This is a genomic window from Spirabiliibacterium pneumoniae, from assembly GCF_014884995.1.
Taxonomy (GTDB): domain Bacteria; phylum Pseudomonadota; class Gammaproteobacteria; order Enterobacterales; family Pasteurellaceae; genus Spirabiliibacterium; species Spirabiliibacterium pneumoniae.
In genome coordinates, this window is record NZ_JABMII010000008.1 from 57,672 (window position 1) to 171,657 (window position 113,986).

Annotated in this window: 117 protein-coding genes, 2 tRNA genes, 1 other RNA gene and 1 pseudogene (2 of these 121 only partly in view); 72 read left to right on the forward strand and 49 right to left on the reverse strand. The window is 45.2% G+C overall.

Annotated features, from left to right (window positions below):
* From argG to grxD, 3 genes are all read left to right on the forward strand, one after another.
* Positions 1 to 1,221, forward strand: the 3' portion of a protein-coding gene (gene argG, locus HPC38_RS06425) for an argininosuccinate synthase (RefSeq protein WP_208120465.1). It extends 117 nt beyond the left edge of the window; 1,221 of the gene's 1,338 nt are visible here — the last part of the coding sequence; its start codon lies off the left edge, out of view; its stop codon occupies positions 1,219 to 1,221.
* 112 nt (positions 1,222 to 1,333) lie between these two features.
* Entirely contained in the window at positions 1,334 to 2,632 is a 1,299-nt protein-coding gene (gene brnQ / locus HPC38_RS06430; RefSeq protein WP_208120466.1) for a branched-chain amino acid transport system II carrier protein, read from the forward strand.
* Positions 2,633 to 2,710: 78 nt separating this feature from the next.
* Entirely contained in the window at positions 2,711 to 3,049 is a 339-nt protein-coding gene (grxD, locus tag HPC38_RS06435; protein ID WP_208120467.1) for a Grx4 family monothiol glutaredoxin, read from the forward strand.
* 50 nt (positions 3,050 to 3,099) lie between these two features.
* Here the strand turns inward: grxD and HPC38_RS06440 are convergent, their stop codons facing one another.
* The gene (locus tag HPC38_RS06440; RefSeq protein ID WP_208120468.1) at positions 3,100 to 3,999 is read right to left on the reverse strand and encodes a LysR family transcriptional regulator; all 900 of its coding nucleotides are present in this window, start codon (positions 3,997 to 3,999) and stop codon (positions 3,100 to 3,102) included.
* A 126-nt stretch (positions 4,000 to 4,125) separates the two neighbouring features.
* Between HPC38_RS06440 and HPC38_RS06445 the strand changes: the two genes are divergently transcribed.
* From HPC38_RS06445 to HPC38_RS06465, 5 genes are read left to right on the forward strand one after another with little or no spacing between them, the layout of a single operon-like run.
* Positions 4,126 to 4,353 carry a tautomerase family protein gene (locus HPC38_RS06445; protein WP_208120469.1) on the forward strand — a complete coding sequence of 76 codons (228 nt, stop codon included), beginning with the start codon at positions 4,126 to 4,128 and terminating at the stop codon, positions 4,351 to 4,353.
* 19 nt (positions 4,354 to 4,372) lie between these two features.
* Positions 4,373 to 5,326, forward strand: coding sequence for an alcohol dehydrogenase catalytic domain-containing protein (locus HPC38_RS06450; protein ID WP_208120470.1), 954 nt, complete (start codon positions 4,373 to 4,375; stop codon positions 5,324 to 5,326).
* A 4-nt stretch (positions 5,327 to 5,330) separates the two neighbouring features.
* Positions 5,331 to 5,966 carry an ABC transporter permease gene (locus HPC38_RS06455; protein WP_328805248.1) on the forward strand — a complete coding sequence of 212 codons (636 nt, stop codon included), beginning with the start codon at positions 5,331 to 5,333 and terminating at the stop codon, positions 5,964 to 5,966.
* Positions 5,966 to 6,463, forward strand: coding sequence for a glycine betaine ABC transporter substrate-binding protein (locus HPC38_RS06460; protein WP_208120471.1), 498 nt, complete (start codon positions 5,966 to 5,968; stop codon positions 6,461 to 6,463). The genes HPC38_RS06455 and HPC38_RS06460 overlap by 1 nt, the downstream gene beginning before the upstream one ends.
* Positions 6,450 to 6,860: a glycine betaine ABC transporter substrate-binding protein gene (locus tag HPC38_RS06465; RefSeq protein WP_208120472.1), complete on the forward strand. Its 411-nt coding sequence runs from the start codon at positions 6,450 to 6,452 to the stop codon at positions 6,858 to 6,860. The genes HPC38_RS06460 and HPC38_RS06465 overlap by 14 nt, the downstream gene beginning before the upstream one ends.
* A gap of 95 nt (positions 6,861 to 6,955) precedes the next feature.
* On the opposite strand, the gene cdd is transcribed toward HPC38_RS06465, so the two are convergent.
* From cdd to potA, 4 genes are all read right to left on the reverse strand, one after another.
* Entirely contained in the window at positions 6,956 to 7,873 is a 918-nt protein-coding gene (gene cdd / locus HPC38_RS06470) for a cytidine deaminase (protein WP_208120473.1), read from the reverse strand.
* A 110-nt stretch (positions 7,874 to 7,983) separates the two neighbouring features.
* Positions 7,984 to 8,748, reverse strand: a complete 765-nt coding sequence (potC, locus tag HPC38_RS06475; RefSeq protein WP_208120474.1) for a spermidine/putrescine ABC transporter permease PotC — start codon at positions 8,746 to 8,748, stop codon at positions 7,984 to 7,986.
* The gene (potB, locus tag HPC38_RS06480; protein WP_208120475.1) at positions 8,748 to 9,608 is read right to left on the reverse strand and encodes a spermidine/putrescine ABC transporter permease PotB; all 861 of its coding nucleotides are present in this window, start codon (positions 9,606 to 9,608) and stop codon (positions 8,748 to 8,750) included. Before potB ends, potC begins: the two co-directional genes overlap by 1 nt.
* Positions 9,589 to 10,707 (reverse strand): spermidine/putrescine ABC transporter ATP-binding protein PotA, encoded by a 1,119-nt coding sequence (gene potA / locus HPC38_RS06485; RefSeq protein ID WP_208120476.1) that lies wholly within the window; start codon positions 10,705 to 10,707, stop codon positions 9,589 to 9,591. The genes potB and potA overlap by 20 nt, the downstream gene beginning before the upstream one ends.
* A 297-nt stretch (positions 10,708 to 11,004) precedes the next feature.
* Here potA and ribH point away from each other — a divergent pair, with 297 nt between their 5' ends.
* Genes ribH through HPC38_RS06510 form a run of 5 tightly spaced genes read left to right on the forward strand, consistent with a single transcriptional unit; the run spans position 11,005 to position 14,060 of the window.
* A complete protein-coding gene (gene ribH, locus HPC38_RS06490) occupies positions 11,005 to 11,490 on the forward strand; it encodes a 6,7-dimethyl-8-ribityllumazine synthase (RefSeq protein ID WP_208120477.1) in 486 nt (161 codons plus the stop codon).
* Complete coding sequence (nusB, locus tag HPC38_RS06495) at positions 11,483 to 11,893, forward strand: transcription antitermination factor NusB (protein ID WP_208120478.1); 411 nt, start codon at positions 11,483 to 11,485, stop codon at positions 11,891 to 11,893. Before ribH ends, nusB begins: the two co-directional genes overlap by 8 nt.
* 30 nt (positions 11,894 to 11,923) lie before the next feature.
* Positions 11,924 to 12,928, forward strand: a complete 1,005-nt coding sequence (gene thiL / locus HPC38_RS06500) for a thiamine-phosphate kinase (RefSeq protein ID WP_208120479.1) — start codon at positions 11,924 to 11,926, stop codon at positions 12,926 to 12,928.
* Positions 12,921 to 13,409: a phosphatidylglycerophosphatase A family protein gene (locus tag HPC38_RS06505; RefSeq protein ID WP_208120480.1), complete on the forward strand. Its 489-nt coding sequence runs from the start codon at positions 12,921 to 12,923 to the stop codon at positions 13,407 to 13,409. The genes thiL and HPC38_RS06505 overlap by 8 nt, the downstream gene beginning before the upstream one ends.
* A 12-nt stretch (positions 13,410 to 13,421) precedes the next feature.
* Positions 13,422 to 14,060 (forward strand): LysE family transporter, encoded by a 639-nt coding sequence (locus HPC38_RS06510; protein WP_208120481.1) that lies wholly within the window; start codon positions 13,422 to 13,424, stop codon positions 14,058 to 14,060.
* Positions 14,061 to 14,202: 142 nt separating this feature from the next.
* Here the strand turns inward: HPC38_RS06510 and dxs are convergent, their stop codons facing one another.
* From dxs to xseB, 3 genes are all read right to left on the reverse strand, one after another.
* Positions 14,203 to 16,068, reverse strand: a complete 1,866-nt coding sequence (dxs, locus tag HPC38_RS06515) for a 1-deoxy-D-xylulose-5-phosphate synthase (RefSeq protein ID WP_208120482.1) — start codon at positions 16,066 to 16,068, stop codon at positions 14,203 to 14,205.
* A 71-nt stretch (positions 16,069 to 16,139) separates the two neighbouring features.
* Positions 16,140 to 17,039, reverse strand: a complete 900-nt coding sequence (gene ispA, locus HPC38_RS06520; protein WP_208120483.1) for a (2E,6E)-farnesyl diphosphate synthase — start codon at positions 17,037 to 17,039, stop codon at positions 16,140 to 16,142.
* Positions 17,040 to 17,048: 9 nt separating this feature from the next.
* Positions 17,049 to 17,357: an exodeoxyribonuclease VII small subunit gene (gene xseB / locus HPC38_RS06525; RefSeq protein ID WP_208120484.1), complete on the reverse strand. Its 309-nt coding sequence runs from the start codon at positions 17,355 to 17,357 to the stop codon at positions 17,049 to 17,051.
* A gap of 132 nt (positions 17,358 to 17,489) precedes the next feature.
* On the opposite strand from xseB, the gene thiI reads away from it, so the two are divergent.
* From thiI to HPC38_RS06545, 4 genes are all read left to right on the forward strand, one after another.
* Entirely contained in the window at positions 17,490 to 18,941 is a 1,452-nt protein-coding gene (gene thiI / locus HPC38_RS06530; protein ID WP_208120485.1) for a tRNA uracil 4-sulfurtransferase ThiI, read from the forward strand.
* A gap of 84 nt (positions 18,942 to 19,025) precedes the next feature.
* Complete coding sequence (locus tag HPC38_RS06535) at positions 19,026 to 19,511, forward strand: CvpA family protein (RefSeq protein ID WP_208120486.1); 486 nt, start codon at positions 19,026 to 19,028, stop codon at positions 19,509 to 19,511.
* A 10-nt stretch (positions 19,512 to 19,521) separates the two neighbouring features.
* Positions 19,522 to 21,036, forward strand: a complete 1,515-nt coding sequence (gene purF / locus HPC38_RS06540; protein WP_208120487.1) for an amidophosphoribosyltransferase — start codon at positions 19,522 to 19,524, stop codon at positions 21,034 to 21,036.
* Positions 21,036 to 21,608, forward strand: coding sequence for a UbiX family flavin prenyltransferase (locus tag HPC38_RS06545; RefSeq protein WP_208120488.1), 573 nt, complete (start codon positions 21,036 to 21,038; stop codon positions 21,606 to 21,608). Before purF ends, HPC38_RS06545 begins: the two co-directional genes overlap by 1 nt.
* A gap of 32 nt (positions 21,609 to 21,640) precedes the next feature.
* Here HPC38_RS06545 and HPC38_RS06550 read toward each other — a convergent pair whose 3' ends face one another.
* The gene (locus tag HPC38_RS06550; protein WP_208120489.1) at positions 21,641 to 22,363 is read right to left on the reverse strand and encodes a molybdopterin-synthase adenylyltransferase MoeB; all 723 of its coding nucleotides are present in this window, start codon (positions 22,361 to 22,363) and stop codon (positions 21,641 to 21,643) included.
* Positions 22,363 to 23,589, reverse strand: coding sequence for a molybdopterin molybdotransferase MoeA (gene moeA / locus HPC38_RS06555; RefSeq protein ID WP_208120490.1), 1,227 nt, complete (start codon positions 23,587 to 23,589; stop codon positions 22,363 to 22,365). The genes HPC38_RS06550 and moeA overlap by 1 nt, the downstream gene beginning before the upstream one ends.
* A 137-nt stretch (positions 23,590 to 23,726) precedes the next feature.
* Between moeA and folE the strand changes: the two genes are divergently transcribed.
* The gene (gene folE, locus HPC38_RS06560) at positions 23,727 to 24,383 is read left to right on the forward strand and encodes a GTP cyclohydrolase I FolE (RefSeq protein WP_208120491.1); all 657 of its coding nucleotides are present in this window, start codon (positions 23,727 to 23,729) and stop codon (positions 24,381 to 24,383) included.
* Between the two features lie 69 nt (positions 24,384 to 24,452).
* On the opposite strand, the gene argS is transcribed toward folE, so the two are convergent.
* Entirely contained in the window at positions 24,453 to 26,180 is a 1,728-nt protein-coding gene (gene argS, locus HPC38_RS06565; RefSeq protein ID WP_208120492.1) for an arginine--tRNA ligase, read from the reverse strand.
* A gap of 83 nt (positions 26,181 to 26,263) precedes the next feature.
* Between argS and HPC38_RS06570 the strand changes: the two genes are divergently transcribed.
* Both HPC38_RS06570 and HPC38_RS06575 read left to right on the forward strand, forming a co-directional pair.
* Positions 26,264 to 26,854, forward strand: coding sequence for a VOC family protein (locus tag HPC38_RS06570; RefSeq protein ID WP_208120493.1), 591 nt, complete (start codon positions 26,264 to 26,266; stop codon positions 26,852 to 26,854).
* A gap of 13 nt (positions 26,855 to 26,867) precedes the next feature.
* On the forward strand, positions 26,868 to 27,329 hold the full coding sequence (locus HPC38_RS06575; protein WP_208120494.1) for an outer membrane lipoprotein: 462 nt from the start codon (positions 26,868 to 26,870) through the stop codon (positions 27,327 to 27,329).
* A 49-nt stretch (positions 27,330 to 27,378) separates the two neighbouring features.
* Here the strand turns inward: HPC38_RS06575 and HPC38_RS06580 are convergent, their stop codons facing one another.
* Positions 27,379 to 27,990 (reverse strand): DedA family protein, encoded by a 612-nt coding sequence (locus HPC38_RS06580; RefSeq protein ID WP_208120495.1) that lies wholly within the window; start codon positions 27,988 to 27,990, stop codon positions 27,379 to 27,381.
* Between the two features lie 248 nt (positions 27,991 to 28,238).
* Between HPC38_RS06580 and rplY the strand changes: the two genes are divergently transcribed.
* The 11 genes and pseudogenes from rplY (at position 28,239) to ftnA (HPC38_RS06635) (ending at position 37,470) form a co-directional block, all read left to right on the forward strand.
* A complete protein-coding gene (gene rplY, locus HPC38_RS06585) occupies positions 28,239 to 28,526 on the forward strand; it encodes a 50S ribosomal protein L25 (RefSeq protein WP_208120621.1) in 288 nt (95 codons plus the stop codon).
* Positions 28,527 to 28,600: 74 nt separating this feature from the next.
* Positions 28,601 to 29,386 carry a tRNA pseudouridine(38-40) synthase TruA gene (gene truA / locus HPC38_RS06590; protein WP_208120496.1) on the forward strand — a complete coding sequence of 262 codons (786 nt, stop codon included), beginning with the start codon at positions 28,601 to 28,603 and terminating at the stop codon, positions 29,384 to 29,386.
* Positions 29,387 to 29,474: 88 nt separating this feature from the next.
* Positions 29,475 to 30,404 carry an acetyl-CoA carboxylase, carboxyltransferase subunit beta gene (gene accD / locus HPC38_RS06595; protein WP_208120497.1) on the forward strand — a complete coding sequence of 310 codons (930 nt, stop codon included), beginning with the start codon at positions 29,475 to 29,477 and terminating at the stop codon, positions 30,402 to 30,404.
* Positions 30,404 to 31,720, forward strand: coding sequence for a bifunctional tetrahydrofolate synthase/dihydrofolate synthase (gene folC / locus HPC38_RS06600; protein ID WP_208120498.1), 1,317 nt, complete (start codon positions 30,404 to 30,406; stop codon positions 31,718 to 31,720). Before accD ends, folC begins: the two co-directional genes overlap by 1 nt.
* Positions 31,721 to 31,786: 66 nt before the next feature.
* Positions 31,787 to 32,338 carry a cell division protein ZapC domain-containing protein gene (locus HPC38_RS06605; protein ID WP_208120499.1) on the forward strand — a complete coding sequence of 184 codons (552 nt, stop codon included), beginning with the start codon at positions 31,787 to 31,789 and terminating at the stop codon, positions 32,336 to 32,338.
* A gap of 1 nt (position 32,339) precedes the next feature.
* The gene (gene rnm / locus HPC38_RS06610; protein ID WP_208120500.1) at positions 32,340 to 33,173 is read left to right on the forward strand and encodes an RNase RNM; all 834 of its coding nucleotides are present in this window, start codon (positions 32,340 to 32,342) and stop codon (positions 33,171 to 33,173) included.
* A 71-nt stretch (positions 33,174 to 33,244) separates the two neighbouring features.
* Positions 33,245 to 33,862 carry an L-threonylcarbamoyladenylate synthase gene (locus tag HPC38_RS06615; RefSeq protein ID WP_208120501.1) on the forward strand — a complete coding sequence of 206 codons (618 nt, stop codon included), beginning with the start codon at positions 33,245 to 33,247 and terminating at the stop codon, positions 33,860 to 33,862.
* A gap of 35 nt (positions 33,863 to 33,897) precedes the next feature.
* A pseudogene (gene rluB / locus HPC38_RS06620) lies at positions 33,898 to 34,764 on the forward strand (23S rRNA pseudouridine(2605) synthase RluB); the annotation flags it as partial.
* A gap of 8 nt (positions 34,765 to 34,772) precedes the next feature.
* Entirely contained in the window at positions 34,773 to 35,741 is a 969-nt protein-coding gene (gene cysB / locus HPC38_RS06625) for an HTH-type transcriptional regulator CysB (protein WP_208120503.1), read from the forward strand.
* A gap of 720 nt (positions 35,742 to 36,461) precedes the next feature.
* On the forward strand, positions 36,462 to 36,947 hold the full coding sequence (ftnA, locus tag HPC38_RS06630) for a non-heme ferritin (protein WP_208120504.1): 486 nt from the start codon (positions 36,462 to 36,464) through the stop codon (positions 36,945 to 36,947).
* A 10-nt stretch (positions 36,948 to 36,957) separates the two neighbouring features.
* Positions 36,958 to 37,470 carry a non-heme ferritin gene (ftnA, locus tag HPC38_RS06635; protein WP_208120505.1) on the forward strand — a complete coding sequence of 171 codons (513 nt, stop codon included), beginning with the start codon at positions 36,958 to 36,960 and terminating at the stop codon, positions 37,468 to 37,470.
* Between the two features lie 43 nt (positions 37,471 to 37,513).
* Here ftnA (HPC38_RS06635) and HPC38_RS06640 read toward each other — a convergent pair whose 3' ends face one another.
* Complete coding sequence (locus HPC38_RS06640; RefSeq protein WP_208120506.1) at positions 37,514 to 37,651, reverse strand: hypothetical protein; 138 nt, start codon at positions 37,649 to 37,651, stop codon at positions 37,514 to 37,516.
* A gap of 77 nt (positions 37,652 to 37,728) precedes the next feature.
* Between HPC38_RS06640 and HPC38_RS06645 the strand changes: the two genes are divergently transcribed.
* Together HPC38_RS06645 and uspE are read left to right on the forward strand one after the other, a co-directional pair.
* Positions 37,729 to 38,481: an FNR family transcription factor gene (locus HPC38_RS06645; protein WP_208120507.1), complete on the forward strand. Its 753-nt coding sequence runs from the start codon at positions 37,729 to 37,731 to the stop codon at positions 38,479 to 38,481.
* Positions 38,482 to 38,564: 83 nt separating this feature from the next.
* Positions 38,565 to 39,506 carry a universal stress protein UspE gene (gene uspE, locus HPC38_RS06650; protein WP_208120508.1) on the forward strand — a complete coding sequence of 314 codons (942 nt, stop codon included), beginning with the start codon at positions 38,565 to 38,567 and terminating at the stop codon, positions 39,504 to 39,506.
* Positions 39,507 to 39,570: 64 nt separating this feature from the next.
* Here uspE and HPC38_RS06655 read toward each other — a convergent pair whose 3' ends face one another.
* The 5 genes from HPC38_RS06655 to HPC38_RS06675 all read right to left on the reverse strand — a co-directional run bounded on the left by HPC38_RS06655 (position 39,571) and on the right by HPC38_RS06675 (position 44,959).
* On the reverse strand, positions 39,571 to 40,008 hold the full coding sequence (locus HPC38_RS06655; RefSeq protein ID WP_208120509.1) for a universal stress protein: 438 nt from the start codon (positions 40,006 to 40,008) through the stop codon (positions 39,571 to 39,573).
* Entirely contained in the window at positions 40,001 to 42,667 is a 2,667-nt protein-coding gene (locus HPC38_RS06660) for a TRAP transporter permease (protein ID WP_208120510.1), read from the reverse strand. The genes HPC38_RS06655 and HPC38_RS06660 overlap by 8 nt, the downstream gene beginning before the upstream one ends.
* Before the next feature lie 76 nt (positions 42,668 to 42,743).
* Positions 42,744 to 43,703 (reverse strand): TAXI family TRAP transporter solute-binding subunit, encoded by a 960-nt coding sequence (locus HPC38_RS06665; RefSeq protein WP_208120511.1) that lies wholly within the window; start codon positions 43,701 to 43,703, stop codon positions 42,744 to 42,746.
* Between the two features lie 187 nt (positions 43,704 to 43,890).
* Positions 43,891 to 44,655, reverse strand: a complete 765-nt coding sequence (gene truC / locus HPC38_RS06670; protein WP_208120512.1) for a tRNA pseudouridine(65) synthase TruC — start codon at positions 44,653 to 44,655, stop codon at positions 43,891 to 43,893.
* The gene (locus HPC38_RS06675) at positions 44,639 to 44,959 is read right to left on the reverse strand and encodes a YqcC family protein (RefSeq protein ID WP_208120513.1); all 321 of its coding nucleotides are present in this window, start codon (positions 44,957 to 44,959) and stop codon (positions 44,639 to 44,641) included. The genes truC and HPC38_RS06675 overlap by 17 nt, the downstream gene beginning before the upstream one ends.
* Before the next feature lie 107 nt (positions 44,960 to 45,066).
* Here HPC38_RS06675 and queF point away from each other — a divergent pair, with 107 nt between their 5' ends.
* Positions 45,067 to 45,903 (forward strand): NADPH-dependent 7-cyano-7-deazaguanine reductase QueF, encoded by an 837-nt coding sequence (queF, locus tag HPC38_RS06680; RefSeq protein ID WP_208120514.1) that lies wholly within the window; start codon positions 45,067 to 45,069, stop codon positions 45,901 to 45,903.
* 21 nt (positions 45,904 to 45,924) lie between these two features.
* A complete protein-coding gene (gene ppnN, locus HPC38_RS06685) occupies positions 45,925 to 47,289 on the forward strand; it encodes a nucleotide 5'-monophosphate nucleosidase PpnN (protein WP_208120515.1) in 1,365 nt (454 codons plus the stop codon).
* A 58-nt stretch (positions 47,290 to 47,347) separates the two neighbouring features.
* Here ppnN and kdpC read toward each other — a convergent pair whose 3' ends face one another.
* The 11 genes from kdpC to HPC38_RS06740 all read right to left on the reverse strand — a co-directional run bounded on the left by kdpC (position 47,348) and on the right by HPC38_RS06740 (position 60,019).
* Positions 47,348 to 47,989: a potassium-transporting ATPase subunit KdpC gene (gene kdpC, locus HPC38_RS06690; RefSeq protein ID WP_208120516.1), complete on the reverse strand. Its 642-nt coding sequence runs from the start codon at positions 47,987 to 47,989 to the stop codon at positions 47,348 to 47,350.
* Positions 47,990 to 47,999: 10 nt separating this feature from the next.
* Positions 48,000 to 50,057, reverse strand: coding sequence for a potassium-transporting ATPase subunit KdpB (gene kdpB / locus HPC38_RS06695; RefSeq protein ID WP_235977677.1), 2,058 nt, complete (start codon positions 50,055 to 50,057; stop codon positions 48,000 to 48,002).
* A 13-nt stretch (positions 50,058 to 50,070) separates the two neighbouring features.
* Complete coding sequence (gene kdpA, locus HPC38_RS06700) at positions 50,071 to 51,798, reverse strand: potassium-transporting ATPase subunit KdpA (RefSeq protein ID WP_208120517.1); 1,728 nt, start codon at positions 51,796 to 51,798, stop codon at positions 50,071 to 50,073.
* 19 nt (positions 51,799 to 51,817) lie between these two features.
* Positions 51,818 to 51,895 carry a K(+)-transporting ATPase subunit F gene (gene kdpF / locus HPC38_RS10605; protein WP_208120623.1) on the reverse strand — a complete coding sequence of 26 codons (78 nt, stop codon included), beginning with the start codon at positions 51,893 to 51,895 and terminating at the stop codon, positions 51,818 to 51,820.
* Positions 51,896 to 52,399: 504 nt separating this feature from the next.
* Positions 52,400 to 54,490, reverse strand: coding sequence for a DUF4118 domain-containing protein (locus HPC38_RS06710; protein WP_208120518.1), 2,091 nt, complete (start codon positions 54,488 to 54,490; stop codon positions 52,400 to 52,402).
* Between the two features lie 55 nt (positions 54,491 to 54,545).
* Positions 54,546 to 55,313: an ABC transporter permease gene (locus HPC38_RS06715; protein WP_208120519.1), complete on the reverse strand. Its 768-nt coding sequence runs from the start codon at positions 55,311 to 55,313 to the stop codon at positions 54,546 to 54,548.
* A gap of 1 nt (position 55,314) precedes the next feature.
* Positions 55,315 to 56,241, reverse strand: a complete 927-nt coding sequence (locus HPC38_RS06720; protein WP_208120624.1) for an ABC transporter ATP-binding protein — start codon at positions 56,239 to 56,241, stop codon at positions 55,315 to 55,317.
* Positions 56,242 to 56,398: 157 nt separating this feature from the next.
* Positions 56,399 to 57,700 carry an aminopeptidase PepB gene (pepB, locus tag HPC38_RS06725; RefSeq protein WP_208120625.1) on the reverse strand — a complete coding sequence of 434 codons (1,302 nt, stop codon included), beginning with the start codon at positions 57,698 to 57,700 and terminating at the stop codon, positions 56,399 to 56,401.
* 68 nt (positions 57,701 to 57,768) lie between these two features.
* Positions 57,769 to 58,830 carry a DNA polymerase IV gene (gene dinB / locus HPC38_RS06730; RefSeq protein ID WP_328805249.1) on the reverse strand — a complete coding sequence of 354 codons (1,062 nt, stop codon included), beginning with the start codon at positions 58,828 to 58,830 and terminating at the stop codon, positions 57,769 to 57,771.
* A 68-nt stretch (positions 58,831 to 58,898) separates the two neighbouring features.
* Positions 58,899 to 59,609: a CidB/LrgB family autolysis modulator gene (locus tag HPC38_RS06735; protein WP_208120520.1), complete on the reverse strand. Its 711-nt coding sequence runs from the start codon at positions 59,607 to 59,609 to the stop codon at positions 58,899 to 58,901.
* Positions 59,609 to 60,019, reverse strand: coding sequence for a CidA/LrgA family protein (locus tag HPC38_RS06740; protein ID WP_208120521.1), 411 nt, complete (start codon positions 60,017 to 60,019; stop codon positions 59,609 to 59,611). Before HPC38_RS06740 ends, HPC38_RS06735 begins: the two co-directional genes overlap by 1 nt.
* A gap of 126 nt (positions 60,020 to 60,145) precedes the next feature.
* Between HPC38_RS06740 and HPC38_RS06745 the strand changes: the two genes are divergently transcribed.
* The 4 genes from HPC38_RS06745 to HPC38_RS06760 are packed head-to-tail and all read left to right on the forward strand — an operon-like array spanning position 60,146 to position 62,779.
* Positions 60,146 to 60,637, forward strand: a complete 492-nt coding sequence (locus HPC38_RS06745) for a thermonuclease family protein (RefSeq protein ID WP_208120522.1) — start codon at positions 60,146 to 60,148, stop codon at positions 60,635 to 60,637.
* Positions 60,634 to 61,839, forward strand: a complete 1,206-nt coding sequence (locus HPC38_RS06750; RefSeq protein ID WP_208120523.1) for an aminotransferase class V-fold PLP-dependent enzyme — start codon at positions 60,634 to 60,636, stop codon at positions 61,837 to 61,839. The genes HPC38_RS06745 and HPC38_RS06750 overlap by 4 nt, the downstream gene beginning before the upstream one ends.
* Positions 61,836 to 62,234, forward strand: coding sequence for a SufE family protein (locus HPC38_RS06755; protein WP_208120524.1), 399 nt, complete (start codon positions 61,836 to 61,838; stop codon positions 62,232 to 62,234). Before HPC38_RS06750 ends, HPC38_RS06755 begins: the two co-directional genes overlap by 4 nt.
* A 59-nt stretch (positions 62,235 to 62,293) precedes the next feature.
* Positions 62,294 to 62,779 (forward strand): flavin reductase, encoded by a 486-nt coding sequence (locus HPC38_RS06760; protein ID WP_328805250.1) that lies wholly within the window; start codon positions 62,294 to 62,296, stop codon positions 62,777 to 62,779.
* A 35-nt stretch (positions 62,780 to 62,814) separates the two neighbouring features.
* Here HPC38_RS06760 and yfbV read toward each other — a convergent pair whose 3' ends face one another.
* Positions 62,815 to 63,255, reverse strand: coding sequence for a terminus macrodomain insulation protein YfbV (gene yfbV, locus HPC38_RS06765; protein ID WP_208120525.1), 441 nt, complete (start codon positions 63,253 to 63,255; stop codon positions 62,815 to 62,817).
* A 154-nt stretch (positions 63,256 to 63,409) separates the two neighbouring features.
* On the opposite strand from yfbV, the gene HPC38_RS06770 reads away from it, so the two are divergent.
* From HPC38_RS06770 to HPC38_RS06825, 12 genes are all read left to right on the forward strand, one after another.
* On the forward strand, positions 63,410 to 64,615 hold the full coding sequence (locus HPC38_RS06770; RefSeq protein ID WP_208120526.1) for an acetate kinase: 1,206 nt from the start codon (positions 63,410 to 63,412) through the stop codon (positions 64,613 to 64,615).
* Positions 64,616 to 64,670: 55 nt separating this feature from the next.
* Positions 64,671 to 66,809 carry a phosphate acetyltransferase gene (gene pta, locus HPC38_RS06775; RefSeq protein ID WP_208120527.1) on the forward strand — a complete coding sequence of 713 codons (2,139 nt, stop codon included), beginning with the start codon at positions 64,671 to 64,673 and terminating at the stop codon, positions 66,807 to 66,809.
* Between the two features lie 146 nt (positions 66,810 to 66,955).
* Positions 66,956 to 67,032: transfer RNA gene (locus tag HPC38_RS06780), tRNA-Val, on the forward strand.
* Between the two features lie 174 nt (positions 67,033 to 67,206).
* The gene (locus HPC38_RS06785) at positions 67,207 to 68,427 is read left to right on the forward strand and encodes a tyrosine-type recombinase/integrase (RefSeq protein ID WP_208120528.1); all 1,221 of its coding nucleotides are present in this window, start codon (positions 67,207 to 67,209) and stop codon (positions 68,425 to 68,427) included.
* Between the two features lie 614 nt (positions 68,428 to 69,041).
* Complete coding sequence (locus tag HPC38_RS06790; protein ID WP_208120529.1) at positions 69,042 to 69,227, forward strand: helix-turn-helix domain-containing protein; 186 nt, start codon at positions 69,042 to 69,044, stop codon at positions 69,225 to 69,227.
* Positions 69,228 to 69,303: 76 nt separating this feature from the next.
* On the forward strand, positions 69,304 to 69,843 hold the full coding sequence (locus tag HPC38_RS10535; RefSeq protein WP_208120628.1) for a host cell division inhibitor Icd-like protein: 540 nt from the start codon (positions 69,304 to 69,306) through the stop codon (positions 69,841 to 69,843).
* Positions 69,840 to 70,064: a hypothetical protein gene (locus HPC38_RS06800; protein ID WP_208120530.1), complete on the forward strand. Its 225-nt coding sequence runs from the start codon at positions 69,840 to 69,842 to the stop codon at positions 70,062 to 70,064. The genes HPC38_RS10535 and HPC38_RS06800 overlap by 4 nt, the downstream gene beginning before the upstream one ends.
* The gene (locus HPC38_RS06805) at positions 70,051 to 72,192 is read left to right on the forward strand and encodes a DUF927 domain-containing protein (protein WP_208120531.1); all 2,142 of its coding nucleotides are present in this window, start codon (positions 70,051 to 70,053) and stop codon (positions 72,190 to 72,192) included. The genes HPC38_RS06800 and HPC38_RS06805 overlap by 14 nt, the downstream gene beginning before the upstream one ends.
* Before the next feature lie 357 nt (positions 72,193 to 72,549).
* Positions 72,550 to 72,843 (forward strand): Mor transcription activator family protein, encoded by a 294-nt coding sequence (locus tag HPC38_RS06810; RefSeq protein WP_208117434.1) that lies wholly within the window; start codon positions 72,550 to 72,552, stop codon positions 72,841 to 72,843.
* Entirely contained in the window at positions 72,843 to 73,409 is a 567-nt protein-coding gene (locus tag HPC38_RS06815) for a hypothetical protein (RefSeq protein WP_208120532.1), read from the forward strand. Before HPC38_RS06810 ends, HPC38_RS06815 begins: the two co-directional genes overlap by 1 nt.
* Positions 73,410 to 73,420: 11 nt before the next feature.
* Entirely contained in the window at positions 73,421 to 73,870 is a 450-nt protein-coding gene (locus tag HPC38_RS06820; RefSeq protein ID WP_208120533.1) for a hypothetical protein, read from the forward strand.
* A gap of 2 nt (positions 73,871 to 73,872) precedes the next feature.
* On the forward strand, positions 73,873 to 74,793 hold the full coding sequence (locus tag HPC38_RS06825; protein WP_208120534.1) for an inorganic pyrophosphatase: 921 nt from the start codon (positions 73,873 to 73,875) through the stop codon (positions 74,791 to 74,793).
* A 656-nt stretch (positions 74,794 to 75,449) separates the two neighbouring features.
* Here the strand turns inward: HPC38_RS06825 and ssrA are convergent.
* Positions 75,450 to 75,814, reverse strand: a transfer-messenger RNA (tmRNA) gene (gene ssrA / locus HPC38_RS06830).
* Positions 75,815 to 75,841: 27 nt separating this feature from the next.
* Complete coding sequence (locus HPC38_RS06835; RefSeq protein WP_208120535.1) at positions 75,842 to 77,368, reverse strand: leucyl aminopeptidase; 1,527 nt, start codon at positions 77,366 to 77,368, stop codon at positions 75,842 to 75,844.
* 156 nt (positions 77,369 to 77,524) lie between these two features.
* On the opposite strand from HPC38_RS06835, the gene lptF reads away from it, so the two are divergent.
* The 4 genes from lptF (at position 77,525) to HPC38_RS06855 (ending at position 80,383) form a co-directional block, all read left to right on the forward strand.
* Entirely contained in the window at positions 77,525 to 78,631 is a 1,107-nt protein-coding gene (lptF, locus tag HPC38_RS06840; RefSeq protein WP_208120536.1) for an LPS export ABC transporter permease LptF, read from the forward strand.
* 2 nt (positions 78,632 to 78,633) lie between these two features.
* Entirely contained in the window at positions 78,634 to 79,710 is a 1,077-nt protein-coding gene (gene lptG, locus HPC38_RS06845) for an LPS export ABC transporter permease LptG (protein WP_208120537.1), read from the forward strand.
* Positions 79,711 to 79,835: 125 nt separating this feature from the next.
* Positions 79,836 to 79,920 (forward strand) — tRNA-Leu (locus tag HPC38_RS06850).
* A 151-nt stretch (positions 79,921 to 80,071) separates the two neighbouring features.
* Entirely contained in the window at positions 80,072 to 80,383 is a 312-nt protein-coding gene (locus tag HPC38_RS06855; RefSeq protein WP_208120538.1) for a helix-turn-helix domain-containing protein, read from the forward strand.
* A 379-nt stretch (positions 80,384 to 80,762) separates the two neighbouring features.
* Here the strand turns inward: HPC38_RS06855 and HPC38_RS06860 are convergent, their stop codons facing one another.
* The 9 genes from HPC38_RS06860 to HPC38_RS06900 all read right to left on the reverse strand — a co-directional run bounded on the left by HPC38_RS06860 (position 80,763) and on the right by HPC38_RS06900 (position 90,455).
* On the reverse strand, positions 80,763 to 82,475 hold the full coding sequence (locus tag HPC38_RS06860; protein WP_208120539.1) for a VENN motif pre-toxin domain-containing protein: 1,713 nt from the start codon (positions 82,473 to 82,475) through the stop codon (positions 80,763 to 80,765).
* 30 nt (positions 82,476 to 82,505) lie between these two features.
* Positions 82,506 to 83,219 carry a carbonate dehydratase gene (can, locus tag HPC38_RS06865; RefSeq protein ID WP_208120540.1) on the reverse strand — a complete coding sequence of 238 codons (714 nt, stop codon included), beginning with the start codon at positions 83,217 to 83,219 and terminating at the stop codon, positions 82,506 to 82,508.
* 233 nt (positions 83,220 to 83,452) lie between these two features.
* Positions 83,453 to 83,926, reverse strand: a complete 474-nt coding sequence (locus tag HPC38_RS06870; RefSeq protein WP_208120541.1) for a C40 family peptidase — start codon at positions 83,924 to 83,926, stop codon at positions 83,453 to 83,455.
* 23 nt (positions 83,927 to 83,949) lie between these two features.
* Positions 83,950 to 84,249: an integration host factor subunit alpha gene (locus HPC38_RS06875; protein ID WP_208120542.1), complete on the reverse strand. Its 300-nt coding sequence runs from the start codon at positions 84,247 to 84,249 to the stop codon at positions 83,950 to 83,952.
* Positions 84,250 to 84,252: 3 nt separating this feature from the next.
* Positions 84,253 to 86,640, reverse strand: a complete 2,388-nt coding sequence (gene pheT, locus HPC38_RS06880; protein ID WP_208120543.1) for a phenylalanine--tRNA ligase subunit beta — start codon at positions 86,638 to 86,640, stop codon at positions 84,253 to 84,255.
* 10 nt (positions 86,641 to 86,650) lie between these two features.
* Complete coding sequence (gene pheS / locus HPC38_RS06885) at positions 86,651 to 87,640, reverse strand: phenylalanine--tRNA ligase subunit alpha (RefSeq protein ID WP_208120544.1); 990 nt, start codon at positions 87,638 to 87,640, stop codon at positions 86,651 to 86,653.
* Between the two features lie 184 nt (positions 87,641 to 87,824).
* Complete coding sequence (locus tag HPC38_RS06890; RefSeq protein ID WP_208120545.1) at positions 87,825 to 88,118, reverse strand: hypothetical protein; 294 nt, start codon at positions 88,116 to 88,118, stop codon at positions 87,825 to 87,827.
* Positions 88,119 to 88,207: 89 nt separating this feature from the next.
* The gene (fabA, locus tag HPC38_RS06895) at positions 88,208 to 88,735 is read right to left on the reverse strand and encodes a bifunctional 3-hydroxydecanoyl-ACP dehydratase/trans-2-decenoyl-ACP isomerase (RefSeq protein WP_208120546.1); all 528 of its coding nucleotides are present in this window, start codon (positions 88,733 to 88,735) and stop codon (positions 88,208 to 88,210) included.
* Between the two features lie 88 nt (positions 88,736 to 88,823).
* Positions 88,824 to 90,455: an AAA family ATPase gene (locus HPC38_RS06900; protein ID WP_208120547.1), complete on the reverse strand. Its 1,632-nt coding sequence runs from the start codon at positions 90,453 to 90,455 to the stop codon at positions 88,824 to 88,826.
* A 124-nt stretch (positions 90,456 to 90,579) separates the two neighbouring features.
* Between HPC38_RS06900 and matP the strand changes: the two genes are divergently transcribed.
* From matP to yfaE, 7 genes are all read left to right on the forward strand, one after another.
* A complete protein-coding gene (gene matP / locus HPC38_RS06905; protein WP_208120548.1) occupies positions 90,580 to 91,026 on the forward strand; it encodes a macrodomain Ter protein MatP in 447 nt (148 codons plus the stop codon).
* A gap of 112 nt (positions 91,027 to 91,138) precedes the next feature.
* Entirely contained in the window at positions 91,139 to 92,539 is a 1,401-nt protein-coding gene (locus tag HPC38_RS06910; protein WP_208120549.1) for a Do family serine endopeptidase, read from the forward strand.
* 98 nt (positions 92,540 to 92,637) lie between these two features.
* Positions 92,638 to 93,150, forward strand: coding sequence for a DUF2301 domain-containing membrane protein (locus HPC38_RS06915; protein WP_208120550.1), 513 nt, complete (start codon positions 92,638 to 92,640; stop codon positions 93,148 to 93,150).
* Positions 93,140 to 93,940: an MOSC domain-containing protein gene (locus HPC38_RS06920; RefSeq protein ID WP_208120551.1), complete on the forward strand. Its 801-nt coding sequence runs from the start codon at positions 93,140 to 93,142 to the stop codon at positions 93,938 to 93,940. The genes HPC38_RS06915 and HPC38_RS06920 overlap by 11 nt, the downstream gene beginning before the upstream one ends.
* 257 nt (positions 93,941 to 94,197) lie before the next feature.
* Entirely contained in the window at positions 94,198 to 96,468 is a 2,271-nt protein-coding gene (nrdA, locus tag HPC38_RS06925) for a class 1a ribonucleoside-diphosphate reductase subunit alpha (RefSeq protein WP_208120552.1), read from the forward strand.
* 16 nt (positions 96,469 to 96,484) lie between these two features.
* Positions 96,485 to 97,615 carry a class Ia ribonucleoside-diphosphate reductase subunit beta gene (nrdB, locus tag HPC38_RS06930; protein WP_208120553.1) on the forward strand — a complete coding sequence of 377 codons (1,131 nt, stop codon included), beginning with the start codon at positions 96,485 to 96,487 and terminating at the stop codon, positions 97,613 to 97,615.
* Positions 97,616 to 97,652: 37 nt separating this feature from the next.
* Positions 97,653 to 97,913 carry a class I ribonucleotide reductase maintenance protein YfaE gene (gene yfaE, locus HPC38_RS06935; protein ID WP_208120554.1) on the forward strand — a complete coding sequence of 87 codons (261 nt, stop codon included), beginning with the start codon at positions 97,653 to 97,655 and terminating at the stop codon, positions 97,911 to 97,913.
* Here yfaE and HPC38_RS06940 read toward each other — a convergent pair.
* Genes HPC38_RS06940 through HPC38_RS06950 form a run of 3 tightly spaced genes read right to left on the reverse strand, consistent with a single transcriptional unit; the run spans position 97,910 to position 99,919 of the window.
* Positions 97,910 to 98,566, reverse strand: coding sequence for a fumarylacetoacetate hydrolase family protein (locus HPC38_RS06940; protein WP_208120555.1), 657 nt, complete (start codon positions 98,564 to 98,566; stop codon positions 97,910 to 97,912). The two genes, yfaE and HPC38_RS06940, sit on opposite strands and share 4 nt — an antisense overlap.
* Positions 98,567 to 98,585: 19 nt before the next feature.
* Positions 98,586 to 99,665: a lytic murein transglycosylase gene (locus HPC38_RS06945; RefSeq protein ID WP_208120556.1), complete on the reverse strand. Its 1,080-nt coding sequence runs from the start codon at positions 99,663 to 99,665 to the stop codon at positions 98,586 to 98,588.
* A gap of 5 nt (positions 99,666 to 99,670) precedes the next feature.
* Positions 99,671 to 99,919: a YcgL domain-containing protein gene (locus HPC38_RS06950; protein ID WP_208120557.1), complete on the reverse strand. Its 249-nt coding sequence runs from the start codon at positions 99,917 to 99,919 to the stop codon at positions 99,671 to 99,673.
* A gap of 74 nt (positions 99,920 to 99,993) precedes the next feature.
* On the opposite strand from HPC38_RS06950, the gene minC reads away from it, so the two are divergent.
* Together minC and HPC38_RS06960 are read left to right on the forward strand one after the other, a co-directional pair.
* Entirely contained in the window at positions 99,994 to 100,662 is a 669-nt protein-coding gene (gene minC, locus HPC38_RS06955) for a septum site-determining protein MinC (protein WP_208120558.1), read from the forward strand.
* A gap of 111 nt (positions 100,663 to 100,773) precedes the next feature.
* Positions 100,774 to 100,917: an entericidin A/B family lipoprotein gene (locus HPC38_RS06960; RefSeq protein WP_208118149.1), complete on the forward strand. Its 144-nt coding sequence runs from the start codon at positions 100,774 to 100,776 to the stop codon at positions 100,915 to 100,917.
* A gap of 287 nt (positions 100,918 to 101,204) precedes the next feature.
* Here the strand turns inward: HPC38_RS06960 and ndk are convergent, their stop codons facing one another.
* On the reverse strand, positions 101,205 to 101,627 hold the full coding sequence (ndk, locus tag HPC38_RS06970) for a nucleoside-diphosphate kinase (protein ID WP_208120629.1): 423 nt from the start codon (positions 101,625 to 101,627) through the stop codon (positions 101,205 to 101,207).
* 83 nt (positions 101,628 to 101,710) lie between these two features.
* Positions 101,711 to 102,754, reverse strand: a complete 1,044-nt coding sequence (gene sohB, locus HPC38_RS06975; protein ID WP_208120560.1) for a protease SohB — start codon at positions 102,752 to 102,754, stop codon at positions 101,711 to 101,713.
* Positions 102,755 to 102,930: 176 nt separating this feature from the next.
* On the opposite strand from sohB, the gene trpE reads away from it, so the two are divergent.
* The 7 genes from trpE to trpA are packed head-to-tail and all read left to right on the forward strand — an operon-like array spanning position 102,931 to position 109,889.
* A complete protein-coding gene (trpE, locus tag HPC38_RS06980) occupies positions 102,931 to 104,481 on the forward strand; it encodes an anthranilate synthase component I (protein ID WP_208120561.1) in 1,551 nt (516 codons plus the stop codon).
* Positions 104,482 to 104,483: 2 nt separating this feature from the next.
* A complete protein-coding gene (locus tag HPC38_RS06985; protein ID WP_208120562.1) occupies positions 104,484 to 105,068 on the forward strand; it encodes an aminodeoxychorismate/anthranilate synthase component II in 585 nt (194 codons plus the stop codon).
* Entirely contained in the window at positions 105,065 to 105,451 is a 387-nt protein-coding gene (locus tag HPC38_RS06990) for a tautomerase family protein (RefSeq protein WP_208120563.1), read from the forward strand. Before HPC38_RS06985 ends, HPC38_RS06990 begins: the two co-directional genes overlap by 4 nt.
* Positions 105,452 to 105,460: 9 nt before the next feature.
* Entirely contained in the window at positions 105,461 to 106,468 is a 1,008-nt protein-coding gene (gene trpD, locus HPC38_RS06995; RefSeq protein WP_208120564.1) for an anthranilate phosphoribosyltransferase, read from the forward strand.
* Positions 106,468 to 107,877 (forward strand): bifunctional indole-3-glycerol-phosphate synthase TrpC/phosphoribosylanthranilate isomerase TrpF, encoded by a 1,410-nt coding sequence (gene trpCF, locus HPC38_RS07000; RefSeq protein ID WP_208120565.1) that lies wholly within the window; start codon positions 106,468 to 106,470, stop codon positions 107,875 to 107,877. The genes trpD and trpCF overlap by 1 nt, the downstream gene beginning before the upstream one ends.
* Before the next feature lie 9 nt (positions 107,878 to 107,886).
* Positions 107,887 to 109,086, forward strand: coding sequence for a tryptophan synthase subunit beta (gene trpB / locus HPC38_RS07005; RefSeq protein ID WP_208120566.1), 1,200 nt, complete (start codon positions 107,887 to 107,889; stop codon positions 109,084 to 109,086).
* A complete protein-coding gene (gene trpA, locus HPC38_RS07010; protein ID WP_208120567.1) occupies positions 109,083 to 109,889 on the forward strand; it encodes a tryptophan synthase subunit alpha in 807 nt (268 codons plus the stop codon). Before trpB ends, trpA begins: the two co-directional genes overlap by 4 nt.
* 53 nt (positions 109,890 to 109,942) lie before the next feature.
* On the opposite strand, the gene HPC38_RS07015 is transcribed toward trpA, so the two are convergent.
* Both HPC38_RS07015 and HPC38_RS07020 read right to left on the reverse strand, forming a co-directional pair.
* Positions 109,943 to 111,154, reverse strand: coding sequence for an aromatic amino acid transport family protein (locus tag HPC38_RS07015; RefSeq protein WP_208120568.1), 1,212 nt, complete (start codon positions 111,152 to 111,154; stop codon positions 109,943 to 109,945).
* A gap of 104 nt (positions 111,155 to 111,258) precedes the next feature.
* The gene (locus HPC38_RS07020; RefSeq protein WP_208120569.1) at positions 111,259 to 112,827 is read right to left on the reverse strand and encodes a DUF2813 domain-containing protein; all 1,569 of its coding nucleotides are present in this window, start codon (positions 112,825 to 112,827) and stop codon (positions 111,259 to 111,261) included.
* Positions 112,828 to 112,920: 93 nt separating this feature from the next.
* On the opposite strand from HPC38_RS07020, the gene HPC38_RS07025 reads away from it, so the two are divergent.
* On the forward strand, positions 112,921 to 113,826 hold the full coding sequence (locus HPC38_RS07025) for a lysine exporter LysO family protein (RefSeq protein WP_208120570.1): 906 nt from the start codon (positions 112,921 to 112,923) through the stop codon (positions 113,824 to 113,826).
* A 13-nt stretch (positions 113,827 to 113,839) separates the two neighbouring features.
* On the opposite strand, the gene HPC38_RS07030 is transcribed toward HPC38_RS07025, so the two are convergent.
* On the reverse strand, positions 113,840 to 113,986 hold the 3' end of the coding sequence (locus HPC38_RS07030) for a class I SAM-dependent methyltransferase (protein ID WP_208120571.1). The gene runs 648 nt beyond the window's last position; 147 of the gene's 795 nt are visible here — the last part of the coding sequence; the start codon falls outside the window, past its right edge — the gene reads right to left on this strand; it ends in the stop codon at positions 113,840 to 113,842.

Below are 113,986 nucleotides of genomic sequence, written 5' to 3' on the forward strand. Positions count from 1 at the left end.
TATGCCTACACGGCGAATTTAGGGCAGCCTGATGAGGACGATTACGAGGCTATTCCGCGCAAAGCCAAAGAATATGGCGCAGAAGATGCTCGCTTAATCGATTGTCGCAAACAGCTCGCCCATGAGGGTATTGCGGCTATCCAATGTGGTGCATTTCACATCACAACAGGAGGTATGACTTATTTCAACACCACCCCTCTTGGTCGCGCGGTGACAGGCACAATGTTGGTGGCGGCGATGAAAGAAGATGATGTGAATATTTGGGGCGATGGCAGTACGTTCAAAGGCAATGACATTGAGCGCTTTTATCGCTATGGCTTGCTGACCAACCCGAATCTTAAAATCTATAAGCCTTGGCTTGATCAACAATTTATTGATGAGCTAGGCGGGCGCCATGAAATGTCTGAATTTTTAATTGCCAACGGCTTTAACTACAAAATGTCGGTGGAAAAAGCCTATTCCACCGACTCCAATATGCTAGGCGCCACCCACGAGGCGAAAGATCTCGAGTTTTTAAATGCCAGCATTCGCATTGTGAACCCGATTATGGGTGTGCCGTTTTGGAAAGAAGACGTCATCATCAAGCCAGAAGAGGTCAAAGTGCGGTTTGAAGAAGGTATGCCAGTGGCTTTAAATGGTCAAGAGTTTAGCAATCCTGTGGAATTATTTTTAGAAGCCAATCGTATTGGTGGCCGTCACGGGTTGGGTATGAGCGATCAGATTGAAAACCGCATCATTGAGGCGAAAAGCCGTGGAATTTATGAAGCGCCAGGTATGGCGTTATTACACATTGCCTATGAACGTTTGGTCAGTGGCATTCACAACGAAGACACCATCGAGCAATACCGCATCAACGGTTTGCGCTTAGGGCGTTTGCTCTATCAAGGCCGTTGGTTTGATCCACAAGCCTTAATGCTGCGTGAAACGGCGCAACGTTGGGTGGCGCGAGCCATCACAGGCGAAGTAACCCTTGAGCTGCGCCGTGGTAATGATTACTCGATTCTGAATACCGAATCGCCGAATTTAACCTATGCGCCAGAGCGTTTGAGCATGGAAAAAGTGGAAAATGCACCATTTAGTCCAGCGGATCGTATTGGTCAATTAACAATGCGTAATCTAGATATTGTCGATACACGCGAAAAAATTGGTATCTACAAGCAAACTGGCTTACTCACAGCTAGTCAAGAAAGTCAGCTGCCACAACTAGACGCAAAAAAATAAGTTTAAGCACCATCACAACCGCACTTTGATTTAAAGTGCGGTTTTTTATATGTATTCTTTTTGTGAGTTAAATAAGATAGAATTTGAATTTATTTATACTTAAGGAAATGACATGTTAAGTCGTAAAGAATTGGCTGTACTCGGAATGATGATTTTCTCGCTTTTTCTTGGGGCGGGCAATATCATTTTCCCACCGATGGAAGGCTATCACGCAGGCACGCATTGGCTATTTGCTGCGCTTGGATTTGTGCTCACAGGCGTATTTATGCCATTTATCACGTTAATTGTGGTCTCAGTTAAAGGGCGTGGTGAGGCGCTTTCTACCGATTTGCCAAAATGGGCTGGAGTGCTCTTTTGGTCGATTTTGTATTTGGTGATTGGCTCTACATTCGCTATGCCACGGGTGACAAATGTGGCATTTGAAATGGCGTGGGTGCCACTGAATATCTACAATGGCGATAACGCCCATTTGATTTTTGCGTTTGTTTTCAACATTATCGGGATGTTTTTTATGCTGGGGCGCAGCACAATGATTTCCACGATTGGGAAATTTATGGCACCAGCATTGCTGATTTTATTATTGATAGTAGCCTACGCTGTGATCACCTCACCAATTTCACCGATGGTGCAGCCAAGTCATGCTTATGCGGAAAATTCTGCCGTGACGACAGGCCTTGTCGGGGGCTATCAAACCATGGATGTACTTTCGGCTATGGCCTTTGGTGGCATTGTGGCGCGTGCGATGGCCGTCAATGGCGTAGAAAACAGCAAAGCAATTGTGAAATATACGCTCACAGCAGGTACAATTTCGGTGCTTTTGCTGACTGGGCTATATTTCTGTTTGTTCTATCTCGGGGCAACGAGTGAACAAGTGGCTGCTAGCTCCACCAACGGTGGGCAAATTTTCGCCCGATCTGTAGATGTGCTGTTTGGCCGGCAAGGTTCATGGATTATGAGTGGCATTGTGATGTTAGCCAATCTCACCACGTTGGTGGGTGTGACCAGCGCGTGCGCCGATTATTTCTCCAAATTTAACCACCGCTTGAATTACCGTTTTTTTGTTATTTTATTCACCATTTGTACGATTATTATTTCAGATACAGGGCTGGATACACTACTGCGTGTAACAATTCCTGCATTGTTGCTGATTTATCCGATTGCGATTATGCTGGTGGTGTTGCAATTATTGCGCCGTACATTGCCGAACATTGCGTTGTCATATAACCTCACCATTGCGGTAACCGCACTTTTAAGCGCGTGCGATAGTTTGAAAAATATCGGACTGTTGCCGCAAGTCATTGATCACCTAGTGGGCTATATTCCATTAGCCAACGAAGGCTTAATGTGGCTGTTGCCAGCAGCACTGGCATTAGTTATCAGCGTGTTGTGGGGCAAAGCGACGGTGAAATAATTGCCACTTGGGCTGGCGCAATGCGCCAGTTCAGATTATAATACCTGACTAAAACATAAAACTATTTTAGAGGCAAATATGGAAACCATTGAGAGAATTAAACAACAAATTAGCGAAAACCCGATTCTGCTGTATATGAAAGGTTCGCCGAAGTTTCCTTCCTGTGGCTTTTCAGCGCGTGCTGTGGAAGCGTTAATTCACTGCAAAGTGCCATTTGGCTATGTAGATATTTTGCAAAACCCTGATATTCGTGCGGAATTGCCTAATTATGCCAACTGGCCAACGTTTCCACAACTGTGGGTGGAAGGCGAGCTGATTGGCGGCTGTGACATCATTATGGAAATGTTCCAACAAGGCGAACTACAGCCATTACTTAGCGAAGTGGCAGCGAAACACCAAAACGACGCTCAAGCGTGATTTATCAAAAATAAAAAGTGCGGTCAGTTTATTAGTTGACCGCACTTTTGTTATTCTCCGATAGAGAGAGAAGCACGAGATTTAAATGCTTTTTTTAATAATGTCAAAACACACTGGACTTTAGCAGATTGAGCTCGGTGAGCAGACACTGCATAAATGTTATAACTCGGCATTTCAAGCATAGGTAATATGATTTCAAGTTCCTTTTTTTCTACAGCAGTGTTAATTTCACCCATAAGTTGAAATGTTATGCCAAAACCTGAAATAGCAAGGCTTCGAGCGGTGAGGATATTAGGGCAGTAGAGAATATTATGGCTAGCAAAAGCCCCTAAATTCAAACTTGAAAAGGCATTGTCAAAAATATTGTTGTCATACTTAATCCATTTTTGTATTAATAAGTCATTCAGTGAATTGATTGGTTTTTTAGCGAGATAATTAGGTGATGCGCAAAGGCAAAGCTGCCATTGAGTTAAGTAACGGACTATCAGTTGACTGTTAGGTTGTGGTTCTGCTGCGCGTATTGCAATATCAATTTTGCCTTCCATCAAATCTGCTATATTGTCATCGGTATGTAAAATTAACTCAATCTGAGGATAATCTGTTGTAAGGCTACTGATAAAGTATTTAATTTCGCTGCTTTCGATGAATCCACTTGGCAGACTAAGATGCACCTCACCCTTAAAATGCGTTTGAAGATGGATTAAATTTTCTTCAGCACTTAAGAGTGACTTCTTAATATTTTTTGCCCCTTGCCACATCACTAATCCTGCTTCTGTTGGCTTTATGCGTCGAGTCGTTCTATTCAGAAGCTTTATATCATAGTGTTTTTCTAGTTGTTGAATATGTTGACTTACAGCAGAACTGCTAATGCCCAGCTCTCTAGCCACTTCAGACATATTTTCTTTCTCTAAAACTTTTCCTAACATCAAGATTGCTTTAATGACATCCATTAAATGTTCCTTATTTTTAAGCATTACTTAAAAGTGTATAAAGAAAAAAGGGGATTATCAAGTTAATATAACGCTGTATAATGCTTTAAAGATTTAATAAATGACTAAAATCAAGAGCAAATTATTATGCCACACATTAATATAAAATCTTATCCAAAGAATTTAACCAAAATTGAATTTGATAACTTTATATCAGAGTTAAATACTGTAATTCAGAGATATTTAAAAGCAAGTGATGATGTAATTTCCATTCATTATACTGAAGTTACGCAAGAAAACTGGCATGAGGTTTATAATCAAGAAATTAAACCTAATTTAAAATTTCTCGCTAAAAAACCAAACTACGAGATGTAACGATATTTTGAGATTAAATATGAAAGCTATTGTTGTTCGTAATCCTTGTGGAGCAAACGCTTTGCAAGTGGAGGAAGTCGCTTTGCCTCTTGTGAGGAAAGGCTGGGTTCGTGTGAAAATTAGAGCTTTTGGTATTAATCGGGCTGAAATTTATACGCGTAATGGTCTTTCTCCAGAAGTAAAATTTCCTAGAATCATAGGAATTGAGTGTGTTGGTGAAATTGATGACCCTTCAGATAGTGATTTTACTAAAGGTCAAAAAGTAGTTTCCTTAATGAAAGGTATGGGGCGAAACTTTGATGGAAGCTATGCAGAGTATGTGCTTATACCAAGTGATCAGGTTTATCCTATAAGAAGTAATATTCCATGGAATATTCTAGCCTCCATTCCTATAGGATATGGTACTGCTTTCGGCTCATTATTTGAGGTGCTACACCTAAAACATAACGAACATCTACTCATTCGGGGCGCAACTAGTTCTGTTGGTTTGGCAGCTGTTAAATTCGCGAAAGCCCTAGATTGCTTTGTTTATGCTACAACAAGAAACTTATCTCATAAAAATAAACTTATAGCATTGGGTGTAGATCAAGTCATTTTTGACGATGGTAACTTGGCCAAAAAAGGTCTTAAAGTTGATAAGACGCTAGAGCTGGTTGGTGCCAAAACTGTTAAAGACAGTCTCAAATGTACTCGTTGTGGCGGTATAGTTTGTTTTACTGGAATTTTAAGTGGCTGGATTGTACATGATTTCTATCCAATTGATGATATTCCTACAGGGGTTTATTTATCATCTTTTCATAGTGATAATTTAAATAAAGAATCTATTATTAATCTTTTTGATTTTATTGATAGACATGCTATCAAGTTAGAAAATCCCATTAGCTTTCCTTTGTCTGAAATTTCTCAAGCACACAAATTAATGGAAAGTAATCAGAGTATTAATAAAATTGTTATCGTCAATTTTGAGGAGTAATTGGGTGTTCATTGAAACCATCCAGACATTAATCAGTCGTAGGGAATTTTTTCTGAACCTTTTTCTAGAGCACTTACTTTTAAGTGGCATTGCTGCTGTGTTTTCAATTATTATTGGAGTATTATTGGGTGCTCTAATTTCTGAAAACAGAAAACTTGCACCATTTGTGATGCAAACTAGTAACATATTTTATACTATACCGTCAATTTCATTATTTGGATTGTTAATTCCATTGACGGGAATTGGAAATATATCTGCAGTTATAGCATTAACTGTATATGGTTTATTACCAGTGATTGGTGGAACATATGCTGGAATTAAACAAATTGACTTAGGTTTAATTGAAGCTGCCCAAGCTTTAGGGATGAATAAAAAACAAATACTTTATAGGATAAAGTTACCAATCGCATTTCCTATTATATTATCATCAATAAGAACAATGTTCGTAATGACGATTTCTTTAGCAGGAATAGCGTCATTTATTGGATCAGGTGGTCTAGGCGTTGCTATTTATCGTGGCATTACTACTAATAATACGAGTATGACTCTTATAGGTAGTCTGTTGATTATGTTTATTGCATTTGTAGTAGATTTTTTTTGTATATGTTTTGAGAAAAACATAAAATGGAGAAATTACTAATGTTTAAAAAATTATTTTACTTTTTATTTCTTTCATTATTTTTATTATTAACGGCTTGTCAGGAAAAAGATAAAATTAGAATTGCTACCAAACCAATGACTGAACAATTCATTTTGTCTGAGATGCTTGGTATCTTAATCAGACAAGAAATAGGAGTTGATGTGGAGATTACCAAAGGTATTGGTGGAGGTACAGCGAACATTCATCCAGCAATTTTGAAAGGTGACTTTGATCTATACCCTGAATATACAGGTACAGCTTGGTTATATGTTTTGAAAAAACAGCCTATTACTAATCCAGAATTATTACTCAATGAGCTAAAGAAAGAGTACAAGGAAAAATATAATCTTGAATGGGTTGGTATATATGGTTTTAATAATACTTTTGGTTTAGCTGTGAGATCGGATTATGCCTCTCAATATAAAATAAAAAGTTATTCTGACTTAGTAAAATATAGTCCTGGTTTGATATTCGGTGCTGAATATGATTTTTTTTGAGAGAGAAGATGGATATAAAGCACTTATTCATACCTATGGCTTTAATTTTGAAAAATCTAAGGATTTAGATATAAGTCTAAAATATCAAGCACTTAATAAAAAACAAATTGATGTTGTCGCTATATCAACAACTGATGGTGCATTATCCAATTCCAATATTCAAGTATTGTTAGACGATAAGCATTTTTATAATGATTATTATCTTGGAACAGTTGTTCGTGAATCGACTTTGAAAAAATTCCCAAAACTTAAAACTGCTCTCTTAAAAATGGAAAATTTGATCAGTGAAAAAGAGATGGCGACAATGAATGACTTAGTTGAAAATCACAATCAGGATGAAAAAGTAGTCGCCTATGAATTTTTAAAACAGAAAGGGTTAATCTTAAATAAAAAATGAGTATTTTAAATTATAAGATTAAATAAAATCTAATTATTGAACAACTTATAAATCATAAAAGTGCGGTCAGTGATTATGTGCCGACCGCACTTTTGTTATGCCAAGCTGACAAACTCCAGCGGTAATTTGCATAGAGTGGCGAGCAGTTGTTGCGCCATCACTTTTTGACTGATCGGTGATTTTTTCTCAATTAATACTGCGCGTTTGATGTTTTGTAGTTCAAAGCCGCTCATAATCAAGTGATTGATCGCCACTTGTAGCGCATTCAAACTTGGGTTGAAGGCGGCGTTTTCAGTATAGCTACCCCAGAAATAGAAACTGTCTTCCGTTTCCAGTGCAGCCCCTGCAAATGCACCACTGTAAGGCGCATGGCTGATGTTAAGGCCAGCCAGCGCAGCCTCATGTAATGGATCTTCACATAGCAACAAATAGCCGTTATCACGCGGCAATAGCAAACGCTCATTGATGTCTAAGTCATTCGGACCAAAGCTATGTGGCAGGAAAGTTTTTAGTGCATTGTTTGGATTTTCAGGCAAGTTAATCACTAATCCGTCAGCTTTGTTAAGCTCGTTCATAAATTGCCGACAATGCCCACAGGGCGCATAATTTACCGAAATCTCACGTAGGGCAGTTTCGCCACGAATCCAAGCATGGGCAATGGCGCTTTGCTCGGCGTGTACCGTTTGCTGAATACAGCTCGCTTTAAACTCTAAATTAGCACCAAAATAAAACGCGCCACTTTCTCCGATCGCTATCGCGCCGACATTGAATTTTGAGATAGGCGTGTGCGCATAAGCGCTTGCCACTGGCAGTAACGCTAATGAGAGTTCACGCGCAGTAAGGTTAAACTTATCACACAAATGGCGCACAGCAAAGTGCGGTAAATAAGCATTAAAACGTTGTTCACTAAAAAGCGTGAACACTGTTTGCGCTAAGTTTGGGTTTTTCAGTTGCCCACAAGCCTCGCGCACTTTGTCAGAAATATGACGTTCTGGCTGATAATGGTTTGGCATAATTCACCTCTTTATTGTTATTGTTTTTCTCATAATACGCGAAAATAAAAAAAAGGTCTTTGAGAAAAGACCTTTTTGTGAGACAAGTCAACAATAGAGCGTGCAATCGGTTATTTTTTGCGTGTTAGCAGTAAGCTGACCGTCACCAAGAGCAATGACAAGATAATCATTAAAAACGCTAGTGCGTTGATTTCGGGAGTGACACCCGTTTTCACCATTGAGAAGATTTTCAACGGTAAAATTTCATAGCTGATTCCACTCACGAAAGAGGATACCACCACATCGTCAAGCGAGATAGTGAAGCTCAATAGCCAGCCAGAGACAATCGCTGGTAATGCCAATGGCAGGATAATTTTGCCTAAAATGGTCAGCTCGCTGGCACCGAGATCCTTGGCTGCTTCAAGCATTTTAATGTCAAAGCCTTTGAGGCGCGATAAAATCGTGATCACCACATACGGCAGGCAGAAGGTGATGTGCGCAAGCAGCAGAGAGGTGAAACCTAGCTGCATACTAAAGAGCATAAACAGTGCCAACAGACTGACCGCCATCACAATATCAGGGGACATCATCACCACAAACAGCATGCCGCCCACAAATTGCTTGCCCCGAAAACGGTAGCGATAGAGGGCAATCGCCGTTAGTCCGCCGATGATCGTCGCCATGCTGGCAGCAAAAAAGGCAATGGTCACTGAGTGGATAGCGGCTTGGATTAGCGTGTCATTTTGCGCTAAATTGGTGTACCATTTCCATGTGAAACCTTTCCAGCTCAAGCCGTATCGGTCTTCATTGAAGGAGTTAACAATCAGAATAATAATTGGAATATAGAGATAGCTATATACCAAAAACATAAAACCGCCGCGTAAATATTTGCCCATTATTCTAACTCCGGTTTTTTGTTAAACAGTTTGCCTGCACGGTAGTACACATACAGCAGCAGCGCCATCAATAGTGTTAAACCAATGCTAATTGCCGCGCCAAAAGGCCAGTTGCGAGAAACCAAAAACTCATTTTTGATTACATTCCCCACTAGCAGGATTTTTGAACCGCCGAGCAAATCAGCGACGTAGAACATACCCATCGCTGGTAGTAATACCAACAAACAACCCGCGATAATGCCAGGCATCGTCAGTGGCAAAATGATTTTGACAAAACGCTGAAAAGCATTAGCACCAAGATCTTTAGCGGCTTCTAACAGGCGACTATCAAGTTTTTCAATGGCAGAGTAGAGCGGCAAAATCATAAAAGGCAGCAAAATATACACCAGCCCGATGATGACCGCACTTTCACTGTTGATAATCCGTATCGGTGTATCAATAATGCCAAGTGACATTAACGTGTTATTGAGCACCCCGCGCGCGCCGAGAAATATCTTCATGCCGTAAATGCGAATGAGGGAATTAGTCCAGAAAGGCAAAATCACCATAAACAGTAAAATCGGGCGGTATTTTTGTGGTAAGCGTGCGATGAAAAAAGCAAAAGGGTACCCCACCAACAAGCAGATGATGGTGGCAATGCCTGACATATAAAGTGAGTTCCAAATCACTTTGGCATACAGGGGATCCACTAAACGTTTGTAGCTGTCTAACGAAAACGTAAAGTCGATTAACTCACTGCTGTTGCGCGTTAAAAAGCTCGCCCCCAGCACCAACAAATTTGGCACGAGAATAAAAAAGATCAACCAGGCGAAAATCACCGCCACAGTCATGGTTTGAAAATTACGCGTTGTTATCTTCATCTTCCAATACCACTTCCCAGCTTTCAACCCAAGTGATTGCCACTTTTTGATTTAACGAGTGATCCACATCAGGGTCATCTTCATTGAAAAATTCGCTAATCAGCACAATTTTTCCGTTTTCCAATTCAATCGTAGAATCGAGTGTCATGCCTTTGTAGTTACGCTCTCGCACAAAACCAATTAAGCCATTGCCTTTTTCGTCATGGTCAACCTCTTCTAGGCGTAAATCTTCAGGGCGAAGCAGTACTTTGAGTTTAGCACCAACATCAAAAGTGCGGTTGGCGTAAATATCACAAATGCGACCTTCCACATTGGCGCGCAAGCGGCGTTCGTCAAGGCGTTCGATCACAGTGGCATCAAAAATATTGATTTCACCAATAAAGCGCGCAACAAACAAGGAGTTAGGCTCTTCGTAAATTTCACGCGGTGTGCCGTCTTGTTGCAATTTGCCTTCCCGCAGCACAATGATGCGGTCCGACATACTTAAGGCTTCTTCTTGATCGTGCGTGACGAAAATAAAGGTGATGCCCAGCTGGCGCTGCAATGCTTTGAGTTCATTTTGCATCTGCTTGCGTAGGTTATAGTCAAGGGCAGAGAGGGATTCATCAAGTAGCAACACTTTAGGTTTATTCACCACCGCGCGAGCAATCGCCACACGTTGCTGTTGCCCGCCTGACAGTTGCGCTGGTTTGCGCTTGGCGTATGTCTCAAGCTGCACCATGCGTAAGGCTTCCATCACGCGTGGCTTGATTTCATCACTGGGTACATTTTGCATTTTTAAACCGAAAGCGACATTGTCAAAAATGCTCATGTGCGGGAAGAGGGCATAGCTTTGAAAAACGGTGTTGACGGGGCGTTGTTCTGCTGGCATATCGCTGATGTCTTGTCCATCTAGAATAATTTGCCCACCATCGAGGGATTCAAAACCGGCAATCAGGCGTAAAATGGTGGTTTTACCACAGCCAGAAGGCCCTAAAATCGTGATGAATTCACCGTTATTGATCGATAAAGAGAAGTTTTCGATAATGGCTTTGCCATCAAATTCTTTACGAATTGAACGCAGTTCAATAACGGGCGCAGCATTGACAATATTTTCCACTTTCTTTGGTTTCCCCCTATAGGATTGACGCGCAATCAATCACAGTTGTTTTAATAAAATACAAAGGCGTAAGAATACCACAATTAAATTTAAGATGACAAAAAATTCCGTGTATTTTCGCCCATTTTTGCAAACTTTTTTTAAGCCTTAAAAGTGCGGTTTTAGATATTGATTTTATTATGATTTTTATAGGCGTTGTAAGGACTTAAAAGTCAGGCTTAAGATTTTGCTTAAATGCACTTGGCTTTTTATGGTAGAATCCGCGCAAACTGATGACATCACAATGAAAGGAATACTATGAAATATATTGAAGGCCTGCTGACTGCGCCAAATGCGCGCATTGCTGTGGCTATTGCTCGCTTTAATAGCTTTATTAACGACAGCCTGCAAGCGGGCGCAGTGGATGCACTTAAGCGTGTAGGTCAGGTAAAAGATGAGAATATCACCATCGTGAAAGTTCCAGGTGCCTATGAGCTGCCGCTGGTGGTGCGCCGCTTGGCTGCCACAGGGCAGTATGATGCCATTGTCGCGCTTGGTACGGTGATTCGAGGCGGTACAGCACATTTTGAATATGTTGCAGGTGAGGCTGCCAGTGGGCTTGGGCAAGTGGCCATGCTCGCTGATTTACCTGTGGCGTTTGGTGTGTTGACTACAGAAAACATTGAACAAGCGATTGAACGCGCGGGCACTAAGGCAGGTAACAAAGGGGCTGAGGCCGCTTTAGTGGCGCTTGAGATGATCAGTGTGCTCAATCAAATTAAACAAGGAGGCAAAAATGAGTAAAATTTCTCCTCGTCATCGCGCGCGCGAATGTGCGCTGCAAGCTCTGTATTCTTGGTTGATGTCGCATAATGATGTTGCCGATGTGGAAGTGGCGTTTATGCTTGAGCAAGAGATGAAAGGCGTTGATGTGGCCTATTTCCGCACGCTTTTGCAAGAGACCGTTAAGCACGAAGAGGCGCTTAAAGCCTTGATTGAACCGCACTTAGATCGTGCGTTTAAAAGCCTTGACCCGATTGAACGCGTATTATTATTGATGGCGGCCTATGAACTGCGTTATCAGGATGTGCCTTATAAAGTGGTGATCAATGAAGCGGTGGAAGTGGCGAAAACATTTGGCGCCGAAGAAGGTCATAAATACATTAATGGTGTCTTAGACAAGATTGCACAAGGGCTTGCGAAATAAAACATCGCCCTGCTGTTTTAAGGAGTGCTTGTGTCGCAAAACAAAGCAGAATTTGATTTAATCAAACGCTATTTTAGTGCTTCACGTCGCAGCCCGCGGCGTGATGTTGCGTTGGCGGTCGGTGACGATTGTGCCATTTGCGAAGTACAACCCAATCAACACCTTGCCATAACAAGCGACACTATGGTGCAAGGCACCCATTTTTACCCTGATATTGACCCCGCCGATCTTGCTTATAAAGCGGTGGCTGTGAATCTCAGTGATCTCGCCTCCATGGGGGCGGAGCCTGCGTGGGTAACATTAGCATTAACGTTGCCTAACATTGAACACGACTGGCTTTCGCGCTTTAGTGCGAGCTTTTTTGAGATTATCGACCACTACAATGTCGATTTGGTTGGCGGCGACACCACCCGAGGCAATCTTTCAATCACCATCACCGCCCACGGCCTGCTACCACGCGATAAAGGCATCTGCCGTCACCACGCCCACGTGGGAGATTGGATTTATGTAACGGGCAGCTTAGGCGACAGCGCGAAAGGTTTTGCGTTACTTAGTGCAGGTAAACAAAAAGCCACTGCTGGAGCGAATGAGTTGTATCTGATGGAGCGCCATCTGCGCCCAACGCCGCGTGTGTTGTTTGGGCAAACAATTGTGCCGTTTGCCAGCGCAGCGATTGATATATCGGATGGATTGTTGGCCGATTTAGGGCATATTGTCGAGCGCAGTGGTGTGAGTGCTGTGATTGACATAGATAAAATTCCACTTTCCCCGCAACTGTTGGCGACAACCGCACTTGAGCAGGCGCAAACACTGGCACTCACTGGGGGGGAGGATTATGAATTGTGCTTTTGCCTGCCTGAATCACAACGCTCGAAACTGGAAAAAGCCTTAACGCATATCGGCGTGCCTTATACTTGCATTGGGCAAATCCGCGGCGCGAAAGGAGAAAGTGCGGTTTTGTTACAACGTCACGGAAAAATCATTCCCGCCCCCGAGTATACGGGTTATGACCATTTTGGAGCAGACAATGAATAAACGCCCTGAACTGCAAAAACTCAACGTCAAAAACCCCATTCATTTCGCCGCGGTTGGTTTTGGCTCGGGGTTAATTTATCCAGCCCCTGGCACGTGGGGCACGTTGGCAGGCTGGCTGATAGGGCTTGGCGTGCTGAGCCTATTGGGCAATATCGCACTTTGGATTTTTGCCCTTATCGCGTTTGCTATCGGCGCTAAAATTTGTGGGCAAACCGCACAGGATTTAGGCGTGCATGATCACGGCTCGATTGTATGGGATGAAATCGCTGCGATTTGGCTCGTGCTTGCCTGCTTGCCTGCGCCAACCGCACTTTGGTGCATTGCGGGGTTTGTCTTATTTCGTTTTTTTGATATTTTAAAACCTTATCCGATCAAAATCTTAGATCGCAAATTGCACACGGGCTTCGGCATTATGATTGACGACACTCTCGCTGCGGTGTTTAGCTTGATTGTGCTTTATCTGATTGATTGGCTTGTTTAATCAAAGGCTATTATGTTGTTTGCCCTTAAAATTTTATTAATTCACACCATCGCCCTTATGAGCCCAGGGCCTGATTTCTTTTTTGTCGCGCGCAAATCATTGGCTGAACCTCGGCATAACGTCGTGCTTGGCATTTTGGGCATTTGCGCTGGCTTGAGTATTTGGGTGGTCGGCAGTATTGTTGGGTTAGCGATTTTATTTGCGCTTTATCCTGCCATTCAAAGTGCGGTTTGGCTATTGGGTGGAGCTTATTTAGGTTACGTTGGAGTGAAATTGCTTGGCGTGCGGCGTAATATGGATCCGTCACAATTAACGAATACTCCCTTAAAAGCATCCTCTTCACGTTTAAACCACTTTCGCCAAGGACTGTGGGTGAATTTATCCAATGCCAAAGTGTTGATTTTTTTCAGTGGCATTTTTTCGATGCTGGTTTCCCATCTCGGTGCTGGCTGGGTTGGCTTTGTTGCAGTGATGGTGGTGCTGGAAAGTTTTGTTTATTTTTATCTCGTTGCGCGCTTGTTCTCGCTGCAAGCGGTGAAGCAGTTCTATTTGCAATACAGCCGCTACATCGACAATCTTTGTGGGTTGGTGTTTGTGAGTTTTGGGCTATTTTTGATTTACAGCGCGTTGCAAACAGGCCTGAACGCATAAAAGAAAACCCGATAGCCAAAGCGGGCATATCGGGGGAGGTCTTACAATAAGTAAAATGTAAAAAGACAACTGCATTTGCAGTGCACTAGCATTAACTAAGACTCAAGTGCGGTCAAAAAGTTCATAAAAAAGTGCAATTTTTTTAGAAATTTTTAACTGCTTGAATTTTTTCAATAATACTGTTTGCATTTAGCCCCAGCTCAGCAAGCACTTCGGCGGGATCACCTTGGGCAATAAATTCATCGGCAAAACCTAACGACAGCAAGCGTGCGTTGTGTGGCTGCGTGAGTGCCCGTTGATTAAGGTATTCGCCTACCGCGCTACCAGCGCCGCCTTTAAGCGCGTTATCTTCCACACTGACCAGCAAAGTGTGATCATCAAGCAAAGTGGCAAGCATTGCCTCATCGATAGGCTTAGCAAAACGCATATCCACTACGGTTGCATCGAGTGTTTCCGCCGCCAGCATCACCTCACCGAGCAACGTGCCGAAGTTTAATAGTGCAATGTTTGAACCCGACCGCACTTTGCGTGCTTTGCCAATCTCCAATTGTGTCAGTGGCTGCAATTCACACCCTGTGGCATTGCCGCGCGGATAACGCACAGCAGCAGGGCCATTGTAATGCAGGCCAGTGAAGAGCATTTGCCGACACTCATTTTCATCACTAGGGGTCATAATGACCATATTTGGGATACAACGCATAAAGCTAATATCAAATGCGCCTTGGTGTGTTTGCCCATCAGCACCGACTACGCCAGCACGATCGATGGCGAATAGCACAGGCAAGTTTGGAATTGCGACATCGTGAATGAGTTGGTCATAGGCACGTTGCAAAAAGGTGGAATAAATTGCCACCACAGGCTTAAGCCCTGCAATCGCCATGCCCGCGGCGAGCGTCACTGCGTGCTGCTCGGCAATGGCTACATCAAAATACTGTTCAGGAAAGCGGTTGGAAAATTCCACCATACCAGAGCCTTCACGCATAGCAGGCGTAATACCCACTACAGTGGCGTCTTTTTCTGCCATTTCGCACAGCCAACGGCCAAATACAGCAGAGTAGGTGGGTACTTGTGCAACTTTTTTCGGCAATTGACCTAAAATATGGTCAAATTTTGGCACGCCGTGAAAGCCGATAGGATCTTTTTCCGCTGGCGCGTAGCCTTTGCCTTTTTTGGTCATGATATGCAAAAACTGCGGGCCTTTTAGGTTGCGCATGTTTTTCAGCGTGGAGACCAATTCCTCCACATTATGCCCATCAATTGGGCCGATGTAGTTAAAGCCGAGTTCTTCAAACAATGTACCGCCTGGAGAAACAAAGCCTTTAAGATGTTCTTCGGTTTTTTTCACGAAGGCTTTAATCGGTGGCAAGCCTGAGAGCAAGTTTTTACTGCTTTCACGAATAGAGGAGTAAAACGAGCCAGAGAGCAGCCGTGCAAGGTGATTGTTCAATGCGCCGACATTTTCTGAAATCGACATTTCATTATCGTTTAAAATCACCAGCATATCGGTATGCAAGGAGCCAGCGTGATTGAGTGCCTCAAACGCCATACCTGCAGTCATTGCACCATCACCTATCACGCAAATGGTTTTGCGATCAGCGTTTTCTTTTTCTGCCGCAATAGCAATGCCAAGCCCTGCACTGATGGAAGTGGATGAATGCCCCACACTGAGCACATCGTACTCACTCTCTCCGCGCCACGGGAAAGGGTGCAGTCCATTTTTTTGCCGAATGGTGTGCATGCGCTCGCGCCGACCCGTAAGAATTTTGTGCGGGTAGGCCTGATGGCCAACATCCCAAATCAGTTGATCAAATGGTGTGTTGAACACATAATGCAACGCCACCGTCAATTCAACGGTGCCCAAGCCCGATGCTAAATGCCCACTGCTTTGGCTAACGGATTCCAACAAAAATGCACGCAACTCGTCACACAGCTGAGGCAGCTGTTCGCGCGAGAGCAGACGCAAATCGTCTGGCGTGTTGATGGTCGATAATAAAGAATATTTTTGCATAGCGTGAATTATAACGAGAATTGCATCAAACATAAATCACAAAATGCCAATTCGGCGTGATTATCAGGCATTTAGCTTCCTCGCGTGATGATAAATGCTGCCAGTGCTTGGTGCGCACTGACATCTAACCCCATATTAGCGAGCACACCAAGCACTTGCTGCGCCTGTTCGATCAGCGCTTGTGCTTTAGCTTTGGCGCCGTCAAGGCCTAACAATTTTGGATAGGTGCTTTTATCGTGTGCTAAATCTGAACCCGCATCTTTGCCCAGTGTGGCGGAGTCTGCGGTGATGTCTAGGATGTCATCTTGCACTTGGAATGCCAGCCCGATAAGCGAGGCAAAACGTCGCAAATGTTGTGCAAGTGTTGGATCGGCAAAGTGCGGTGAGCAGACAAGTCCCATCTCCACCGCGCAAATAATCATTGCGCCTGTTTTATTGTGATGAATGCGTTCTAAAAATGTCAAATCTACGGCTTGTTGCTCGGCAAACAGATCCAAGGCTTGCCCGAGACACATGCCTTGTGCGCCAGCACTGTGTGAAAGCAGTTGTACCAACCGCACTTTTTGCTCAGCACTGATTGTTGGGGTGTCGCACAACAGTGTGAACGCCCAGCTTTGTAACGCATCGCCTGCCAAAATCGCGGTGGCCTGATCAAATTCAATGTGGCAAGTATTTTGCCCACGGCGTAGTGTGTCATCGTCCATTGCGGGGAGATCGTCGTGAATTAGCGAATAACAGTGCACCGCCTCCACTGCAGCGGCAGCGAAGTCTAAACTCGCAAGTGGCGCATTGAGCATACGCCCTGTGCAATAGGTTAAAAAAGGGCGCAAACGCTTGCCACCGAGCAGCACGCCATAACGCATTGCATCGGCAAGTGGTGCAGGCTGAGAGTCAAGATCCAGTTTTTGGGTTAAAAATGTATTGATGCGTGCACGAAAATGCTGCAAATCCGTTTGAAAATTGTAGTTCATTTTGTGGCCTTAAAATGCAGCGTCATCATCACTAGCAGGCTGGTCATCACGTTGCGCGCGAGCATTGCCCGTTTTGCGCGTGTTGTCATCTTCTTCAAACGGCGCAAGGGGAGCAACCGCACTTTTTTCCAGCAAAATGCTGACTTGTTGCTGTGCTTGCTGTAAGCGTTGTTGCCCCGCTTGCGCGAGCTGCACGCCTTTTTCAAACTCAATAAGCGCTTTTTCCAGTGGCAGCTCACCACTTTCCAGCCGCCCGACGATGCTTTCCAGTTCGTTTAAGGTGCTTTCAAAATCCAAAGAAGTTGCTTTTTTCGCCATAACAGTATCCAAAAAGAGTATGAGAGTATGTGTCGTCTATTGTACTTGAGTTTGTATTATTTGTCGTTTTTTTTAGCTGTCAGCGGGAATTTCAGGTACAATGGCGCCAATTTTGGCATTTGTAGTGATTCTATGAAATTTATTATCAAATTATTCCCCGAAGTGATGGTCAAAAGTGATTCCGTGCGCAAACGGTTTATTAAAATTTTGGCTGGTAATATTCGTAATATTTTAAACAAGCAAGATGATACCGTGGCCGTGGTGCACCATTGGGATTACATCGAAGTGCGTTCAAAAGATGTCAGTAAGCGCGATTTATTACTGGATTTTTTGCAGCGCACCCCTGGTATTCACCACATTTTGGAGGTGGAAGGTATCCCATTTACTTCAATGCACGATATTTTTGAATACACCTTAAAAAATACGCGTGAGCAATTGGAAAACCGCACTTTTTGTGTGCGCGTCAAGCGTAAGGGTAAACATGATTTTAGCTCACTGGATCTTGAGCGTTATGTCGGTGGTGGCTTGAATCAACATATTGAAACGGCCAAAGTGCGGTTGAAAAATCCTGATGTGACGGTCAATATCACCATCGAAGATGACCAAATGTTACTCATCAAAAACCGTTTTGAGGGTATTGGCGGCTATCCTGTTGGCACACAAGAAGATGTGCTCAGCCTTATTTCCGGCGGGTTTGACTCAGGCGTGTCGAGCTATATGTTTATCCGCCGTGGCTCGAAAGTGCATTATTGCTTTTTCAACCTTGGTGGGCAGGCGCACGAAATCGGCGTGAAACAGATGGCCTATCACATTTGGTCACGTTACAGTTCGTCGGTCAAAGTGCGGTTTGTGGCGATTAATTTTGAAGGCGTGGTGGCGGAGATTTTGGAAAAAATCGATAACGGTCAGATGGGCGTGGTGCTCAAGCGCATGATGGTGCGCGCCGCCAGCCGCGTGGCGGAACGCTTTGGCATTCAAGCCATCGTCACTGGCGAAGCGCTCGGGCAGGTCTCCAGCCAAACGCTGACCAACTTGCGCTTGATTGATGAAGCCGCCAGCGTACTAGTGCTGCGCCCACTTATCACTCACGATAAGCCGCAAATTATCGCCACGGCACAGCAAATTGGCACCGATGAAATTGCCAAGTCCATGCCTGAATTTTGCGGTGTAATTTCCAAAAATCCAACGGTTAAGGCCATTCCTGAACGGATCATCAAAGAAGAGGCGCATTTTGATTTCACTGTGTTGGATGAGGCGGTAGCTGGCGCACAGTATCTTGATATTCGCGACATCGCCAACGCCGATAAAAGTGCGGTCGAGGACGTGGAGATTGTTGATAAGGTAGGTTTAGACGAGGTGGTGATTGATGTGCGCAGTGAAGAAGAACGTGAGGATAAGCCTATGTATTTGCCAGAGTGTGAGCTGTTGGCGATTCCGTTTTTCAAACTCGGCAGTGCTTTTGCGCAATTGGATCGCAACACCACCTATTTGCTCTATTGCGAAAAAGGGGTGATGAGCCAGTTACAGGCGCAGTTTTTGCATCAGCAAGGCTATGACAATGTGAAAGTGCTACGCTTGCGTTAAAATAGTACTACGCAAGTGCGCTATTTTTTTGTACAATAAATACTCTTATTTCAACAATAGCAAACAGCCTTCAACCCTAAAATTATGATTGATTATCTCATTATCGGTATTATTGTTTTTTCATTAATTGTCAGCCTATTGCGTGGCTTTGTACGCGAAGCTGTATCACTAGGGAGCTGGGTTGTCGCCTTTTTTGTCGCCAGCCGTTTTTATCCCTATCTGGCAGGCTATCTCACACAAATTGAATCACAAAATATTCGCATTGGCGTGGCGATTGCGATTTTGTTTATCGCTAGCCTGATTGTGGGCGCCATCGTCAACTATATTTTAGGTCAATTGGTGGATAAAACAGGCTTAAGCGGTACGGATCGCGTGTTGGGTGCGTGTTTTGGCGTGTTGCGCGGGGTGTTAATTGTGTCGGCATTGCTGTTTTGCATGGATACCTTCACCAATTTAAATCAAACCGAGTGGTGGCAAAATTCAAAATTGATACCGCACTTTGGGTTTGTGGTTGACTGGTTTTTTCAACAGATTCAACAAAATTCCTCTTTTTTAACTCCGAAATTGTAAGGGCGAAACTATGTGTGGCATTATTGGGATTATCGGCGAAACCCCCGTCAACCAAGCGTTGTATGATGCGCTTACGGTGTTGCAACACCGCGGGCAAGATGCTGCAGGCATCATGACCATTGACCGCGAAAGCCGTTTTCGGCTGCGCAAAGCCAATGGGTTGGTCAGCGATGTGTTCCGCCAAGAACACATGGACAGGTTGCAAGGCACGGTTGGGATCGGGCATGTGCGCTACCCAACGGCGGGCAGCTCCAGTGTGTCAGAGGCGCAGCCATTTTATGTCAACTCGCCCTATGGCATCACGTTGGTACACAATGGCAATTTGACCAACTCACGGGCGCTCAAAGATAAACTGTTTAAACTTGCCCGCCGCCATGTGAATACCAATTCTGATTCCGAAGCCTTATTAAATATTCTTGCCTACCATCTCGACCAAAGCCCACACCACCAATTAACGCCTGACGACATTTTCGCCGCTGTCACTAAAACCCACGACGACATCAAAGGGGCTTATGCTTGCGTAGCGATGATTATCGGCTTTGGTATGATTGCCTTTCGTGATCCGCATGGCATCCGCCCATTGGTGTTGGGCAAACGCACACAAGCGAGTGGCAAAGTGGAATATGCTTTTGCCTCTGAAAGTGTTGCGCTGGACATCATCGGCTTTGAATTTGTGCGTGATGTTGCCCCAGGTGAGGCGATTTATGTGGATTTTAACGGTGAATTTTATTCGCACCAATGCTCAACCACGCCCGATTTATGCCCGTGCATTTTTGAATATGTCTATTTCGCACGCCCTGACTCTTACATTGATGGCGTATCGGTCTATGCCGCACGCGTACACATGGGCGAGGCTTTAGGGCGCAAAATTGCCAAAGAATGGCACGATCACGACATTGATGTGGTTATCCCCATTCCAGAAACGTCTAACGACATCGCTTTGCGCATCGCCAAAGAGTTGAATTTGCCTTATCGCCAAGGTTTTGTGAAAAATCGCTACGTTGGGCGCACCTTTATTATGCCAGGGCAAACCCAGCGCCGTCACTCAGTGCGACGCAAGCTCAACACTATTTCGTCGGAGTTTAAAGACAAAAATGTGCTGCTGGTGGATGATTCTATCGTGCGTGGCACCACCTCGGAACAAATCGTGGACATGGTGCGTCAAGCGGGCGCGAAGAAAATTTACTTAGCCTCAGCTGCACCTGAAGTGCGCCACCCAAATGTTTACGGTATTGATATGCCATCTGTTAATGAACTGATTGCCTACAACCGTAGTGTAGATGAAATTGCTGAACTAATTGGCGTGGACGGGCTGATTTTCCAAGATTTAGCGGATTTAGAAAATGCGATTCGTAAAGAAAATCCGCATATCCAGCATTTTGACAGCTCTGTGTTCACAGGCTGCTACATCACAGGGGATGTGACAGAAGAGTATCTCGCTCAAGTAGAGGCCATGCGTAATGATAAAGCCAAGCGCCGCCAAGAGCGAGATGAGACCAATTTAGAAATGCACAACGAAGCCTAATGAAAGCCAAACGACTCATTATTGCCATCACCGGTGCCTCAGGCGCCATTTATGCAATCCGCTTGTTACAAGTGCTGGCAGCAACGGAGATTGAAACCCATTTGATTATCTCCAATGCTGCGCGCCAAACCATTGCGATTGAAACCGATTTCAGCTTAAATGACGTTAAAGCGCTGGCCGATGTGGTGTATGACAATCGCGATATTGGCGCGGCTATTTCATCGGGGTCATACCGCACTTTGGGCATGCTGGTGGTGCCGTGTTCCATCAAAACCCTCTCTGCCATCGCACACAGTTATAGCGATGATTTAATTTCTCGCGCGGCAGATGTTTGCCTTAAAGAACGCAAGCCCGTTCACCTGTGCCTGCGGGAAACACCGCTGCATTTAGGCCACCTGCGGCTGATGACCCAAGCGGCTGAAATCGGCGCCACACTCACGCCACTTATGCCCGCGTTTTACCATAAACCGCAAAGCATTGACGACATCATCAACCAATCCGTCAACCGCTTGTGCGATCAATTTGAGATTGAACTGCCTGAAGACTTGTTTGAACGCTGGCAGGGCGTTTAAGGATGAAAGTGCGGTTAACCGCACTTTGGATTTTAGGGTAGTTTGAGGGTGGTAAACTGCATGTTTAAGGCGTCAATCAGTAGCAGTTTGCCCACCAATGGCTCGCCGATATTGAGCAATAATTTTAAGGTTTCCATCGCTTGTAGTGTGCCGACAATGCCGACAATCGGGGAGAGCACACCCGCTTCCACGCAGGAGAGCGTGTTGTCGCCAAACAGGCGGCTGATGCTGCGATAATTAGGGGTGTTGGGCTGATAGGTAAACACCGATAATTGCCCCTCCATGCGAATAGCGGCGCCAAACACGAGCGGGGTTTGGCTTTGTTGGCAGAGCACATCAAGGCGATTGCGTGTGGCGACATTGTCTGAGCAATCCACTACTACATCTGATCGTGTGACAACGTCACGAAATTCATCATCATCTAAATCAGCGTTAATAGCATTGACAGTGACATGTGGGTTTAAAGCACAAAGTGCGGTTTTGGCAGAATCCACTTTCGGCTGACCCATGCGCGCCTCAGTGTGCAGTACTTGACGCTGTAAATTAGACAGGCTGACGATGTCGAAGTCGACCAGCGTTAAGGTGCCAACGCCGCTGGCAGCTAAATATTGCGCAGCGGCACACCCCAAACCGCCCACGCCGATAATCGCCACATGGGATTGTTTAAGGCGTTCTTGCCCGTCAAAGTCAATTTGTGGCAGCACAATTTGGCGGTTGTAGCGTAGTGCTTCCGCATCCGATAAGATATCAGCCATTATTGCAACACATCACCAAAAGGTTCAATTACAACCTGTTCGCCAGCGGCCACATTGCCACGTTCGCGCTCAAGCACAATCAGGCAGTTACTTTGCACAAAAGAGCTGAACATATGCGAGCCTTGAAAGCCCACGGGCTGCACTTCAATTTGCCCTTGTGCATTCACACGGTAATGCCCACGTTGAAAATCCAAGCGTCCAGGCGTTTTTTTCATCGCGCTGCCAGCAATGGCGGGTAGTTGTGGCGGCAGCTGCCATTGGCTAAAGCCTGTTAAGCGCGCCAGCACGGGCTGCACCAGTTGATAAAAGGTGACAAGAGCTGAAACAGGGTTGCCTGGCAGGCCGCAAAACCACGCGTGGTCAAATTTACCAAAGGCAAACGGCTTGCCCGGCTTCATCGCCAATTTCCAAAAATTCATTTGCCCGAGTTGCTCAAGCACATCTTTGGTGAAATCCGCCTCACCCACCGACACGCCACCGCTGGTGATCACCAAATCGGCTTTTTGCTGCGCTTCAGAAAAGGTTTTGGCAAACCGCACTTTATCGTCGGGTAAAATGCTGTAATCTAAAATGTCACAGTGCCAATTTTCCAGCAGCAAGCGCACAGTAAAGCGATTGGTGTCGTAGATTTGCCCTTTTTTCAAAGGATTGCCAACACTGACCAGCTCGTCGCCAGTGGAAATGAGTGCCACTTTAATTTTACGATAAACGCGCACTTGCTCAAGCCCAAGCGAAGCAAGCAAGGGGAGTGAAAGTGCGGTCAGTTTCGCGCCTTTTTTAAGCACAATATCACCTTTTTTGACATCATCGCCCAAGCGGCGAATGTTTTGCCCTGCTTTAGCCTCTTGCGTGAACCGCACTTTGCCATCTGCTTGCACCTCGGCGTGCTCTTGCATAATGACCGCCTCGCACCCATCTGGTACAACAGCACCTGTCATGATGCGCACTACTGAACCTTTTGTCCATTCACCTTCAAACGGGCTGCCCGCGAAACTTTTGCCTGCAACAGTCAGCGGTTCGCCAGTGAGATCAGTCATGCGCACGGCATAACCGTCCATCGCGGAGTTGTCAAAGCCAGGTACATTAATGGGCGAGTGAATATCTTCTGCACAGATGCGGTTGTGTGCCACATCAAGGCTGACCCATTCAGTGTGTGAATCGGGTGGAAAACTTAGCGCACGGGTGATTTTAGCCAGTGCATCGTCAAGAGAGATAAGTGAATTCATACAGTCACCTTTTGGTTGAAATCGGCTTTATTCTAACAAACTTTAAGAAATTTTCAGTTAATTTCGTAGAATTCTTGTTGTATTTTTCATTATTCTGTTAAAATAATTGCCTTGTTTTTTGGAGATGTTAAACCACAATGAGTAAAATTTCAGCAGAGGCGCAGCAAGTTCGAGCCGCGTTGATTGCAAAAGGCATTGAAACCCCGATGAAAGCGTTGGATCTGTCCCTTGACCAACGTCGAGCACAAATTGAACAGCATATGAAAAGTGTGTTGGAACTAATTGGCTTAGATTTGAGCGATGACAGCATTGAGCAAACCCCCGCGCGCTTGGCGAAAATGTACCTTGATGAAATTTTCACAGGCATGGATTATGCGAATTTTCCAAAAATCACGACGATTCGTAATCGCATGCAGGTCAGTGAAATGGTGTTGGTCAATGACGTGACGCTCACCAGCACTTGTGAACACCATTTTGTCACCATCGATGGCAAAGTCTCCGTAGCTTATTACCCGAAAGAGTGGGTGATTGGGCTATCGAAAATTAACCGTGTTGTTGCCTTTTTGGCGCAACGTCCGCAAGTGCAAGAACGGCTAACTGAACAAATTTTGACAGCTTTGCAGACGATTTTACAGACAGATGATGTCGCGGTGTATGTGAAAGCAACCCATTTTTGTGTTAAGTGTCGTGGCATTAAAGACAGTAATAGTTACACTGTCACATCAGCCTTTGGTGGCGTTTTCTTGCAAGACCGCGAAACGCGCAAGGAATTTTTAAGCTTAATCGAACGATAATAAAAAGCAGCGCCATAGCACTGCTTTGATAATGAAACTGACCACACTTTATCGCTAAAGTGCGGTTTTTTACATCTTATTGACTACTTCAATGCCCAACAACTCAAGCCCCTGCTTGAGCGTACGTTGCGCAATTGCGGCTAATTGCAAGCGGCTGTTTTTGGTATGCTCATCATCGCAGCTTAAAATTGGGCATTGTTCATAGAATTGTGAGAATATGCCCGCCAGTTCATACAAATAAGCACACAACACGTGCGGCGTTCCTTCTTTGGCGACCACGGCAACAGCTTCTTCAAATTGCAATAATTTCAGTAATAAGGCGCGCTCTTTGCCTTCGGTCACGTTAATTTCACCCTGCAATGTGTCGGGATTAATGCCACTTTTAGCAAAAATAGAGTGAATGCGGGTGTAGGCATATTGCATATAAGGCGCGGTGTTGCCTTCAAAAGAAAGCATATTATCCCAATCGAACACATAATCGGTGGTGCGATTTTTAGACAAATCGGCGTATTTCACTGCACCAATGGCAACGGCATTGATCACTTTGTCAAGCTCGGCAGGTGAAAGTGCGGTGCTTTTCTCGCGGATCAACTTGCCTGCGCGTTCAACGGCTTCGTCGAGCAAATCATTGAGCTTAACGGTTTCGCCCGAGCGCGTTTTAAAAGGCTTGTTATCTTTTCCGAGCATCATGCCAAAATTGATGTGTTCCAACCGCATACTGTCAGGAACATAGCCCGCTTTGCGGACAATGGTCCAAGCCTGCTGTAAGTGTTGGCTTTGACGCGTGTCGGTGAAATAAAGGGCGCGGTTGGCGTGCAGCGTTTCCCAGCGGTATTTGGCCGCAGCAATATCGGTGGTGGTGTAAAGAAAACCGCCGTCGCGTTTTTGGATGATCACACCCATTGGTTCACCTTCTTTATTTTTAAATTCAGGCAAAAAAACGACCACCGCACCTTGATCTTCCTGGGCAATGCCTTTGGCTTTCAAATCGGCCACAATTTCAGGCAACATTGGATTATAAAGGCTTTCGCCCATGATGTCGTCGTTGCTCAAAGTCACATTTAAGCGATCGTATGTGCGCTGATTTTGCTCCATAGTGATGTCCACCAACTTGCGCCACATTGCCAAGCAGTAGCTGTCGCCACCTTGCAGTTTCACCACATATTGACGTGCTTTCTCCGCAAAGGCTTCATCGCTGTCGTAGTGGGCTTTGGCGGCACGATAGAAGGCTTCTAAATCGCTTAGGGCTAGATCATCTGCGTTTTCATTTTGCATTTTTTCAAGGTAGGCAATCAGCATGCCAAATTGTGTGCCCCAATCGCCTACATGGTTGGCACGAATCACATTATGACCTAAAAATGCCAGCACACGCACCACCGCGTCGCCAATAATGGTGGAGCGTAAATGCCCTACGTGCATCTGTTTTGCTACATTCGGTGCAGAGTAGTCTGCTACAATAGTTTGCGGCGCGTCAACAGGGGCGATAAGTGCGGTTTGACCTAGCAGCATTTGCCCTTGCTTGGCCAGCCAAGTGCGGTTGAGGGTAATGTTAATAAAGCCAGGGCCTGCAATCTCGAGTTTTTCAATCATCTCGCCACCATCAAGCGCGTCGAGCACGCGTTGTGCCAGCTCACGCGGTGGTATACCGATCTTTTTCGCTGCTGCCATCACACCGTTGGCTTGGTAATCACCAAATTGCGGCTTTGCCGATTGCCGCACCAATGCATCACAGCCACCTGCGCCGACGTTGTTCAGTGCTTGGGTGATTTTGTGCGACAAAATTGTTTGAATGTTCACGAATTGTCCTTGTTGTAAGCATTATCAAATAAATTCCGATATAATACCTTGATATCACGTTGGAGAAAAGAGAGATTAGCAAAATGACACAACCGCACTTTTTACAGGCCCAGTTGACCACGCTGGCAGAGCAGTTGGCAGACTTTGAGCGGCAGATTTTAGTTCTTGCACAGGAGTTTGGGCTAACGCTGGCTGATTATGAGATTGACCACATCGCGCTACGAGTCAATACCCTTGAACGTGGGCAGCAGTGGCTGGCGGTGTTGCAAGCCAATGGCGAAGTGATTTCAGATAACATCATCAACGGCCGGCCGATTTACCTCATCAAGTTGCGCGAGTCTTTACAATTATTTGCACAATCGATTGCCGTTATTGAGTTGCCGATGCCGAAAAAGCGTTATCCTGTTGAGGGCTGGGAGCATATTGAGGTAGTGTTGCCAGCTCTTTTTGGTGAAACACCGAGTCAGTGGTGTGAAAGGATACTTGAGCAATTCAAACTAAAGAACAAAACCGCACTTTGTCTTAAAATTGATGCGCCTAAAGGGGAGGGCGAGCGATTAGATAACACTACCATTTCAATTACAAAACTTGACAATAGTAAAAATAAATGTTGTATTAAGCTCCACTCACACTCTATAATTGAGGTGATTAACTCAGAATCCGAGTTTAGTTAATAAGGAAAACACAATGAAAAAATCAGTTTTAGTCGCTTCTTTGTTTATCGGCCTGGCAACTGTTGGCTGCGCGAATAAAGATATTTATCGTGGTGATGTTTACACTGGCGATCAAACCAAAGAAGCTCGCTCAATTAGTTATGGTACAATTGTGTCAACTAAGCCTGTGACCATCCAAGCCCCTAACGAAGGCGTGATCGGCACCGTAGGCGGTGGCGCATTGGGTGGCATTTTGGGCTCAGGCGTAGGCGGCGGCACAGGTAATGCTATCGCTACTGCCGTTGGCGCTATTGCAGGTGCTGTGATCGGCAACACAGTGGAGCAAAAAGCAAGCCAAGCTAATGGTGTACAAATGGTGATCAAAAAAGACGACGGTAAAGAGATTGTTGTGGTACAAAAAGCAGACCCTCGTTTAGTGGCGGGTACACGCGTTCAAATTATTGGTGGTTCATCACTCAACGTGATGCCACTGTAATCGAAATAAAAAAAGTGCGGTGATAATTCGACCGCACTTTTTTTGACATTTATTCTTGCTCCGCGTTAGCTTTGCGTTTACGCCTAAAATAAGCGATAAGTACAAACAGTAAAATGACACCCAAAATACCATAAATGCCCATTTGCCCATGGCGCATTTGCGCTTTTATCCAGTCTATATTTTCAGCCCCATGATGACCGAGATAGACCCAAATTGGAACAGAGATAATGGCAGCGCAAAAATCAATCAAAATAAAACGAATAACACCCACCCGACGGGTGACGCCTGAAATAATATAAACAGGCGTACGCAAGCCAGGTAAAAACCGTGCAATGAATAACAAGCGATTGCCATATCGGTCAAATTTATTTTTAACCATTTGTAATCGTTTGAACGTGATGAAACGTTTGATCAGACGAAAGCGTAGGATTTTTACCCCATAAAAGCGCCCAAGCATATACATTAGTAAATCGCCTAGTAATACGCCTAACATTCCAACAACGACCATCCAATGAGGGTTGGCATAACCAAGCCCAGAAATGATGCCACCTGACACTAACGTGATGTCTTCGGGAATAGGCACTCCAAGCCCACAGAGTATTAGTACTGCAAAGACCGCGGCATAGCCATAATGAGTAAAAAAATCAATAAAAAATTGCACAGTTAACCTAATTTTTTTAGAATGGACGCCGTTTAGCGTATAAATCAATGCACTTATTGTGCCTTTTTTTAACGCTAATTACCATAGCCTAAAGGCGAATATTGCAATGAAAAAGGTATTATCTGCAAATATTCTTGCGATGGGCTGATAAAGTGTGTAGAATGTGCTCCCTTGAGCATATGCTCAAGTGAATAGACGTTGAGTTGTAGGGTCGCCTACAGCTTAAACTTTAACTTAAAAGAGAGAAAATTATGTTTAAATTTGATGCACAAGTTCGTGAAGCGCAAGGTACGGGTGCGAGCCGCCGTCAGCGTTTACAAGGTCAATTGCCGGCCATCGTTTACGGTGGAAGCGAAGCGCCAGTTGCTATCGTGTTAGACCACGATAAAGTTAACAACGCGCAAGCCGATGAAAAATTCTACAGCGAAAATATCACATTGGTAATTAATGGCAAAGATGTTGTGGTGAAAATCCAAGCGATGCAACGCCACCCATTCAAACCAAAATTGCTTCATTTAGATTTCAAACGCGTTTAATCTTTAAACGCAAAAAACACCAGCAATCGTTGATTGTTTGGTGTTTTTTTTCATCTCAATATTGGGAGGCTGGTGTGAAAATCGCACTTGGGGTTGAATACAACGGCGCACACTATTTCGGTTGGCAACGTCAACAACATCTTGACAGTGTACAACAGCGCCTTGAGCAGGCGCTCTCTAACGTGGCGAATGAAGATATTCATTTGTTTTGCGCGGGGCGTACGGATTCAGGAGTGCACGCCACAGGACAGGTGGTGCATTTTGAAACACAGTCTGAGCGCGCGCTCAAGGCATGGTATTTGGGGGTGAATGCGAATCTTCCTAATGATATAAAAGTGCGGTGGGCGAAAGCGGTACGTGATGATTTTCATGCACGCTTTAGCGCAACAGCACGTCGCTATCGCTATGTGATTTATAATCATCCGCTACGCCCAGCGATTTTGGCAGACGGCTTGACCCATTATCATCTCCCACTCGATCATAAAAAAATGCACCAAGCAGGGCAACAGTTGCTTGGCGAGCGAGATTTTAGCTCATTTCGCGCTGCGCAGTGTCAATCTCACACACCGTGGCGTAATGTGCACCATTTGAACGTATTTCGTCAAGGCGATTATGTGGTTGTTGATATTCAAGCTAACGCATTTGTGCATCACATGGTGCGTAATATTGTGGGCAGCCTTATCGAGGTGGGCAACGGCAATCAAACAGTTGAGTGGCTCGCATGGCTGCAAGCCCAATGCAACCGCACTTTGGCACCTGCCACTGCCAAACCTAACGGTTTGTATTTGGTGTCGGTGAGCTATCCAGAGGAATTTGCATTGCCGAAAACCGCACTTGGGCCGCTTTTTTTACCCGATTAAAAATTGTGACAAAACGGTTCAAAAGCGCACGTAAATATGATGTAATGGGCAAATTAATCAGCACAAAAATGAAGAGTTAAGGTAACCCATGAGTTGGATTGAACGAATTTTTAACAAAGGCTCGGTGAGTAGCAACAACCAAAAAGCCAATGTGCCAGAAGGTATTTGGACAAAATGTACTGGCTGTGATCAAGTGCTTTATCGCGATGAAGTGGTGCGCAACTTAGAGGTATGCCCAAAGTGCGGTCACCATATGCGCATTGACCCGCGAGTGCGTTTAGAAAAACTGCTTGATGAAGGAACAATTGAAGAAATTGGGGCTGAAATTGAACCTGAAGATATCTTAAAATTCAAAGACTTAAAAAAATATAAAGACCGTTTAAACGCAGCACAAAAACAAACAGGCGAAAAAGACGCTTTGATTGTCATGAAAGGGGCAATTTGGGGCATACCTGTGGTAGCCGCTGCGTTTAACTTTAACTTTATGGGCGGCTCCATGGGGAGCGTGGTGGGCGGCAAATTTGTTAAAGCAGCACAAACTGCGCTGGATCAAGGCTGCCCGTTGATTTGTTTTTCTGCCAGTGGTGGTGCGCGTATGCAAGAAGCACTATTCTCACTGATGCAAATGGCCAAAACCAGTGCCATTTTGGCAAAACTCAAAGAAAAAGGCATTCCTTATATTTCTGTTTTGACAGATCCAACGATGGGGGGCGTGTCAGCCAGCTTTGCGATGCTAGGAGACATCAACATTGCTGAGCCTAAGGCCTTAATTGGCTTTGCAGGCCCCCGTGTGATTGAGCAAACTGTACGTGAAAAATTGCCTGAAGGCTTCCAGCGCAGCGAATTTTTGCTAGAAAAAGGGGCGATCGATATGATTGTCAACCGCAAAGAAATGCGCGACAAGCTCGCCAGCATTTTGGCTAAACTCTGTGGCAAGCCTTCGCCATTTGTGACAACAGAGAGTGTGATTATCCCGCCTGTGCAAACGCCTGTCAAAATCGAGGGCAAAAGCGCATAATGACCCGAGCACAACTTACAGCCACATCGCCACTTGAGATGTGGCTTTCCTATATTGAAAGCAGCCACAGTAAAGCCATCGACATGGGGCTTACACGCGTTAAAGCGGTGGCCAGTGAATTGGATCTGCTCACACCCGCGCCTTATGTTATCACCGTAGGCGGCACCAATGGAAAAGGCACAACATGTCGCTTACTTGAACTAATTTTGCTCAATGCTGGCTTGAACGTTGGCGTGTTTAGCTCACCGCACTTGATTGATTATAACGAGCGCGTGCGTATAAATGATGCTGTGTTGCCAGACAGCGCACACAGTGCGGCATTTGCCTTCATTGATAGTCACAAATCACATTCATTAAGTTATTTTGAATTTAGTACACTAGGCGCGCTGTATCTATTTAAACAAGCACAGCTTGATGTGGTGATTTTAGAAGTGGGCCTAGGCGGGCGGCTGGATGCCACCAATATCATTGATGCCGATATTTGCGCCATTACCTCGATTGATATTGACCATGTCGATTATCTTGGTGATACACGTGAGCAAATTGGCTTTGAAAAAGCGGGCATTATGCGCGCAGGTAAAAGTGCGGTTATCGGCGAGCAAGACATTCCAATCACGGTGCTGGCACATGCTAATTCGTTACCCTGTCACGTTTTGCGTAATGGTGTCGAATGGCACTATCAACGACAAGGGGATATGTGGACATTTGTTGGGCAAAAAGTGCGGTTTGATCAGTTGCCCGTACCTGCTATGCCAGTGCAAAATGCCGCTACAGCTTTGGCATTGTGCGAACAGCTACCATGGGCTATATCGCAAGACACCCTCACCAAAGCACTACGCGAGATGACGCTAGTTGGGCGCTTTCAACGCCTAACGCCAACGCAACGGGCTTCGCTTTTTGCCCATGTTGGGGCGAGCCAATGTGAGCAAATTTATCTCGACGTGGGCCACAATCCGCATGCGGCACGCTATTTGGCACAAAAAGTGCGGTCGCTTAAAACTGACGATGTACGTGTATTCGGGGTGCTTGGCATGCTGCAAGACAAAGATGCCCTGCATGTGGCGCAACCTCTTGCGGGATTAATTGATCAGTGGTTTTGCTGCTCGTTAGATGGCGCGCGTGGGCAAAGTGCGGTTACATTGCGTGATAAAATTGCCGCAGCACTGCCAAATGCCGATATTCGTTGTTTTGACAGCGTGCAGGCAGGCACAAAAGCAGCTTTGCAAACGGCGCGCAAGCAAGATATTGTGCTCATTTTTGGCTCATTTCATACGGTGGCGGCCATTGTGGCACTTTTTTCGGCTAAAAACGCATAAATTGATCGCGAAAGCGCACAAAACAGGGTAGGATAGTGCTATGAAAATTGTGTGTCAATGAGCGATATGAACGGATTTTTTTATTGGGAATACAGCAATGTGGCGCAGTGTTTAATGCTTTGCTCGCAAGACACGGGGCGACGTATTCGCACTTCGCTTGAAAAATCCATGCTAACGCAATCTGCACTTAATGTCAGTGATTGCGATATGGAAGACTTTTTGTTTTTCAACGTGGTGATTGATGCCCTTAAAACGTATGCCATTGACGATTCTCAGCGTGAATTTTTAGCCTATTCGGCGGTAGCTGCGCGGCAGTTTTTGCTGCCTATTCAACCGAAAAGCTGGTTTTTTAGCCTACTCAACGGAATTGAAATTTGCGATGAAGCCGAGCCAAAATTGGTGCAAGCGCACATCAAAGAGCGCGACGAGTGGGTTAATCTGCTCTTGGTACAAATCAGCGGCAACGTGGCCGATTGCTTATTACTTGACCGCACTTTACAGCTCTCTGGGCTGAAGCTGACGTTTGCTCAGCCACTGCGTTTGTTCGCTAACCGCTTGCGGGCGATGCCCGAACAAGCGGTGAAAGCCGATTCACCTCTCACTCAGCAACGTGCATGATATGACGTTATCTCAACATCATTTTGACCTTCACTGTCACAGTAATGCCTCCGATGGGGTGCTTAGCCCTGCGGATGTCGTGGCGCGCGCCGCTGATCAAGGCGTGAAGGTACTCGCCTTGTGTGATCATGACACCATCGCAGGCATGGATGAGGCTTTCAACGCTGCCAAAGCCCATGATATCCAGCTTATCACGGGGGTTGAAATTTCGACTTTGTGGCAAAATCGTGGGATTCACATCGTAGGGTTGAATTTTGCGGTAAACCACCCCGATATGACCGCACTTTTAGTCGAGCAGGCACGTTTGCGTGAGGCGCGAGCAATTCAAATTGGTGAAAAATTAGCAAAGTGCGGTCTGCCTAACGCTTATGAAGGCGCTAAACAGCTGGCTGGTGGCGAAGTTACGCGCGCACATTATGCCCGTTTGTTGGTGCAATCAGGCAAGGTGAAGAATGAAACCCAAGCATTTAAACGGTATTTAGGGCAAGGGAAATCAGCCTATGTGAACGCGAATTGGTGCAGCATGGCTGAGGCCATCGAGGTGATTCAGCGTGCTGGCGGCTTGGCGGTATGCGCCCACCCGTTGCGTTATCCGCTTACGCGCAAATGGCTTTTGCGCCTGCTAGATGATTTTAAGGCAGTGGGCGGAGATGCGGTGGAGGTAGCGCACAGTGGGCAGTCGCCTGAGCAACGTCACCAACTTGGCAGCATTGTGCAGACGATGGGACTACTGGCCTCAGCAGGGTCGGATTTTCATTTTCCCTGCGGATGGGTAGAGCTGGGCAAAAATTTATGGTTGCCTGAAAATGTCACGCCCATTTGGACCCATTTTTAACGCACTTTTCACTCAATAAATCGTATACTTTCGTGTATAATTGCGCCATTTAATACCAATTGGGTAAAATTATGAGTCAATTTTTCTATATTCACCCAGATAATCCGCAAGCACGTTTGATTAAACAAGCGGCTGATATTGTGCGCGACGGTGGCGTAATAGTCTATCCTACCGATTCGGGGTATGCTTTAGGTTGCGCGCTAGGGGATAAACACGCGATGGATCGTATCGTCGCACTCCGTCAGCTGCCTGCAAACCATAATTTCACGCTGGTATGCCATGATTTATCAGAGCTGTCGAATTATGCGGTGGTTGATAATGTAGCTTATCGGTTGATTAAAAATAACACGCCAGGGCATTACACTTTTATTTTAACCGCAACCAAAGAAGTGCCGCGTCGTTTGATGACTAAACGCAAAACAATTGGCTTGCGTGTGCCTGACAATGCGATTGCACTGGCGTTACTTGCAGAACTCGGCGAACCGATTTTATCATGCTCATTGATTATGCCAGGTGAGCAAACAACACAATTCGACCCCGAAGAAATTCGTGATCGGCTTGAAAAACAGGTGGATTTAATCATTAATGGCGGTTATTTGGGCGAAAGCCCGACCACCGTGATTGACTTAACTGGCAGCGCACTCGAGATTGTGCGTGTGGGTAATGGTGATACCACCCCATTTGAATGACGCTCGCGAGAGTGACATAAAGGATATTTATGCAAAATAAACAAAATGTTGCAGGTGAAAAACTGCAAAAAATTCTTGCGCGAGCAGGCAAAGGTTCGCGCCGTGAAATTGAAGCCATGATTACTCAAAATCGTGTGAGTGTAGATGGCAAAATTGCGACGCTAGGTGACCGCGTTGAACTGAAAACCGACACCAAAATTCGCCTTGATGGGCAATTGGTGAACGTGCAGCCTGAGCAAAAACAGATCTGCCGTGTGCTGATGTATTACAAACCTGAAGGGGAGTTGTGTACTCGTCGCGACCCTGAAGGGCGTGCAACAGTGTTTGAACGCCTGCCAAAACTGCGCGGTGCACGCTGGATTGCGGTGGGACGGCTGGATATTAATACTTCTGGCTTGATGCTGTTTACCACCGATGGGGAGTTAGCCAATCGTTTAATGCACCCAAGCCGTGAAATTGAACGAGAATATTCTGTGCGCGTTTTTGGCGAAGTGAATGACGCGATGTTGCAAACATTGCGCAAAGGTGTGCAGCTTGAAGATGGCATGGCGGCGTTTAAGCAAATTAGTCCGCGCGGTGGGCAGGGGATTAATCAATGGTTTGATGTCACGCTAACAGAAGGTCGTAACCGAGAAGTTCGCCGATTGTGGGAGTCGCAAGGTGTACAGGTAAGCCGCTTGATTCGTATTCGCTATGGGAATATTGCCTTAACCAAGCAATTACCGCGCGGTGGCTGGCAAGAAATGAGCCTTAAAGAGGTGAATTATTTGCGTGAACTGGTGGGCTTAGCGTTAGAAACTGACTCTAAACTGGAACAACATCAGCCACAACGCCGATTAAAAACCGCTAAAATTCGTAAAGCGGTGAAACGTTTTTCAACTCCAAGTACTAGACGGCGTTAATCACAGTAATGAAGTTACAACAATTACGCTATTTAGTTGAAATAGCAGAGCAAAATCTTAATATTACAGATGCCGCCGAGGCGCTTTATACTTCACAGCCAGGTATCAGTAAGCAAGTGCGCTTGCTTGAGCAAGAGCTGGGGCTGGAGATTTTTGAGCGCAATGGCAAACACATTAAAAGCATTACGCCGCAAGGGGAGATGATTATCCAAATTGCGCGTGAATTGCTTGCCAAGGCGGAAAATATCAAATCCATTGCTCAAGAGTTCAACCGCCCTGATCATGGTTTATTACGCATTGCGACCACCAACACACAAGCACGCTATGTGTTGCCTGAGGTGGTCAAACGGTTTGTTAAGCGCTATCCAAATGTAAGTTTGCAAATCAATCAAGGCACGCCTGCTCAAATGGCAGAGCAGTTAGCGTCAGGCTGTGTGGACATGGCGATTATCACTGAAGGGCATAATCTGTTTGAAGATATGGCGTTATTGCCCTGTTATCACTGGAATCGCTCAGTCATCGTGCCTGCTGGGCATCCGTTAATTGAGCAAGAATTGAGTATTGAAACATTAGGGCAGTATCCGCTTGTGACCTATACTTTTGGGTTTATGGGGGCATCTGACTTAGCGAAAGCCTTTAATCATAAGGGCATTATGCCACACATTGCGTTTACCGCAACCGATGCTGATGTGTTGAAAACATATGTGCGGCTTGGTCTTGGTGTGGGCATTATTGCTTCAATGGCACATACGCCTGCAGATAGTGATTTAATTGCACTCGACGCTGCCCATTTATTTCATTACAGCAGCACGCATATCGCATTTAAACGTGGCACATTTTTACGCCAATATATGTATGACTTCATCGAATTTTTCGCACCGCACTTAACCAAAAGTGCGGTTGAAAAAGCGGAATTACTCAACAACAATCACGCAATCGATCAATTTTTCTCTCATATCAAACTCGCCCATCGCTAATTTCTAGCAAATACTAAAGTGCGGTCTAACCGCACTTTTTTTTGCATTCAATTTTAAAAATAGTGCAATAAAGCCTACTTAACACTGTTATTTTTTAAATATGCACATCGCAGCATCGCATTTTTACAATGTGCTGATAAATATCAGTGACACTGTATAACTTCTGTATTTCATTTGGATAAAAGTGACAAAAACTGCAAAATAACAGACACAGTGTGAATAGCACACTTGTGGATAACCCTGTGATTTTATTATATCGTAGTATCTGCTCACCTTATCACTAATTGCGCATAATGTATATTATGTTAAATGTAATAATTATAAATGTCACTTTTTAATCTCATGCAGTGCTCTATTCACAGTTGTTTTCAGGAATAGAAAATAAATACGATTGATTCATTGGTTGGCAATATTCTGTGACTGTGTCACATTTAATCGGTGGTGATATAACAAACACCGCGGCGTTTTAAAAAACGTGCGTAGGTAAAATCTGAGCATTTTTAGCTACTGTGATACACCAGATTTTAAAATTTGCACATCAAATTGCACTTTGCTTTTTAGAAGTGAAATGATAATAGTTGTTATTTCTTTATTTTTTAACAACTTACGAACAAGTTTGGCTTGCTTTTATACAAAAAGACGGTATGATTAGGCTATCGCTATTAAAAAACGCATTTTAATAGTCCAAATCGAAATAATTTCTATTAAAAGGATATCAATATGTTAAATTGTAAAATTATTGATAAATTAAACGAACAGATTAATTTAGAATTCTACTCTTCTAACCTGTATCTTCAAATGAGTGCGTGGTGTGCGCAGAAAGGGTTTGAAGGTGCTGCTGCATTTTTGTTAAAACACGCTGATGAAGAAATGCTACATATGCAAAAGCTGTTTCAGTATTTAAATGACACAGGGAATATGCCAGTGTTAGGCGAGATTGAAGCGCCAAAAAAAGATTTTGCCTCTCTTAAAGAAGTGTTTGAATTGACACTGGAGCATGAAAAACATATCACCAAAAAAATCAATGAATTGGTTGAAGTGACCTTTGAATGCAACGATCAATCCAGCTTCCATTTCTTGCAATGGTATGTGGCAGAACAGCATGAAGAAGAAAAATTGTTCGGCAGCATCATTGATAAATTCAATTTGTTAGGCGACAGCGGTTTATCGCTCTATTTCATCGATAAAGAATTGGCAGCATTGTAAGGGGAAAGATATGTTATCACAAAATATTATTAACGATTTAAATGAACAACTTAATCTTGAGTTTTATTCTTCAAACCTTTATTTGCAAATGAGTGCGTGGTGTGAAAAGCAAGGCTACCCAGGCGCCGCAAAATTTTTACTTGCTCACGCCGATGAAGAAATGCAACACATGCGTCGCTTATTCACCTATTTGACAGAGACAGGGGCATTGGCGGTGATCGGCAAAATTGAAGCACCAGCTCATGAGTTTGAATCTCTAAAACAAGTGTTTGAATTGACCTATAAGCATGAGAAATTAGTGACATCGCAAATCAATGAATTGGTGGATATTACCTTTAGTGAGAAAGATTTTTCTTCTTTCAACTTCTTACAATGGTATGTGGCTGAACAACACGAAGAAGAAAAACTATTCACCTCTATTTTAGATAAATTCAACCTTGTGGGTACTGATGGCCGTGGGCTTTATCACATTGATAATGAACTGGCTAAATTGGCGGGCGGAGAGGCTGCTACTCAAGGCTAATTTGTTACCCTGTCACGAAGGTCGCCGATTGGCGACTTTTTTATTACTCACTCTGCTCTGTCTGCACCGCACTTTGAGTATATGGATTGTGATAAGTGCGGTATAAAAATGCACTGATTAAAATCAGCAACGCAATAACAATTTGAATAATGCGGGCTTTCGTCAGTTTTTGCACGGGCATGGTGTATCCTTTTCTTTTCTCACTGGCAAAATAATGCTAGAATTATTGAGTTAGATCAATTTTTATAAGGGATTTTTATGGCTCCAATCATCTCAGGTATTCGCGTACAGTCTGGTGGTTGTGCAATTCATTGTCAGGAATGCAGCATTAGCACGCTGTGCATTCCCTTTACGCTGAATAATCAAGAATTGGATCAGCTTGATAATATTATAGAACGAAAAAAGCCCATTCAGAAATCACAAATTCTGTTTAAAGCGGGTGATCCGCTGCGCTCATTATATGCTATTCGCTCTGGTACAATCAAAACTTACACCATCAGCGAAACAGGTCAAGAACAAATCACTTCATTTCATTTACCAGGCGATTTAGTCGGCTTTGATGCGATTACGGATATGCGCCACCCGAGCTTTGCGCAAGCCTTAGAAACGGCGATGGTGTGTGAAATTCCGTTTGATATTTTAGATGATTTGGCGGGAAAAATGCCGAAATTGCGCCAGCAAATCATGCGCTTGATGAGCAGCGAAATTAAAAGCGATCAGGAAATGATTTTACTGCTGTCGAAAATGAATGCGGAAGAGCGCTTAGCGGCGTTTATCAATAATCTTTCTGTGCGCTATTCGGCTCGCGGCTTCTCTGCTCGTGAATTTGGGTTAACCATGACCCGTGGCGATATTGCTAATTATCTTGGCTTGACGGTGGAGACCATTAGCCGGCTTTTAGGGCGGTTTAAAAAGAGCGGTATTTTGTCGGTGCAAGGCAAATTTATCACTATTAATGATATGGAAAAGCTCAAAACCATGGCCGATGCCACAAAATGTAAAGGAAAATAACAGCCTAGCCACTAAAATTGTTGTTGTTTAAGTGATTTTACTCTATTCTATAAGGAGTATTCCTTATCTTAGAGGTTTAACCCATGCGTTTTAACAACATTTTAGTGGTTATTGACCCCACTTCAGACACTCAACCTAGCCTTTCTCGCGCATTGCACCTTGCGCAACAGCTTGAAAAAGCTAATGAATCTGTAAAGCTAACGCTTTTTCTTTCTTTGTATGACTTCTCGTTTGAAATGAGTGCGATGCTCTCTTCTGAGGAGCGTGAAAGCATGCACCAAGGCGTGATTAGTCAGAAAAAGGCTTGGCTTGAGCAGCTTATCGCCAGCCAAATTCCTGCGCAGTCAACGATTCAAACTGATACTGCTGTGATGTGGAAATCTCGCGATTATGAAGCGATTATTGAACAAGTTGAATTAGGTCAGCATGATTTGGTGGTTAAAGAAGCTAAACCTGCCGAAGGGTTAGACGCATTGATTTTTACTCCAACCGATTGGCAGTTGCTGCGTAAATGTGCCTGCCCTATTTTAATGGTGAAAGAACACGAATGGCAAAGCGAAGGGCGCATTTTGGTAGCAGTGAATGTGTCTGACGATGAGGCCTATCACGATGTGTTAAATAAAAAATTGGTCACATCGAGTCGTGATCTGGCTTCGGTTTTGAGTGCTGGACGTATTCATCTTGTTTCAGCCTACCCGACTACGCCAGTCAATATGGCTATTGATTTGCCTGAATTTAACCCAAATGCCTACACTGACAGTGTGCGTGGACAGCATTTAATCAATATGAAGGCACTGCGTCAGCATTTCCATATTGATGAAGACCATACCCATGTGGAAGAAGGTTTACCTGAAGAGGTCATTCCACAAGTGGCTGAAGAAATTAAAGCTGAACTTGTCGTGCTTGGTACCATTGGGCGCACGGGGCTTTCAGCTGCCTTTTTGGGGAACACCGCTGAACACGTGATTGGGCGCCTAAATTGTGATGTATTAGCAATTAAGCCTGATCCAGAAACTGAAGCATAAAATGAAAGCCACCCAATCGGTGGCTTTTTGTTATGTGACCGCACTTTTATCATACAGCTTTTGCTTAGCGCATCATCAACACTGGGCGGTGGCTATAACGCGCAACTTTTACGGTATCTGAGCTTAAGCCCTCTTTTTTCTGCTGTTGGCGTGCCTTTTGGGTGGCCATCATCATAATCAAATCCACATCTTTTTCTTCTGCGATGCGGTTGACTTCTTCATATACCGTGCCATAAGCGACAATATGCTGCACTTTTTTGCCTTCGGGGAAGATATTTTTGGTGAATTCATGCAGCTTTTTGTTAGCCTCTGCCAGCACATCTTTATCGAAATTTTTTGGCAAAAATGACGACACAATGCTATTTGTTGGCGCAGGCACAATGCCCGCAACACGATAGATTGTCTTTTCTTGATGCTCGGTCATATCAAGTGCGGTTTGAATGAGGCGCTTGGCCTCACTCAGATGGCTTAAATCAATGACCACTAAGATATTATTAAACATTTACAGCTCCCTGTTGTTGGCGCAGCCGACGGCGGCGCTGATTCAATCCAAGCCCAACCAGTACTGCCAACGCTGGGACAAAGACCAGTTCTTTTGGCAAGGTGTCATGGCGTGGCAAGGCGACATACAAAATTGTTTGATCCCAGTTTAGGCCTGCTTTAGCGGCAGGTGATCCTAACTCGGCGTTATCAATAATAATTTTGTGGATTTGTTCGCCTTCAACTTCAATAGTTTCCCCTGTGTCAAGCAAGGTTAAGCCGAGGTCTTTAAGGCGGGTTTCACCATCTTGCCCTTCAGGCACTTTCAACTCGGTATAAAACTCAACTGGTGAGCCATATTGATTGATGCCTGCCACTTTCAAAGTGAACGGCTCGCCCACTGGTGCTTTTCCCAACTCTTCCACTAAGTGACTTGGTTGCACATGGCGGTCGGTTGGTGAGATATATTCCATAAAAAAGCCTGGGCGGAATAGTGCAAAGGAAATCAACAATAAAAGTGCGGTTTCCCACCATTTATTGTGATCAAAGAAATAGCGCATTGAGGCTGCCGTGAATGCCAATATAGCAATCGTGGCGACCACGAACACCATTATCCCCTTCCAGATATCTACATCAATCAACAACAAATCGGTGTTGAAAATAAACAAAAACGGCAAAAGTGCGGTTCGCAGGCTGTAGCCAAAGGCAATTAGCCCTGTTTGAATTGGTTTACCGCCCGACACCGCGGCAGCTGCAAACGACGCTAAACCAACAGGTGGTGTGACGTCTGCCATAATGCCGAAATAGAACACAAATAAGTGAACAGCAATTAATGGCACAATTAAACCGTTTTGACGACCAACTTCCACAATCACAGTGGCCATCAATGACGACACCACGATATAGTTGGCTGTGGTTGGCAAGCCCATGCCTAAAATTAAGCTAAACATCGCCACCAAAATCAGCATTAATAAAATGTTACCCATCGATAAGAATTCGATAATGCTAGAAAGCTGCACGCCGAAACCTGTAAGTGATACCACGCCCACGATAATGCCAGCGGTCGCAGTGGCAATGCCGATGCCGATCATATTGCGCGCGCCACCTTCAAGCCCTGTGACTAAGTCTTCAAAGCCTGCTTTAAATGCGTTGCCAATATCATTTTGCTTGCGGTAAAGCTGTAAGATTGGGCGCTGGGTGAGCAAAATAAAGCACAGCGCTAAACTGCCCCAAAAAGCTGACAGCCCAGGAGACATCCGTTCAATCATCAAACACCAAATCAAAATCACCACTGGCAGCAAAAAGTGCAAGCCAGCATTCACGGTTGGCTTCACCGACGGTAATTTCACAACTGGCGATTCAGGGTCGTCAATTTCCAAATCTTTAAAGCGTGAAACACGTTTAAGTAGTAGGAAATAGACTATCCCAACAATCACGGAAACAATGGCAAATGCGTGGCTTGGCGCAACGACTTTGATCCATCCTAAACTGTATTTAATCACGAAATAAAGTAAACAAATCGAGATAAACGTGCACAATGCGCGCAAAATGGTGATCATCAATGGTGACGGCGCATCAGAGCGCTCAAGGCCCTGCAAATTCATTTTGCAGGCTTCTAAATGCACGATATAAACCAATGCGATGTAAGAAATTACCGCAGGTAAAAAGGCATGCGTGATGAGTTCGTTATACGGCATATTGACGTATTCAATCATCAAAAACGCCGCTGCGCCCATCACAGGTGGCATAATTTGCCCGTTCACAGATGACGCTACCTCAACGGCGCCAGCCTTTTCAGACGAAAAGCCTACTCGTTTCATCATTGGAATGGTAAATGTACCAGTAGTTACTACGTTGGCAATGGATGAACCTGAAATCAATCCCGTCAAACCTGATGCCACCACCGCCGCTTTGGCTGGGCCACCTTTAAAATGCCCAAGATAAGCAAAGGCGGTCTTGATAAAATAATTTCCTGCCCCTGCTTTTTCTAGCAATGCACCAAATAACACGAACAAGAACACATATTTGGTGGAAACGCCTAACGCAACACCAAACACGCCTTCAGTGGTAACCCATTGTTGGTTGATGATGTGCTCCATCGTACCGGTGCGATGACTCACAATCCAGTCACCGGGGAAGAATTGCCCAACATAATTGTATAGTAAAAATACGGTTGCAATAATTACCAACGGCAGGCCGAGACTACGTCGTGTTGCTTCAAGTAACAAAATAATACCAACCACACCCACGATAATATCTTGTGTATTTGGTGCGCCAAAACGGGTGATAAGGCTTTCATAGAAAAAGAGATAATATGCGGCACAAAAAGCCGCCACAAAGGCAAAAATCCAGTCGATCAGTGGCACGCGATGAATCGGTGATGATTTAAATGCTGGGTACGACAGATAAGCCAAAAAGAGCGCAAACGCCAAGTGAATGGAGCGTGCTTTGGTGTCGTCAAACACCACGTTAATTGAACCTAGACCAATGGATCGCAAAAATTCCTGAAATACAAATGGCAGAGGTGAAGCGTAGTAAATTTGAAATAACGACCACGCAATCGCAACGCCAATAATCAGTTTTTTAGTAAAACCGTATGGGTTTCGTCCGCCTGTATCATTGGCGGCGACCATATCTTGCAAATCATCTTGATCTAGGGCCGTATTTTTTATATCAGACATACTTAATCCCTATATAATATGACACGAAAAGGCAGGGGAACCCCCTGCCCTAAGAAAAGCAAAAGTGCGGTTTGGATTACATCCAGCCACGTTCTTTATAATAGCGTACTGCACCTGGATGAAGTGGCGCAGACAAGGCATTTTTGATCATGTCTTGTTCTTTTAAATTAGCAAAGGCAGGGTGTAAGCGTTTGAAACGATCAAAATTGTCAAATACGGCTTTCACCACTTCGTAAACTTTATCTTCGCCGACATTCGCTTGTGTCACTAAAGTGGCATAAACCCCAAAGGTATCCGTTGGTTTATCTGAGCCTTTGTACAAGCCGCCTGGAATGGTTGCTTTCGCATAATACGGGAAGTCTGCAACCAGTTTATCAATAGCTTCACCTGTCACAGGCACTAAGTGCGCTGCACATGATGCGGCGGCTTCTTTTAGCGCTCCATTTGGATGCCCTACGTTATAGGTGATTGCATCAAGGTTGTTATCACACATCACAGAGGCCATTTCCGCAGGTTTAAGCTCTGATGCCACTTTAAATGCACTATCATCCCAACCCTTGGCATTTAAGATGACATTCATCGTAGCTCGTGTGCCAGAACCTGGGTCACCTACATTCACACGTTTGCCTTTTAAGTCATCAAAATTTTTGATGCCTGAATCATCGCGCGCCATAACGGTGAATGGTTCTGGATGAATGGAGAAAATGGCTCTAAGTTGATCATTTTTTTTGTCTTTAAAGGTGCTCGATCCATTGTAGGCATGATATTGCCAGTCAGATTGTACAATCCCCATATCAAATTGGTTGCTGGCAATGGCGTTAAGATTTCCAACCGAGCCACCACTTGATGGTGCATTACATTTAATGCCTGTTTTGGCAGAGTCACGGTTTACCAATTGGCAGACAGATTGCCCAACCACGTAGTAAACCCCTGTTTGGCCACCTGTACCGATGGTGATGAATTTATCTTCTGCCATCACTGCAGCTGAAGACACCATAAGACCTGTAATTAAAGATAACTTAAAGAGTTTCTTCATATTCTCTCCCTATGTTGTGTTTATAATCAGTGTGTTACACCGAGTAGAATGGTCAAGCTCCGAGATAAGCTTAATTGATAACATATATCAAACGTTATGTAAAAATCAACTACAAATGTGAAACATCTCAGATCAAATGTAAATTTTTTGCGTTTGCTCTCAAATTTGGACAAAACAACCGCACTTTTTAGCCTGTGACCGCACTTTGGGCGTATTGGCAAACCGCACTTTGCATGCCAAGTGCCTCCAGCGCGTGTTGCCAGCGCATATCCAATCCCGCTTGGCATATCAGCACCTTGCCTGTGGTGGGGTGAATAAAGTGAATTTGGCTGGCGTGCAGCATCAAGCCATTTACCCCAATATGCTGTGCAAAAGTGCGGTTTTGCCGCAAATCGCCATACACGGTATCGCCAATGATGGGGTGACGCAGGTGCTTCATGTGCCGTCGTAGTTGGTGTTTGCGCCCTGTTTGTGGGTTAAGTTGCACCAACGTGTAACGAGAGGTGGGATAGCGATCATTGCTAGCAAAGGGCATTTCAGCCTGTAAAAGTGCGGTGTAATCGCTCACCGCCTCTTGTGCAGGCTTATCTGTGCGTGCAAATTTATCCGCAATTTTATCGTGCCGATAGCTCAGGGCGTAATCCACTCTCCCCTCGCCTGTTAAATACCCTCGCACAAGGGCAAGATAATTTTTTTTAATGGTTTTTTGCTCAAATTGCTCGCTTAACTGGCGCGCAACGCTCGGGTTTAGTCCAAATACCATCACGCCTGATGTGGGGCGATCAAGGCGGTGAATAGTGTAAACGTGTTGCCCGATTTGATCACGCAGCGTTTGCATTAAAAATGTGCTTTCGTGGCGATCAAGCCAGCTGCGGTGCACCAGCATATTGGCAGGTTTATTGACCACCACAACAGCATCATCTTGGTAGATAATGTCAATCGTGGCTGTCATTGAGTATACGCTCCAGCGCATATAGTGGGGTTAAAATGCGTGCCAATTGGTCCGTTTCTTTCATCGCCTCTTCGATATAAGGCGAAATGGCAAAATTACGCGGCAGATCTGCTTTTGCGGCCAGCAAAGCTCGCATCCGTGGGATAAAAATCCATTGTAGCCATTCGTGCGGTTCGAGTGTATCAAGTGCAAAAGGCGCTGTGCTTGCCAGCTTGCTTGGATGTGGCGGCTGACTTTGCCACAAATTAAGTGCAACGAGACTCTCAGCGAGTTGTTGCAAATGTATTTCAACAAGGTGGGTCATAATATTCCTCTCAAATTTGCCTTATTCTACCCTATTTTATGCGTAAAGTTTGCAAGAAATACACAACATTGTGATACTATTTTCTCTTTTAAAATAACAATTATCCTATGCAAGACAAAAACGACATTATGCACCAGCTCACCCTTGGGCAGAAAGTGCAATATAAGGCTGAATACGACCGCACTTTACTGCAAGGTGTGCCACGCGCATTGCAACGCCGAACATTGGGCGACTCACCGCACTTTTGTGCTGGCGCAGATTTTTGGACGCTATATGAGTTATCATGGCTTAGCCCCACAGGCATGCCACAGGTGGCGATTGGCGAAGTGGCTGTCGATTGCTTTAGTCCCCATTTAATTGAATCGAAAAGCTTTAAGCTTTATCTTAACAGTTTTAATCAAACGCAGTTTGCCAATATTGATGAGGTGCAAGCGACCCTTGCTCGGGATTTACAAGCGTGCGCACAAGGCGATGTCAAAGTGCGGTTGCACCCACTGTCGCATTATGCACAAACGCCCATTGTGGAATTGTCTGGTGAATGCATTGATACGCCAACCGTAGAGATTACGACTTACGATTACACTCCTGAACTACTTACCGATGTTGCAGGTAAGGAGCAAGTAACAGAAACCTTAGTCAGCCATGTGTTGAAATCGAACTGTTTGATCACCCAACAACCTGATTGGGGCAGCGTGCAAATTCACTACACGGGGGCGAGACTTGACCGCACTTTACTACTGCGTTATTTGGTGTCGTTTCGCCAACATAATGAATTTCACGAACACTGTGTAGAGCGCATTTTTCACGACATTATGCACTACGCTAAACCACAAAAATTATGCGTTTACGCCCGTTACACTCGCCGTGGTGGCTTGGATATTAATCCATGGCGTGCCAATTTTGTACCCGAGATAATTTCACAAGGCCGCCTTGCACGACAATAGCGGCACAAAGAAGGAGAAAAAATGAGTTCTCATATTATTAATCCGCGTGGGAGCATGGATCAGCTCTCGCACTTAGAAGTTGAGCTGCTGCAAAAAGGCGCAGCAGGTAATTTATACCCACTTTATCGTAACTGTTCACTGGCGGTGCTCAATTCAGGCTCGGTGACTGACGACAGCCGCATTTTGCTGACCAAATATGCCGATTTTGAAATCGAGCTTGTGGCGCGTGAACGAGGCATTTCCTTACGTTTGATTAATCCGCCAGAAGATGCGTTTGTTGATGATAAATTAATCCGTAATATTCAATATCACTTGTTTGCCGTCTTGCGGGATATTTTGTTCGTTAATGTGATCACCAAATACAATGCCAACGGTGTGTGTGGCAGCAACGCAAACAAAATTACTAACTATATTTTCACCATTTTGCGTAATGCAAAAGCATTGATTGTCGGTGAACAGCCTAATTTAGTGGTTTGCTGGGGTGGACACTCCATTGGTGATGTAGAATATGCCTACTGCCGTGCGGTCGGACTACAATTGGGCTTGCGCGAGCTGAATATTGTCACAGGCTGTGGACCAGGTGTTATGGAGGCACCGATGAAGGGGGCTGCCATTGGGCATGCTAATCAGCGTTTTAAAAATAGCCGTTTTATCGGGATTACTGAGCCATCGATCATTGCCTCTGAGCCGCCGAATCCGATCGTCAATGAGCTGATCATTATGCCAGATATTGAAAAGCGCCTCGAAGCATTTGTGCGTATGGGACATTGTATAGTGGTGTTTCCTGGGGGCCCAGGTACGTTTGAAGAACTGCTGTATATTATCGGTATTAAGCTCAACCCTGCCAACAAAGACATTCCACTGCCCCTTTATTTAACGGGTCCAAAAGAAAGTGCGGACTATTTTGTCACCATTGATCGTTTTATCGGTGATGTTTTTGGCCCAGAGGTGCAATCGCTGTATGAAATCATTATTGATGATCCTGTAAAACTTTCACGTGAAATCAGCCATCAGATGGGCAAAATTCAACAAGCGCGTGCACAAGGTAATGACTCTTATGGTTTTAATTGGCGGCTTGAAATTGCTGAGGCTTTCCAGCAGCCATTTGAGCCAACCCATAAAAATATGAGCGCGCTGGACTTGCACCTTGAGCAAAGTAAAGCCGATTTAGCCGCCAATTTGCGCCGTGCATTTTCGGGCATTGTGGCGGGCAACATCAAACCTGATTATATCGAAAAAGTCGAACAACTCGGTCCGTATGAGCTCCATGGTGACCCAGTTTTACTTGAGAAGATGGATCAAGTGCTTAAAGATTTCATCACCCAAGACCGCATGAAACTGCCAGGCGGTGATGCCTACCAGCCGTGTTATAAAATCATGAAATAACCGCCATAAAAAAAACCGCACTTTTAAAAGTGCGGTTTTTGTTTGCCTGCGCATTGAGCTATTTAATCAAGCCCATCGCTTTGGCAATTTCAAGGTTAACAGCTAGTACATTGACCGTATCAGCCCCAAATACCCCAAACAATTTGCCAGAGGTGTTATTGGCAATCATTTGTTTGACTTGCTGTTCACTTAGACCAGATGCTTTCACAATCCGCGGCACTTGTACACTTGCCGCTTCAGGTGAAATATCTGGATCGAGGCCAGAACCAGATGCTGTGAGTAAATCTGCTGGGATTTGCTCTTGTTTGATGTCAGGGTTACGTGCTAAGAAAGCTTGTAAATCCTGTGCAACTCGCGCTTTGAGATCAGGGTTAGATGGTGCATAGTTATCTGAACCTGAACTAATTCCCTCAAACTTATCACCACTTAAGGTAACTTGTTCGCCGTTTTTCTCATCGTACATGTTGTAACCAACAGCAGACGGACGAGACCATAAATAGTAGTCGGCATCAAATTGTTGCCCCACATAACGTGCGCCTACAGCTTGACCATCGACCGTCACCAAGCTTCCTTTGGCTTGATCAGGGAAAAGCCAAGAGGAAAGTGCGGTCATCGCCAGCGGGTAGCCTAATCCACAAATGGCCATAAACAACAGTGAGATGACAATCGCTGGGCGTAAGTTTTGCACAATACTTTTCATTCTTCTCTCCTTAAAAACCTAATGCTTGCAATAACGGTGCAATGATGATATCGATGAGTTTAATGCCGATAAATGGCACCACAACACCACCTAAACCATAGACCATCATATTGCGCGCTAACAACTTGCCAGAGGACATTGGGCGGTATTTTACACCACGCATGGCCAATGGAATCAGGCATGGGATAATGATAGCATTAAAGATTAATGCCGACAAAATCGCACTCGCAGGCGTTGCTAGGTTCATAATATTGAGCACTTGCATTTGCGGAATGGCCAACATAAACATTGCTGGGATGATAGCAAAATATTTTGCAATATCATTAGCAATGGAGAAGGTGGTCAAACTACCGCGGGTGATCAAAAGCTGTTTACCGATTTCAACCACTTCCAAAATTTTGGTTGGGTCAGAATCAAGGTCAACCATGTTGGCCGCTTCTTTTGCTGCAGTGGTACCACTGTTCATTGCAAGGCCGACATTCGCTTGTGCCAAGGCTGGCGCATCGTTGGTACCATCCCCTGTCATAGCAACAATTTTACCTTCAGCTTGTTCTTTTTTGATCACATCAATTTTGTCTTCTGGCTTACATTCTGCCACAAAACCGTCCACGCCAGCTTCTTTTGCGATAGTAGCTGCGGTCAATGGGTTGTCACCAGTACACATAATAGTTTTGATACCGATTGCGCGCAGGCGTTCAAAACGCTCAACCATGCCTGGTTTCACGGTATCTTTAAGGTAAATCACCCCTAAGATGCGGTTGTTTTCACACACGGTTAACGGTGTGCCACCAAGGCCGGAGACTTCGCTGACGGTATTTTCTAAATCAGATGGGATTTCACCACCTTTTTCCAACACATAGTTGCGAATGGCATCACTCGCCCCTTTGCGAATGGCAGTGCCGTCGGCCAAATTCACCCCACTCATACGGGTTTGTGCGGTAAATTCAATAAACTCTGCATCAGTTTGCTCAGGGGTGTTGTCACCCATGTTGCGTGCCAATTCTAAAGTTGATTTTCCTTCTGGTGTTTGGTCTTTATAACAGGTTAACACCGCACAGCGAATCAACTCTTCTTTAGTTGCATTGCCTACAGGGTAAAACTCAGCGGCCATACGGTTACCAAAGGTAATGGTACCTGTTTTATCCAAAATCATGGTATCTACATCACCACAGGCTTCCACTGCTTTACCTGACATTGCAATCACGTTAAAGCGAGTCACACGGTCCATCCCCGCAATCCCGATAGCAGATAGCAAACCACCAATGGTAGTTGGAATCAAACACACAGCTAACGCAATCAGAGTTGAAATTGGCAATTGCACACCAGAATAGATACTGATTGGATAAAGTGTAATGATCACAATCATAAAGATGATGGTCAGTGACACCAACAGCGTATTAAGTGCAATTTCATTTGGGGTTTTCTTACGTGAAGCGCCTTCTACCAATGAAATCATGCGATCTAGGAAGCTATTGCCTGGATCAGCCGTGATTTGGATTTTCAGCCAGTCAGATACTACAGTTGTACCGCCTGTGACTGAACAAAAATCACCGCCAGACTCACGTACAACAGGAGCAGATTCCCCAGTAATGGCAGATTCATCGACAGAGGCAATCCCTTCAATGACTTCACCGTCACTTGGGATGACTTCGCCGGCGGACACCATCACGATATCACCGCGTTTTAGCTCACTCGAAGAGACCACAGTTTCACTACCGTCGCTGTTAAGTAGGCGAGCTTGAGTTTCTTTTTGGGTTTTCTTCAAACTGGCTGCTTGGGCTTTACCACGTCCTTCAGCCACAGATTCGGCAAAGTTGGCAAATAAAATTGTTACAAACAAAATGATCGCTACAATAATATTGTAGATGCGAGCATTGCTTGAGCTTTCATCGCCAAAAATAGCTGGATAAATCGACAACACCAATGTGATGAAAAAGCCGATTTCAACGACAAACATGACTGGGTTTTTCATCATATAAAGTGGGTTAAGTTTGGTAAACGAGCCCACAATTGCTTGGCGTAAAATCTCTGGTGTAATCAGTTTTTGATTTTGTTTTTTCTTACTCATGTTCTCCCCCTAATTATCCCCAAATTGTTAAATGTTCTGCAATCGGCCCAAGTGCAAGCACTGGGAAGAAAGTTAATGCTGCAAAAACATAAACAACAAACACGAGAATAATGGCAAAAGAGATAGTGTCTGTGTGTAATGTACCTGCGGATTCATTCACAAAGGCTTTTTTCATGATTGAGCCTGCAATGGCAAGTTGTAATGCAATAGAGATATAGCGACCAAAGAGCATTACTAAGCCAGTGCTGACGTTCCAAAAGAGCGAGTCATCGCTTAATCCTTCAAAGCCAGAGCCGTTGTTAGCTGCTGATGAACTGTATTCATACAACACTTGTGACAGTCCATGGAAGCCTGGATTGGTGATACCTTCGAGTCCACCTTGGGTGGCTACAGCGAGTGCAGATGAAGCTAAAATCAACAATGGATGCACAATAATGCAAAGTGCGGTCAGCTTCATTTCACGGCCTTCGATTTTTTTACCTAAATATTCAGGTGTACGACCAATCATCAAGCCACAGATAAACACGGCCAAAATGGCATATAAAATCATGTTCATCAAGCCAACACCTTTACCACCAAACACAACGTTGAGCATCATTTGCAATAATGGCACCATACCGCCAAGTGGGGTTAAGGTATCATGCATATTGTTCACAGTACCCGTGGTAAATGAAGTTGTGGTGGTTGAGAACATCGCAGATTGAGCAATGCCAAAGCGCACTTCTTTACCTTCCATACTACCCATCGCTTGATTTAAGCCAATGTTGGATAAAATTGGATTGCCTTGACTTTCAGCCCAATAGCACAATGCGAGTGCGAGTAGGAACAAAATACTCATTGCTAAGAAGATACTGCGACCTTCACGTCCAAAGAAACGTACACTCATACCACGCGCTGCGGCGTTTTGCGCCATGCGATCTTTAACCATTTTACCAAAGGCAATAACACAAGAACCTGGTAAAATCATCATGGCATAAAGCTCAATGAGGTCGGTTATGATGTTTGGATTTTCAATTGGAGTGGATGAGTTTGCACCAATAAAGCCACCACCGTTGGTACCGACGTGCTTGATGATTTCAATAGCAGCTGCAGGCCCCATAGCAATCACTTGTTTGTGCCCTTCTAAAGTGTTGATCACAATATTAGCGTCCATATTTTGAGGTACACCTTGCCAAACCAACAACAAACAACCAATAATAGACAATGGTAGCATCACACGGATGATAACACGGGTTAAATCCACATAAAAATTACCCATGTTGTCTTTACTTTTACCCGCTAAGCCACGAATAAATGCCATGCACGCCGCATAGCCACTGGCAGCGGAAACAAACATCATAAAGCAAATAACAACCATTTGTGACAGATATGACAAACCAGATTCACCACTGTAGTGCTGTAAGTTGGTGTTGGTCATAAAGCTGATGATGGTATTGAACGCCAAAGACGATTCCATGCCTTCAATCCCATTTGGGTTGAACAGTGAAATGCTTTGACCACGCAAAACGAGATAACCTATTAACACCATAATGGCGTTAGTTAACACCAGCGCAATGGCATATTGCTTCCAATTCATGGTGCTGTCGTAACGTACACCGATGATTTTGTAAAGTAGGTTATCAATTGGATTGAACACAGGGTCGAACACAGTTTTGTTGCCTTGTGCAATATTGGCTAAGTAATGCCCCATCGGGATTACAATCAGCAAAAATATAATAAACGTTAAACTTAGCTGAAACATACGAATCTCCTAAAATAGGTTAAAACTGTTCGGGATGTACCAGCGCGTAAAACAGATAAAGCACCAGTAAAACAATCATTATTCCAAGTATCCACATATTTACCTCTCTCTATTCTTTCGCATTCAGTTGGCTTTGACACCACGCAATGAGCACGAAAATTAGTCCATAACCTAAAACCATTGCAATTAACATTGCGACATCGAGCATATTCCACCTCCTAGTTGATTGAGAAATTGATTCTGCCCATAAAAAAATAGCCTCCAAAGTGGAGGTCATCTCATGATTTTTGTGTATGAAATACTCAATTTTTGCTGTTTTACTGTATGTTTTTTCTCCGTTAAAAATTCAACAAGGCGATAATACTCCTTTAAAATAAAAAAACAACCAAAATAGTTTAATTTTGTTATTTTTAACATTTGTTGTTATTTTGGGGCTTTTTATTGAATTTTAGCTGCAAAGTTACGTTATTTATCAAACTAAATAAAAATTTTAAAATAATCAAAACGAATAAAATTTGGTCAAACGAATCATAGCTTATTCATTATTTGGTGATTGGGTAGAAAAAAACGGCCTTGCCTAAGCAAGGCCGACAAGTGATTGCTATTTGTGAAAAATGCGGTTCACGCGGTTTTTCACCGAAGATAAAAAGTGCGGTTTAGATTTTGGTAAGTGTCTTTCAAATGCAAAACGCGTGTTTTCAATACTTAAACGTCGCCGCTCAAGTACTAAACCACATTCGTTAAGTAGTGCAACAACTAAGTTTTTTTCAAAAAATGAGAGTGGTTTATCACCGATCGGGATGCCGACTACCCCCATTACAGTATCCATACTACGTACTGCGAGGTAAAGATTTTTGACGTGCGCCAAGGTTTTCGTTGTTGCACCAGCTTGTTTGTTGTTTTTCGCAACCCATTTGGCCACGGCGCGTTCTTCAATGGTCATGTTAGCCACTGCGTTCTCACCATCGCCATCTTGCTCAATATTCACCCCTTGGAAATGTAATGCGCCTTGGCCAGTAGCCTCAGTTTGTGCATACACAATAGAGCGATTGAGCAACTGACTAAGCAACTTAGCAGCAATGCTTAAAATTTCTTTTTCATTGTCGCCCTGCTGTAAATGCTGACTGGCATTAAGCAAAAGCTCAATATAATATGCCCGTTGCGCAGCTTGGTTAGCCTGCTCTTGCACTTTAGTTGTGAGCGTGCTGGCAATCATACTGGCGATGATCATAATTGCAAAAGTGATGAGGTATTCAGGATCATTGACCATCAGCGTAAAACGTGGATCAGTAAAGAAGTAGTTGAACAGCAATACACTGAACACCGAGCATAACACGCCATAAAATATCCCCTGTGTCAGAATGGAGGTGATTAATACCGCTACCAAATAAACAATCACCACATTGGCTTCACGCATTCCATTAGAGTCAAATAAAATGCTGATTGCTGTCGCAATGGCGGTAATGAGCAGCATTTTGATAAAATCACCACCATTAAACTGGAAGGCTTTTTTATTGCGCCTAAACAGTGCCTTGCGCCCTTTCTCCACTGGCTGATTGTCGGGGATAACATAAATATCAATGTTTTCCAAAAGTGGCGGTAGTCGATCGGCTAATGCTTTTTGCCGTCCAAACCAACCGCGTTTTTGATAAGTGGAACGCCCAAGCACAATTTTAGTCACCCCACTGGATTTCGCATATTCAGCAATCTGTTCAGCAGGGTCTTCACCATAAATGGTGTTAACTCGTGCACCAAGTTGTTCAGCAAGATGTAAATTTCCTCGTAAGCGTTTGCGCTCTTGCTCGTTCATTGCCTCAGTACGACTATTTTCCAGCAAAAGTGCGGTAAATCCGCAGTGGAATGCTTCAGCCATACGCGCTGCAGAGCGGATCACCTTCGCATTTGATGGCAAGTCGGATAAACAAATTAAAATATGTTCACCCACAAGGCTGCCAGCGGCTTTACCTTGCTTAATAGAGTGCTGATTAAGTCTATCAGCGCAGCGACGCAGTGCAATTTCACGTAATGCGGCAAGATTGTCTAGATTAAAGAAATTATCTAGTGCTCGAGATGCTTGTACTTTTTGATAAATTTTTCCTTCTTGAAGACGTTTAATTAAATCGCTTGGTTCAATATCCACTAGCTCAACTTGTGATGCCATATTAAAAATTTCATCAGGCACACGCTCAGACACGGAGACTTTAGTGATCGACGCGACTTGATCATATAAAGATTCAAGATGCTGCACATTGACAGTGGTATAAACATCAATGCCGTTATTAAGCAATTCTTTAATATCTTGATAGCGTTTTAAATGGCGACTGCCTTGCGCATTACTGTGCGCTAATTCATCAACCAAAATTAATTCGGGCTTTCTTGCAAGCGCTGCATCAAGGTCAAACTCTGTTAGTGCGATATTTTTATACTCTAGCTGCTTAGTAGGTAAAATTTCTAAACCATCGAGTAATGCAAGTGTATCAGGACGGGTATGGCGTTCAACATAGCCAACTACGACATCACGCCCTTCGTCTTTAGCCTTATGAGCAGCTTTCAACATTGTGTAGGTTTTTCCAACACCTGCCGCAAAACCAAAAAATATTTTTAATTTACCTTGAGTAGACGACGTTTCCGTTTCTCCTTGAATTTTCTTCAATAACACCTGTGGATCAGGGCGGCTTTCATCATCAATCATATAATAACCTCACTTGTATAATAAGATACTATAATAAACACATATTCCATCTATGTTAATTTCTTAATCCAATACCTTTATTAATTAAATAATAAACGAAACCATACAACGCAATGATAAAGAGCGCAAGCACCATAAAAGTGCGGTATAGCGCAATATCACTCACACCCAAGAAGCCAAAACGAAACCCGTTGATCATATATACAATGGGGTTGAGTTTCGATACGCCTTGCCAAAATTCAGGTAACAGCGAGATCGAATAAAACACGCCACCAAGATAGGTTAATGGCGTTAGCACAAATGTTGGGATAATGGAGATGTCGTCAAATGAGCGGGCAAATACGGCATTAATCAATCCACCGAGAGCAAAAGTCGCACTGGTCATCAATAAAATGGCTAAGATGACCCACCACGAATGCACATGCAACGGTACAAAAAAGAGTGACACGATAGTCACTAATGTTCCAACAATAATTCCGCGAGCCATACCTCCACACACATAGCCTAGAATGATCACATGAGTTGAGGTTGGCGACACTAAAAGCTCCTCAACATTGCGTGCAAATTTGGTGCTATAAAACGAAGAGGCCACATTGGCGAATGAATTAGTAATGACCGACATCATAATCAGTCCTGGCACAATAAATTGAATGTAGCTATATCCGCCCATCTCGCCGATACGTGAGCCGATTAATTGCCCAAAAATCACGAAATAGAGCGTCATCGTGATGACGGGTGGCACTAAGGTTTGCACCCAAATACGCATAAAACGATGAATTTCTTTGTGTAAAATCGTGAAAAACGCCACGCGTGACAACGACATATTATGCTCCTTGTGTGCTTTTTTGTGTTAACGCCATACGGATAAACAGCTCTTCCAAGCGATTGGTTTTATTACGCATACTCAGTACATCAATCTGTTGAGCGCTAAGCTGAGCGAATAAGTCATTTAGCCCTTGGCGACGCGACACATCCACCTCGAGCGTGTTGTCGTCCACCAAGCGGGTAACATAGCCTTCAATTTGTGGCTTGACCGCACTTTGTGCTAAATCGAGCACAAACGTTTCCGATTCTAGCTGGCTTAACAGTGCTTTCATGGTAGTGTCGACCACCAGCCGTCCGTGTTGAATGATGCCAATGTGGCGGCAAAGCATTTCTGCCTCTTCTAGATAATGGGTGGTGAGAATGATGGTGGTGCCGTGCTGATTGATTTCGCGTAAAAAATGCCACATTGAACGGCGCAGTTCGATGTCCACGCCTGCCGTTGGCTCATCTAAAATCAGCAAGCGAGGGTTGTGCATTAGTGCGCGAGCAATCATTAAACGGCGTTTCATGCCACCTGATAGGCGCATAGATTTTTGATCTCGCTTGTCCCACAAATCGAGCATTTTCAGCCATTTCTCGGCACGTTTGATCGCCTCTTTGCGTGGCACGCCGTAGTAGCCCGCTTGGTTGATCAAAATATTCATCGCGGTTTCAAAATTATTGAAGTTAAATTCTTGTGGTACTACGCCAATTTGCTTTTTCAGTTCGGTCAGTTGAGTGTCGAGATCAAACCCAAATACCCGTACGTTGCCCGCACTTTTGGTGACCAATGAGCTTATGATGCCAATCGTGGTGGATTTGCCTGCCCCATTGTGCCCCAACAGCGCATAAAAATCCCCTTCTTGCACGCGTAAATTAATCCCATATAGAGCGGTGAAGCCGTTTGGATACGTCTTCTTCAGCCCTTCTATCTCAAGTGCATACATCAAAATACCTTCATACTGATTCATCTCAATGTCGCATAGTATACACCATCTCACCGTCACTGGCGAAGATGATACTGGCATAATCTCAGCCAACAAAAAAGCCAAGCAACGCAATGCCTGGCTTTGTAACAGATTAAGTGCAACCGCACTTTGACTATCAGGCTTTTTCTGCCTGTGCGAGCAACAAGTTCGCTAAAGTGTTCACGCCAATGCCCGTCGCTCCTGTGGCCCATTGTGCATTAGCAGATTTTCTGAACGTGGCTGAACAGTCAATATGCACCCAACGTTTGTGGTATTTTTCCACAAAGTAAGACAAAAATGCCGTTGCAGTGCTCGCGCCTGCGCTGGTGCCTGCGGGTACACTGGCTGTATTACAAATATCAGCAAATTGTGATTTTATTTGCCCACGGTGGAATGGTTCAAATGGCAAGCGCCAAAAGCGTTCCTGCTCTTGCTCAGCGGCTTTAAACAAAGCTTTCACCAATTTGTCGTCCATCGATAATACACTGTGGTAATCATTGCCTACCGCCACTTTAGCTGCCCCTGTGAGCGTGGCGCAATCAATGATAAAGTGCGGTTTGTCGGCACTGGCGTTGATCAAGCCATCAGCCAAGACCAAGCGGCCTTCCGCGTCGGTATTGAGCACTTCCACTTTCACGCCGTTGCGATACTCAATGATGTCGCCGAGTTTAAAGGCCTGTGAGCTGACCATATTCTCCGCGCAACATAAATAGAGTTTCACCCGTTGGTTTAAGCCGCAGGCAATCGCCAAGCCCAATGCGCCAGTTAACAGGGCTGCGCCGCCCATGTCTGAGCGCATAGAATCCATGGAGCTGCTCGGTTTGAGGCTGTAACCGCCTGAGTCAAATGTGATGCCTTTGCCCACTAAACTGGCCATCACGGGCGCGCTTGCATCGCCTGTTGGGTTGAAGTCAAGCTGCAACATGGCTGGGCTGTACTGCGAACCGCGGCCGACGGTCAAAATGCCGTTGTAGTTCTTTTCGAGCAATTCGTCTTTGGTCACAATGTGGTAGCTGACCGCACTTTGCATCTCAACGCTTTCGGCTTGTTGCAAAATAAATGCTGCCGCGCGTTGTGCCAATACTTCAGGGGTGATCACATCTGCTGGCAGATTGATGATTTCACGCACAAAATCGCCACATTCAATTTGGCGGAAAAGCTGCTGCTGTTCGGCATCGTCTAAATGTGGAAATTCGATGCTAAAATCTTGTTTCGCGGAATAAAAGCCTTGATAAAACGCCCAGCAGCGTGGCAAATCCCACGCAGAACCTGCCAGTTCAACATCATTGATGCCTTGCCCACGCAAGCGCCGCGCGGCAGTTTGGATGGTTTGTAGCTCATTATTAAAATGAATATGCGCACCTTTACTGTTAAAACTCAGCAACGCCTCTTTGCCCCACTGCGCATCAGCGGTTTTGTTGTCTAAAAAAATTTGCATACACATAGAAAGTCCTACTCATAGAAATGTGGGTGTAGTATAGCGCAGTTGAGGAAAAAAATAACCTACTACGGCCACAAACACAGTTGTTCGGATTGTTGCTTAGGGCTAATAGTAACTTGCAGCCCAATCAAGCGCACGCTGCGGTTTTTGCGCCGTAGCCAAATTTGTGCCAGCAATTGTTGAAAATGGGCTTTGCTGACGTTCAAAGTGCGGTTTTCCAGTGTAGTGGTTTGAAAATCGCTAAACTTGAGCTTGACGCCAAGATGATGAAAGTCTGATAACATACGATTGGGATAAGCTTTTTGCAATCGAATAATAAGTTTGTCATAAAGTGCGTTGAGCACTTCAATGCCCGATTGCAGGCTGTCGATATCGTGCTGCAATGTGATTTCTACGCCAAGGGATTTGCGCGTGCGTTGCGCTTGGACGCGACGATGATCTTGTCCATGGCTAAATTGCCAAATGCGCTGCCCTAGCTTGCCAAAGGTGTCAAACAAAATGTACGGCTCAATGGCACAGACATCCGCACAGGTTTCCAGCCCCATTTGTTTGAGTTTGTGCGCAGTAACCTTGCCCACGCCTGGGATTTTAGCCAGAGGCAAACGCTGCACAAAGACTGGCACGTCTTGTGGGGTAATGACAAATTGCCCGTTGGGTTTGTTCATATCCGAGGCAATTTTAGCGAGAAATTTCAACGGCGCAATGCCTGCGGAGGCGGTGAGTTGAGTTTCTTTAAAAATGGCTTGGCGAATCGCTTGGGCAATCCAAGTAGCAGAGCCATTGAAAGCACAACAATCGGTTACATCAAGGTAGGCTTCATCGAGTGAAAGTGGCTCAATAATGTCGGTATAACGGCTGAAAATACGATGTATTTGCGCCGAAACATCACGATAAAGTGCCATATTGCCTTTAAGCAAAATCAGCTGTGGACATTTACGAAGTGCGGTTGCACTCGGCATCGCACTATGTAGCCCAAAGCGACGCGCTTCATAATTACACGTGCTTAGTACCCCGCGATGATCTGGCGAGCCACCCACAGCCACAGGTTTGCCCTGTAGATGAGGGTTTTCGCGTATTTCCACCGCAGCATAAAAGCAGTCCATATCAATATGGATTATCTTTCGCACCCTGTCACCTAAATGTTGTTTTAGATGATGTATTATAGCAATTATACTGTATAAATGAACAGTATAATTTAAAATAAAAGAAGTACGATTTTAAATACCAACGGCGCAAGAATGGAGGTGATAATGCCGCATAGAACCAGCGCAATTGAGCTATAAATACCCGCTTGTTTGTCCAACTCAAGGGTGCGCGCAGTACCCAAGGCATGGGAGGCAGCGCCGATAGACAACCCAATGGCCTCAGGATGTTTGAGCTTGAGTTTTTTCAACAAAACATACCCAAAAATGGAGCCTTGTAATCCAGCCAGTACTACGCTCACTGCGGTAACGGAAGGCACGCCGCCGATGGTTTCCGCCACCGCCATCGCAATCGGCGTGCTGATAGATTTGGGCAGCAGCGTTGCCATAATTTCTTGGTTTGCGCCCAATAACACTGCCAATGTCGCCCCAGTGAACATAGAAAACACCGATGCGGTGGTGGTGATCAGCAAAATGCTCTTCCAGCGGCTGCTAATTTGGCGCAGCTGTTCATACAGTGGCAGTGCAAGAGCGACAATGGCAGGCCCGAGTAAATTATTGAGCGGCGCATTGCCTTGCATATAGCTGTCGTAAGGAATATCAAAAATCAGTAAAATTGCCACCAGCATTAAAATGGTGAGTACAAATGAGTTAAAGATAATCGAACGCCAACGCTTGCTGATCCACACCGCGATAATAAATACCACAAGAGTCAACCCGGAATAAAGCCAAAGTGCGGTTTCGTTTAATAGAGCCTGCCACATCACGCCTGTCCTCTGCGTCGTTTGCTGACTTTGCGTCGCAAAGATGAGATAGAATGACGATTATATAAATAATCGCCCATAAAGCCGATCACCACCATGGTAAGCACGGTGGAAATGAAGTTAGGAATCAACAGTTGTTTGGCGTTATTGAGCAATACATCACTGTATTTGATAATCCCCACACTCACTGGCACAAATAGCATTGCCATATAACGCACCAAAAGCGATGCACCGAGTGAAATCCACTGTACTTTCACCACCTGTGTGGTCAAGCAAAAGAACAGAATCAGCAGCCCCCAAATACTGCCTGGCACGCCAATGGGGATTAAATGCTCGATAAAAATGCCGATATAGAGCACCACATATAAAATGACGAGCGCGCGCAAAAGATGAAAAAATTTCTGTTGCATAGGTTGTATGATAATTTAAATCGGTTTAAAGTCTTTTTTAAAATATCACGCAATTTTACTCTTATTTTGTGAACAATGTCACCCTTTGCATACAATAAAATCCCCTCTTTTTGCAGGCTTTTTTGCTTGGCAACCGCACTTTGTTTGGCTGTCGCCCCAGCACAAAGCAAGCGCCACAACATTCAGCGCACAGCGGTGATACAGCACTGCTTTGTACGTTATGTGATTGATGGCGATACGTTTATCTGCCAATTTAGCCAAAATCAAACGCAACGCGTGCGCCTCATTGACATCGACAGCCCTGAGCGTAGTCAGCCGTTTTATCACGTTTCTCGCCGCGCCCTGCGTGAGCTGATTGAAAAGCAGATTGTGATGCTACACACTTACGGAAAAGACCAATACAACCGCTTGCTTAGCCGTGTGTATGACGCGCAAGGTCAGCAAGATATGAATTTGGCGATGGTGGCACAAGGGCTTGCATGGGTTTATCATTATAGTGATAATGCACAATACAAACAGGCCGAGCAGCAAGCACGCGCGGCTAAACGTGGGCTGTGGCAAGACTCAACAAGCCAAGATCCGTATGATTTTCGTAAACAACATAAAAGGCTGAAATGACAGCACAACACCGAGAGTTTCGAACTGAATTTCCCTATTTCAACACACCCGAGGCAAATGTCTATCTTGACAGTGCCGCTAGCGCGCTTAAGCCGCAAGTGCTGATCGAGGCAACCCACGCATACTATACCCAAGCTGGCAGCGTGCACCGCGGGCTGCAACAAGCCCGCACAACGGAAGCCTTCGAGCACGCGCGGGCATTGATGGCGCAATGGCTCAACGCATCAAGCGCAGACTGCGTGGTGTGGACATCGGGCGCAACGGCCAGCATTAATATGGTCGCGCACAGCTTGGCAAACTCGCTTACTGCCGATGATAACATCATCACCACTCGCGCGGAGCATCACGCCAATTTTGTGCCTTGGGTGATACTGTCACAAAAGTGCGGTGTGGCGCTGCGCATCGTTGACTTTGATGAACAGTTCAAACTGGATCAAACCGCACTTTTGCACCAGCTTGACGCCAACACCAAATTAGTGGCGCTCAGTATGCAATCGAATATCACCGGTCAAGTGCAAGATGTTACCACGCTCATTCCGCTCATTCGCCGCCATGCCCCCAACGCCTTGATTTTGCTCGATTGCGCGCAAGCCGTTGTGCATCAGCGTATTGATATGCAACGCGTGGGCGCCGATTTTTATATTTTCTCCGCACATAAACTTTATGGCCCGACAGGGCTGGGCGTGCTAGCGGGCACTCGCGATGCGCTTGATGGGCTGCAACCGCTCTTTTATGGCGGCAAAATGGTTGCTCGCGTGAGCGAAAGTGTGATCAGCTTTGCCCCACTGCCCCAACGCCTTGAAGCCGGCACGCCCAATGTGGCCGCGGTGATCGGCTTTGGGCGCGTGTTGGAATGGCTCGCACAGTGGGATTTTGATAAACTTAACTGTGACACTGTCACATTGGCACAACAGTGTCACACCGCATTTTCACAATGGCCTGGCTGTCGATTATTTTCAGCCACACCAGCAAACACCCTTTTTTCGTTTGCTTTCGATGGCGTTGCCAGTGTTGATATGGCGATGTTGCTGCAAGAATATGGCATTGCCCTGCGCACGGGCCAACATTGCGCCCAGCCTTATTTGCATGCTCTAGGTGAACACAGCTTGCTGCGCGTTTCATTTGCCCCTTATAATAATGCGCATGACCTTGAACGCTTTTTGACCGCACTTTCACAATCACTGGATTTGTTGTTAACATGACCGATATCAACACGCTCATAAATCAATTCAACACGCTGCCTGACTGGCAAGCGCGCTACCGTGCGCTAATTTTGCTGGGCAAAACCTTGCCCACCCCCAGTGAGTCCGAGCTTACGCAAATGCGCCAACTGGCAGGTTGTGAAGTGCCAATATTTTTCGCCATTGATAAGCACGCTGAGCAGCACAAAGTGCGGTTATACAGTCAATCGCGCATTATCAACGGGCTTTTTGTGATTTTGCTCAGCCAGCTTGCCGCACAGCCTCACGGGCAAGATCTCGATTTTCACGCCACCTTAGAAAAGTGCGGTATTCACGGGCATTTGAGTGCCACGCGCCTGGCTGGATTGGCTGAAATTGAACGACAAATCAAAACCGCACTTTCTGTCGCCGAGTAGGCTGGGCAGTGCTAGGCTTTCTTGATAGAATATCTTTATTTGAAATAAAAGGACAACGCGTGCTAGATCCATTTCTTTTTCGCGATGCTATGGCGAACGTCGCCTCGGCAGTGAGCATTTTGACCTCCCACGGGCAAGCGGGCAGCGCAGGGCTGACCGTCTCGTCTATTGCATCCGTGACCGATACGCCCGCCACCGTGTTGGTGTGCATCAATCAAGGCAGCGATTTGCATGATGTGATTGTGGAAAACAGTCATGTGGCCATCAATCTTCTTCAGCCTGAACATGAACAATTAGCCTTGCATTTTGCGTGTATGGCGGGCAGCACGATGGCAGAGCGGCTCAGTTGGGATGTTTGGGCGCAAGGGCGTCACGGCGTCCCGATTTTAAAAGATGCGCTGGCAGTGTTGCAAGGGCGTGTGACCCATACTCATCAAGTGGGCACTCATAGTGTGTTTTTCATTGAACTCGACGAGATTGCCATCGCCGATCACGGCAATGCGCTGGTTTACCACAACCGCCGTTTTAAACCTCTCGAGCATTAATCAAAGTGCGGTTTTCTGACCGCACTTTGGCTTTTTTAAAGCTCATCCCAAAAACTATCATCCAGATGCTGCTTGGCTTGGGCGAGCACACAGGCGAGATCATAAAAGTGCGGTTTATCCACCGAGTTGACAGCCACACCCTGCGCGCGAAGGGCTGCGCCAATTTGCTGATAAGCCTTAGCGGAGCGCGCGTTAAGCGGCGTTTGCGCGCGCTTGCCAAGCCAAAAAACGCCTTGCAACGGTAAGCTCAGCGCAAAAAGTGCGGTAATAATGGCCGCCGCCAGTGCCATTTGACTGTGCGGAAGGGTCAACCGCTGCCAAATAATCGCCAGCACGGCAATGGCAGGCGTCGCTTTCTCGCCGAAACGAATGGCGCGAATCACACGATTTTCAGGGAAGATCATGCCAAGCTTGGGGTGCAGCACCCAAGTGTTGAGATAACGTCGCCCATCTTGATAGATTTTAAATAAACTCATTTTTGGTCTAGCGTTTCAAAAATTGAAAAAGATCAATTTTTCCTACATTTATCCTGCGTTATAATTTATTTTATGCCCACAAAGGTGTATTCTATTGCAGTTAATTTTATGGCGCAATGGCGCTTTCACTTAATCAATCAACATAGGTATCGATATGTCTGAAAAACTCATTCTGGTGCTCAACTGTGGCAGCTCATCTCTCAAATTTGCTATCCTTAATCCTGAAAATGGTGATGAAAAGCTATCTGGTCTTGCTGAAGCATTCCACTTGCCAGACGCTCGAATTAAATGGAAATTACACGGTGAAAAAGGCAATGCTGATCTCGGCGCAGGTGCTGCCCACAGCGAAGCATTAGCATTTATCGTAAATGAAATTCTCGCCAAAGAGCCAGCACTTAAAGACAACATTGTGGCTATCGGCCACCGTATCGTACATGGCGGTGAAAAATTCACCTCTTCTGTGTTGGTTAACGACGAGGTTATTGAAGGTATTCGTGATGCGATTCAATTTGCACCATTGCACAATCCAGCACACTTGATCGGTATCGAAGAAGCCTTTAAAGCCTTCCCTGAACTGAAAGATAAAAACGTGGTGGTATTCGACACGGCATTCCACCAAACTATGCCTGAAGAAGCTTATCTTTATGCTTTACCGTATAAACTGTATAAAGAAAATGCTATTCGTCGCTACGGTGCGCACGGCACTAGCCACTACTACGTTAGTCGTGAAGCGGCTAAAGCGTTAAATATCCCCGTTGAAAAACTTAATGTGATTACTTGTCACTTAGGTAATGGTGGCTCAGTTTCTGCCATTCGTCACGGTGAATGTATCGATACCTCAATGGGGCTTACTCCACTAGAAGGCATTGTGATGGGTACTCGTTGCGGTGATATCGATCCAGCAATCGTGTTCTATCTATACAATAACCTCGGTTATAGCATGGAACAAATTGAGAAATGCTTGACTAAAGAATCTGGTTTGTTAGGTTTAACTGAAATTACCAGTGATTGTCGTTACGCTGAAGAGAATTTTGAAAAAGAAGAACCTGCTCGTCGCGCATTAGAAGTTTACTGCTACCGCTTGGCGAAATACATCGGTGGTTACATGGCAATCATCGGTGAACGTTTAGATGCTATCATTTTCACTGGTGGTATCGGTGAAAACTCTGCCCACGTGCGTGAGTTGACCTTAGGCCATTTGAAACTCTTTGGTTATCAACTTGATGAAGAACGCAATTTAGCGGCTCGTTTTGGTAATTCAGGTAAAATCACTACTGATGATTCTCCGTTAGCGATGGTGATTCCAACCAATGAAGAACTTGTGATTGCACAAGACACTGCCCGTCTAGCGGCAAAATAATTTTCACGCTGCCGACATTTGTCGGCAGTTTTCATTTAGATTAAAGGTTTAGATTATGTCACGTACTATTATTTTAATTCCTGTCAGTGCTGGCGTTGGCTTGACCAGCGTGAGCCTTGGCCTAGTGCATGCGCTACAACAAAAAGGCGCAAAAACTGCTTTTATGAAGCCGATCTCTCAACCAAGTAGCGGTGAAGATAAAATTGACCGTACCACCGCTATTTTGCGCTCAAGCACCGCGATCGACACTGGCGAGCCGGTTATGCTTAGCCAAGCAGAATCACTGATTGGACAAAACCAATCTGATGTATTGCTTGAAAAGATTGTGGCGCAACATCAACAGTTAAGCAATAAAAACGAAATTGTGATTGTTGAAGGTTTAATTCCTACATCAAAAAGCGCGTACGCCGCGGGGATTAACTACGATATCAGCCAAGCGCTAGATGCTGAAATTATCCTTGTGGCTGCGCCAGGCACCGATACCCCAAGCCAATTAATTGAACGCCTAGAAGCCGCTGCCAGTGACTTTGGTGGACGTTCTAACCCGAATATGCTTGGTGTCGTCGTCAACAAATTCAATGCACCAGTTGATGAAAGTGGTCGCACCCGCCCTGATTTGAGTGAAATTTTTGAAGCATTCAAAGAGCGCGAAAATTCTAGTAATGAAATTCGCCACCTTTTCACCAAAAGCCCATTGACTTTGCTGGCTTGTATTCCATGGAACGCAGAGCTTATTGCAACTCGTGCGATCGATATTGCAAAACACCTTGATGCACAGATCATCTACGAAGGTGAAATCAAAACTCGTCGTATTCACGGCATTACCTTCTGCGCACGCAGCTTACCTAATATGCTTGAACACTTCCGTGCAGGCAGCTTGTTGGTAACCTCTGCTGATCGCCCAGATGTGCTGGTTGCAGCTTGCTTAGCTGCGATGAATGGTGTGAAAATTGGTGCCTTAGTTCTCACTGGTGGCTATAAAATTGACTCACAAATCAGTAAATTATGCCAACAAGCTTTTGAAACTGGCCTGCCAGTTATCCGCGTGGAAGGTAACACCTGGCAAACCTCATTGAACCTGCAAAGCTTCAACCTTGAAGTGCCAGCAGATGATGCCGAACGCATTGAAACCATCAAATTATTCACCAGTGAACAGTTCAACCCACAATTTATTGACGGCTTAATCGGTGGCTCATCACGTTTGCGTCGCCTCTCCCCACCTGCTTTCCGTTATCAATTAACTGAGTTAGCGCGTAATGCTAAAAAACGCATCGTGTTGCCTGAAGGTGATGAACCTCGTACTGTAAAAGCAGCTGTTTTGTGTGCTGAGCGTGGCATTGCAGAATGTGTGTTGCTGGCAGACCCAGCCGAAGTAGAGCGCGTAGCGGAATCTCAAGGCGTGCAACTCGGCAAAGGTATCACCATTATCGACCCGAAAATGGTGCGCCATAATTATGTACCTCGCCTAGTTGAACTGCGTAAAAATAAAGGCATGACCGAAGTGGTAGCTGAAGAACAACTGCAAGACAACGTGGTGCTCGGCACCATGATGCTCGAAGCTGGCGAAGTTGATGGCTTGGTTTCAGGTGCTGTTCACACCACTGCCAACACCATTCGCCCACCGCTGCAAATCATCAAAACTGCACCAGGTAGCTCATTGGTGTCTTCTATCTTCTTTATGCTGCTGCCTGATCAAGTGCTGGTTTACGGCGACTGCGCGATTAACCCAGATCCAACAGCTGAACAACTGTCAGAAATCGCAATCCAATCAGCCGATTCTGCTAAAGCCTTCGGCATCGATCCAAAAGTGGCGATGATCTCCTACTCCACTGGCACATCAGGCCAAGGTTCTGATGTTGAAAAAGTGCGTGAAGCCACCCGTTTAGCGAAAGAAAAACGCCCAGACCTCGTGATCGATGGCCCATTGCAATACGATGCCGCCGTGATGGAAGATGTAGCTCGCTCCAAAGCGCCAAACTCCCCTGTAGCTGGCAAGGCGACCGTGTTCATCTTCCCAGATTTGAATACCGGCAACACCACCTACAAAGCGGTGCAACGCTCAGCCGACCTCATTTCAATCGGTCCAATGTTGCAAGGCATGCGTAAACCGGTCAACGATCTTTCTCGTGGCGCACTGGTTGACGATATCGTCTACACCGTGGCACTTACCGCTATTCAAGCCACACAACAATAAGCAAAGTGCGGTCAGCCGCACTTTCTCTTCAAAACGGCAGGTCTCCCTGCCGTTTTTCATTTCAAGTGCTTAACAAATACACGATTTTTCACATAAAGCTCTTGTTCAAGCCCACAAAAATCGCTATCATAACCGCACTTTCCGATGCGACCATAGCTCAGTTGGTTAGAGCACCACCTTGACATGGTGGGGGTCGGTGGTTCGAGTCCACTTGGTCGCACCAAATCAAAGAAGCACCACGACGCATACAGACGCAAAACCCCAGTAAATACGCCATTCAAAGCAATTTTAAAGATGTATATAGACGCACCACGACGCATTTAAAAGCAAAAGAATTGGATCACAAATTGGAACACGTTTATAATGACACAAAAAAGTGTGTTCCAATGGTGACCAAATGGCAAGATTAACAACCCCTTTAACCAGCCTTCAGATAGAAAGAGCAAAGCCAAAGGCTAAAGAATATTCATTGTGCGACGGGCAAGGCTTAAAGGTGAGAATTAGCCCAAATGGCGTTAAAAAGTGGATTTTTAACTATAATCGCCCCAATAAAACAAGAACACAGATTAGCCTAGGAAAATTCCCAGCCGTTAGCCTTGCGCAAGCGCGAGAGTTACGGCTTGAGTATCTTTCCTTGTTATCTCGTGGCATAGATCCACAAATTCACAGAAAGCAACAATCAGCCAAGGACAATAACCAAGCAGAAATCACTTTTTTTGCCATTGCTTGCAGGTGGAAAGAAAAGCGGGAAAAGGAAATTGAGCCACTAACAATGAAAAAAAATTGGCGCAGGCTTGAACAATACATATTCCCAATCATTGGAGAATACCCAATCGCCGAGATTACTCCCCCACTTTTGATTGAAGTCTTACAACCAATTAATAAAAAAGACATCAACGACACACTGCACAGGTTGATAAATCTAGTTAATCAAATCTTGCACTATGGCGTAAATATAGGGGCGATTGAAGTTAACTATTGTGTTAAGGTGGCGGACGCATTCCACAAAAAAACCAAAGAACATCAAAAAGCGATCCATTATCGCGAGCTACCAAAGTTAATAAGAGATATGAAAAACGGACCAGCCAACCCACTTACAAAATTGCTTTTTGAGTGGGAATTGCTAACAATGGTTAGACCGTCAGAAGCCGTTAGTGTTGAATGGTCGGAGATTGATTTTGATGAAAAGCTATGGCATATACCCGCAGAGAAAATGAAAAAAACAAAAGCGGGACGTTTTGCATTATCTGTACCTCTATCAAGGCAAGCCTTGCAAGTTTTGGAAAAAATGAAACCAATTAGCAGTCATTTAAAATATGTTTTCCCTCATGATAAAAATCCAAGAAAGCACGCAAGCAACGGAACAGTACTAAATGCAATTTATGACATCGGCTACAAAGGCGAACAAACCGCCCACGGCTTGCGCTCAATTGGGCGAACTTATTTAAATGATTATGGCGGGCTTGATCACAATACAATTGAAGCATGTTTAGCGCATAAAACAGGAACAGAAGTCAGCAGAGCCTATAACAGAAGCGACTATTTGAAATTAAGAGAACCAATAATGCAAATATGGGCCGACTACGTCGAGCAGTGCGCCACGGCTAACACCCTTTAAGCACTTCACCACGGGCGGACATCTCCGCCCTTTTTTATTTATTTTTTTCTATATAAGCAAAAAGTACTTGGACAACTTGGACAATTACCCTATTTATACATATCAATTATAATAAATTCAACAACTTATATTAAAATCATTGTCCAAGTTATGTGGTAAATTGTCCAAGAAAAATGCCATTTTGTCCAAGTTTTTGGCGAAATTGTCCAAGTTATCCCGCCAACCTTGCCGCTTGTTTTTTGTAATATTTTGTAAATATCACGCATTAAAACGGCGTTTAAATGCGGTTTTTGTTCCTCACAACTGTTACGGTGAAATCATTATCAGAAACTCAGCAACGAAAAAAACGGGGGTAAATAACGGTTTTTTTGTTTTTGCCCTGCTTGCCCTACCCTAAAAAAGTCTTTAACGAATAGCGCGCCATTTTAACGGCATTTTAACGGGGTCTAAAATGCTATCTTGAAAGCAAAGTGCGATTTTATTCTTTTTTTCTCACTTTAAGCGGTTTTTCTCATTTAAAGCGGTTTTTTGCATTTTGGCGACATTTGACAACACAACAGCGCATTTTATAAGATTTTCAGTGCACGAACACAGACGCAAGAAGGAGCATTACGATGAACTACGAAGTAGAACAACATTACACCCGCAAATCACTTTCTGAATTGTTGAAGGTGCACCCGACCACGATTGATAGGCTGGTGCGCGTGGGGAAGTTGAAAAAAGTTAAATTCGGCAAGACAACGCTTTTCCCCGCCAGTGAAATCAAGCGATACATGACGGAGAGCGCCAATGACGAGTAACAGAAACAACGCGGGGCGAGTTGTGCGCCAACACAACACCGCCCCTAGCCATCATTCACAAACACGACGCGAAACAATGACTGACACACATTCTAGCAAAAAACACTTTACAAGTGCGCCCCTTTTATCGTATTTTATCCGTGCGGTTGCAAAATCAACCGCCGAGCCTGCAAACTCGAACAAAATATCAGTGGCGCATTGCACGCCTTATGCGTGTTTTTTTATGCGTAGCGCACGCACATTTCACGAACGCCAAGCGCGCCCCGAGCGCCGAGAGCGTCTTTCAATGGTAGCGTGTAGCGGGAAAGGTTCCGCCCTTTGCTGTGTTCCACTGATCGCAGTTTTGCAGCCCGTTACACGTTACCGCCCAAGACTGCAAACTTTAGCGGTAACTTCACACAAAATATTCAGTGGAGTTATAGCCATGATTTATCAATTTCTCGGCGTATCACGCCAACACTACGACCGCACCCGCGCGCAACAATTGCGCATTCAAGCCAACAGCGAACAACACGCCCGCGCCAGCTTTGCGCGCGATTATGTGCTGATTTTGCTAGGCCAATTGCCCGACAGCGCAAAGACTGACCGCACTTTGGTGGCGGGGGGGGCAAAATGAGCTTAAAAACAACCACCCAATCCATGCTTGATGATGTGCATTATTTTGACATTGATTTGAGTTCATTAAGCGTATTCCCCGAGCTTTATCAACTGGTGGTGGACTACGCCGCAGAAAAAGACCGCGAAACCATTATCGCTAGCCTTGCCTATGTTGAGGCGGTTTATTGTCAATATTTAATCGAAAAAGCAGCAAAAGGGGGCACCAATGAGCAAGCTTAAAAATGCCCCGTACCTGAAAAAGCAAGGTAACAACTACCGCCATGAACAATCAATTTTAATCGGCCCAGACGCGTGGGACGCATACGGCAAAGGCGACGGCGTAAGCTGGCAGTTGTTGTGTGATCTTATCGGCCACGAAAAATCAAAACCGCCCGTTATTCTCAACAATGAGATTTTGAGTGAAATCAACCTTTATCGCGTGGCCAACGAAAAGCAAGAAATTATCTCCTTTTATCAATTCGGTGAGGTGGACGAAAAAGCCATCACCGCACTTTGCGTGAACATTGCCCACAACACCTGCGCAAAGATACTTTTGCACTGTGACCGCGCGGGGCAAATGATCGCCAATTTAAGCGACTATCTTGAGCGCATACGCCAAGGCGACGAAATCGCCCAGGCTATCGCCGAGCAGGTGGCCGCCCCCGTGAAAGAACCCCGCAACACGCCCTACATTGACGAGCGCACAGAAAACGGCATAAACGGGCTATTTTATGTGGTGCCCAAGATTGACAAGGCAACAGGCGACATCACGGGCGAGAGCACAAAATGGCTTTCTAGCCCCGTTGAGGTGGTGGGCGTGGGCAAGAGTGAGCAAAGCGCCTATGTGGTGCTCCGCTTTACCCCTGAAAATGAAAATAAACCCGTAACAACCGCACTTTCGCTTGAATTATTGGGCGAGCGTGAGGGCTGGAAGCAATTGCGCAAGCAGGGGCTGAAAATCGCCAATGACAGCAAAAGCAAAAATATTCTAGCCGACCATTTTCAATCCGCAGGCAAGCGCACGCCGTGGACAATTACCGAGCTGACGGGCTGGCACGGCGGGGCGTACTTGTTGCCAAATGGTGAGGTAATCGGCGAACCCGCGCGCCCCGTGTTGTTTGCGGGGCAATCAGCCGCAGTGAATGGCTATGACACACGCGGAACGCTGGAGAGTTGGCGCGAAAATGTAGGCAATTATCTCAAGGGAAATCATTCCATGATTTTGGGTGTGGGGGCAAGCCTTGCCGCGCCCCTTTTGGGCTTGTTAGAAGCCGACAACTTCGGCATTCACCTTTATGGCGGCTCAAGCACGGGCAAAACTACAACCGCCAATATTGCTAGCACCATTTACGGCCACCCCGACAAAACGCGCTTAACGTGGTATGGGACAGCTTACGCCGTTTCAAACGAAGCTTTAGCACACAATGACAACTTTATGGCGATTGACGAAATAGGACAAGCAGAACACCCTAAACACGTTAAAACTTCGCTTTATAGCATTTTTAACGGAGTAAGCAAAAACAGGGGTGAAAAAGAGGTTGGCAACAAACCGCTAACAAGATGGCGCACCGTTGTTTTATCCACTGGTGAAAAAGATGTTGAGACGTTTTTAATGAGCGAGGGAATTCGCGTTCAAGCGGGGCAGCTGGTGCGCTTGATCAATATCCCTATTCGCAAGGCTGAAAACTTTCACACCTTCGCCAATGCCAAGGCGCACGCCGACCACCTAAACGAGGCGTGCAAGGAAAATTACGGCGTAATCGGGCGTGAGTGGGTCAAGCACCTAAGCACGCACAAAGAGAGCGTGAAAGCTAATTTCAAGATGTACAAAGAGAAATGGCTCAAGCGCGTACCACAGGGCGCAGACGCGCAGATCTACCGCGTGGCGGACAAATTCGCCTTGATTGAAACCGCGCTTAAAATGGCGGCCAACTTCACCGCGTGGGAAAGTGAGATCATCAATGAAGCATTGATTGTGAGTTTCAACGACTGGCTGAATGTGTTCGGCACACGCAGTAAGGAAGAAGAACAAGTGCTGGAGCAAGTGATCGGCTTTATTGACCGCTATCGCGCCCGCTTTGTGGAGATCCCCCGCAATCCAAACCAATACCCACCAACGGACGCCGCGGGCTATGTGGAAGTAGAAACGCCAACGAACAGCGCAGAAACGTTTTATATCTTCCCCGTTGTGTACAAAAACGAGGTTATAGCAGGTTTTAATGACCGCCAAGCCAGCGAAATTTTATACAACAACGGCATATTGAAAAAAGACAAGTCCAAAAATGCGGGCTATACACAAAAAATGCCCTACCGCATAGACAAAAAACGCGCGCCCGTTTATGTGATTATGCCCTACTGTGAACCCTGAAAAAATTATCCCGCCTAGTGTGGGATTTTTATTTTTACCGACCTATTTAACATAATGTGAAATCAAATTTGCTTATTTTTAATCCAGTTTCAGTCTGTTTTTTAATCATTGTCCAAGTTTTTCGGACAATTGTCCAAGTTTTTTACCCCCTAATTTGGACAATTTTTAAAAATTATTTCCTTAAATTTCAGTTGCTTACTTAAAATTGTCCAATTGTCCAAGTTGTCCAAGCACTTTTTGCTTATATAGAAAAAATTTTTTGTTTTGTTGGCCGCGTGTTTTCTTTAAAGCACTTTAAAATCTTTTTTTCTTTAAAGTGTTTTAAAGTTATTCCAAAGCAAACAAGGGAGGTCTTTTGTGGCGAAACGAAATCAAAAATCAAGTGTTCTTTTTGACGGGATTAGGGAAAGCATGAAAGAAGCTATCGCGAAAGGCGGCAGTGCTGTCGAAATCACTGAATATGCGCTAGAAAGGGTGGCGTACTATTGTGGAGGGCTTGTGATCTATGTTCCCAAATCTACGCCGTCATCTATTAAAGCGCGTAATACACGCATTAAGAAAGAGTTTACAGGCAACAATCATTCAGCTTTAGCCAAAAAGTACAATTTGTCTATGTACAAGATTTACACCATTCTCAAGGAAGACGATTAATGAAAACCGCACTTTTTGAAATATTTCGCACTGGCAAGCATAACGGCGGGGGCAAGTGGGCGCGCAAAGTATGGACGGAAAGCGAGTTAAAGCGCATTGCGAATTTATACAATACAGAAATTAAGCCCGCGCCTCTTGTGATTGGCCACCCTGAAAACAACTTGCCCGAATACGGCAAAGTAAATCGTGTTATTTATTGCAATAATGCGTTATTTGCTGAAGCTGAAATCAACAACGATTTAATCGGCAAAATCAAAAGCAATCAAATTAACGGCATTTCAAGTAGTTTTATTCCAATTGAGAATGAGAAAAACCCAACCAAAGGCATTTCATTTTATTTAAATCACGTTGGATTTTTAGAGAAAGACCAAAAGCCCGCCGTGAAAAATATGTTACCGCCTGAAATAAGCCTTGAATATCTTTATTTTAACGATAAAGAAGACTTTATTTTTTACTGTGAAAATGAAGATATTTCTTTCGCTGATGATTTAAATAATAAAGCCATTTATTTATCTCAAGCACTAGATGTTGATTATAAAACCGCACTGAATTTAATTATTAAATAACAGGGGGAATAATGGAACAAACCGAAATTGACCGCTTAAAAGCGGAAAACGAGCAATTAAAAGCGCAGTTAAACCAATCAAAAAATGACAGTAATGCCAATTTTATTGATGAACTAATCGCGCAAGGGAAATTAATTCCAAAACACCGCGCCCGCTCACTTGAATTGCTCAATTATGCGAACAACTTCGACAACGGCGAAATCTTAACCTTTTCAGAGGGAGAAAACTTAACACAGAAAATAAAAGACTTTTTTCAAGCGCTACCGCAAGTTATTTGCTTTGAAGAAATTGCCACAACAGAACGCGCGGCGACCCTTAACGACAGCGCAAGCCGTGTAACGTATGCAGACGATACACCGCCTGAAATGATTGCGCTAGATCAAGAAATTCGCGCCTATATGGGGCACCATAACACGGACTATTTAACCGCATTTAATATCATTACCAAGAAAGGAGCTTAACCATGTCAACACTTTCACAAAAACGTATTCAAGACCCAGTTTTAACCCAGCTTGCCTACGGTTATTACAACAATGAGCTAGTATGTGAAACACTATTCCCTATCGTGGAAATCGAAAAAGAGGGCGGGAAAATTCCCCAATTTGGTCGCCTAGCATTTCGCCAACAATCCACCGTGCGCCAAGTTCACGGCGACAGCAACCGCTTAACCCCTGAAGACGTGACAGCAATTAGCATTGAGCTTGAAGAACACGATATTGAATACCCTATCGACTACCGCGAAGACCACGAAGCGAGCTACCCACTCAAACAGCACGCCCTTTCAGTGGTGCAAGAAATCATTGCGCTAGGGCGTGAAATGGAAGCGGCCAAACTCGCCCAAGATGAAAGCAACTACAATGAGCAAAACAAATTTATCTTATCTGGCGACAGTAAATTCTCTAACCTCAAATTAAACCCGTTGCCAATATTTGATGGCGCTATTAATGCAGTTATCAGTAACACAGGACGACGCCCTAACGTATGCGTAATTGCGCAAGATGTATGGCTAAAACTGAAAGAAAACACCGTGCTACTTGATCGCATTAAATACACTCGCGCAGGCATTTTAACCCCGCAAGTGTTCGCTGAATTGATTGACGTTAAGACGGTCAAAATTGGCGCAGCCATGAAAGAGGAAAGCGGACAATTAAAACCTATTTGGAGTGATTGTGTGATTTTGGCTTATGTACCAACCAAGGGCGAAAATAACAGCATTTATGCGCCGTCATACGGTTACACAATCCGACGCAAAGAGGGGCTATTTGTTGATACCTACACCGAGAAAGGCGGCAAAGTTGAAATCGTGCGTTGCACTGATATTCATAAACCGTGCATAATGGGCAAATCTGCGGGCGTATTGCTGAAAAAATGCATCAACCAATAATAAACCATTAAAACCGCCCAAAATGCCCTAAAATAGCGTATAACTGCATTTTAGGGCTAAACCGCATAAAACCGCAATAAAAACTATTTTTTATTAGGGATTATGTGGGAAAAGGCGGGAATAAACGGGAAACAAAAGACGCATATAGACGCACTACGAAGCGCAAAAATAGGAACACAAATAGGAACACAAAATAAAATTACAAATTATATTTCATAAAAATATCAATATATTAAATCACCAATCATAGTCCACTTGGTGCACCATCAAAACTTTTCTCAATATCTCATAAAGTCTACAAATCATTAAAAAACTAGTTAAAGCTATTTTAATTACTTGCTGTCTTATATCATTAAATTTACCGTTATTGGGCACATCGGTATCAATTGAAATGAGAATGGCATTGCCTACTTGTGGCTTATCCACTCGATAAAAAAGCATTTCTCAATGTTCTCAGAACACAAAGTACGCTCACCGTATCACTAAGTATCCCAAAGCTCAAAATCATTCAAGTCGGAGTAGTCTGTGCCATAGGTATTACTAAAAAGCTTGGATAATATGCTATTACATAGAAAAAATTGGATAAAGAAAAAAGCCCTAAAGGTTTGTCGCTCTAGGGCTTGTTTAACGTGATTGAACTGTATTTTTTCTTAATTTGGTGGAGCTGGGGGGAGTTGAACCCCCGTCCGAAATTACTCTACCTTCAGCACTACATGTTTAGTCTATCTTTGATTTCACTTAACCACTGCGGACAGACACGCGATAGCTAAGCTAGCTTGATTTAATTTAACGCTTCGATCCCCAAGCGGAGGCGTCCACGCGATCTCGTTTGGTTTGACTCCTCTTGATCCCCGTCTTACGAGCTGAAGCTAGGGAGAGAAGGCTCTGAGCAGGTTATTAAGCTGCTAGTGCGTAGTTTTCGTCGTTTGCGACTATTGTTTTGCGGTTTGTTAACGAGGCCTACCGCACCTCGACATGCACTTTGGGCTTCGCTAATCCCGTCGAATCCTAGATCAGCCCCAAATAGTGTTTCAGTATAACCTAATTTTTAGCGTGAATAAAGCGCGCTAAGGTTGTACTTTGTCCCTTTTTTGTTCACTTGATCAAGAAGATACTGCACTAATAGTGCCACAGGACGACCTGTTGCTCCTTTTTCTGCACCTGATTTCCAAGCGGTGCCAGCGATATCAAGGTGTGCCCAAGTGTAATTTTCAGTGAAATGAGACAAAAACGCCCCCGCGGTGCTCGCGCCACCCCAGCGTCCGCCGATGTTGGCAAGATCCGCAAAGTTAGATTTAAGCTGCTCGCTGTATTCTTCACCTAACGGCAAGCGCCACGCCTTATCACCAGCTTGCGCAGCTGCATCTAAAAGTGCAGTTGCTAAACTTTCATTTGGGCTAAGCAAACCACTGTTGTGTTGCCCCAATGCGACCACACAAGCCCCTGTGAGTGTGGCGATGTCAATCACCACCTCTGGGTTGAGGCGTTCCACATAGGTGAGCGCGTCGCACAGTACCAAGCGCCCTTCGGCATCGGTATTCAATACTTCAACGCTTAATCCTTTCATTGTGGTTAGAATATCGCCTGGACGGTAGGCATTGCCATCGGGCATATTTTCACAGCCTGCCAACACGCCAATAACACGCACAGGCAGTTGCAATTTTGTTAGCGCTTTCATCACGCCATAAACCGCCGCTGCGCCGCCCATGTCGTATTTCATTTCATCCATATCCGCACTTGGCTTAAGCGAAATACCGCCTGCGTCAAAAGTCAAACCTTTACCCACCAGCACAATCGGTTGCGCGTCAGGGTTGCCAGTGTTGTTGTAATCAATTAATGACATAAAAGCAGGATTGTGAGAACCGCGTGACACCGCCAAATAAGCATTCATGCCCAGTTTTGCCATTTCTGCTTCGTCGATCACGGTGGCAATGACAACGTCACATTCTTGCGCCAGCTCACGCGCACACTCAGCAAGGTAAGCTGGATTGGCAATGTTGGCTGGCAAGTTCGCGATGTCTTTGGTGGCTTTCACGCCATAAGCAATAGCTTGAGCCTCGACAATGGCGGTTTCGAGCGTTGGCTCCGTCAGCTCACACCAAAATTGCACTTTACGCAGTGCTGGCGCGTTCGCCTTTTCTTTTTTAAAGCGGTCAAACACATAGCTTGAGCGCGCCAGTTGCTCAACGGCAAACCGCACTTTCCAATAGGTGTTGCGATCACGCACGCTTAGCTGGTGCAAACAGCAAAGTGCGGTTTCTACCCCACTGTCTTTCAACGCAGTAAACACCGCCGCCCACATTTTTTGGTATTGGCGCACGTCGAGTTTATCTTTTTTGCCCGCACCGACCAGCAGCACGCGCTGAGCAGCAATGCCAGTAATATCATAAAGCATCACGGTTTGACCGCACTTTGCCGCAAAATCGCCTTTTTCAATCAGCGCGCTAAGTTTGCCTTGCAGCGCGTCGTCAATGCGTTGTGTACATTCATCTAAGTCACCATGTTGATACACCCCCAATACCAAGCAGTCGCTCGGCAGTGCGGTAATTTCGCCATTCATTAGAGCATATTGCATTTTTTCTCCTTATTTTGTGCAATTAACTGTCGTGACGTTATTATACGGATAGCACAAAATAACGCTAGCAAAACACGCACAACCCTTTTCACAAATGTGCATAACTTGGGTATACTAGCGAAATGCGCATTAATTTAACGAAGAAAAGGCGATAGCGTGATTTTACTGAGATATTTAACCCGCGAAATTTTCAAAAGCCAGCTTGCGATTTTATTCATTTTGCTGCTGATCTTTTTTGCCCAACAACTGGTTCGCGTGCTTGGCTCAGCCGTCAATGGCAACATTCCTTCTGATTTAATTTTTTCTCTGCTTGGCCTTGGCATGCCGACAATGGCGCAGCTGATGCTGCCGCTGTCACTGTTTTTAGCGATTTTAATGACGCTCGGAAAACTTTATGCTGACAGTGAAATTACGGTGATGCGCGCCTGCGGCGTGGGGCAACGGATTTTAGTGAAAGTGGCACTGATTTTGTCTGTCCTGACCGCACTTTTAAGTGCTTATAATGTGTTTGTGCTCTCACCTTGGGCGATCAATAAGCAAGTGACTCTCATTGAACAGGCCAAAGCTAACCCAAGCCTCTCTGCGCTCACGCCTGGGCAATTTATTGGCAGCCAAGATGGCAATTTTGTGTTGTTCATTGATTCGGTCAAGCGCAATCAGCTGGAAAATATTTACCTCTTTCAAACCCGTGAGCGTGGCAACGTGAAGCCGTCAGTGCTGGTGGCCGAGCAAGGCGAGCTTTCTTCCCTGCCCAATGGCGATCAAATTTTGAAATTAAACAATAGCGAGCGTTATGAAGGCAGTGCGGTACTACCCGATTTTAAAATCTCGCACTTTGAAAATTACCAAGCCTACCTCACCTTCAGCGAAGTGGAAGCGGAATCAGACAAAATTGAACGCTTAAATTTGCTGGAACTGTGGGCGGACAACTCGCCACAAGCCAAAGCCGAGCTGATGTGGCGCATCTCATTGGTGATTGCCGTGCCATTGATGGCGCTGCTGGCATTGCCGCTGAGCAAGGTCAACCCACGCCAAGGGCGCTTTGCCAAAATGCTGCCAGCGTTGCTGCTCTACTTAATCTACTTTTTGCTGCTTAGCTCATTTAAGTCCGCCAGCAGCGCGGGCAAGCTTGATGCCATGGTGATGGTGCCGTTGGTGCACATTGCCTTTTTGCTGCTCGGCATTGTACTCAATGCCTGGAACAGCGCGTTTATGTATAAAGTGCGGTCTTGGTTTTCATCCCGCGCTGCGTTGGAGGAATAACGATGTTTGGGGTTTTAGATCGCTATATCGGCAAAACGATTCTCGGCACCATTTTGGCCTCGCTGCTGATGCTGGTGGGGCTTTCCGCCATCATTAAATTTGTTGAGCAATTTCGCGACATCGGTAAGGGCAGCTACGACGGCCTGCAAGCGGTGTATTACACGCTGTTAACCATGCCGCGAGATATTGAAACTTTCTTCCCGATGGCGGTGCTGCTCGGCGCGCTGATTGGGCTGGGCACATTGGCGGCCAACAGCGAATTGGTGGTGATGCAAGCCTCGGGCTTTTCGCGCTTGAAAATTGGCCTGGCGACGATTAAAACGGCCATCCCGCTGGTGCTTATCATTATGTTGCTAGGCGAATGGGGCATTCCTCAAACCGAGCAATTTGCCCGTAATATGCGCTCGCAAGCCATGAGTGGTGGCTCATTGATTTCAGTAAAAAATGGCATTTGGGCAAAAGACGGCAACAATTTTGTCTATATCCAGCAAATCAATGACGCTAATACGCTGAAAAACATCTATATCTATCAATTTGATGGCGAGCGCAAGCTCAAAAACGTTCAATACGCCAACGAGGCGACCTTTGACCCACAACAGCAGCAATGGGTGTTCAATCGCCTCAATGAAACGATTATTGGCCAAGATAAAATCGACAATAAAAACTACCTCAACCGCACTTGGGCCTCTAGCCTCACCCCTGACAAGCTGATGACAGTGAGCCTCAAGGCCAGCTCGCTGTCGATTTCAGGGCTTTATAACTACGCCAGCTTCCTTAAACAAAGCGGGCAAGACCCAACGCAGTTTGAGCTGCTCTTTTGGCGCAAGCTGGTGCAGCCGTTTTCTGTCGGCGTGATGGTGCTGCTGGCGTTGTCTTTTATCTTTGGTCCGCTGCGCAGCGTCACCGCGGGTGCGCGCATTGTCACGGGCATCATCTCCGGCTTTGTGTTTTATGTGATAAACGAAACTTTCGGCAAAGTCACCATGGTATTCGACATCCCGCCCGTTGTTGGCGCCCTGCTGCCAAGCGTGCTCTTTTTGCTGATCACGTGGTGGATTTTAAAACGAAAACGCACCTAAAAAGGCAAAGCGCGGTCAAAACTGTTGAAAATTAAAGCGAACAAACATTTTTTTCGTTTTAATGCTTGCAAGTTTTTCTAATCTTCGTATAATGCGTCACACAAAGAGATTGCAGTAACTATCGCGCCTGGGTGGCGAAATTGGTAGACGCAGTTGATTCAAAATCAACCGCCTTCGGGTGTGCCGGTTCGAGTCCGGCCCTAGGCACCAACAAGCGATAAAAGACAATCTAACAAAGTTAAACAAGCCCTAGAGTGACAAGCCTTTAGGGCTTTTTTATTTCTAGATAATTCCTTTCAATTTCTATACTATTACTCTATTTATAAAGTCATTTTAGATAACTTTTAGAGAATGGTATCAAATGGATGATAATGTTAAAGCCATTGGGCAGCGCATACGAGAAGAGCGGCTTCGGTTGGGATTAACGCAAAAGGAAATGGCCCAACACTGCATGACGAGTAAATTAAGTCAGATGAATTACGAGAGTGGGAAACATACGCCAAATGCACTATATCTCCAAAAAGCTGACAATCTTGGTATGGATATCTTTTATATCATTACAGGCTCAAGATTATGTGAGATGCATCTTACAGACGACAAAGAAAAGGCGCTGTTTGATAAGCTCAAAACAGCACCTAAACTGATTCAGGAATTTATAAACAACGCATTATAATTGCATGGTAATGCATATAATCATTGAACTATTACAGTATAAAATTTAACTCTTTTGCCACAGCAGTTAATATTGTTCTTTATATTTTAGATGTGAAGCTACGGTAACAGATCAGAACTTGGAATAAAGATTTTATTTTATATTCAAAAACCTCTTCATTTTTCTAACAAACAAAAATAAAAAATCAACTACCAATGGTACAATAAACCCTGTTGCTCCAGCCCACAATGAAATAAACAGCCCCCGATGAAGCTCTTCACTTCTTTGGGTAGGGTTGTCAATCAAATATTGTAAGAAAACTGAACATATCCAGAATATTATATAACCTAAAAACATTATCGTCATGAGACTAACACTCAAATAAAAGTATTTTTTCATATTATTTACCTTCTGATTTGATAAAATTAGATGTAGCTTCTGAACCTAAAGAGCCTAATGAATTTGCTCCGATGCTTGGAATAATACTTTGAGGGGGCGATTTACTAATCCCCAAACCTATTGGAATCCATTCATATTGTTTTGAATTTGGGTTCAGTAATTTATTTAATGGAGTTTTTACAGCACTGCCTAAACCATACCCTATCATAGAGGACGTGCCACTTACTAGTGCGCTATAGCCAGAATTCTCTCCTGCTATTTTTCCATTATAATATCCGCCCACCATATTCCAATTGACAGTGGTTGCGAAATTTCCTCTAGCAGAGATTCCACCAATTAGTGCAGAACTGGCAACATCTGCTACTTTTATCTCACCATTTTCTTGGTATTTTAGTTGTATTCCTGCATTGATTAATCCACCAGCACTAGCTGCTATCAATGTATCCTTTGATTTATTAATAATAAGATTTCTTGCTCCAAATAAAACAGAAGGCCAAGAAGTCGGATCAGTAAGTGTATATAACAATCTGTCCCCTGTTGAAACTTTATTTTTCAAGAAAATAAGATCACTACTATTTAGCGCTTTAGTAATTCCAATCACATCATCATCTTTAAGATAACGCCCCAAATAAATTCTGCCATTTGGATCATCTTTAGCTAAAGCCACAGTCGTATAAGCATTAATCATCTCTTCTTTGGCTGCACAGACTAGCCCACCATCACTACATTTATCTCTTAGTTTTTTACTATTCTTATTACTAATATCAATATATTTTTGAATAACTACAGAACAATTACTTCCTGAATTTTTACACTTTCTCATTTCATCTTCAAAGCTCAACGCCTCTTTTTCTGTAAGATAATTATTCTCAACCGCACTTTTACCACTCTGCGCTGCCGTGATTCCACTGGCGGTGTTATCTCCTGCCAGCACGCCACTGAGTCCACTGGCCAATTGGCTCAAGGCGGATACAGTATCTTTTTGTGCCTCGCTGAGTTTGTCTGGTGTGGTGTTATAGAGTTGTTCAGTAATCAGTTTGGCCGCCACTTCACCTGTAGCCGCACCCGCAGCGCCTGCTAATGCATTATTGCCCGTAGCAAGGGCTTCAGCTGCACCCAGCACCGCATGGGCAAGGAGGTTGGCGGACTGATTGACTTGTCCATTTTCATCCGTGGTTGCTTGTTTGATGGCTTTATTTAAGAATGGCGAAGCACCACCCACCGCGGCACTGGCTGCGCTGCCTGTCGCCAGCCCTTGGGCCACTGCGGTAACGGCTCGAATCGCCAACTGTAGGTCACTCCCCTTACCATAGGTTTCAACTACTTGCCGCGCTTGGGCTTTTTCAGCCTCTGTTGCTTTATCATTATTGAGCACCTTTTCAGCGTCATCTAGTTTTGGCTTAAGGGTCAGTGTAATGGTGTTGTCGCTCACGGCACTGATGACTTGCGCCATTTCGGCTCGCTCTTGATAATCCTGTTTATCAAATTGCTTAACCTGTTGGTTGCTGTTGCTTGCGTCACGTGAAAGTGCGGTCGGGATGTTGCCATCACCAACATCAAGGGTGATATTGCTGCCTACCGTGCTTCGGGTTGTGGTGTGGTCGTTATCGTGCACGTTCGTTAACGCATTCAAGCCTGCGCCAATAGCATTAGCCACATTGGCTCCCATTTGGGTGGAAACGCCAACACTGGCATTTTCTACGCTGATAAACATTTTCAAAGCTTATTTTTGAAGTAGGCGGATTTAACTCTCCCCTTGGTTAAACTGAATTTTCACAGGTTCGGTAGTTTCGGTAAATTTTTTATCGGTGGTGCTGGAGAGTAGCCGTGCGATAGCGTTAAGGTAAGTAATTTCTAGGGTTTCGCGACTGGTGGCGATCACGCCCATATCGTGTAAAAAGCCGTCGCCGACATCGTACATCCAACCGTGGAGTGAGAGCTTTTTGCCTCTGTCCCACGCAGCGCGCACGATTGATGAGCAGCCGAGATTATACACTTGCTCTGCCACGTTGAGCTTGGTGAGCATGTTTGCGCGCTCTTCTGGCGGGATAGAGCCAAAAAGATGGCTGTGTTTGAGCCAAATATCGCGCAAGTGTAAAAGCCAGTTATCGATAAGCCCAAGGCTTTTGTTTTCCATCGCCGCTTTGATGCCGCCGCAGTTGGTGTGCCCGCAAATGATGATGTGTTCCACATCAAGGGCGTCAATGGCATATTGCACCACAGAAAGGCAATTGAGGTCGGTATGAATGACTTGGTTGGCCACATTGCGATGCACAAAAAGCTCACCTGGCCCAAGGTTGGTGAGTTTTTCGGCTGGCACGCGACTGTCTGAGCAGCCAATCCATAAATAATTAGGTTTTTGATGTTCTGCTAGTTCTTTGAAATAATTTGAATTTTCTTGCTGCATACGAATGGCCCAACTGTGGTTATTGGCCAGCAATTGCTCGATTTTTTTCATTGTCATTATCCTGTATTAACTTCCTACAAGCTATAATACTGGCTTATGCCCGTGCTACACAAGCAAAAGTGCGGTCAGCAGAGATGAAAAAAGCCATGGAAACATGGCTTTTAAATTAAGAAAAAATCAGCGTGCCGAGAAAGACAATCATGCCCAAGGCGCCGATAACCGTAATTAATGCGTAAGTTAATGTGCTCATAAACACTCCTTTTTTAGATTGTTACACCAGTGGTTTAAAGCCGTCTAGTTTGCCAATAAACCTTTTTCCAATAAGGCGAGTTGAGCGAGGAATAAATCACCCCGCCTTTGGTGGAGGCATGCAAGAATAAATCGTCTTTAACATAAATCCCCACATGGTAGCCATTTGGCCCCCGCCCTGTTTTAAAAAACACCAAATCACCTGTTTGAATGTCGCGCCTTGAAACCCGTACCCCTTGCTTTGCTTGCGCTTTGGTGGTGCGTGGAAGCCTGATGTTAAAACGCTGAGCAAACGTGGTTTGTACAAAGCCTGAGCAATCTACACCCCGTCGAGATTGTCCTCCAAGCACATAAGGTGTACCCTGCCAGCTATGCTGCTGTTCGCTGAGCTGCGCAATCGTGTAGATAGGGTCTGGCAAGTGGGTGGTATAATGCCCTGTGCTTGCCACACGCTCTTCTTCTCCACCGCTTGATGAACACCCGACCAAAGCAGCCAGTATGAATGCCATAACGGTTGTGCGCCACATTTCAATCAGGCCTTGCGTGAATATTGTTGTGCCACGCGTGAGCGCAATTTTTGCCCTGGTTTGAACACAACCACTCGGCGGGCGGAAACAGCTACACTTTCACCCGTTTTAGGATTGCGTCCTGGACGTGATTTTTTATCTCTCAATTGAAAATTGCCAAAGCCTGAGAGTTTAACATCTTCACCTTGTTCTAAACAGGTGCGAATTTGCTCAAAAAAACTTTCCACCAACTCTTTAGCTTCACGTTTACTCAAATCGAGCTTTTCAATCAAATACTCTGCAATTTCTACTTTCGTTAAAGTCATAGTTTAATCTCTCAAATAAGCATTAAAACGCTGCTTCAACTCAGATACAACATTCGATACTATCTGGGTAATATCGTCTTCTTCGAGCGTTTTTTGTTGGTCTTGTAAAATCAAGCTGATCGCAAGACTTTTACACCCATCGGCCACTCCTGTGCCTTGATAAACATCAAACAAGTTAACTTGAGTGAGCGTTTCACCTGCAGCGCTACGACACGCTGCAACAACATCTGCTGCAGCGACATCTTGGCTGACCACAACAGCAATATCCCTGCGATTGGCAGGAAAACGAGAAATTGGCTTGGCTTGCACAATGTCGCGCTCGGCAAGGGCTGACCACAAAATCTCAAACACAATTGCACGACCGTTAATGCCTAGACTTTGCGCAATTTGTGGGTGCAGGCTACCAATAAAGCCCACTTCTTGCCCATCTAGTACTATCGCAGCCGACTGCCCAGGATGCAGGGCTGGAAAAACTTTGCTGACATAAATTACACGGCTGGCTGCACGAGTAAGTTGCAAGATGCTGTCCAAATCACCTTTGAGGTCATAAAAGTCCGCACTTTCGCTCTTTTCAAACCAATTTTCATTGTGCCGCGGACCAGTTATGACCGCACTTAGCACAAATTCTTGGCGCACGCCAGCTTCAGCGTTTTCATCAGGGACAAAACGCAGACCTGTTTCAAACAAACGGATGCGATTTTGTTGGCGATTTTGGTTATACACCAATGCGCCTAAAAGCCCAGGCAGCAATGACAAACGCATCGCCGACATATCGGCTGAAATTGGGTTCGGCAAAATCAAGGCTGGCTGCTCTGGGTGCAATTTTTGTTGTACTTTTGGGTCAACAAAGCTGTAAGTCACCGCTTCTTGGTAGTCACGATCAACAAGTGCGGTTTTAATGCGTGAAAGCGCCACATCGGCCTCTTTATGCTCACGCATCGTCAAGTGTGCCAATGGTGCACAATTTGGAATAGCGTTATAGCCATAAATGCGTGCGACTTCTTCAATCAAATCTTCTTCAATGGCAATATCAAAACGCCAGCTGGTTGGTTTTGCCGTCCATTGGTCATTAAAGAATGTCACATCAAACCCAAGCCGAGTCAAAATGTCAGTCACGATGTCATCCTCAATGTGATGACCTAGCAGCGAATCAAGCTTACTACGGCGCAATGTTACGCTGTTTTGTTTTGGTAAGTCTGTCTCGCTGACCACTTCACAAATCTCACCAGCTTCACCGCCACAAATCTCAATCAAAAGTGCGGTCGCGCGCTCCATTGCGTGACGTTGTAACATGTAATCCACGCCACGTTCAAAACGGTGAGATGAATCCGTATGTAAGCCATATTGACGCGCACGCCCTGTAATCGCCAGTGGCGCAAAAAAGGCAGATTCTAAAATCACATTTCGGGTGCCTGATGTAACCCCTGTGTGCAACCCTCCAAAAATACCCGCCATCGCAACAGGCCCAGTTTGATCGGCAATAACTAGCGTATTCGCTTTTAATTTTACGTCACTTTCATCCAGTAATGTCAGCTGCTCGCCTTCTTTCGCCATACGCACCACAATCGGTTGGCTTATTTTATCGGCATCGAAGGCGTGCATCGGCTGCCCTAATTCCAACAAAATATAGTTGGTGACATCCACCACTGGATCGATCGAGCGCAGGCCACAACGGCGCAGTTTCTCTTGCATCCATAATGGTGTGTCTGCCTGTACATTCACATTTTTAATCACTCGCGCAAGATAACGCGGACATGCTTGAGGTGCTTGCACATCAATGGCGACCTTATCGCTTAACGTTGATTTAACTGGCGCAATGACAGGCTCGCTGGCATCTACTCTATTAACAACCCCTAGCTCACGCGCAACACCACGCACGCTTAAACAATCCGCACGGTTTGGGGTTAAACTAATTTCAATTGAGTTGTCATCGAGCTTAAGATACGCCCGCAAATCTTGCCCAACGGGTGCATCTGCTGGCAGTTCAATGATGCCGCTGGAATCAAGCTCGATACCCAGCTCTTTGTAAGAACACAGCATGCCTTCAGACGGTTCGCCACGCAGCTTCGCTTTTTTAATTTTAAAATCGCCTGGCAACACAGCCCCAACGGTGGCGCAAGCCACTTTTAAGCCTTGACGACAGTTAGGTGCACCACAAACGATATCCAGCAGGGTATCTCCCCCCACATTGACTTTGGTTACGCGCAGTTTATCTGCGTTCGGGTGTTGTTTGCATTCAACGACTTCACCAACCACTACACCTGAGAAGTCGCCCGCGCAAGGTTCAATGCCGTCCACTTCAAGGCCAAGCATGGTAATTTGTTCGGCTAACTCAGCTGTTGAGATAGCGGGATTGACCCACTCACGCAGCCATAATTCATTTAATTTCATCTATCTCACCTTACAGCGTTTTAAATTGTTTCAAAAAGCGCAAATCATTTTCAAAAAACGCTCGCAAATCTGTGACGTTGTAACGCAACATGGTTAAACGCTCAACCCCCATGCCGACGGCAAAGCCAGAATATTCATTCGAATCAATGCCCACATTGCTCAACACATTAGGGTGAACCATCCCGCAGCCGAGCACTTCTAACCATTTGCCGTTTTTACCCATCACATCCACTTCTGCAGAAGGCTCTGTAAATGGGAAATAAGACGGACGAAAGCGGATTTTTAAATCTTCTTCAAAGAAATTACGCAAAAAGCGGTGCAACAATCCTTTAAGCTCAGTGAAATTGGCTTTTTTATCGACAAATAATAGCTCTATTTGGTGAAACATCGGCGTGTGTGTTTGATCGTAATCATTACGATATACCCGCCCTGGCGCCATAATGCGAATTGGCGGATGTTGTTTTTCCATAGTTCGGATTTGTACGCCAGAGGTTTGGGTGCGCAGCAGGCGGTTGACATCGAACCAAAATGTATCATGATCCGCACGTGCTGGGTGATGCGCTGGAATGTTGAGCGCATCAAAGTTGTAGTAATCGGTTTCGATTTCAGGGCCTTGTTCAACACTAAAACCCAGCTCTGAAAAAAATTGGGTAACACGGTTGATTGTGATAGTCACAGGGTGCAACCCACCGCAATCACTATTACGACCAGGCAGCGATACATCCAGTGCTTCTTTTGCTAATTGTTCATTGAGCTGAGCTTGCTCAAGTGCGGTTTTACGTGTATTGAGGGCTTCTTGCACTTGCACCTTGGCTGCATTGATTTTCTGCCCCGCCGCTGGGCGCTCTTGCGCAGGCACATCGCGCAAACCTTGCATTAAGGCGGTAAATTGCCCTTTCTTCCCAAAGTAGTCAACCCGCACACCGTCCAATGTGGCAATATCATTGGCATTGGCAATGGCATCCAGTGCTTGGGATGTAATATGTTGTAATTGTTCCATTTTTTCTCCAAGATCAGCCCTTGCCACATTAACGCAAAACTTGCCTTGATTACACGATCTCAGACAGTTTGACGCGTCGAAAACATCATATGGCGAGCATAGTAATGATCTCTAATTTATTAACGATTCGGTGTGGCTATATAATACTCTAATAAATTTGAAAAATCATCTAGTTATTAGACTTTTACCACCACCATGGATAAAAATTCGCCCCGATGCTTGGGCCATAAAAATCACCCAAAGCGTAGCCAAAGCCAACACGAGGGGCAATGCGCACGGGTTGTGTCCGCACAGGCTGAGCATAATCGCTGGCATTTAGCACGCTTTGTGTTTGATTTTGCGACGTTTTTTGCTTAGCATTTGGCGCTGGGGTTTGGTGTTCTGCCTGATAACTTGGCAATGCGCTATCGCCAGATATTGGGGTCTGCGTGCAAGCACTCAACAATGCACTTGCGCTGATAAGAATAAAGCGATACATAACGCTCCTCATAATAATAAATAATCAGCGTGATTATACACAAAAAAACCGCACTTTAATGACTAAAGTGCGGTTTGATTACGATGAAATTAAAATGTGGTGGTGTCTTGGAACAAGCCCACTTTGAGATCAGTTGCGGTGTATATAACACGCCCGTCAACTTCCACTTCACCGTCGGCCACGCCCATCACCAATTTACGGTTAATCACCCGTTTAAGGTGCAAGCGATAAATGACCTTTTTCGCGCTAGGCAAAATTTGCCCCGTGAATTTCACTTCGCCCACGCCTAACGCACGCCCTTTGCCTTTACCGCCAAGCCAGCCAAGATAAAAGCCCACAAGTTGCCACATGGCATCTAAGCCCAAACAGCCTGGCATCACAGGGTCGTTAATAAAATGACATTGGAAGAACCATAAATCGGGCTTAATGTTAAACACTGCTTCCACATAGCCTTTGCCAAAATGCCCACCATCTTCACGCATTGTGGTGATTTCATCCATCATCAACATCGGTGGTGCAGGCAATGGCGGGCCATCCTGCCCAAAAAGCTCTCCTTTACCTGATGCAATCAACTCATCATAGGTATATGACGATTTTTTGTTAATGGAATTGCTCATTCGCTCTGTTCTCCTTTTTCGCGCTGCAATGACGGCATTCTAGCAGAGTTAAATCAAATTGAAAACAGCTCACAAGTGTATGCTGAAATTATTTCTTGAATTTAGCCAAGCCTTGTACAAGTACACGATAAAAATGCCCAACCGCACTTTGCGTTTTATTCTCTAGCCTTGCTGAGATAAGATCAGACAATGACTCAACGGTAGCGTCATCGCTAAACAGGGGTTGACCAGTTAAAATAGCTAACGCTTGTTCAACATTTTCCACACACCAGATCGCAAACTGACCTGTTTTCACTGCCGCAATCACTTCTGGGTGCAGGCTAAGTTGTGAGCATGTGATTTTAGGAATAATCACCCCCTGCTCGCCAGTGAGTCCGCGCCGTTGACAAAGGGCAAAAAAGCCTTCAATTTTTTGATTCACCCCGCCGACACTGTGTACCCGCCCACTTTGGTCAATGGCGCCCGTGATCGCAATATGTTGCGCAATTGGCACCTCGGCCAACGCACTCACCAATGCACAAAATTGCGCCAATGATGCGCTGTCGCCGTCAATGTCGGAATAAGACTGTTCAAAGACAATCGCAGCAGAAAACGGCAATTGTGCTGGCAAGTTGAGCATATGAGCAAGGCAATATTGCGCCAGCATTGTACCTTTGCCGTGAACATTGCCCGCCAAATCATTTTTGCGCTCAACATCGGTGATTTCCCCCTCGCCAAGCTGCACAGTGCAGGTAATGCGACTTGGCTCGCCAAAGCTGATCGGTGTACCTGCATATTCCACGACCGACAACCCATTAACTTGCCCGATGCGAGCGCCTTGGGTTTCAATAAAAATTTGCTGGTTGACGTATTCCCGCAGGCTCAAATCCGCCAACGAAGCATATTGATAGCGAATGCGATCGGCATAACGCCAAACCGCACTTTGGTCGATTTCTGCTCCCTCACAAAGTGCGGTCATGCGATGAATTTGCCCTTGTAACTTAGCAAGTGCAATCGGCTGCAGCTGTCCATCTTCACTTTCACGCGCACCCAATTGATACAACGCTGCCAACCCGTCCACCGAAAACAGCTTGCCCGAGGTTTGTACAATACCTTGCACAAGCCCCGCCCACTGCTGTAATGTGGCAGGTGTACTGGTGTCAAAGTAGTGTTCAATTTCGCTGTATTGCGCCAATTCATACAACGTTTCATCGAGTTGCATCAAGGCAGCTAACTGCTCACGCGAGCCGAGCAATATCAATTTAAATGCCACTTTCACAGGCGCAGGCTCTGGCAGATTGGCTTTTTCAGGCAATGGCCAGTGCAGCTGCCCTGTTTGCAACGCGTGTTTTAATACAAACCACCACTGTGGATGCTGCACCAATGCCGTGACACCGAGCAACAATACCCCACCGTCAGCTTGCTGCAACAAACCAGGCTGACAGTCCACTTGTCCATGGCTGTTGTAAACACGGCCAAACAGCGTGCTGTGTTGAAAATATAACGCACTCACCACAGTCTGCACGCCCAGTGTGCGCAAGTGCTGGGCAATCAATTCACCATAACAGGCGATATCTTCACATTTCAATACTAACGCTCGCCCCATTGGCGCTGTCAGCAAATCACTCAATGCCGAACACGCGCGCCCTTGCAGTGCCATAAAAGGCTGTATTTGATGAATATCAAAGTCAAAGTGCGGTTGTGGGGCAAGGGCTGCATAAGATAAAGGTTGTATGCTCACAGTGTTCTCTCAGTTCATTTAACTTTGGGTATTATAACCCTATCACGCCAATATTCACAAAGCCTAAAAAGCCCTGTATACTGTGTAAAAGTGACATTGTCACGAATACAGTTTAGGGGGAGCAATGAAATACCAAAAATTAGAAAATCAAGAAGCGCAGTGGAAATGGCTCTATTTAGCAAAAAAAATCCGCAACGGGGAAAATATCACCCGCTACGATGAACAAAGCTTGGCCAACGACAAAGCCAATATCCTACTACAAGCACAAAATTACCCAGCATTAATTGAACAGTGGATTGCTCAACATCTCGCGCCCTCCTTGACTGTCAAACTCGATCAAGCTATCCGCGCTCGGCGCAAGCGGTATTTCAATGGCGAAAAACGCAGCACCAAGAAAAAATCTATTGATTTGGAATACCACGTTTGGGCACGGCTGTCGCGCCATTCACGCAAGATGAAAATGACGCTTTCTGAAACCATTATGTATATGATTGATGAAGCTGAAAACAAAGAACGCTACGCCAGCAAAATGGACTTAATGAAGAAAAATCTCCAGCAGCTACTTGAATAATTTTTATCCAATGCCATCTATCCTGTTAACGAAACTGTGAACATTTTGCTCAAATATCTGTCATAGCTTTCGTTAGGCTTAACAATTTCTTTTACAGGATAGAGAACATTTTATGAAAAAAAATAATTTTATTTTATCAACGCTGGCTGCAGCTGTACTGGGCTTGAGCTTGAGTACACTGCCTGCGTATGCCGAAAGCGCAACAAACTTAGCTGAAAGCATTATCAAAACCCCAACGGTAGCAGCAAACGATGGCCAACAGCTGCCGAGTTTAGCGCCGATGTTACAAAAGGTATTGCCAAGTGTAGTCACCGTGAATGTTTCTGGCACGCAAAAGCAAGAATCATTAATCCCTGAGGAGTTTAAATTTTTCTTTGGACGTGACTTTGGCGCAGAACCACGGGAGTTTCAAGGGTTAGGCTCAGGGGTGATTATTGATGCGGATAAAGGTTATGTGCTGACCAACAATCACGTTATCGAAAACGCGGATAAAATCAGCCTCACATTACAAGACGGTCGGGAATTTAAAGCCAAACTGATCGGCGCGGATAACAAATCTGATGTCGCCTTATTGCAAATGGAAAACCCGAAAAATCTCACTGCCATCACTGTTGCCAACTCTGACAAATTACGCGTGGGCGATTATGTGGTTGCCATCGGTAATCCATTTGGCCTTGGACAAACTGTAACGTCAGGTATTGTCTCTGCACTTGGTCGTTCAATGCTGTCAGGCAGTGGCAATTATGAAAACTACATTCAAACTGATGCAGCCGTCAACCGTGGCAATTCTGGCGGTGCGCTGATTAACCTTAACGGTGAGCTGATCGGTATTAATACCGCGATCATCGCGCCAAGTGGTGGTAATGTCGGCATTGCCTTTGCGATCCCAAGTAATATGGCGAATAATTTGGTGAAACAAATCATTGAATACGGTGAAGTTCGCCGTGGTATCTTGGGCATCAAAGGCGGTGAACTCAATGCCGATCTTGCCAAAGCGTTTGGCGTGGAAGCACAAAAAGGCGCATTTATCAGTGAGGTGATACCAAAATCGGCAGCGGAAGTGGCAGGATTGAAAGCTGGTGATGTGATCACCGCCATTGACGGACAGCCAATTAATAGCTTTGCTGAGCTGCGTGCTAAAGTAGCAACAACGGGTGCTGGCAAAACCGTGAAACTCACCTATCAACGTGAAGGGCAAAGCCACGATACTGATGTTGTGCTGCAAGCCGACGACCAAAGCCAAACCACTGCCTCAAGCGTGATGCCTGCATTAAAAGGCGCAGAGCTTGGCAACTATAATAAAGATGGCGTGCAAGGCGTTGAAATTACCAATGTAGCGCCGAAATCAGAAGCGGATCGTTATGGATTGCAAAAAGGCGATGTGATTATTGGCGTTAACCGTCAACGAGTCAACAACATCAGCGAGTTGCGCAAAATGTTAGAGAAAAAACCGTCTGCGGTTGCACTCAATATTAAACGTGGCGACAGCAATTTCTATATGCTAGTGCAATAACCGACCGCACTTTGTTCCAATCCCCAGTTTTGCTGGGGATTTTTTTATCTTGCAATTTTGCGCAACTGCCCTACAATCAGCCAAAAACAGGAGGCTCAATGGCAGACCCACATATTAAATCCCCTATGGACATAGGGGATTATTTAACTGTTATTTTATACCGTTTAGGCTTTTTTTTCGCAGCGGGTGGCATTGGCTTACTGACCACTTCCACTTACGCGCACACGGGCTTTTTACTGTTAGCGATAGCTAGTACCTTGTGCGCTGGCAGTTTACATATTTACCTCAAAAAATTCCGCCTAATTTTGCAGTTTGCTACCTGGACTGGGCTAATTCTCGCCCTGCTCGACCTGCATACTCTCGCTCTGGGTGCATTTTTTGTGACCCTTGGAGGGTTATGTTTTAAAGAATATTTTTGCTTTCGTGTGCCATTATTAAATCTACAGCCACTCTTTTTAGTATTGTTGTGGGCTGCTCACACGTTTACAGGCTTAACAATAAGTACAATTTTAGCTGCATTATGTGGCGTATTATTTTTCTGGCTTGCGATCAAAAAAGCACGAATGCCACTGCATTTTGATATTGGAGATAAATGCAAATATGAAGTTTAGGCCTTACGTGACCGCACTTTATCTCTACCCGATTAAATCGACCCAGCCACAAGCCGTCACCGAGCTGGAAATCAGCGACGAAGGCATCACCTTTGATCGCCGTTTTATGCTCACTGACCTCAGCGGCAATTTTATCACGGCACGCAAACACGGCGCACTGTATGACTTAACGGCACACATCACTGCCACAGGTTTGTGCGTGGCGCACCGTGATGGCAGCCATATTGACGTGCATTACACGGATTTTGAGCAAACCGCACTTTGCACCGTTTGGAGAACGACATTTATAAGCCATGTGGCCAGTGATGCGATTAACCACTGGTTTAGTCAAAAACTACAAAGTGCGGTGCAACTGCGTTGGTGTGGGCACAGCAGCACACGGCGGATTAAGCGCTACCCACAGACTGCACTTTCCTTTGCCGATGGCTATCCACTGCTGCTGACCAATCAGCAAAGTTTGCTCAATGTGCAGCAGCACTGCCCTGTGGTGATCGATATGCGCCAATTTCGCCCTAATATTGTGATTGACAACGCACCTGCGCTGTCTGAACTGCACTGGCAACGTCTTCGCATTGGCGGAGTGGAATTTATCCACGCCAAGCCCTGCGAACGTTGCATACTGACCACGCGTGATCTACAAAGCGGGCAACTTGAACCCAAAGCCGAGCCTTTTCGCACCTTGAAAAAACATTTTGCCAATGCTCAAGGTCAACCGCTTTTTGGGGCAAATTTAATTGCCGTGAACAGCGGTACCATTGCTCTTGATGATCCGATCGACGTTTTGGCCTAAAACATAAAAGTGCGGTTGGCAGAATGTGGCATACATCACAATTTGAGAATTTTTCTCATTTGTTCAAATTTTGATAAAAGTCTAACCCTTTGGCTCGTTTACGATTTTAAAAAGTCAAGGGCAAGGGGGCAAATTTTTCACTTGAATTTGTCATAGAAAATCACTATCTTGTATTTCGTTTTTTAATCCACCACAACATATAGTAGTTGTTAAATCTTTTAACATCGTTGTTTGTATCATCGAAAACAGGACATCTTATGAACAAAGCATTGATGGTCACTAAGCGTGACGGGCGCTTAGAGCCAATTGATTTGGATAAAATCCACCGCGTAATCACTTGGGCTGCGGAAGGTTTGGATAATGTGTCAGTTTCACAAGTGGAGTTGCGCTCACACATTCAATTTTATGAGGGCATTCGCACATCCGATATCCACGAAACCATCATTAAAGCCGCTGCCGACCTTATCACCAAAGATGCTCCTGACTATCAATACCTCGCCGCGCGCTTAGCGGTATTCCACCTACGCAAGAAAGCCTATGGCCACTTTGACCCACCTCGCCTGTACGATCATGTGAAAAAACTGGTGCGCATGGGCAAATATGATCCTGCATTGCTCACCGACTACTCGCGTGAAGAGTGGGATGAAATGGACGGCTATCTGGACCATTGGCGTGATATGACATTTTCTTACGCGGCTGTGAAACAGCTTGAAGGCAAATACTTGGTACAAAACCGTGTCACAGGCGAAATTTATGAATCTGCACAATTTTTGTATTTGCTCGTAGCGGCGTGTTTGTTCAGCCAATATCCGCAAGAAACGCGTTTGAGCTATGTGCGCCGTTTTTATGATGCGGTGTCCACCTTTAAAATCTCCTTGCCAACACCGATTATGGCTGGCGTGCGGACACCAACCCGTCAATTTAGCTCGTGCGTGTTGATCGAATGCGGCGACAGCTTGGATTCAATCAACGCCACCGCAGCATCGATTGTGAAATATGTATCACAGCGTGCAGGGATTGGAATCAACGCTGGTGCAATCCGTGCACTCGGCAGCCCTATTCGTGGTGGTGAGGCTTTCCATACTGGCTGTATTCCGTTTTATAAACACTTCCAAACTGCCGTCAAATCCTGCTCCCAAGGTGGGGTGCGCGGTGGCGCGGCCACGGTGTATTACCCTTTCTGGCACTTAGAAGTAGAAAGCCTATTAGTGCTGAAAAATAACCGTGGTGTAGAAGATAACCGTGTGCGCCACATGGACTACGGCGTGCAGCTTAATAAATTAATGTATCAACGCTTAATCAAAGGTGGCAATATTACATTGTTTAGTCCATCGGATGTACCTGGACTTTACACCGCATTTTTCGCCGACCAAGAAGAATTTGAGCGTTTGTATGTGCAATATGAAAACGATCCGAACATTCGCAAGCGAAGTGTCAAAGCCATTGAGCTGTTCTCGCTGTTAATGCAAGAGCGCGCATCAACAGGGCGCATTTATATCCAAAATGTGGATCACTGCAACACCCACTCTCCGTTTGACCCGCATGTGGCGCCCGTGCGTCAATCGAACTTGTGTTTGGAAATTGCCCTGCCAACCAAACCGCTTGAGCATATTCACGATGAAAAGGGCGAAATCGCCCTGTGTACCCTTTCTGCCTTTAATCTCGGCGCGTTAGACAATCTCGATGAGCTAGAAGACTTGTCCGATCTCGCCGTGCGCGCGCTCGATGCCTTGCTCGATTATCAAGACTACCCGATTACGGCCGCGCGCTTAGGCTCTATGGGTCGACGCTCACTTGGCATTGGGGTGATTAACTTTGCCTATTATTTGGCTAAACACGGCGTGCGTTACTCTGACGGCAGTGCAAATGACTTAACTCACCGCATTTTTGAAGCCATTCAATATTACTTGCTCAAAGCGTCAAATAATTTGGCGAAAGAGCTTGGTCCGTGCGGTTACTTTAACGAAACAACCTATTCAAAAGGCATTTTGCCAATTGATACCTATAAAAAAGACATTGACAAGCTCACATCCGAGCCATTGCACTACGACTGGGAAACGTTGCGTGGGGAGATTCAAGAATTTGGCCTGCGCAACTCGACCTTGACCGCACTTATGCCGTCTGAGACATCATCGCAGATTTCCAATGCTACCAACGGCATTGAGCCACCGCGTGGTCATGTGAGCATTAAGGCGTCTAAAGATGGCATTTTGCGCCAAGTGGTGCCCGATTATGAAAACTTAAGCGACAATTACGAATTACTCTGGGATATCCCAAACAACGAAGGCTATTTGCAACTGGTAGGGATTATGCAAAAATTTGTCGATCAGGCAATTTCAACCAACACCAACTACGATCCAAAACGCTTTGAAGACGGCAAAGTGCCAATGAAACGCCTGCTTGCCGACCTGCTCACCGCCTACAAATACGGCGTGAAAACGCTCTATTACCAAAACACCCGTGATGGTGCTGACGATTCACAAGAAGACATCGACGACGGCTGTGCTGGCGGCGCGTGTAAAATTTAATTTAAATGAGGTATTTATGGCTTACACTACGTTTTCACAAAATAAAAATGATCAGCTCAAAGAGCCGATGTTTTTCGGGCAGAACGTGAATGTTGCACGCTATGACCAACAAAAATACGAAACCTTTGAAAAGCTGATCGAAAAACAATTGTCGTTTTTCTGGCGACCTGAAGAAATCGATGTTTCTCAAGACCGCATTGATTACCAAGCGTTGCCTGAGCACGAAAAGCATATTTTTATCAGTAACTTAAAATACCAAACCTTGCTGGATTCGATTCAAGGGCGCAGCCCAAATGTGGCGCTTTTGCCCGTGGTCTCTATTCCAGAACTTGAGACATGGATTGAAACTTGGACATTTTCAGAAACTATCCACTCACGTTCCTATACGCACATTATCCGCAATATCGTCAACGATCCATCGGTGATATTTGACGACATCGTCACTAATGAAGAAATTATCAAGCGCGCGAAAGACATTTCCGCTTACTACGATGATTTTATCCGCGACACCCAACTCTACACGCTGTATGGCGAAGGCACCTACACGGTAGATAGCAAAGAGTGTGTGGTCAATTTACGCAGCCTGAAAAAGCAACTGTACCTGTGCTTGATGAGCGTCAACGCACTTGAAGCGATCCGTTTCTATGTCAGCTTCGCCTGTTCGTTCGCCTTCGCAGAACGTCAATTGATGGAAGGCAATGCTAAAATCATCAAATTTATCGCCCGCGATGAAGCGCTGCACCTCACTGGCACCCAGCATATTCTCAACATTATGGCATCAGGTCAAGATGACCCAGAAATGGCTGAGATTGTAGAAGAATGCAAAACTGAGGCCTATGAACTATTTCTCGCAGCCGCTGAGCAAGAAAAAGAATGGGCCAATTATCTGTTCAAAGACGGCTCAATGATTGGCTTAAACAAAGACATTCTCTGCCAATATGTGGAATACATCACCAATATCCGTATGCAGGCGGTCGGCTTACCACTGCCATTTGAAGTGCGGTCAAATCCAATTCCGTGGATCAACGCCTGGTTGGTTTCCGACAATGTTCAAGTCGCACCACAAGAAGTAGAAGTCAGTTCCTATTTAGTCGGACAAATTGACTCTAAAGTAGACACCAGCGATTTCGGTGATTTTGATCTCTAAGAAAAAGGTAACCGTACTTTAAAAGTGCGGTTTTATTATGCAAATATACAAAATAACTCTGCCCCGCTTCGGCTATACAGTAAAGCATAACAATGACGACGGCTCACTTTTGGAAACATTAGAAAAAAACGGCATTGAGCATGAATATCAATGCCGTTCAGGTTTCTGTGGCGCCTGCCGAGTCAAACTCCTTAAAGGTGAAGTACATTACAATCAGCCACCCTTGGCTTCTTTAAACCCTGGTGAAATGCTCCTGTGCTGCTGCAAAGTCGACAGCGATTTGGAAATTGATTTTTAAATCACCTCAGTATGAAAACAGTGTTCGCCAAGATGTAACTCCAATTTATCACCAAGGCGTAACTCGCCAACGCCTTGTGGCGTGCCAGTGAGCATAATATCGCCTTTTTGCAACGTGAAAAACTGACTGGCATAACTGATTAAGTGCGGTATGTCCACCAACATATGTTGCGAGTTGCCTGCTTGGCGTAGCATACCATTGACTTGCAAACTAAAATCAATGGCTGTCCAATCGGAGAACTGTCCAACGGGCACAAACGGCGACACGGGGCAAGCGTTATCAAACCCTTTAGCGATTTCCCACGGATGCGCATTGGCTTTACAGCATTCCTGCACATCACGCAAGGTTAAATCCAGCGCTACAGCAAAAGCGCAAACCGCACTTTTTGCTTCTTCTGCGCTGGCCTGGGTAAGATCTTTGCCGATTAGAGCTGCAATTTCCAACTCATGCTCCACACGCCCTAAGGTTTTCGGGATCAAGATTGGATTTTGCAAACAGCAAAGTGCGGTTTGTGGCTTGATAAATAATAAAGGGGAGCTAGGCACAGGGTTATTAAGCTCTTTAATATGCTCATGATAATTGCGCCCGACACACACCACTTTGCCAGCGGGCAAATCCAGCGTACTGCCTTTAATATCACGGTGTTGATACATGCTCCCCTCCTTTTTTACATTATGGATTTACCCGTTGTTTAATCCGATCGGCAAACATGCCAATACTGGTAGCGAAATAATTAGAGTTGTTCCAATTTAATAAAGTGCGGTAATTATTGGTCACCAAAAAGGCACGCCCGACCTCTTTATTGGGTTGCACTAACCACAAATCCGCATTGCCTAAAGACTGCCAACGCCCAACATCAAGCGCCGATTTTGGCATAACACCTAAGGCTTGCCATTGGCTTAGGCTGCGTTTTTGTGCTGCTTTCGTGCCTGAAAGATCAAGCGAAATAGGCTCACTTAAACTCACTTCTAGCCCCCACGGCAGCGTTTTATCCCAACCAACGGTGGCGAGATAATTTGCGATGGAGGCAAATACATCATATTGATTTTTCCAAATATCTTCTGTTCCGTCATTGTCGCCATCAGCCGCGTAGCTTAAAAATGAACTTGGCATAAATTGTGACTGCCCCATGGCACCTGCCCATGAGCCTTTCATGCGCGCACGATCAATCACACTGGATTGCAAAATCTTCAACGCAGCCACATACTCCTTGCTAAAGAGCGCTTCACGGCGCCCGTCAAAAGCTAGCGTGGCCAACACAGAGAGCACGTCATAGTTGCCTTGATAGTAGCCAAAGCTGCTTTCCATGCCCCACAGCGCCATAATGTACTCGGTCGGCACACCATAACGCTGGCTCGCTTTCGTTAAAGCTGGCAATTGTTGCCAATAACGCTCCACTGCCACATCCACTTTGTGGGGAGTTAGTACCTTATTGAGATAACGTGTAATGCCATGTGGATTAGGGCGCGGCGGTGCGTTACGGTTGCGTTGCGCACGTTCCGCTTGTGCATTATCCAGCTCAACTGCGCGAGCAATGTAGTTCACATTTTGTCCTTTTTGCGCGATGGTTTTCTCGCTCACGCCTTGTTGCTTGGCTTGATATTGTAAATAATGCACATAGTGTTGAAATTGATCTAAAGTGCGGTTGGCTGGTGGCTGGCTTTGGTATTGCACCGCCGTATTGCTACTACAGCCTGCTAAAATCAGGCCAGACAATAAAAATGTATATTTAAACATGGTTTTTCCTATCATTAATTTCATCCCTGTAACCAAGGATCTTTCGGTGGCATTTGTAAATAAAAGCCTTGCTCGCGTAGTTGTGCTTTCACCTGTTCAATGTCAGCGCGCGCAAGTTTATCACGCGTGCTTAAATTCAGCTCCATAACAAGCGTCAACTGACCCAATTGTGCCAAAAGTAGCGGCGGAATAGCACTGAAGTCGTCTTTCTCTCGCAAATAGAGATACATTCCTTCTTTTTTACCACTTTTATAAATGGTACATTGCATTGAATTCTCCCGACATTTCACAAAATTTGTGTTATATTGCGTCATTATACACGACATTCAGCCAGTTCTCAGCAATGCAGAAAAACATTATTGAATTTCACACCGGCCAATTTTCTTCTATCGTGCTCAGTATTCACGCCACTAGCATGACGGCAATAAAAAAAGCACTTGCCTTAAAAGTGGAGAAATCGCCACTCTTTTTCCAAAATGTACCCGTGATTTTGCATTACACTCCAGAGCTTGAAAAGTGCGATTTAAACCGCCTTAAAGCATTATTGATGGCGTTTGGCATTCAACTTATCGGGGTGAGCAACTGGCAAAACAAACTACAAAAAGAACTCATATTAAGCCATGATTTACCTGCGCTGGGCAAAAGCTCAAGTCAAGAAGAGCTGATTTCCCCGCGCTACATCGCGCCTATGGTGATCAATAGTGACATCAATAAAAACAACAGTGTTTATGCCAAAAATCGTGATCTGATTATTTTTGGCGATGTGCAGCCAGGTGCGGAAGTAGTCAGCGACGGTAACATTCATGTCTATGGCAAGTTGCTTGGCCGCGCAATGGCTGGGTTGAATAATGAACACTGCGCACTCTACACCCAATTTTTAGACCCCGAGTTTATTGCCGTGTGTCAACGACATATGACCAAACCGCTGATTCCCATTGATTATTTACTCCACAGTGTACGTGTCAGCGCTGAAGGACAAACACTCATCTTCACTGCTTTCGACTATAACTGATTAAAAAATAAACTAAAAGTTGAAAAGCCTATGAAAACTGTGTATGATGAAGGCGGTTTTATTAAAACCAAGTATGAATAACAATAAGTTTTACTTATCAGGAGAAACACTATGAAAATGATTTGGGCTGTAATTTTTGCATTAACCGTGGGTTCTTTAACTGCATGTAACACTGTGAAAGGCGCTGGTGAAGACGTGTCTGCTGCAGGTCAAGCGATCAACAACACAGCATCTGACGTTCAAAAAAGCCTATAATTGAATACAGATCAAAAAAGGGAACTCCAGTTCCCTTTTTTATTATGCAAAGTGCGGTCAGTTAGTTAACCAACCCGCCAGTAAAATCACGACCACAAAAATCACCAACCACACCAACTGCAACTTTGCGCTTTTACGATTTACCTCTTGTTTATGCTCCCGTAAGCGCGCCATTTTTTCATTAAACGTCGCAATACTATCCGATGAAAACGAAAAGCCGCAGTGAGGGCAAAAATTCACCTCACCTGTCATCTTTTTCTTGCATTCTGGGCAGTGCGTTATCTTCATTACGCACAAATCTCATCAGGCGTGAAGAAAAATGCAATCTCGCGTGCAGCTGACGCCAAAGAATCAGAGCCATGCACCGCATTGCGGCTTTTACTTTCAGCAAAATCATAACGCAAAGTGCCCACCCGCGCCTGCGCTGGATCCGTTGCACCAATCAACTCACGTTGCGCACTGACCGCATTTTCCCCTTGCAACACCGACACCACAACAGGCCCTGATGTCATAAATTCTAGTAATCCTTCATAAAATGGCTGCCCTTGATGCTCTGCATAAAATGCCTGCGCCTGCTCACGAGTCAACCACAACATTTTACTGGCGATAATCGAAAAATGCGCCTGCTCAAAACGCGCTAAAATGGCCCCAACTAAATGACGCCCCACCGCATCAGGTTTAATAATTGAAAGGGTTTGCTGCATAGAGATCCTTATTTTTATTAAATCATGTCACATATTAGTAACTTTTTCTTTTTTAATCAATGCAGATGTTAATAGATATGCTGTTTTTATCATATCCTACTCGTTAGATTAGTCAGCAGTGTTTCAGTACCCTTTTGGGCTTGTTTTCCTAGCTTTTGTAGTAGGGATTTTTTTTCATTGAAACTCACTTCGAGTACATCTTTTTCTTTCATTGCGTTTAAAATGACGTCATCGCTGGTGGCGAGTTCATCTACCAAACCTAGCGTAAAGGCTTGCTGGCCAAACCAGTGTTCGCCAGTGGCGATTTTATTAATGTCTAAGTGCGGTCTATGTTGGCGAACAAAATCTTTGAACAACTGATGTGTTTCATTAAGCTCTTGTTGGAATTTTTCACGATCTTTTTCTGTGTTTTCACCCAAGACCGTCATCGTGCGTTTATATTCGCCTGCGGTCATCACCTCAACATCCACATCGTGTTTTTTCAATAAGCGATGCACATTCGGAATTTGCGCTACAACGCCAACAGAGCCAATGACAGCAAATGGTGCTGCGATAATTTTATCCGCCACGCATGCCATCATATAACCGCCGCTGGCAGCCACTTTGTCCACTGCCACGGTGAGTTTAATGCCATGCTGTTTTAAACGATTAAGCTGAGAGCTGGCATAACCATAGGCATGCACCAAGCCACCAGGGCTTTCTAAACGCAGCAGCACTTCGTCATCGGCTTTAGCGCACGCAATCACAGCATTGATGCTTTGCGCCAGCGCCTGTGCACCACTGGCGGCGAGATCCCCTTTAAAATTGAGCACATAAAGGCATGGTTTGTGCGCTTGTGTGGCATTTTTGTCTTGCTTGAGCTTGGCTTTGAGGGCTTTTTGTTCGGCTTTCTCTTTCGCTTTGCGTGCTTTTTCTTTTTGCTTTAGCGCGACCTCATTAAGACGAAAATCCGCTAATTTTTCTTGCTGATCTTGCTGCTTTTCTTTCAAATCAATGATTTTTAATGTGCCTTGCCCCTCGTTGTTTTTCTGCCGAAGTGCAACGATCAGGGCAAAAATGCCCACGATGATCAACAACAGGGTAATCACTTCTAAAATAAAAATGCCATAATTCAGTAAAATTTCAGACCACATAAGCTCTCCTTATTCGTTTTGTCTCAATCATACCGCATTACTCACGCTAGCCAATCCTTTTGTGCTTAATATTTGCGCACTTAAGCGCATTTTAAGACAAGCCTGTAAAAAAACTTGACTTTATACTTTTGTACTAGTTTAATAGTGCAAAAGAAAAATACATCAGAAGGTTGAGAATGACAACACCAATACTCTCTATTCAAACGCAACAAACACCTTATTGCGCAGACCCGACAGCCGTGTTTGCCGCATTGTGCCAAAATCAAGGCGCAACGCTTTTATTAGAATCGGCTGAAATTCAAAGTAAAAATAGTTTAACGAGCCTTTTATTTGTGCAAAGTGCGGTCAAAATTGCCTGTGTTGCGGATTCAGTCACTTACACCGCACTGAATGCCAACGGTGAACCAGTGCTTGCGCATGTTGCCCGTATCGCCAATGCACAAAGTGCGGTTCGCATCATCAGTCAAAGCGATAACGCACTCACCCTGCGTTTCATTCCACCTGACGATGCGCTTGACGAAGATGCTAAATTACAAGCACCATCAATTTTCTCAGCGTTACGCTTTATTACCCAATGCTACGCCAATGCCCAGCAGGCGATTTATCTCGGTGGATTATTCAGCTATGACGTGGTTACGCAATTTATCCCGATGGAAGGCATTGAGCTTAACGATGACGGCATCAACTGCCCCGACTACTGCTTTTATCTTGCTGATCAATTATTGATTTTTGATCACCAAAATCAACGCACTGAACTGAAAAGTTTCTGCTTTAATCCAACGCAACAAGCAATACTACAACAGCAAGGGCAAGAGATTGCTGAAAAACTCCAGCAAATCACGCTCAACCTATCACCTCAAACAGCGTCAACTGAGATAAAGGTGAATATTGGTGATGATGCTTTCAAAGCTATTATCAACCAATTAAAAGAGCATATTTACGCAGGTGACGTGTTTCAAATTGTGCCTTCTCGTCGTTTCTCCATCGCATGCCCTAATGCGTTGGCGAGCTATCGCCAGCTGAAAAAAAACAATCCTAGTCCGTATATGTTTTATATGCAAGATAGCGATTTCACCTTATTCGGAGCATCGCCTGAAAGCGCACTTAAATTCACCCCCGCAACACGCCAGCTGGAAATTTACCCCATTGCAGGCTCGCGCCCTCGTGGCTTTAATGCCCAAGGTGACATCGATCATGAACTGGATGCACGTTTAGAGCTGGAATTGCGGTTGGACAAAAAAGAACTCTCTGAGCATTTGATGCTGGTGGATTTAGCCCGCAATGACATCGCACGGGTGTGCAACAGTGGCTCACGCCGTGTGGCGGAGTTGATGCAGGTGGATCGTTATTCACACATTATGCACCTTGTTTCGCGCGTGGTCGGCACCTTGCGCGATGAATTTGATGCGTTGCACGCCTATCAAGCCTGCATGAACATGGGCACACTCACTGGCGCGCCAAAAATTAAAGCGATGCAGCTGCTCTACCAAGTGGAAAAACACCGTCGCCACAGCTACGGTGGTGCAGTTGGCTATTTAACCTCACAAGGCGATTTCGACACCTGCATTGTGATTCGCTCCGCCTTCGTGCAAAACAATGTCGCTTATATTCAAGCAGGCTGCGGCGAAGTGTTGGATTCCGATCCGCAAATGGAAGCGGATGAAACCCGCCATAAAGCCAAAGCGGTGTTGCTGGCGATTGCACAAACCAATGAACAAGGAGCTTGAGCATGGCGACCGTTGTATTTTTAGATAATTTTGATTCCTTTACCTATAATCTGGTGGATCAATTTCGCAGCCTTGGGCATAAGGTCGTGATTTATCGCAATGACTGTAAGCGCGAATTACTTGAGCAAACCGCACTTTCACAACCCGATACGCTGATCGCCCTCTCGCCAGGCCCTGGCGCGCCAAGTGAGGCGGGCATTATGCTAGAGTTAATCCAGTCGATGGCAGGACGCGTGCCTATTTTAGGCATTTGCCTTGGGCATCAAGCCTTAATTGAAGCCTTTGGCGGGCAAGTGGTCAGTGCTGGCGAAATTCTACACGGCAAAGTCTCACGTATTGAACATGACGGTCAGGCGATGTTCGCCGATTTGCCCTCGCCGATGCCCGTGGCCCGTTATCATTCACTGATTGGGCAAAATATTCACCCTGATTTTGTGGTGAACGCCCATTTTGAAGGGCTGCCAATGGCCATTCGCCACCGCACTTTGCCAATTTGCGCGTTTCAATTTCACCCTGAATCCATCTTAACCGTGCAAGGCGGGCAGCTTTTAAAACAAAGTATTGACTGGTTGTTGGAGCCGCGATGATGGTGGTGATTTACGGCTTAAAGCCACAGCTTGAGCAAATAAAAAAGCCACTGGCGAACATTGTGCAACGCTGCCTTGTTTTTGCACTCGGACTGCCGACAACGCAGCTGAGCCAGCGGTTTGTGGGGCTGGACTCAGGCGATATTATTCTTGCCGATCGCAGCGCGCAGGATTACTTGCAAATTGAAGTTAACCTCATGCAAGGGCATTTGCCCGAGGCGAAAAAGCTGCTGATTCGTATGCTGTTTGATGAAATGAACAAACAACTTGGGCTACTGCCTCACGAGATTGATATTCTGATTAAAGAACAGCCCACCCACTGCTGGGGGTTACGTGGCATGAGTGGCGACGATATTCATTTTGCTTATAACATAGATAGTTAGAGAGATTTTATGCAGACCATTTTAGAACAGCTCTATTCAGGCGAGCGGCTTTCACAAGACCAAAGCGAGCAATTATTTAATGCCATTGTTAACGGCGAGTTAGCACCAGAGCAGCTGGCAGCTGCGTTGATTGCCATGCGCGTACGTGGAGAAAGCTATGATGAAATTGCTGGTGCTGTGAAAGCTTTACAAAATGCTGCGCTGCCCTTCCCTCGCCCTGATTATCCTTTTGCTGATATTGTGGGCACAGGTGGCGATGGTGCAAATACTATTAACATTTCCACCGCCAGCGCCATTGTGGGAGCGCACTTGGGAGCGAAAATTGCCAAGCACGGCAACCGCAGCGTGTCGAGTAAAAGCGGCTCAAGCGATGTATTAACTGCCCTTGGCATCAATATTAATATGCATCCTAAACAGGCACGAATCGCACTGGATGACATTGGGCTATGTTTTTTATTTGCGCAACAATATCACACAGGCTTTAAGCACGCGATGCCTGTGCGCAACGCTTTGAAAACAAGAACGATTTTTAATATCTTAGGGCCACTAATTAACCCTGCCAAACCATCAAGACAATTACTAGGCGTTTATACGCCTGCACTGATTGAACGCTACGCCCAAACCGCACTTTTAATGGGGCATGAACACACCATCGTGGTGCATGGCTGTGGTTTAGACGAGGTAGCGCTGCACGGTGAAACGCAGGTGGCGGAAGTAAAAAATGGCAAAATTGACTATTTTACTCTCAGCCCATCGGATTTTGGCCTGACAACACAACCACTGGATACGCTGCGTGGCGGTTTGCCAAACGAAAATGCACACATGCTCACTGCTCTTTTGCAAGGCAAAGGATCTATTTATCATGCTAATGCAGTAGCGGCCAACACGGCACTGTTGCTGCGTTTATTTGGCCATGATGATCTTAAAGCCACCACAACACGCGTGCTAGAGACCATCGTCAGTGGCAATGCCTACCGCACTTTGCAACAACTACAAGCGGTGGCACAGGGGGAATAATGAGCGCATTTTTAAATAGAAAATTAAGCCAACAAGCCACGATTTTACAAAAAATTGTGGCGGATAAACAACGCTGGATTGCAGAGCGTCAAGCGCAAGAGCCGTTGAACACCCTGCAAGAGCACATCACACCCAGTGATCGTGATTTTTACGTGGCACTTGCCCCCAGAGAGCAACCGCACTTTATCCTTGAATGTAAAAAGGCCTCACCATCAAAGGGGTTAATTCGCGCTGATTTTGACCCAATTGAGATCGCCCGTGTGTATAAACACTACGCCAGCGCGATTTCTGTGCTGACGGATGAGCACTTTTTCCAAGGCGATTTTGCGTTCATCAAACAGGTGCGCGCTGTCGCATCTCAGCCTGTGCTATGCAAAGATTTTATCATCAGCGAATATCAAGTTTATCTCGCGCGCCACTCGCAGGCTGATGCCATTTTATTAATGCTGTCAGTGTTAAGCGACGAAGGCTACACCGCACTTTCCACCCTAGCTCACCAGCTCAATATGGGCGTATTGACCGAAGTGGCCAATGACGTGGAGCTTGAACGCGCGCTTGAGCTCAATGCGAAAGTGATTGGCATTAATAATCGCAATTTGCACGATCTCAGCGTTGATCTCAGCCGCACATCACCGCTGGCGCGCCAAATTCCAACAGATCGCATTGTGGTGAGTGAATCGGGCATCTACACCCATCAGCAAGTGCGCCAATTGCAAGGCGACGTGGACGCCTTTTTAATTGGTTCGAGCCTGATGGGCAGCGATGATCTGCAAAGTGCGGTGCGCTCTGTGATCTTTGGTGAAAACAAAGTTTGTGGCCTGACCCGCGCACAGGATGCAAAATGCGCGTTTGAGGCGGGCGCACTTTATGGTGGTTTGATTTTCGCCCCAGCGTCACCTCGTGCGTTAAGCCTGCGTCAAGCACAAGAGGTTGCCATCGCTGCGCCGCTGCGTTATGTTGGCGTGTTTCAAAATCAACCTATTGATTTCATTGTGCGCATAGCAAGTCAGCTAAATCTTTATGCCGTACAACTCCATGGTGAGGAAAACCGCACTTTTGTTGCTCAATTGCGCGCCGCACTGCCTGATGCGATTGAAATTTGGCAGGCCGTCACCATCGCTGCGGATGATAGTACCATCACGCTGCCTGACGATGATAACATCGACCGCTTTGTCTGTGACACGCGTGTTGGCAATGCTCAAGGTGGCACAGGGCAATCCTTTAATTGGACACTGATTCCTGAACAAGACAAGCAGCGCATTATGCTCGCTGGTGGCATTAATTTAGACAATGCTCAGCAAGCCTCTAAAATTGGCTGCTTAGGCTTAGACATCAACTCTGGCGTGGAAAAATCCCCTGGAGTCAAAAGCGCTGATAAATTAACCGCACTTTTACAGTGCATCCGATAAGAGAATTTTATGCAACAGACAAAACTTAGCCCCTATTTTGGCGATTTTGGTGGCATGTATGTGCCTGAGATTTTGGTGCCCGTACTGCTAGAATTAGAGCAAGCCTTTATAGATGCGCAAAATGATACACAATTTCAGCAAGAATTTGCTGATTTGCTGCGAAATTACGCTGGCCGTCCAACCCCGTTGACGCTATGCCGAAATTTAACCCAAGGCAGCAACACCAAGCTCTACCTCAAACGCGAAGATCTGCTGCACGGCGGTGCGCACAAAACTAACCAAGTGCTCGGGCAAGCATTATTGGCAAAACGCATGGGCAAAACGGAGATTATCGCCGAAACAGGCGCAGGGCAACACGGCGTGGCAACCGCCATTGCCTGCGCGCTGCTGGGGCTAAAATGCCGTATTTATATGGGCGCTAAAGATGTCCAGCGCCAATCGCCGAATGTCTTTCGTATGCGACTGATGGGGGCAACCGTCATTCCCGTTGAAAAAGGCTCTTGCTCGCTGAAAGACGCGTGCTGTGAGGCAATGCGTGATTGGTCTGCCAATTATGAAAAAGCGCACTATTTGCTTGGCACCGCCGCAGGCCCCCACCCATTTCCGACCATTGTGCGTGAATTTCAAAAAATGATCGGCGAAGAAACCAAAGCCCAGCTACGCGAGCGCGAAGGCGTGTTGCCAGATTGCGTCATTGCCTGCGTGGGTGGCGGCTCCAATGCGATTGGTATGTTTGCGGATTTTATCGATGAAAGTGCGGTGCGCTTAATCGGGGTTGAGCCTGCTGGCGAAGGCCTAGACAGTGGCAAACACGGCGCACCACTGAATAAAAGTGCGGTTGGCATCTATTTCGGTATGAAATCCCCGTTAATGCAAAGTGCAGATGGACAAGTGCAGGAATCGTACTCCATCTCTGCTGGGCTTGACTTCCCGTCCGTTGGGCCGCAGCATGCCCATTTGCATGCTACAGGCCGCGCGGAATATCACGCCATTACGGATAATGAAGCACTCGATGCTTTTCAACAACTCGCACTTCACGAGGGCATTATCCCTGCGCTTGAATCCGCCCATGCGCTGGCGTATGCCTTAAAAATGATTAAACAAGATCCAGAAAAAGAGCAAATTCTCGTGGTGAATCTCTCAGGGCGTGGAGATAAAGATATTTTCACTGTCGATAACATTTTAACGCAACGTGGAGCTGCCTTATGAGCCGTTTTGACACGCTTTTTCAACATTTACAACGCACTAAGCAAGGCGCCTTTGTTCCTTTTGTTACCCTATGCGACCCTAGTCTTGAACGCTCGTTTGAGATCATTTGTACCTTGGTGGATAACGGCGCAGACGCCTTAGAGCTGGGTTTTCCGTTTTCTGACCCACTGCTTGATGGCCCTGTTATTCAAGCGGCCAATAACCGCGCACTTAGCGCTGGTTTTAGTACTGATGCGTGTTTTGCACTGCTTGAGCGAATTCGCGCGCGTTATGCTGAGATCCCAATCAGCCTGCTGCTGTGTGCAAATTTGGTGTATGCACAAGGATTAGATCGTTTCTATCAACGCTGCCACACGGCGGGTGTGGATGCGGTGTTGATTGCTGATGTGCCTTTAATGGCTGCTGAACCTTTCGTACAAAGTGCGGTTAAATTTGGTATTCAACCAGTGTTTATCTGCCCGCCGAATGCCGATGAACAAACCATTGCAGACGTGGCAAAACACGCTCAAGGTTATACCTATCTTGTCTCACGCGCGGGGGTAACCAGCGCTGAAAATCAACAACATGCCAGCACGTTGGATAACTTAATTGTCAAGCTCAAAGAGCACAACGCCCCGCCTATCTTGCAAGGCTTTGGTATCGCCAAACCTGAGCAAGTGAAAGAAGCTCTGAACAGTGGCTGCCGTGGTGCTATTTCAGGATCGGCTATTGTGAAGATTATTGAGCGCAATTTGGATAATCACGCGCAGTGTTTGCAAGAATTAGGCGAGTTTGTGTCAAACATGAAAAACGCCACTTATTAAAAGTGACGTGCGCAATGCCTAAAAAAGTGCGGTCATTGACCGCACTTTGTATTTTAACCCACCACTTCTGGCAGGTAGCCTGCATTAATTAGAAACGGAATACAGATAATGATAATGCCTAGCACTAAGGCGACGAGCAAAGCGATGTTGCCGCCTTTAACACGGTACGGCAGGTTTGGGTTGAGTTTACGCGCACGCCACGCTAAGCCGATTGGCAACACCAAGCCGTAGAACGCAAACATAATGCCCGCGTAACCGAGTGCCATAATAAAAGCTCTTGGATAAAACAGAGCAAACAGCAATGGCGGTACAAAGGTCAGTAAACCTAAGACTGGTCGGTTGGTTTTCACATGTACACGCAAGAGTAAATCACGCAAGCAGTCAAACAACGCCAATGATACTCCTAAGAAAGAAGTAATTAACGCCAGTGATGAGAATACACGCACCGCTTCGCCAAGGAAGTCGCTGCCAGTGATGGTGCGGGTGGCTTCCACTAAGCCGTTAAGAGTTGGGTCACTTTTCAAAATCACAAGGAATTGGCTTTGGCTTAATACACCATGGGTGGCTAATTGCCATAAGAAATATGCGACCAAAGGGATACCTGTTCCCATTACAATGGCAATACGCAATTTTTTTATGTCTCCATCAAGATAGCGCACGATTGATGGAATTACCACATGGAATCCAAACGATGTAAAAAAGACTGGAGCTGCGGAAAGTAATACGGCGTTATCCAATGGTAATGCCATTAAATTATTACTTTTCACCAACGGCAACATCATAAATAAGATCACCACAAAAATAGCGATTTTACTAAAAAAGAACAAGCGGTTAACCGCATCGACACTCCCTGTACCAATGACAATAAACACGCCGAGCACTACGGTGAACAAAATCACACCGAAATCAGTTGCACTTAAGCCATCAACGACAGGTAACAGCGAGCTGATCAGCGAACCACCGCCACTGACATAAGCAGCCAAAATAGCATACATAAAAATTAAGAGTGAGAGAGTTGCCAACACACGCCCAATACCGCCGAAGTATTGTTCAGCTAATGTTGCAATACCCGCATCTTTGCTCGCTGTTTGATACACTTCAATAAACAGCAATGCACTAAAAGACAGTAGCAACCACAACACTAGTAGTAACAACACTGTCATACCAAATCCCATACTTGCTGAGGTAATTGGCATAGCAAGCATACCAGCGCCAATTGTTGTACCAGCAACAATCAGCGTACTTCCTAAAGTTTTATTTTTCATAGTTAGTTCTCGTTTTAGGTTAATGAGTAAATTATTTTATACAAAAATGTTTTACAGTCTAAATTTTTTTTCGCTTTTTGCCGAAAAAAAGCCAAAAGTGCGGTCTACATCACGATCAACTGCCGAATTTTAAAAAAGAGTTGTTTAAATAAGCTTGGTACACTGTCTGCGCCACGGCTTTTAATCTCGTTTGCCAGTGCTAAGGCAATATCTGGCTTAGAAGTATAATTAATCGCCTTTTGGATGACTTTCGAAATATTCATTTTTTTACTTGTGCCTTTGACGTTTGCCAAACGAAAGAACACGCGTTCAAATCCATTGTGAAAGAAATAGTGCTCAATGTCGCGCTCAGGCAGCGTGATAATACGGTTGGTCAATGTTTCATCTTGCGCTAATTTATTGCGGACTGTATCAGAATATTTACGCCCTGCGCTGTCACCATCGGTTAAGACAAACCATTCAATCCCCATATGCTGACAATATTTGATCAATGGACGCAATCCGCATTGAGCAAAATCAATAATGCGAATACCCTCCATCTCAAGATTAATATTGAGCACTTGCGCCAGCTCGGAGAGCAACCAAACTTCCGTTTCCCCCTCCACTAATAACCATGCTCGGGCAAATAACGCTAGGCTGCGATTATAATGAATGTGAAAACCCAGTTTACGATGATCATCCTGATTAAGATCACCACGCGCGAGCTGATAGGCGTGAGTCATATTATCACGGCGTAGCAAACGGCAGATATGCTCAATGCGCACATAAGAAATCAGCTCCACCGAGTTGGTGGTAGTGATACGCTGAATCGGCAAATGGCTGGCAAACTCCCAGGCAATCGCCACCATACGTGGATGCAAGCGAGCTTCAATATCCTCTAGCAAAATAATCGGACGAGTGTAATGTTCAAAATTCAGATTTTTACCTTGCTCAAATAACGCCATTAATGCCAATAATAACCGCTTGCGTAAGACACCCTTTTTATCTTGCGCCAGTTCTTGATTTAGCTGTTTAACACTCGCCCACCACTGCATGGAATCAGTCATCAGCAAGGCAGTGGGTGGCTGTAAAAAGTAATATTGAATAATGTTGAAAATCGCCTGTAGCTCTTTAGCTGGCAGCTTATCGTTCATCTGCTTGAGTTGAAAATTCGATTTATGCGCCAAACGCGCATCACGAAAGCGTAACACGGGGTGCTGCGCAATTAAGGCGTCTAAAAGTGCGGTTTTGTTGTCAATCTCAAGCAAGTCACCGTTTTGGTCTAAAAAGTCATAACGGGTGCTCGCCTGTCCTTGGGCAAGCTCGGCGCTCACGCGTAAATAAATGCGGGCATATTTATCTTCATGGGGGCAAAACAGTGGCGTAAAATGTATTCGATCATCAAAGTGCGGTTCGTTGATGTCACTAACGCTAAACGTAAATAATATCGTGCTGGATTTATGCAAGGTTTTCGGCGCACTTTGCAGTTTGTCATATTCGCCTGGCGTGAAGTGGAAATCCGTAGGTTGAAATTGATAGCGCGGGCTGGCAGGATTGAGGATTAAACTCAAGGCATCCAACAAACTGGATTTTCCCCAGGCATTTTCACCCACTAGCACCATATTAGAACGCAAGCTAATCGACAAACGATTTAGTCCACGAAACCCTGAAATATCCACCTGTTTTAAATACATACTGCCCCCTTTTTGACTTAGCTTACTAAAAAAACCGTGCGTGGGATATACCATAGACCACATTTTCGTTATAATTTAACGCAAGGAGCACGCATGGACGGATTATTGATTGTATTATGCCCTATGGTGTTAGGGTATTTGATAAAAACGCGCAATCTCGCCATTTTAAGCCGCCTGAATCTCGGCGTGGTAGTGCTGCTGTATATTATTTTGTTTATGATGGGATTTTCTCTCGGGCAGATTGACAATCTCGCCCAACAACTACCTATCATCGCTCACTCCGCCTTAACCTTCATCGTACTGACCATCGGCTTAAATGTGGCGGGTTTGCTGGTGCTCGACAAGCGCTACCCTTTTCAGTTGAAAAAAACCAACGGCAAAATGCCCTCACGCTGGCGTTTAATGCTTGATTCCTTGCTGATGCTCAGTATGGTGTTTGCGGGCGTATTGATCGGTCTTTCCAGTAAAGGAATGTTTAACCTGCCACACAACGCCAGTACCTATGTGTTGGTGGCGCTGATTTTTTTGGTCGGCGTGCAGCTACGCAACAATGGCATCAGTCTTCGCCAAGTGTTGTTTAACCGCCGTGGCATTATTGCCGCCTGCTCGGTGATTGCAACTAGCCTGATCGCGGGCGTTTTAGCCGCGTTTTGGCTTGAGTTACCGCTTTTTCAAGGCTTGGCCATCGCCTCAGGCATTGGCTGGTATTCACTGTCAAGTGTGATGATTAACGATGCCTTCGGGCCTGTCATGGGCAGTATTGCATTTTTTAATGACTTGATGCGAGAGATTCTAAGCTTGATGGTTGTGCCTGCATTGATGCGCCACTTTGCCACCGCCGCAGTGGGCTTCACCGGTGCAACCGCACTGGATTGTACTTTGCCAATTATTCAGCGCAGTGGCGGCGTGCAAGTAGTACCACTGGCGATTAGCTACGGTTTTATCATCAACCTTGCGGTGCCACTGTTGCTGGTTTTGTTCACCAGCTTACCGCAGTAATGGCAAAGTGCGGTTAAGGCACATCAAAGCTGATAAACGCCCATTTAATCATCCGTGAACGTGACGTAAAACCGTGATCAAAATAAGCTCGCACCGCACTTTCATCTTGGCTTGACAATTCGCCTAAACTCCAACGCACACGTTCGACCAGCTCATCGGC

What these genes read in the sequence shown, in the direction of transcription:
- brnQ (WP_208120466.1), top strand. Translation starts at nt 1,334, where the DNA reads ATGTTAAGTCGTAAAGAATTGGCTGTACTCGGAATGATGATTTTCTCG.
- grxD (WP_208120467.1), top strand. Translation starts at nt 2,711, where the DNA reads ATGGAAACCATTGAGAGAATTAAACAACAAATTAGCGAAAACCCGATT.
- HPC38_RS06440 (WP_208120468.1), bottom strand. Translation starts at nt 3,999, where the DNA reads ATGGATGTCATTAAAGCAATCTTGATGTTAGGAAAAGTTTTAGAGAAA.
- HPC38_RS06445 (WP_208120469.1), top strand. Translation starts at nt 4,126, where the DNA reads ATGCCACACATTAATATAAAATCTTATCCAAAGAATTTAACCAAAATT.
- HPC38_RS06450 (WP_208120470.1), top strand. Translation starts at nt 4,373, where the DNA reads ATGAAAGCTATTGTTGTTCGTAATCCTTGTGGAGCAAACGCTTTGCAA.
- HPC38_RS06460 (WP_208120471.1), top strand. Translation starts at nt 5,966, where the DNA reads ATGTTTAAAAAATTATTTTACTTTTTATTTCTTTCATTATTTTTATTA.
- HPC38_RS06465 (WP_208120472.1), top strand. Translation starts at nt 6,450, where the DNA reads ATGATTTTTTTTGAGAGAGAAGATGGATATAAAGCACTTATTCATACC.
- cdd (WP_208120473.1), bottom strand. Translation starts at nt 7,873, where the DNA reads ATGCCAAACCATTATCAGCCAGAACGTCATATTTCTGACAAAGTGCGC.
- potC (WP_208120474.1), bottom strand. Translation starts at nt 8,748, where the DNA reads ATGGGCAAATATTTACGCGGCGGTTTTATGTTTTTGGTATATAGCTAT.
- potB (WP_208120475.1), bottom strand. Translation starts at nt 9,608, where the DNA reads ATGAAGATAACAACGCGTAATTTTCAAACCATGACTGTGGCGGTGATT.
- ribH (WP_208120477.1), top strand. Translation starts at nt 11,005, where the DNA reads ATGAAATATATTGAAGGCCTGCTGACTGCGCCAAATGCGCGCATTGCT.
- nusB (WP_208120478.1), top strand. Translation starts at nt 11,483, where the DNA reads ATGAGTAAAATTTCTCCTCGTCATCGCGCGCGCGAATGTGCGCTGCAA.
- HPC38_RS06505 (WP_208120480.1), top strand. Translation starts at nt 12,921, where the DNA reads ATGAATAAACGCCCTGAACTGCAAAAACTCAACGTCAAAAACCCCATT.
- HPC38_RS06510 (WP_208120481.1), top strand. Translation starts at nt 13,422, where the DNA reads ATGTTGTTTGCCCTTAAAATTTTATTAATTCACACCATCGCCCTTATG.
- dxs (WP_208120482.1), bottom strand. Translation starts at nt 16,068, where the DNA reads ATGCAAAAATATTCTTTATTATCGACCATCAACACGCCAGACGATTTG.
- ispA (WP_208120483.1), bottom strand. Translation starts at nt 17,039, where the DNA reads ATGAACTACAATTTTCAAACGGATTTGCAGCATTTTCGTGCACGCATC.
- xseB (WP_208120484.1), bottom strand. Translation starts at nt 17,357, where the DNA reads ATGGCGAAAAAAGCAACTTCTTTGGATTTTGAAAGCACCTTAAACGAA.
- thiI (WP_208120485.1), top strand. Translation starts at nt 17,490, where the DNA reads ATGAAATTTATTATCAAATTATTCCCCGAAGTGATGGTCAAAAGTGAT.
- HPC38_RS06535 (WP_208120486.1), top strand. Translation starts at nt 19,026, where the DNA reads ATGATTGATTATCTCATTATCGGTATTATTGTTTTTTCATTAATTGTC.
- purF (WP_208120487.1), top strand. Translation starts at nt 19,522, where the DNA reads ATGTGTGGCATTATTGGGATTATCGGCGAAACCCCCGTCAACCAAGCG.
- HPC38_RS06545 (WP_208120488.1), top strand. Translation starts at nt 21,036, where the DNA reads ATGAAAGCCAAACGACTCATTATTGCCATCACCGGTGCCTCAGGCGCC.
- HPC38_RS06550 (WP_208120489.1), bottom strand. Translation starts at nt 22,363, where the DNA reads ATGGCTGATATCTTATCGGATGCGGAAGCACTACGCTACAACCGCCAA.
- moeA (WP_208120490.1), bottom strand. Translation starts at nt 23,589, where the DNA reads ATGAATTCACTTATCTCTCTTGACGATGCACTGGCTAAAATCACCCGT.
- folE (WP_208120491.1), top strand. Translation starts at nt 23,727, where the DNA reads ATGAGTAAAATTTCAGCAGAGGCGCAGCAAGTTCGAGCCGCGTTGATT.
- HPC38_RS06570 (WP_208120493.1), top strand. Translation starts at nt 26,264, where the DNA reads ATGACACAACCGCACTTTTTACAGGCCCAGTTGACCACGCTGGCAGAG.
- HPC38_RS06575 (WP_208120494.1), top strand. Translation starts at nt 26,868, where the DNA reads ATGAAAAAATCAGTTTTAGTCGCTTCTTTGTTTATCGGCCTGGCAACT.
- accD (WP_208120497.1), top strand. Translation starts at nt 29,475, where the DNA reads ATGAGTTGGATTGAACGAATTTTTAACAAAGGCTCGGTGAGTAGCAAC.
- folC (WP_208120498.1), top strand. Translation starts at nt 30,404, where the DNA reads ATGACCCGAGCACAACTTACAGCCACATCGCCACTTGAGATGTGGCTT.
- HPC38_RS06605 (WP_208120499.1), top strand. Translation starts at nt 31,787, where the DNA reads ATGAACGGATTTTTTTATTGGGAATACAGCAATGTGGCGCAGTGTTTA.
- rnm (WP_208120500.1), top strand. Translation starts at nt 32,340, where the DNA reads ATGACGTTATCTCAACATCATTTTGACCTTCACTGTCACAGTAATGCC.
- HPC38_RS06615 (WP_208120501.1), top strand. Translation starts at nt 33,245, where the DNA reads ATGAGTCAATTTTTCTATATTCACCCAGATAATCCGCAAGCACGTTTG.
- cysB (WP_208120503.1), top strand. Translation starts at nt 34,773, where the DNA reads ATGAAGTTACAACAATTACGCTATTTAGTTGAAATAGCAGAGCAAAAT.
- ftnA (WP_208120504.1), top strand. Translation starts at nt 36,462, where the DNA reads ATGTTAAATTGTAAAATTATTGATAAATTAAACGAACAGATTAATTTA.
- ftnA (WP_208120505.1), top strand. Translation starts at nt 36,958, where the DNA reads ATGTTATCACAAAATATTATTAACGATTTAAATGAACAACTTAATCTT.
- HPC38_RS06640 (WP_208120506.1), bottom strand. Translation starts at nt 37,651, where the DNA reads ATGCCCGTGCAAAAACTGACGAAAGCCCGCATTATTCAAATTGTTATT.
- HPC38_RS06645 (WP_208120507.1), top strand. Translation starts at nt 37,729, where the DNA reads ATGGCTCCAATCATCTCAGGTATTCGCGTACAGTCTGGTGGTTGTGCA.
- uspE (WP_208120508.1), top strand. Translation starts at nt 38,565, where the DNA reads ATGCGTTTTAACAACATTTTAGTGGTTATTGACCCCACTTCAGACACT.
- HPC38_RS06655 (WP_208120509.1), bottom strand. Translation starts at nt 40,008, where the DNA reads ATGTTTAATAATATCTTAGTGGTCATTGATTTAAGCCATCTGAGTGAG.
- HPC38_RS06660 (WP_208120510.1), bottom strand. Translation starts at nt 42,667, where the DNA reads ATGTCTGATATAAAAAATACGGCCCTAGATCAAGATGATTTGCAAGAT.
- HPC38_RS06665 (WP_208120511.1), bottom strand. Translation starts at nt 43,703, where the DNA reads ATGAAGAAACTCTTTAAGTTATCTTTAATTACAGGTCTTATGGTGTCT.
- truC (WP_208120512.1), bottom strand. Translation starts at nt 44,655, where the DNA reads ATGACAGCCACGATTGACATTATCTACCAAGATGATGCTGTTGTGGTG.
- HPC38_RS06675 (WP_208120513.1), bottom strand. Translation starts at nt 44,959, where the DNA reads ATGACCCACCTTGTTGAAATACATTTGCAACAACTCGCTGAGAGTCTC.
- queF (WP_208120514.1), top strand. Translation starts at nt 45,067, where the DNA reads ATGCAAGACAAAAACGACATTATGCACCAGCTCACCCTTGGGCAGAAA.
- ppnN (WP_208120515.1), top strand. Translation starts at nt 45,925, where the DNA reads ATGAGTTCTCATATTATTAATCCGCGTGGGAGCATGGATCAGCTCTCG.
- kdpC (WP_208120516.1), bottom strand. Translation starts at nt 47,989, where the DNA reads ATGAAAAGTATTGTGCAAAACTTACGCCCAGCGATTGTCATCTCACTG.
- kdpB (WP_235977677.1), bottom strand. Translation starts at nt 50,057, where the DNA reads ATGAGTAAGAAAAAACAAAATCAAAAACTGATTACACCAGAGATTTTA.
- kdpA (WP_208120517.1), bottom strand. Translation starts at nt 51,798, where the DNA reads ATGTTTCAGCTAAGTTTAACGTTTATTATATTTTTGCTGATTGTAATC.
- kdpF (WP_208120623.1), bottom strand. Translation starts at nt 51,895, where the DNA reads ATGTGGATACTTGGAATAATGATTGTTTTACTGGTGCTTTATCTGTTT.
- HPC38_RS06710 (WP_208120518.1), bottom strand. Translation starts at nt 54,490, where the DNA reads ATGATTGATGATGAAAGCCGCCCTGATCCACAGGTGTTATTGAAGAAA.
- HPC38_RS06715 (WP_208120519.1), bottom strand. Translation starts at nt 55,313, where the DNA reads ATGTCGTTGTCACGCGTGGCGTTTTTCACGATTTTACACAAAGAAATT.
- HPC38_RS06720 (WP_208120624.1), bottom strand. Translation starts at nt 56,241, where the DNA reads ATGTATGCACTTGAGATAGAAGGGCTGAAGAAGACGTATCCAAACGGC.
- pepB (WP_208120625.1), bottom strand. Translation starts at nt 57,700, where the DNA reads ATGCAAATTTTTTTAGACAACAAAACCGCTGATGCGCAGTGGGGCAAA.
- HPC38_RS06735 (WP_208120520.1), bottom strand. Translation starts at nt 59,609, where the DNA reads ATGTGGCAGGCTCTATTAAACGAAACCGCACTTTGGCTTTATTCCGGG.
- HPC38_RS06740 (WP_208120521.1), bottom strand. Translation starts at nt 60,019, where the DNA reads ATGCAACAGAAATTTTTTCATCTTTTGCGCGCGCTCGTCATTTTATAT.
- HPC38_RS06750 (WP_208120523.1), top strand. Translation starts at nt 60,634, where the DNA reads ATGACAGCACAACACCGAGAGTTTCGAACTGAATTTCCCTATTTCAAC.
- HPC38_RS06755 (WP_208120524.1), top strand. Translation starts at nt 61,836, where the DNA reads ATGACCGATATCAACACGCTCATAAATCAATTCAACACGCTGCCTGAC.
- yfbV (WP_208120525.1), bottom strand. Translation starts at nt 63,255, where the DNA reads ATGAGTTTATTTAAAATCTATCAAGATGGGCGACGTTATCTCAACACT.
- HPC38_RS06770 (WP_208120526.1), top strand. Translation starts at nt 63,410, where the DNA reads ATGTCTGAAAAACTCATTCTGGTGCTCAACTGTGGCAGCTCATCTCTC.
- pta (WP_208120527.1), top strand. Translation starts at nt 64,671, where the DNA reads ATGTCACGTACTATTATTTTAATTCCTGTCAGTGCTGGCGTTGGCTTG.
- HPC38_RS06785 (WP_208120528.1), top strand. Translation starts at nt 67,207, where the DNA reads ATGGCAAGATTAACAACCCCTTTAACCAGCCTTCAGATAGAAAGAGCA.
- HPC38_RS06790 (WP_208120529.1), top strand. Translation starts at nt 69,042, where the DNA reads ATGAACTACGAAGTAGAACAACATTACACCCGCAAATCACTTTCTGAA.
- HPC38_RS10535 (WP_208120628.1), top strand. Translation starts at nt 69,304, where the DNA reads ATGACTGACACACATTCTAGCAAAAAACACTTTACAAGTGCGCCCCTT.
- HPC38_RS06800 (WP_208120530.1), top strand. Translation starts at nt 69,840, where the DNA reads ATGAGCTTAAAAACAACCACCCAATCCATGCTTGATGATGTGCATTAT.
- HPC38_RS06805 (WP_208120531.1), top strand. Translation starts at nt 70,051, where the DNA reads ATGAGCAAGCTTAAAAATGCCCCGTACCTGAAAAAGCAAGGTAACAAC.
- HPC38_RS06815 (WP_208120532.1), top strand. Translation starts at nt 72,843, where the DNA reads ATGAAAACCGCACTTTTTGAAATATTTCGCACTGGCAAGCATAACGGC.
- HPC38_RS06820 (WP_208120533.1), top strand. Translation starts at nt 73,421, where the DNA reads ATGGAACAAACCGAAATTGACCGCTTAAAAGCGGAAAACGAGCAATTA.
- HPC38_RS06825 (WP_208120534.1), top strand. Translation starts at nt 73,873, where the DNA reads ATGTCAACACTTTCACAAAAACGTATTCAAGACCCAGTTTTAACCCAG.
- HPC38_RS06835 (WP_208120535.1), bottom strand. Translation starts at nt 77,368, where the DNA reads ATGCAATATGCTCTAATGAATGGCGAAATTACCGCACTGCCGAGCGAC.
- lptG (WP_208120537.1), top strand. Translation starts at nt 78,634, where the DNA reads ATGTTTGGGGTTTTAGATCGCTATATCGGCAAAACGATTCTCGGCACC.
- HPC38_RS06855 (WP_208120538.1), top strand. Translation starts at nt 80,072, where the DNA reads ATGGATGATAATGTTAAAGCCATTGGGCAGCGCATACGAGAAGAGCGG.
- HPC38_RS06860 (WP_208120539.1), bottom strand. Translation starts at nt 82,475, where the DNA reads ATGTTTATCAGCGTAGAAAATGCCAGTGTTGGCGTTTCCACCCAAATG.
- can (WP_208120540.1), bottom strand. Translation starts at nt 83,219, where the DNA reads ATGAAAAAAATCGAGCAATTGCTGGCCAATAACCACAGTTGGGCCATT.
- HPC38_RS06870 (WP_208120541.1), bottom strand. Translation starts at nt 83,926, where the DNA reads ATGGCATTCATACTGGCTGCTTTGGTCGGGTGTTCATCAAGCGGTGGA.
- HPC38_RS06875 (WP_208120542.1), bottom strand. Translation starts at nt 84,249, where the DNA reads ATGACTTTAACGAAAGTAGAAATTGCAGAGTATTTGATTGAAAAGCTC.
- pheT (WP_208120543.1), bottom strand. Translation starts at nt 86,640, where the DNA reads ATGAAATTAAATGAATTATGGCTGCGTGAGTGGGTCAATCCCGCTATC.
- pheS (WP_208120544.1), bottom strand. Translation starts at nt 87,640, where the DNA reads ATGGAACAATTACAACATATTACATCCCAAGCACTGGATGCCATTGCC.
- HPC38_RS06890 (WP_208120545.1), bottom strand. Translation starts at nt 88,118, where the DNA reads ATGTATCGCTTTATTCTTATCAGCGCAAGTGCATTGTTGAGTGCTTGC.
- fabA (WP_208120546.1), bottom strand. Translation starts at nt 88,735, where the DNA reads ATGAGCAATTCCATTAACAAAAAATCGTCATATACCTATGATGAGTTG.
- matP (WP_208120548.1), top strand. Translation starts at nt 90,580, where the DNA reads ATGAAATACCAAAAATTAGAAAATCAAGAAGCGCAGTGGAAATGGCTC.
- HPC38_RS06910 (WP_208120549.1), top strand. Translation starts at nt 91,139, where the DNA reads ATGAAAAAAAATAATTTTATTTTATCAACGCTGGCTGCAGCTGTACTG.
- HPC38_RS06915 (WP_208120550.1), top strand. Translation starts at nt 92,638, where the DNA reads ATGGCAGACCCACATATTAAATCCCCTATGGACATAGGGGATTATTTA.
- HPC38_RS06920 (WP_208120551.1), top strand. Translation starts at nt 93,140, where the DNA reads ATGAAGTTTAGGCCTTACGTGACCGCACTTTATCTCTACCCGATTAAA.
- nrdA (WP_208120552.1), top strand. Translation starts at nt 94,198, where the DNA reads ATGAACAAAGCATTGATGGTCACTAAGCGTGACGGGCGCTTAGAGCCA.
- nrdB (WP_208120553.1), top strand. Translation starts at nt 96,485, where the DNA reads ATGGCTTACACTACGTTTTCACAAAATAAAAATGATCAGCTCAAAGAG.
- yfaE (WP_208120554.1), top strand. Translation starts at nt 97,653, where the DNA reads ATGCAAATATACAAAATAACTCTGCCCCGCTTCGGCTATACAGTAAAG.
- HPC38_RS06940 (WP_208120555.1), bottom strand. Translation starts at nt 98,566, where the DNA reads ATGTATCAACACCGTGATATTAAAGGCAGTACGCTGGATTTGCCCGCT.
- HPC38_RS06945 (WP_208120556.1), bottom strand. Translation starts at nt 99,665, where the DNA reads ATGATAGGAAAAACCATGTTTAAATATACATTTTTATTGTCTGGCCTG.
- HPC38_RS06950 (WP_208120557.1), bottom strand. Translation starts at nt 99,919, where the DNA reads ATGCAATGTACCATTTATAAAAGTGGTAAAAAAGAAGGAATGTATCTC.
- minC (WP_208120558.1), top strand. Translation starts at nt 99,994, where the DNA reads ATGCAGAAAAACATTATTGAATTTCACACCGGCCAATTTTCTTCTATC.
- HPC38_RS06960 (WP_208118149.1), top strand. Translation starts at nt 100,774, where the DNA reads ATGAAAATGATTTGGGCTGTAATTTTTGCATTAACCGTGGGTTCTTTA.
- sohB (WP_208120560.1), bottom strand. Translation starts at nt 102,754, where the DNA reads ATGTGGTCTGAAATTTTACTGAATTATGGCATTTTTATTTTAGAAGTG.
- trpE (WP_208120561.1), top strand. Translation starts at nt 102,931, where the DNA reads ATGACAACACCAATACTCTCTATTCAAACGCAACAAACACCTTATTGC.
- HPC38_RS06985 (WP_208120562.1), top strand. Translation starts at nt 104,484, where the DNA reads ATGGCGACCGTTGTATTTTTAGATAATTTTGATTCCTTTACCTATAAT.
- HPC38_RS06990 (WP_208120563.1), top strand. Translation starts at nt 105,065, where the DNA reads ATGATGGTGGTGATTTACGGCTTAAAGCCACAGCTTGAGCAAATAAAA.
- trpD (WP_208120564.1), top strand. Translation starts at nt 105,461, where the DNA reads ATGCAGACCATTTTAGAACAGCTCTATTCAGGCGAGCGGCTTTCACAA.
- trpCF (WP_208120565.1), top strand. Translation starts at nt 106,468, where the DNA reads ATGAGCGCATTTTTAAATAGAAAATTAAGCCAACAAGCCACGATTTTA.
- trpB (WP_208120566.1), top strand. Translation starts at nt 107,887, where the DNA reads ATGCAACAGACAAAACTTAGCCCCTATTTTGGCGATTTTGGTGGCATG.
- trpA (WP_208120567.1), top strand. Translation starts at nt 109,083, where the DNA reads ATGAGCCGTTTTGACACGCTTTTTCAACATTTACAACGCACTAAGCAA.
- HPC38_RS07015 (WP_208120568.1), bottom strand. Translation starts at nt 111,154, where the DNA reads ATGAAAAATAAAACTTTAGGAAGTACGCTGATTGTTGCTGGTACAACA.
- HPC38_RS07020 (WP_208120569.1), bottom strand. Translation starts at nt 112,827, where the DNA reads ATGTATTTAAAACAGGTGGATATTTCAGGGTTTCGTGGACTAAATCGT.
- HPC38_RS07025 (WP_208120570.1), top strand. Translation starts at nt 112,921, where the DNA reads ATGGACGGATTATTGATTGTATTATGCCCTATGGTGTTAGGGTATTTG.